The organism is Dyadobacter sp. 676 (genome assembly GCF_040448675.1).
GTDB lineage: Bacteria > Bacteroidota > Bacteroidia > Cytophagales > Spirosomataceae > Dyadobacter.
In genome coordinates this window covers 7051538-7166880 of record NZ_CP159289.1, presented here as the reverse complement: position 1 = coordinate 7166880, position 115343 = coordinate 7051538, and the positions used below count along the sequence as shown (strand labels likewise).

Sequence of the window (115343 nt, the reverse complement as noted above, 5' to 3'; positions counted from 1 at the left end):
CGATGACCAGCTCGAACAATCGCCCAGCTACGTGTTCGGTGGTTCCGCGGATGGCGCCGGCCTCTTCCAGAACCCCGATGGTAACTACACCATCCTGGTCAACAACGAAGACAACTTTTCGGTGTCGCGCATTACATTGGACAAAGGCTTCAAACCCGTAAAAGGCGAATACGTGCTGAATTCGGACGGCGGCACGTGGCGTCTGTGTTCCGCAACGCTGGTAACGCCGATTGAGCACGGCTTCGGGCCTGTGTTCCTAACTTCCGGGGAAAGCGGCCAGGAATCGCGCACACACGCGTTGAACGTGGATTCGGATGTAAGCCAGGCGAATATCTCCCGCGAGGTGGCGGGCCTGGGCCGCTGGAGCGCCGAGAACGCGGTCCCGCTTCCCAAGACCGCTTATCCGGGAAAAACCGTGATTGTGATCGGTGACGACGATTCGGACGTAAATGGCGGCCAGCTAGCCATGTATATGTCCAACACCATCGGCGATCTCGACAACGGTACGCTTTATATGCTCAAACGCGCCGATAACAACCAAAAAGAAATGGATATGAAACCCGGCTCGGCGTATGACGTGGAATTCGTCAGGATCGACAACCACAAGACACTGACCGGGGCGCAGATCAACGCAAAGGTGAATGATCTGAAAGCCATCAAATTCGGGCGGGTAGAGGACGTCGATTACCGCAAAGGGGGCGGAGTGCAGGGCCGTGAGGTGATTTTTGCGGTAACAGGCCAGGACAACACCGGCCCGAATGCCGATTATTCCCGTTCCAAATACGGCCGCGTTTACCGCATGATACTTGATGCCAACGATCCGACGAAAGGCAAGCTGGAAGTGCTGCTCGACGGCGACGACCGCAACGGCATTGCGAAAACCTTCCAAAACCCCGATAACGTTTGCGCTACCTACGATTACGTCTACATTATGGAAGACCCGAACGGTTACGGCGACGAGAAGCACGATGGTTATGTATATCAATATAATCTCAATACCAAACAGTTGACGCCCGTCCTTGAAATCGATCACCGCCGTAACGAGGCCGATGCCGCCAAATACAATGTAGGCGGAACGTCCGCGCTCGGGTCGTGGGAAAGCAGTGGTATGATCGACGTGTCGGACGTGACCGGCCGGCCTAATACGTTCATGCTCGGCATTCAGGCGCACACATGGCGTGGCGATAAATACAAGGGTGTGGATGGCGGCTCTGTCCGTAAATCGGAAAATCAGGCCAGCCAGCTGATCCTTATCGAAGGTCTGCCTCGTTAATTATATAGTTTTCAGACTCCTGGCCGGAATTTTCGGGCCGGGAGTTTTTTCCTTTTTGATTCAATACCCGCTCCTGCACCATGCTGAAATTCGCGCGTAACCCCAATTCATTTGTCTACCGGCACCGGAGACTGCTTTTTTCGCTCTTCCTGATCATCGTAATTCCGCTGATCGTTTGCCTGATCTGGTGGCTGACCCGCCCGGAATCCACGCCTGTGAGGAGGATAAAACAGACCTTCTTGCAGGATATCATAACGCTCGACAGCGCCGTGAGCCGCCTGCAGACCGACATTCGCGCCAAACGGCCGGCAGCCATTCAGGAATCCTTCAAACGGGCCCGGCTGGCTTATAAGCGCCTGGAATTCATATCGGCCTATTATAGCCCCGAAACCACCCGTGCGCTGAACGGCCCCAACATTCCCGAAGTGGACGACGACCTGCGCGTAAACGAGCCGCAGGGGTTCCAGGTTTTGGAGGAAATGGTGTTTCCCGAGGTCGCTACGGATGCTTATCCCGGGATGCTGCACACAGCCAACGTCATTCGCTCGAATGTTAACCGGTTGCGAAAGATTTCCGAAACCAATGAGCTGACGGACAGCCATATATTTGATGCAATGCGGCTCGAAGTTTTCCGGATCGTTTCAATGGGAATTACGGGTTTCGACTCGCCGGTCGCTTTTCATTCCCTGCCCGAAGTAGCTTCGGCATTATCGGGTATGCGAGATCAGTTGGCCCGATATCCTTCCGGAGACGGGAATAATGCCAAGATGGCAGAACTGGATAGTGCATTCGACGCGGCGATCGCGTATATCCGCAAATCGTCGGATTTCAATGCGTTCGACCGGTTGGAATTCATTAAATACTACGCCAATCCGCTCAGCAGCGGATTGCTCGATGCGCAGAAGGCGCTTGGTATCCCCGTATTCACCGAGAAAAGATTGCTGTCGGCTTCCGCGCGCACGCTCACCGATTCGGGTGCGTTCGATGCCGGTTACTTTGTCAACTTCGAAGAGCAGGCTATGACCGCCGAGCGGATAGCTTTGGGTAAAATGCTGTTTTTCAGTCCGGTATTGTCTAATAATTCAGGACGCACGTGTGCCACCTGTCATCAGCCGGGGAAGGCCTTTACCGATGGCGAGCCCCGAAGCTTTGCGCTCGGGTTTAACGGTATGCGCGTCAGCCGGAATGCCCCTACATTGTTAAACGCGTCATTTCAGGCTGCGCAGTTTGCCGATTCGCGTGTCACATTCCTCGAAGACCAGGCCAGCGACGTGATCCGGAATCCCGAAGAAATGCACGGATCGCTGCCCGACGCTGTTGCGGCTCTTAGCAGGCAGCCGGGGTCACGTAAACTATTCGAAGAGGCTTATCCTGACGGCGTTAACGAAAGCAACCTCAAAAACGCCATTGCCAGCTACATCCGCTCGCTGTCCTCTCTGGATTCCCGCCTCGACCGGCATTTCCGGCGTTCGGAGAACCTGCTGACTGCCCAGGAAAAATCGGGTTTTAACCTCTTTATGGGGAAGGCCAAATGCGCTACCTGCCATTTCTTTCCGCTATTCAATGGTACCGTGCCGCCTGCTTACCTCGAAACCGAAAGCGAAGTGCTGGGAACGCCCGCAACGGCCGAGGGCAAGGCTGTCGATCCCGATCTGGGCAAATTTATGCTTACCAAACGCGAACCGCACCGCTACGCATTCAAAACGCCGACTGTCCGCCACGTTGCCCTCACAGCGCCCTATATGCACAACGGGGTTTTCCGGACATTGGAAGAAGTGGTCGATTTTTACGACCGTGGCGGGGGAAACGGCCTGGGTTTCAATCTCGAAAACCAGACATTGCCCTTTGATAAGCTCAACTTGTCGGATTCCGAGAAAAAGGCGTTGATCGCATTTATGAAAATTTTGTGACGACTTTCTTGCTGTTGCTGCCCTCCCTAAGTGAGATCTAAATAACCTGCCCGCACATTACGAATACCTCGTGCGACGGCATCTTACCTCCATTCAGCATCATGTTGACGGCGATGTATTTGTTATAACTAATTATATGTCGGGTATTTATCTCTCGACGAGTGCCTTGCGGTGCCGGTTGCGGCGGAAGCCCAATCGCGTTAGCGATGTAATATCGGTGGAACGTGCATTGTATGATTCGTTTCGAAAATGCCGTGCGCATGTAACGGCAGATCGCAGCCGGCAATCTGGTATTTTCATTACATTCATTTTGTTACTGACAAAGGGTTGTCATTCAGGCCCGGTTTCTTTGAGGGAAATTAAATATTCACTTCAACAGACAACCCTATGAACACAATCATCAGCAATGGTACCCCGATTAGTTACCACATTTACGGAAGCGGCCCGGCGACGCTGCTTTTTGTCCATGGTTCTTTCATCGATCAAACCTACTGGAAGGAGCAGGTTTCCTTTTTTAAAGAGAAATACAAGGTCGTGACGATGGACCTGGCGGGTCACGGCGAATCCGGCACTAACCGTGATACCTGGACGCTGCACGGTATGGCCGACGACGTTGTGATCGTGATCAGGGAGTTGCAGCTCGAAAACGTGATCCTTGTCGGGCATTCCCTCGGCGCAAACCTGATTCTCATGGCGGCAGCGCAATATCCCGGCTCGGTAATCGGGTTCATTGCGATAGATAATTTTAAAAACCTAGCCACACCTCTTCCCCGGGAATATGAAAGTCAGGTAGCGGCAATCATCGAAAGCTCGAAAGTGGCTTATGCCGATACCAATGAGCATTATGCCCGCATGGTGCTGCTCACCCCGACTACGCCCCGGTGGATAACCGACAAGATTGTGGCTGCCTACCGTAATTCGTATGAGCCCATGGGCCGGCAAACGCTGCCGCAGTTCTTTGAAATGGACCGGATCGAGCGGGAATGCATGCCGTTGCTGAGGGTCAGAATGAATCTCATCAATGTCAATTATATGCCTACGAACGTCGCTGCGCTGGAAAAGCATGCGGTGAATGGTTATGCATTGATCACCCTGGCGGGCACTTGCCATTACCCGATGCTGGAATCACCAAAAGCGTTGAACGAGGCATTGGATGAGGTAATCGACAGCGTGCTGGAAGTTAACGTTATGCGTTAGATACCAGCAACCGGGCATATTCCCGGCTCAGCGTCTGTTTCTCCCCGGGCGACTTCGACAGGTCGATAGCCCGCCGGTAATGCTTCCCGGCGAGCTCGCGCGACAGGGGTACGTACAGGTATGCGACGAGGGCGTGGTAGTAGGCATTGCCGTCAAGGCCGAGCTTCCGGGCTTCGGCCAGCCCCGCTTCGTTGCCGTGCACCCGGGCCCATGCGAATGTGCGGTTCAACGCCGTCATTTCGGAATATTCTATGATGATCAGCTGGTTATATAAATGCAGGATGTGCTCCCATTTGGCGGGGGAAAGGGTAGTGTGCCAATACGCAATGCCGGCTTCGATGTGGTATTTGGATACCGTATTGCCCGAGCAGGCATTAATCAGGTAGTAATTCCCCCTGTCGATCAGCTCGCTGTTCCACAAACCCCGGTCCTGGGCTTCGAAAAGGACAGTCTCACCGTCATGGTCCAGCCGGGCATCGAACCGCGAACTCTGGTAACACATCAACGCGAGCAATGCCTCCACATGCCGGGTGTTGGTCAACGGATTTTCCGCCAGCATCAATGCGAGCCGCATCGCTTCCGCACAAAGGTCTTTGCGGATAACCATATTGCCCGATTTCGAAAAATAGCCTTCATTGAAAAGCAGGTAGAGCGTGCGAAGTACCACATCCAGACGGGCCTGTACGTCGTCGGGGTGTAGCGGACTGATCCGGAACTGGTCGTTGCGCAGGTTCGCCCGCGCCCGGAGCAGACGCTTTTTGACCGTTTCCGGTTTTGCGAGAAATGCATCGGCGATCTCGGCCACACTGAAACCGCACAGGATCTGCAAGGCAAGGCTGATCTGGCTTTCGGGCGGATTGGCGGGATTGCAAACCGCGAATATCATAGCGAGCTGACTGTCGGTAATGGTTTCGTCGGTGAAGTCGAAATCGGGCTCGATAGGGTTGTTCCCGCGCGACAGGGCGGGGGAAACCTGGTTTTCGAACACCTGCGCGTGTTTGAGGTAATCTTTGGTTTTGTTGCGGGCGACGGCGTACAGCCATGCGACCGGATTTTCGGGAATGTCCTGTGTTTTCCAGGTTTCGGTGGCTTTCAGAAACGTTTCGCTGACGATATCTTCGGCGATTTCAATGTGTTTTAATCCAAAATGACGGCACAATACCGCCGTCATTTTGGTATACTCCCTCCTGAAAAGGTCTGACATTATTTCAGTTCTTTCCACCATTTCAACATTCATTTGCGCTGCAAAACCTCGCGGACTTCGATATTCCCGCCGATTTTGAATATCGGATTGGCCTTTGCGAGCTCTATGGCCTCCTCGATCGTCCCGGTCCTGACGATCACATAACCACTGATAAACTCCTTGATTTCAGTGAATGGGCCATCGGTAACCACATTGTCGGCATAAACCGTTTTCGCGCTTTCGACGGACAGCGTATTGCCTTTATCGGCGAGTTTGTTCTGTGCGGCGATACCCGCGAGCCAGTTCATACGCTCCTGCATTTGCTCAGGCGTGGGTTTGAAGTCGGTCTGGTTGTTGAGCCGGAAGATTAATGCGAATTCTTTCATGATGTACATTGGTTTGATTTACCCTATGACGACCGGTCGACGGAAACGGGGACAATGCATTTCGAATAAAACGGATTGTAACAAAAAGGCAAGTCGATCGTCTACCTAATGTCAAGTGTAAGCAACGGCTTCACATCCAAAAACAAAAGAGCAGACGTTTCGCCTGCTCTTTTTTTGAACTGCTTCGGAAAGGAATCTTGTCAATGAAGCTTATAACGTGTAATAAATGTATTTCGCTCGTCACTTTTGCCGTTTATATTGATCTCATTGAAATTGGAATTGGTTTTGAACCAACCAGCAGCATATACATATCCCGTGTTGGTAATGCAAATCTTATTCACCCGGTCTTCATAGGCTCCGCCGTCGGAGACAAGAAAGCCGGTAGGGGTTAGCTGGTTGGGCTCCACCTCGGTGAGAATGATGTCTGTAACCCCTTTGCCTTGCACCGATTTCCCTCCGACCATTGGAAATTGAGCAGTTGTACTACTGAATGAACCGGCCAATACAATATTCCCTTCCTTCGTTCGAGCTATGCCACCGTGGTAATCGCGGTTCCCGTTATGGAAGCCATTGCTCGCCGCCACTACCTTGCCCTGGGCGTTCCATTTTGCAAGGTAAGCGTTTTCATCGCCCCGGCTGTGTAGTGATAGCTCGGTAATGTCACCGTTATGCATTCCGGTAACATACACATTTTTGTCGTTATCTACTTCAATATCATATGCGAAGTCGACACGTGCCGAGGCTGCACGACGCGCCCATAAAAATCCGGTGTCGATGAGCCCCCATTTCGCCACAAAAATATCGACACTATCGACACCGCTGAGCGTCTGGTCCGGTGACGAAAAACTTACGGATTCAAGGAATGCGCCGGCAACGTAGGCATTACCCTCATTATCGACAGTTATTGTTTCGGGCACTTGCGCGTTCGGCCCTGTGATCATACTCCTGCGTTGAAATTCACCATTGCGAGCATCCAAAACGGCAAGGAATCCATCCCGCTCGTTAGCTGGAACCGATACGCCGTTCAAATCGATGTTTTTGTTTTTATTATCACCTTCTACAACGCCTACCATGTAAATTTTAGGACCTTCACCTCGTTCATCAAATGCCAGTGATCGTCCCTGATCTTCCAGTGGCCCTCCAAAAGTTTTAAACCATTGGGGGGGCACCGGTTAGGCCATTAAGTCTTGCGACAAATCCATCTATCTTGCCTTTTGGAACAACATCCGATTTATTAACCGAGCCACTAATGAAACCGGTCACATACACATCGTTATTATTGCCTAGCGCCAATGCGTTAGCGTGATCGTCCCCTGTGCTGCCGTCCATGTATACCCATTGACATTGGCCCGAACTATTGAACTTGGCAACAAAAAAGTCGTCCGAGCCGCCTACCGAGTGATATACCTTGCCGGTTCCAAATTGTATTGTGCCTTTGCCAGTTCCTGAAATGTAGATATTGCCATTAGCGTCGGAAACAATGTCCGTTGGGAAGTTATTATCGCCCGATATGCCGAATGTTTCCTTAGGATCAGCTCGGTCGACTTTTACAGCTTGTGTATTGCCGCTACTGCCGCCATCGATACCTCTCACGATTAATTTTACCTGGTAAATTTTCTCCGACAAAAACTCATGTGTCACTGAGTCGCCGCTTACGAGTTCAGTTTCATCGCCGAAATCCCAAAGTAGGCTCGCAGCATTCTCCGACTGGCTCGTAAATGTCACGGTACACGGAGCCTTGCATCCGTTTTCAGGTGTAAATCTGAACAGTGAAAGCGGTTTTTGCGGTATATCCACATGGCAGGCAACAGCCACCGATATCAGCAGAAAATATGTAAAAGCCTTCTTCATAGAATGAACGTCGGTAGGGAGGTATAGGTAAAGTTAACGGATTTTGGCAAGCAATTCCACGGCCTGTTTGTTATATATATTTTCCGGATTGGCGCTGATCTTTTTCAGTTGTTCTTCGCAGTTTTTCAGGTCGTTTTGTTGCAGATAGGCCAGGGCGGCGAACCATTCCGCCGCATCTCTGACCTGCCTGAACTGGCTGGCCTCAGCCTGCCGGAACTCCGGCAGTGCCGCAGTCGCCTCGCGCTGCGCGAGGTAACGCACGCCCTGGCGTATATGTGTAGTATCCGACCGCCATTGCCGGAATGCGGAGGGACTTATGCCAAGCTTGTCCTTCGGAAACGGACTTTCCAGCTCCAAGTCGGGGCGGAAATATTGGGCAAAAAAATCGGTGTTGCTAACGACCGGTTCCGTTTTTGCCGGCCTTTTCGGTTTTAGTACGGGCGTTTTCGAAGTATCGGCGCTTTCATCGGTCCCGCCCTTCGTAGCGGCGGTATCGGGCATTACGGGTAGTTCCCTGGCAGGGGTTTCCGAGGCTATCTGCGTGTTGTCCGGAGCGAAGTTGATATACCACACCAATCCGGCCGCGACGAGAATGCTTGCGGCGGCGGCGATGTACGGCCAGCGAATGCCGGTTGGGGAGCTGTTATCCGCGTTAAGAGGTGTAATCCCGGTTTCATCCCGGTCGTGGTGTTCATACAGCGCCCCTTCGCTTTTTAGCTGGGCGTGAATATCTTTAAAAAGTTTTTTGTATTCATTCGCTTTCAGTCCGTCACGAATGCGGCGTTGGGTTTCGACTTCCCGGGCGAGTGCCTCGTCCGCTTGCATGCGTCTTTCGAAATCCGCCCGTTCCCCCGCAGTGCCCTGTCCGGCCAGGTAGCGGTGAATTTCATGAAAGGCTTCCTCTGATAATTCCATATGCTCCAATCGTGATTCGCTGGTAGGTTATACTGGTTGATACGCGTTTCCGCTGATTCTTATCACTGCAAATGAAATTTTTCCCTCAGGTACTTCGCGCATTTGAACCGCTTCACCATCGCCGAAGCCTCGGTCATGCCAAGTTCGCCCGCGATCTCCCGCAGCGACCAGCCGTCGACGTAAAACCATCGCAGCACTTTCCGGCAATCGTCAGCCAGCAGTTGAAAAGCGCGGTCCAGCTTCCGGAAAATCCAGTGGCGTTCGTCGCTGTCATAGGCTTGCAGAACGGCCTCCGGCAGGGCCGTTTCAAATGCGTTGCCGTCGTCGTCAAAGCCCGTAATTTTAAAAGTGCCGGTGGCACTTCCGTCTTTATACGATTCTTCACCGTCGTCTTCTGCCGCAAGCCGGCTTTCCAACCGTACTTCATTACGGCGGTTGGCCTGTTCGAGGCTTTTTTTCCATTGATTAATGTAAATGCGAAAAAAATAGCTGGTAATGCGCGTACTTTCCTGATACACGAAGCTTCCGTCACGCACTTTAACCAGAAAAATGGCCAGGCATTCCTGCAAAAGGTCTTCCGCCTGCTGTTGGTCGGCGCCCCTTTTTAAAACATAGGGAATGCATTGCCGGTAGGTTTGAAAATACAGGAAAGAATATGCATCGCGATTTTCCCGAAGCAATTCTTCATAAAACAACCGGTCGGAATCAAGGTAGCGTTTGCTGGAATCTTGGAATGTCATTCGCCTCGATATTTCTGCAAAAAAACAAAAAAGAGCCGGTTCGGGAAGCCTGCTACAAAACAATTTCAAAAAAGATTGCCCAACGGTGATAATGTTTCGAAACCTGGGCGGATAAATGTTCATCCCCAAAACCGGAAGCCCGCGCGTGCCCGCGCACCATGCAGGCCGGACGTTTTTGGGGTGTGGGTTATTACTAACCAAAGAGTGCCCGACGGTTTCGACGGGCCTCTTTCATTTAAATGTGTTTCTGCGGGGCTGGGTTGTAATGGGAATAATAGATTTTGCGATTTGTTTTTTTTTCCCTTGTTCGGTCGTCAGTTCCACTACGTTTTTCAGGTCGTCAAGAATAAATGTAAAACCATTTTGCCATTGCGTTTTTTCAATGGGTTTGAATTTACCTTCGGTAGCATAGGCCAGCAGCAATTCAAATCCAAAAGGGGCCGCGCATTCGAATTGTTCGGGCAGGCCAATCCATTTGCCGACGGCATCGGGGACAATCGCGAAATCGTCGTTTCGCAGGCGGATCAGGTTCCTCGAAGCGTCCTGATAAATCATCCGGACGGTACAAGGCTTGTTCGCCCGCACTTTCAGCGTCATCCTGTCGCCTTCCCGGTAGGATTGCGGCCCGTAGCCTTTATTGGTGATTACTTCAAGCACCAGTTCCTCCCCGTTGCCGGGCCGGTCGTCGTCCGTTGCAGTAATCGCCTGGGCGTGCGACGCCTCTTGCATAAGCTGCGTATCGGGTTCGATTTCGGCATTCGGGATGTTAGAGAGCAATATCTCTGCCAATAGCGCCGGGCCCACCGGTTGTTCGCGGTCGTTGATGAGCTGCACGCCGATTTTCAGGAAGTTGCCCGATGTGGCGTAGCCGCCTCTCAGTTTCAGCATCGGTTCAAGCCCCCGCGTAAGCAGGTCGATCCGGATGCCGTTGTTCATTCGTGTCAGCGACGATTTCAACGTTCCCGTCAATTGTTTTGAAAAATCGTTGGAGATACCCAGCCCCTGAAAGGTAATTTCTTCGATAAAAAGTTCACGGACACCGTTTTGGGTAATGGAGCGGAGGATTTTTTCCGACAGTTTGTCAATCACTTCCGGTAATGTGATGTATTCAAGCGGGTTACGCCGGTCGGTAAGTGAAAGCGTTTCTGTGCCTTTTTCTTTCAGGTTGGTATCCAGAAAGCCTATCCGCGCCTCTGCTACCTGGTTTCCGTCCATTCGGAGAAATACGCCGGCACGGCAGGGAATATCTTTTAGTTCCAGTGGTTTATTGCCCTGATAACGGCCAAAGAGCGTCTTTTTACCATAAAACGATACGAGGTATCCTTCCGGGACCGCCCTGAATTCAGCCTCTTCCCAGTCGAAATGGCAGGTAAGCCCGCTTTTTTGGTAGCCGATGAATGCGATACGCTTGTATTCGTCGAAATCGATCGTTTTAGTGCCCTTATTGTCGGGTAGCAGGTCGTTTTCGAAGCGGGCGTCGGGGCGGAGGTTGGCCTGCATGCGATATTCCGCTTCTTCACGCTCCCCGGTGTCGGTCACGTAAGGGTTGGTCAGGAGGCCGAACGCCGATTCAAAGTCTTTCAACACTTGTTTGGCGCGTTCCGCAGCCCGGACCCTGTAATAGGCGCTCAACCCCTGCCCGAATGAACATCGTAACGGAAGGACGAAGATCAGGACCATCAGCAGCCGTTTCATAGCGGTTTTCGGGGAAGGCGGTGGCCGTAAGGGCTAGTTGGATTGATTGAGGATCACCTCGCGCGTGAGCAGGCTGTTTTCCATCGGGACCTGCTGCCGGTTGGTCAGCTCCATTACCCGTATCCGGACGGTGCGGAAAATGTCTTCGAGCCGCAGGCCCGGCACATCGAGCGCTTTTAGCAATTCGGCGGTGTAGGGACTGTTTTTACCGTCGCCGTCCAGGGCCGTAAAACCGGGTTTTGTGGAGAACGTAATGAGCGAACCCGGCGGGGCGCTCATGCTCGCCAGGCCCTTGGCGCCGGAACTGCGAGTCCAGCTGCGGCTCAGCGGATTGTCGCGGCAGGCGTCGAGGATCATGATGTTGGTCCGCTGGGAATCTTCGTCCACCGCCGACATCTGGTCCAGGATATCGTCTGCCGAAACGGCCAGCACTTTCAGTTCCATTTCCGATTGCGGGCTGATATCGACGGGCACCAGGTAATTTCTACCACCTACCTGAATACCGTGGCCCGCGTAGTAAAACAGGGCAACTTCCAGGGCCTGTCCCTGGATACTGCTGCCGAACTGCGCTACCGCGGCACGCAGATCGCTCTGCCGGGCATCGATCCGCTCGATCACTTCGAATCCCAGGCTGGTCAGCTTTCGGGTAACGGCCTTCGCGTCGTTCACGGGATTTTGCAGCCTCGAACCGCCTTCATAGGCAGAATTGCCCACTACCAGCGCAATGCGTTTTTTAGCCTTGTCGTACACGATGGTGAGCGTGTCGGAACTGCCTGCTCCCGAGGCGTTGCCCGCCAGGAGCCTCACGGTATTTTTTCCCTCATTCAGTATCACCTGATGGGAAATATACGTGCCGCCGAGGCAGCTTTCCTCCTTCGCCGGCACCGCCTTGAACGAGCGTGTAGCAACAGGGGAGAGCATTCCGTTGACCTCCATGCGGATGTTTTCCGCTTCGTTCAGCACACATGCATTCAGCCTTATTTCCGGCTTGTCGCTGGAAGTAACGTCGGTAAGCCATTTGATTTCCGGTTTGCTGCCGGCGTCGAAAGTATTGAAAAGGTCCCTTGTCCCGTTGCGGTAAACGATACCCGCTATCTCGGCAATGGGCAAAGACACGAGTTTTTCGCCGGTTTTGTACTTTACAATGTCAGGATATATTTCACGGATCGATACGATTTTCTTTTCCCGGTTTCTCAGATAGAGCGTATCGGCGGACGGGTCGCTATCCGCGGCACGGCATAGTTGCGGACCGAGAAGAGGGCATATTAACGCAAGGAATGTAAAAATGTGCTTCATAACGTCGAAAAGCGGATAATGGAAGCGTGGTTTAAAACGAAAGCGCAATACGCAGGCCGCCCGCCCGGTGAGGCGCTTCGTAGTAGGGCTGAAAAGAGAGTTCCCTCTTTTTCCGGTCGAGCTCCGCACGTACTTTTTTTGCCAGTTGTATATTTTTAAGGCCCATTAATTCCAGTGCAACTCCTCCGACTACCGCCACAGCTCCGAAATAAATGCCCGGCGATGCAAATTTGCCGAAGTTTTCCAGCTTCTGAAGATCGCCGGCTGGTGGGGCAGTCTTGTAGTTTGCCTGGTACCACGCGGTATAGGTGTCGTTTGTATTTTGAATTTCCCTTTTATAATCGCGGTAATCGCTGTTCAGTTTGATTATCGTGGCAGCTCCCGCAACAATTGCCGCCGTGCCGGCGGTGAGATAAATGGTACCGCGTTTTCTAAACTGCGAGACTTTTTTTTCCAAAAAGTTTTATATCGATTGCCGCGCCGTTCGCCGGTTCCCTTCCCAATTTCAAAGGATCCCCTTTTTGTTCCGCAGTACCGTTTTGATACTCGATTTTCAGAATATCCGAATGGAAAAGGAAATAATCGGGGCCATCCGGGTTATCGGCTCTTTTGTAACGCACATATTTGGAATCCGTGCCGAGCACTTTCGCGTCTATTTGTTTTCCGTCTTTGCGAATGATCCTGTCCTGCGCATTGATAGTGGTCGAAAACATGAGGCAAAAGAATGCCATTAAAACGAACATAGCAAGCTCTTTCGAAACGGAAACCGTTTCGCGAAAACCTAATGTTTTATTTGTACTTCGACTGTCGGCGCAAAATTTATCCAAAGCAAAGAGGATTTACGGGTTATAACTGGAGTTAAAAATAAGCAAATGAAAGGAAATTATTGATGTATTATCCTTACAAGCATTGGTACCACACTTCCTTTCGGCGCCCCTTTTACTTCATAGGAGATTTTCCCTGGCTCGTATACAATTGCGTGCGGTGAGATAAAGTCTTCCCCCAGCGCCGTATAAACTTTTTGAACGATCGTACCCTCCGCATTTTTGATTTTCGCGGCGAGTTCCGTCAGGTTCAGCTGGTTTCGGGAAATAAAAATGATGAAATAGTCTTCTCCCTTTACATCGTCGAGGGTAAAGGAAGTGTGTGCGGACGGCATGAGTACCTGGCTGTTGGCGGGCACCACAGCGCTGGTGGTAATGTCCCCCGAGTTGTACGGAAAAAGCGGCGAAACCCGGTTATCCATATCGGAGCCGAGGATGTACACATAGGCTTGTCTGGTGTTGTTGATTACCATTTTGAACCGCGTTCCGGAAGCGTAAGGCCGGCTCATGGTGTAGCTGATCATCCCTGTTCCGCTCCCGGCATGCGCCGGGGTTACCTGCGCGCCTTTCAGAAGCGTCGATCGGACGGGCATTGCACCGTTTCCGGTTACAAAATCGACATTCCCTTTGAGGGAAACCGTTTGCGGCGTTGGTTTTACGGCAGGTTCCGTGTAAACCTGATAGGCATATCTTGTAAAGCGGGCGATATCGGCATAGCTGGCCCAGATGTATCCACCGGCACCCCAGCTTTTTCCCCAGCTGTTGGCGATAAGGAACGAGCCGTTCCGGACATGGTCGTCATAGCCGATCACAGCCATCGAGTGCCCTCCGGCGGCATTTTCAATCGTTTCTCCGGCCGCCGGTTGCCAATGCTCGCCAACCGCCTCGATAAACGACGGCGGTACCAGCATACCGATCAGCACGGCATTGCCGCTTTCGACCAGGGCCGACTTAATAGCCGCAATACGTTGTTCGGGCGTCGTGTTGTTGTCGTTCGGGTTAAAAAGCGTGGCATAGTCGGCGATTGTATAATTGGCGGCCTGGTCGTCGCATTGGCCATACCGAACATCGCAGCTCCCCGGCGCGCAGCTGAGGAGCGCGGCCCCTTTGGTTTTCATCACTTCCAGGGCGTCTTCGAGGTAAACGCCCTCGGTACATTCGGTACCCAGCCCGGATTTGAGCTGCCCGTACAGCCAGCCGGGTGAAAATGCCTTTGCCGTGATTTTCTCCGGTTGGTTGCCAAGCCCCGTTTTGCGGGCTTCCATGGCTGTACGCATATAGTAGGCGGCCGACCAGCCTACGCAGGTGCCGTCCATCCCCTGATCGCCGATTTCAGGCAAGAGGCCCCGGATACTGAACGACCCCGGGAGCGGCCCTTTGAGCAGAACATCCGGCGATTTGCGGGGCAGGCGGAGGTATTTCGAGTCATCCATTTTCAGGCCCATGCCCCGGGTTTGCGCCTGCGATGGTGCCACCGGGCCGGCCAGCGTCCATGTGAGCACCGCGAAGGCTGCTATTTTTATGGAAGATCTCATTTCAGGATAAACAGGATTTGGTAAAACAAATTTCGGCCGCCAGGCTATTCCTCAGCAAGGTTGCTGATCAGCCAACCCGAATTTTCTTTCTCCCTGATGAATTCGCTCAACTCGATCCGCCAGTTTCCGACTCTCAGGTAAATCTGGTTCGATACAACGGCCTCGGGTATCAGCCAGCCTTTTCGCAATGCATTTTCGACCTGCCACCACGCCTCGTCGCGGCAATCGTGGCACAGGGTAAAAGGGGTGAGGCTGCGGTAATCGTGCAGCCCCCGAAGCAAAGGCAGGAAACTCACCTCGTGTGCATTGGGCGGAAGTATGGCTTCCGGCCGGCGTGCCGTTGCTTTCTGCATTTCTGCTTTGGCGTTTGTCCATGTTCCCGGTGGGATAACCCTCGCGATCTGCCAGAAAGAAGCACTGTCCGCGGTATAGCCCTTTCGCAAATGCACGACCAAAGTGTCGCCCGAACCTTTGTAATTCATTTTAATACCTGCGATAGCTTCCATACTGGGCCGTTCGGGAATCGTGATGCGCCGGGCAGCGACCTCCTGCACAAATGCCCCGATCTGGCTGGTGTATGGGTGACGCGCCCCGCCGCTGCCGGTCAGGCGCTTGTCGTCCTCGTCGAACAGGTCCCACAATGCGGCCCTACGTCCGTCTCTCCGCCCGACAGCGTCATTAAACCGCCGGATGAACTCGCTCACATGCAGGATTTGACCCGTCATGAATTTTTCGGGCCTCCGGGTATTGTCGCTCCTCAGGGTATGGCCAGCCGCCTCGCTCCCTGGATATGCGACTTGCGCGTTCACCTGCGCATACATGGCGAGCAATGCCAGCAGCAAGCCTTTCATCGTGACAATCGTTATTAAAAACCCGGAATCGGAACTGTGTCTTTGACGGTAATGTCGCCAAAGAATACCTTCAAATCCTCCTTGCCCGCGTGCGCATACACAGCCGCGCTCCGGGCCGAAACGCTGATGTCCTTCCGGTCCCGACTGCCGTAAACGAGATTGCCGTTCTTATCCATTCCCTTGAATTGCTGGTAATACGTCGCTGTGGCGTGGTAGCTGCCGTCGGCGCCTTTTTCAAACCCGGACACCACCGCCGCGTCGTAATAAGTGATCTCCACCTTGTCGAATTTCACCCGCATGAGGTTTTTGAAATAGATCCCGACCGGAACGGCCGATACCGTGCCGTCCCTGCGCGAAACCTGCACGTAGGGCGACCGTCTGGCGCCATTTACTTCATAATCCTTTTCAAAAAGGCTCAGGGCGAGCTCTACCGCCTGTTCACGCTGCTCGGGCGAGAGGCTTTTGTCGGCGATCATTGAAATGTAGAGTTGCAGGTCGGTGACGCGCCGCTCCGTCAATTCGTGGAACTCGGCCAGTCGTTTGCGATCCATTACAGGCTGCGCACGCAATCCGGCCAGGCTTGAAAATATGATAAGGAGGGCGGTAAAATAGCTTGCCATGTTTGTCCGGTTAATTTGCCTTGCGTATTTCCTGCAACGTCACCAGGTCATAGGCGCACCCCTTTCCCGGCGTCGAGAGGCGTTCCACAAAATTGAATTCGTCGATCAGCGCCGCAGTGTTCAGGACACGTTTCAGAAATTGATCGATCGGCTGCGTTTCTACGGGTCTTTCGGGATCGTTCATATAAATGCTGACTTGCGCGGCCGGGCCGAACAAGCTCTTTTGCCGGGATAGCCGGAGTTTGTTACGGTCGTGGAAAGGCCGTTTTTCGTCGGCCAGCGTGTTCAGGAATTTGTTGATTTCCGCGAAATCGGCTTCCGGGCAGGGCATCGTTTCCGCGGAGAAATTCCCTATCCATTGCGAATGGTGTTTCAACGAATCGGGGAGACCTTTCAGGCTTTCCTGCAAGCGGTTTTCGGTGTCGGTAAGGAAGGTTTGCCACGAAATGTTCGTATTGTGGCTTCCTGCGTATGCAAGCGCCTGCATCCACGTCTGGCTGTAAAAGCTGCCGTCATCGGGATGGGCCGTCGCTTTTTCGCCTTTTCTGGCGCTGCTGAGAAGCAGATCGCCGTTCGCCTGCACAAAAAGCCGGCGTAATATCGCGGTATCGTTCGTGACGGTAATCCCCCTCGTTACAGGCCTGGCCGGGCGCACCCTGTGCGCATCGCCCGACAAGTGATTGCAGCAGTCGCCGAATGTAAGGCAGAAACGCGGCTTTTTGTCTTTTAAAAGCTTATGCACGGTTTCGAGTTCCAGGGTTTCGTTGTTGAGATAAAGTACAGGAAAACGGGTATTTCCGGCGGCGGTATTGATGCCGTGGCCGGTGTAATAAAAGAAAACGATATCCTCCGGTTTGCATTCGACTTGCGAAATGGCTTCCCGGATGCCCGCTTCTCCAAATTTTTCCCTGGGACAAATTATCTCCCGGTAATTGTATTCGATTTTTCTGGAAATGCTTTGTAAGGTCCCGGACATTTCCTGCAAGTCTTTTTCGCAGCTTTTCCCGATGAGCGGGTCACTCACGTCGGCGACGATTACCGCATAGAAAGTTTGGGCGCGACCTAATGAACTGGTCAATAAGGTGATTAATATTGCCCACAATGCATTAAGGCCGCGTGTCGCGAGAGGGTTCATATCGGTAATCTGCCAGGCACTTCCAGTCAAACTAACTTGTAGTAGACAAATAAACAGGGAATCAATTAAATTCAACGAATAGCCCCTGACAATTTTTTTACGGAAAGTTGAATAACAGATTTCAATATCCCTAACCCTTTTCGGGTCCCGAGCTTGGCCCAGATCATTTCCGGGCAATCGCTTAATTTTTTCCCCCGGTACATTCTCACAAATCGCCGCTGCTCTTCCAACCCCACCGACCGTGCCCAGCGCAGTGCGGCTTTGTTGGGAACCGGAATGTCGACGAAAACCGGGAGCCCGCTGAAATGGTGCAGCATCGCATTGCAAAGCTGCCGGCCCACTTCCGGCCCGGATGCCGCTGCCGGGCCGATTTGCACCGCATTGCGCCCCTTTCGGGAGCCTGCATAGCCGAGGCCATCCTCGAAAAGCGAATAAAAAAACGGATGCGACCCGGCCAGCTCATGCAGGAATATGGTGCGGTCGGTCGCAGTGACGCGCGCATCCAGGGCGAGAAGCGTGGCGTCGCGCGTGTCGGATGTCCAGCGCATGGCGTCGGTTTCGATGTCCTCCGCGGCTTTCGCAATGCCCTTCATGCGTACGACTTCGTATTCGGCCGTAAATCCAAGTTTTTCATACAGGCCCTTTCCCAAAACGGTGGCATCCAGCCGCTGGGTTTCCACGCCGAGGCCGTCGAGGTGGGCCATGGCGTGTTCCATCAACCTTTTGCCGATGCCTTGGTTCCGTGCAGCGGTATCTACAAGGACCATCGCGATCCAGGCTACGCTACCGAAGCGGCAGGTCGTGACGGTACCGGCCGGGGTCCCGCTTTGCTCGGCTACAAAACAGCCTTCCGGTTGAAGCGCCAGCGCCCGGCGCCAGTCTGCTTCCACCTGGTTCCAGCCTGCTTGCTGCACAAGGTTCATCCCGAACGGTATGTCGGCGGGTTGCATTAATCTGATGTTGGCGAGAGATTTCAAAGGTGTGGGAAAAGGTTACGTATATAAAGGTAGGTTAGTTGTCGGCGGCTTTTTGCAGTTATCGGTTATGAAACACCTAAGGTGCTGATATAAAGATTTTTACGTTAAAATAAATCAATATTTAATTAAAATCTAATCAAGGTTAGTGGTATTGGCAATTCCTAAATATAAATCTTTGCATCGCTCCTGGCTCTGCTTTTGACGCAAACCTGATCAGAACATGTAAGAAAATGACGAAGACGATACTGATTATCGAGGACGACCTGCGCATTGCGCAAAACATTTACAAGGTCCTGCATTCGGAAGGTTTCGGAGCGGAGATTTCGCGGGACGGCCTTTCGGGGAAAAAAATGGCATTGGAAGGGCGTTATGACCTTGTTTTGCTGGATGTTAACCTGCCCGGACTAAACGGTTTCGAAGTTTGCCGGCAAATCGGGCAGTTCAAGCCGTTGTTGCCGGTGATCATGCTGACGGCCTATGGGGAAGTGGAAGGTAAGGTGGAAGGGCTCGGGAAAGGTGCTACCGATTACATCGTCAAGCCATTTGATTTCCGGGAACTGATCGCGCGAATTAATGCGGCATTGCGGCTGTCGGATGCCGGGATGCCCGAGACCGGCAGGCGGGTGCTGAGCATCGCCGACCTTCAACTGAATGTCGATACGAAAGTGGTGACGCGCGGCGGGAAGTTTATTGGCCTCACTGCCAAGGAGTTCGCGCTGCTGGAATATTTTCTGCTCCATCCGGGGATGGTTATTTCAAAGATGGACCTAGCCAGGAATATCTGGCATCTGAACTTCGATCCAGGGACGAATTTCGTGGAGGTATACATCAATTACCTGAGGAAAAAAATCGATAGGGGATTTGATGTGAAACTGATCCAGACACGGCCGGGACTGGGCTACATTCTCATGGAAGGGTAGGGTAAAACCGGCATTTCTATTTTGGAAACGGCCTTTTTAATTTTTTCCTAATATACTTTTAATGATTTTCTAAATGCATTGATTGTGCCGGAAACGACTCGTTTCCCAATCTTTGCAATGTCAAAAACAAGAGCTATGCGATTTTACCTGATAGGGTTGCTTACCTGTATGAGCACGGTCTCATGGGGGCAGGACACCCTGAAAGTTACCGTCCGGCAGGCGGACAGCCTGTTTCTAACGAACAATCTGACCCTGCTGGCCGAACGATACCAGATCGATATGGCCAGGGCAGCGGAAATTCAGGATAAACTTTGGAATAATCCTAACCTGAATGTCGAAATGAGCGCTTATAACCCGTCGCGAGGCTGGCTGGACGTGGGAAAGCACGGACAGAAGTTTCTCAGTCTGCAACAGGTCATTACCCGGGCCGGGAAGCGGACGAAGCAGGTGGCGCTGGATGTGGAAACGACGCGGAAAACGGAGCTGGAATTCTTCGACCTGGCCCGGACGCTGAAATTCGACCTTCGGCAGGTATTTTTCGAAACCTACTTCCTGAACCAGACGCTCGGGCTGCTGGATAACCAGATTACCACGTTGGCAACAACGGTGGAGGCGTTCGATAAAGAATATGGCCGCAACAACGTATCGCTCAAAGAAGTGGTGCGACTGAAAGCCTTGCTGTTTCAGCTGCGCAACAACCGGGCCGATTTGCTGTTTGAAATCACCGAGAACCAGCGAGACCTGCGCATTTATTTCAACAGCGAGGCATATGTCGTGCCTTTGATCGATAGCACCGACCTTGTCCGTTACCGGATCGAAGCGCAAACGCCGGAGCAGTTGCGGGAGCTGGCATTAACGCGCCGTACCGATCTGAAAGTGACGGAATCGGCCGTAAAGCAGGCGGAGCTGAATTATAACCTGCAAAAGGCACTGGCGAAGCCGGACATTGAAATAGGGGCGGTGTACGATCAGGCAAGTAATTACCAGAACAACTATTTCGGCATTTCGGCATCCATGGCGCTGCCGTTTTTCAATCGGAATCAAGGGAATATCAAAGCGGCGAAAAGCGGCATCAGTTATTTCAAAACACAGGAAACGGCTAAGCGGAATAGCATCGCCAACGAGGTGAATGCCGCCTGGAACAAGGTAAACGTGGCCGAAAGCGCCTACCGAAGTGTGGAAGACCGATTTACCGACCAGTTCTTGCAGCTTAACCGGGGGATGTACGATAATTTTCAAAAAAGGAATATAACCCTCCTCGAATTCATCGACTTTATCGAAACTTATAATGAAAGCATTCGCGAGTTCAATCGCCTGCAATCCGACCGTATCAAGGTCTACGAGGAACTGAACTTTGTGGTGGGAGGGGAATTATTCGGTTTTTAAATATCAAAAAAACACAATGCGAAAAATATGTTATGCCATTCTGGGCGGAATGGTGGTGTGGGCTATGTCCTGTCGGAAACAAACCAGCCCCGAGGAAGAGTCGACGGCGTTCATGTTGTCGGATTCGATGATGCGGCAGATCGCGCTCGATACGGTCAAAACAGAAAAGGTCCGGAATGAGCTTACCCTCGTCGGAAAGGTCGTGCCGGACGAAAATCGGGTGATCCGGGTGTTTCCGCTGGTTGGCGGGAATGTCGAAGATGTGAAAGTAGAGCTCGGAGACCATGTCAGAAAGGGGCAGGAGCTCGCAACGATCCGGTCGGGAGAGGTGGCAGACCTGGAACGCCAGCTGATCGAGGCCCAGTCGGATCTGCTGATCGCACAAAAGAACCTGTCGTCGACCGAAGACTTGTTTGAAAGCAAGCTAGTGCCGGAAAAGGATGTGATTACCGCACGGCAGATGGTCGATAAGTCGCAGGCGGAGCTCGACCGTGTCAGGGCTATGTTTTCGATTTACGGGGTTTCCAAAGCGGCCGGCTACGTGGTCCGCTCGCCGATCAACGGCTTTATCGTGGACAAAAATGTGAACCGCGGCACGCAGCTGCGCTCCGACAACGCGGAAAGTCTTTTCACCGTCGGCCAGATTTCGGACGTGTGGGTGATGGCGAATGTGAACGAGAGCGATATTCCCAAAATCCATCTCGGTATGCCCGCCGACATCAAGACGATCAGCTTCCCGGACGAAGTTTTCAAAGGAAGGGTGGACAAGATATACAACGTCCTGGATCCCGAAACACGGGCGATGAAGATCAGGATACAGCTTTCCAATGCCAGTTACCGGCTTAAACCGGAAATGCATGCCACGGTGAACCTGAATTTCGAGGAAAACATCCGAATGCAGTCGATATCATCCGAAGCGGTGATTTTCGACCGGAGCAAAAACTGGGTGCTTGTTTTTACGAGCAAAAGCAAAATCGAAGCCCGTCCCGTGGAGATTTTCAGGAACCTTTCGAAACGGGCCTACATCAGCAGTGGCCTGGCAGACGGCGAAGCCGTTGTGTCAAAGAATCAATTGCTGATTTATAACGCGCTGATTCAGTGACTTTGAATGAGTGAATGTAGTCGAGGGTTGTCAGGAATAGTCGGGTGTTGTTTATTATCCATTTCAAACAATTCATGGCTAATCTTGACCCTGATGACCTCCCGACTAGCTTCCATTCCCGTTCTACGGTGGTTCATTCAATCATTCAATCATTCATCCATTGACTCATTTAAAACTGAACCATGAACAAGTTCATCAGGGGAATCGTCGGTTTCTCCCTTCGGAATCGCTTTTTCATATTTTTTCTCACGGGATTGCTGGTGGTGGCCGGTGTTGCGAGCTATCGTGCCACGCCGCTGGAAGCATTTCCGGATATTACTAACACCCAGATCATCATCGTTTCGCAATGGAACGGCCGGAGCGCGGAGGAAATCGAGCGGTTTGTGACCCAGCCCATCGAGATTGCGATGAATTCCGTACAAAAGAAAGCCAATGTCCGGAGCGTGACGATGTTCGGGTTGTCGGTGATCAAGATCATTTTCGACGATGGTGTCGAAGATTTTTTTGCCAGGCAGCAGGTGAACAACCAGCTACGGACGGTGTCGCTGCCCGAGGGGGTCGATCCGGAAGTTCAGCCGCCTTACGGGCCAACCGGCGAAATTTTCAGGTATACCCTCGAAAGCAGGGACCGCGATAGCCGCGAGTTGCTGACATTGCAGAACTGGGTCATCGACCGCCAGCTAAGAAGCGTTCCGGGTGTTGCCGACGTGGTCGCATTCGGTGGGCGGGAGAAGATATACGAAGTGCAGGTAGACCCGACGGCGTTGGCGAAATACAACATCACGCCGCTCGATGTTTACGAGGCTGTTGCCAAAAGCAATATCAACGTAGGCGGTGACGTGATCGAGAAGAACGGTCAGGCTTACGTCGTGCGCGGGATTGGTTTACTGGAATCCGCACAGGATATCGGGAATATCATCGTCGAATATGTGAAGGATTACCCGGTGCTGGTGAAGCACGTGGCCGACGTGCGGGAGTCCGATTTGCCGCGTGTAGGACAGGTGGGGCTCGACGGCCGGGACGATGTGGTGGAAGGCATCGTGGTACAACGGAAAGGGGAGAACCCAAGCGAGGTGCTGGCGCGAATCAAGGAAAAAATCACCGAACTGAATACGAAGATATTGCCGCCGGATGTGAAGATGGCCACATTCTATGATCGCGACAACCTCATTGAATTCTGCGCCGACACGGTGAAGCACAACCTCGTGGAAGGGATTGTTTTTGTGACAGTTATCGTGTTTTTATTCATGGCCGACTGGCGCACGACGGTCATCGTGTCGATCATCATTCCCCTTGCGCTGCTGTTTGCATTCACTTGTCTGCACCTCAAGGGAATGTCGGCTAACCTGCTGTCGATGGGCGCCATCGACTTCGGGATCATCATTGACGGTGCCGTGGTGATGGTGGAAGGCATTTTTGTTGCGCTGGACCACATGGCCCATAAGCGCGGCATGGAGCGGTTCAACCGGTTGTCGAAACTGGGATTGATCAAAAAGACGGGCGGTGAGCTGGGGAAAGCCATTTTCTTTTCCAAACTTATCATTATCACCGCTTTAATACCCATTTTCAGTTTCCAGAAAGTGGAAGGGAAGATGTTCAGTCCGCTGGCTTACACGCTGGGTTTTGCATTGCTTGGCGCATTGTTTTACACGCTTACGCTCGTGCCCGTGCTTTGCTCCTTTTTACTGAACAGGAATGTGCGCGAGAAGAACAATCCTGTTGTCAATTTCTTCGACAAAACGGTTTCAAAGGGATTTGAGTGGTGTTATACGCACAAAAAGGTGAGTATGATTGCCGCGGCCGCGTTCCTGGGTGCTTCATTGTTCTCCGCAACCATGCTGGGAACGGAATTCCTGCCGCAGCTCAACGAGGGCGCATTATGGGTTACCGCTGAGCTGCCGATGAGTATGTCGCTGCCTGAAAGCGTGAAAATGTCCCAAAAAATCCGCCGCGACCTGAAAACATTCCCCGAGGTAAAGCAGGTACTTTCGCAGGTAGGCCGTTCCAACGACGGTACGGATCCAAACGGGTTCTACTTCTGTCAGTTTCAGGTGGACCTGATACCACAGAAGGAGTGGAAACGGCAAATTAACGTGGAGCAGTTGACCGACGAGATGAACAAGCTGCTGAGCAACTATCCGGGCGTTTTGTACAACTACTCGCAGCCGATCGTCGATAACGTGGCTGAGGCTGTGGCCGGATACAAGGCGAGCAATGGTATTAAAATCTTCGGATCCGATTTGCAGGAGTTGGAAAAGTACGCCAATATTGCCATGGACGCCGTCCGGAATGTGGACGGGATCAGGGATCTGGGGCTGATCAGGAACATCGGCCAGCCGGAAATCAGCGTCATCCTCCACGACCATAAAATGGCACAATACGGCGTCAGTACGGCCGATGCCCAGGCGGTGATCGAAATGGCAATAGGGGGGGAAAACGGCCTCTATCCTTTACGAAGGCGAGCGGAAATTCGATATTCGCCTGCGCTACAAGCAGGAATACCGTCAGGACGAGCAGAATATCCGCCAGCTGATGGTGCCGACGCTTACCGGCAGCAAAATCCCGCTGAAAGAGATCGCGACGATCCGGAAAGTCACGGGGCCGGCATTTGTTTACCGTGATAATAACAAGCGGTTTATCGGTGTTAAATTTTCTGTTCGCGGAAGAGACCTCGGCGGAACGATTGCCGAAGCACAGAAACGCGTAAAAGAAAAACTGACGAATTTACCCAAGGGATATTCGGTGGAATGGGTGGGGGAATTTGAAAACCAGGTACGTGCTACCGACCGGCTGGCGCAAGTGGTGCCGGTAAGCCTTGCCGGGATTTTCATTCTGCTATTTATCATGTTCAGCAATGCCCGGGACGCCGGGCTGGTACTGGCCAATGTGTCGTTCGCATTGGTGGGCGGTATCCTTGCGCTGCACGTTACGCATATGAACTTCGGGATTTCGGCAGGCGTAGGATTTATCGCCCTGTTCGGGCTTTGTGTGCAGAATGGCGTGATATTGATTTCGGTTTTCAACAAAAACCTGGCAGCCGGGATGCCGCTGGAAGAGGCGGTAAGGCAGGGAGTAAAGTCACGGATCAGGCCCGTCGTGATGACGGCCCTCATGGCGGCTATCGGGTTGCTGCCTGCTGCCATGTCGACGGGTATAGGCTCCGAAACGCAGAAGCCGCTGGCAATTGTCGTGATTGGTGGCCTGATCACCGCAACCGTGCTGACCCTGCTTGTTTTCCCGATTATCTACACATTTTTCAACAGGAAAAAACAGGGTGGTACGGCCCGGCTGACCACCTGGCGGCCAAGCCGGTTTTCGGATGATACAAAAAATTAACATAACCTAGATCGTTCATTCTCAGGCAGGCGATTCCGGGCAACGACAACTTTTGAAAGGGCTTTCCAACCAAAACAACACGGTTTTGCATCACTTAGCTGATTTTAAAACCAAATAACAGCTCATGAAAAAGTTAGTTTTAATGCTCGGACTGCCGTTTTTGTTCCTTTCCTGCAACGACGACGATAAAGAGGTTGTACCGCCGCCGCAGATGGAGCTTAACGATCAGTTTAACGGCGACAAGCGAGGCTGGACGGCCGGTTTTTCCGACTATCCCGTGAAAATGGAATCGGATTGGAAACTGGAAGAAGGTATCGCTAACTTGCCGGCACCGCTCGATACCCAGAAAAAAGGTTTTCGCATTTCGGGCAACAATCACAGCGACGACCTTTTTATGTATTTCAAAAAGAAGGTATCGGGCCTGAAACCTAACCGGGAGTACAATGCGGCATTCACGCTGGAGTTCGCTTCCGACGCGCCGTCGGAAGGGTGGGCCGGTGTAGGTGGCGCGCCGAATGCGGTGAGTGTGGGCATCGGCGTGGTGCCTGTCGAACCGAAAACGACTGTCGATAACCTGGATCATTACCGTATGAACATCGATAAAATCCAGCAGAAAAACGACGGTAAAGACATGAAAGTGATCGGCGACATCGGTAACGGCACCGATAAGGTAGGTTACAAACTGCTCACGAAGACGGGCGAGTTCAAGGGGAAAACCGACGCAAACGGTAATCTCTGGCTTATTTTCGGAACAGATTCCGGCTTCGAGGCGACAACCACGTTGTATTATACTTCGGTCAAAGTGAAACTGACGGAAGTAACACCTGCGAAGTGATCGTTTTCGGTTTTTTTAAAGAGCGCGGTACCTGTGACCCGCGCTCTTTTCATTTTGGGGGAATGGGGCTATTTAATCCAGTCCCTTAATATTCCGATAAATTTCGCTTGCTGATCTATAAAAACGGTATGGGAGCAATTGTCGAGATATTGCATTCGCGTCCGGCCGGTTAGCTTTTGTAACGCCGTAATCTGGTGTCGCGAGTAAAGGCCGTCCTGTTTCCCATAGACCGCATAAACAGGAATGGTCACCGCCAGTTTTGTCAGAGTCGGTATTACATCGATGTTCTTCCGTGCTTCATTTTTCCAAAGAGTTTCTACTGCCCGGTCGTTTTTAACATAGTTGGCTATCAATGTATCCGAAAGATAGGTTGAATAGATTTGCCGGGCCTCCGGATCGGGTTGTGAAAGATTGAAAAAGCCATTTCTGGAAGCGTGGGCAAAAACCGCTGTCCGGTAGTCAAGCGAATGGGTATCCATTTCCCTGATTTTATTTAATGCTGCAAGACTTGCCACATCGTTTTGATCTATATAGATGCGCGCGACGGAGTCAAGAATGGTATTATAGGATTCTTGCTGAGAAACCAATGCACTCACAAGAATAATGGATTTGACTCGACTGGGTTGTTGCTCGGCGTAAAGCGTAGCCACAAGTCCGCCAAAGCTGAAACCGATCAGATGCGCTTGCGGAATGCGATATTTTTGATAAATCAAATTCAGGTCTTCGAAAAATTCTTCGTAAGTCATTCTTGCGGTGCTGTCTTTCGATCTGCCTTCGCCCCGGCGGTCATATACTACGACATAAAATCCCTCGTCCGCTAACTTTTGAGCAGTTGTTGCTTCGAAATAAACGGAGCTGCTTCCAGGGCCGCCGTGCAGAAATATGATGGGCTCGTCAGTTACTTTTCCGAAAGCTCTCGAATAAAGAGATTGCGCCGTTGGGGGACCGACGAAAAAAAATAGCAGTGCGGCAATGAGCAGGTTGGGTGAATGCATCTTGTTCAAAAAGGAGCGTAATTTTTTTCATGTGATGTAATGGTCTGATTCTGCCGCAAATTCGCTCCCGCGCCCGCAGCCGGCCGACCAAAACTGAATATGGCACTTTTCGATTTGAATTTGGAATATTACCGGGCAAAATCGACAGGAAAGCTTAAATTTGTAACCATGAGATTCGCGCCGACACTCTGATATTCTTTCCGTGCAGCTCTTGCACATGATCCCCGGCTTCCGGGGAGAGGGATTTTATTACCACATTTTTTCAATCATTTACTTTTGAAATCCTATGGAAGGAATACTGAATGCCAGGCAAATAGCGCAATTTGTTACGCAAGGCTTTGTACGCATCGATAATGCTTTTTCAACCGAGACAGCCGCGCAGGTCCGCGATATTTTGTGGAACGATCTCGCGCTCGACCGCAACGATCCCTCGACGTGGACGAAACCCGTCGTCCGGCTGGGTATGTACAGCCAGGAACCATTCGTCGTTTCGGCGAATACGCCCGTTTTACATGCCGCTTTCGACCAGTTGGTGGGCATAGGAAAATGGTTGCCCTGCCGAAGTATGGGCACTTTCCCGGTGCGTTTCCCGTCCGATGAAGATCCCGGAGATACCGGCTGGCACGTCGACGCCAGCTTTCCGGGGGACGATCCGTCCGACTACTGGGAATGGCGGGTTAATATCAACTCCAAAGGCCGTGGCCTGCTGATGCTCTTCCTGTACTCGGACGTGGGCGAATACGATGCGCCTACACGTATACGCATAGGCTCACATGCGGACGTCGCGCGGGTTTTGCAACCGGAAGGGGAGACGGGACTGGCATTTCTGGAACTCGCCGGGAAACTGAGCGAAATGCCGGAAAGGGAAATCGCGCTGGCGACGGGCAGAGCGGGTACGGTATACCTCTGTCACCCATTCATCGCCCACGCCGCCCAGCCTCACCAAGGCACCGAGCCCAAATTCATGGCCCAACCGCCATTGCTGTTGCGGGACGAGCTGTCGGTTAAGGGCAACAGTCCGGTCGAGCGGGCTATTCGGCTGGCGGTGGGTTAGTAAGGAGAGGAGGAGGGAGGAAAGGGAGGATGGAATGCAGTCCGTTGTTGTTACACGCCCAAGGGCATTTCCCTTTCCTCCGTTCCTACCACTCCGCTGCGCTGCCGTCGTCGTGCGACCACAACGGGTTCTTCCAGTTGTGGCCGACGGCGGCCATTTTCCGTACCTGCTCTTCGTCGATTTCGATGCCAAGGCCCGGGCCGGAGGGGATGTTCACGAAACCATCGTGGTAATCGAATACCGTTCTGTCGCTCAGGTAATCCATCAGATCGCTGCCCTGGTTGTAGTGAATGCCGAGGCTCTGCTCCTGGATAAATGCATTGTGGCAAGTAGCGTCGACTTGCAGGCATGCCGCCAACGCAATGGGGCCAAGCGGGCAATGTGGTGCCGCCGCGACGTCGAACGCTTCGGCCATAGAAAGGATTTTCTTGCATTCGGTAATGCCGCCTGCATGGGAGAGGTCGGGCTGGATAATGTCGGCATAGCCGTCCATGAGCAGATTTTTGAAATCCCAGCGACTGAACATCCGCTCGCCGGTCGCTATGGGGATGGAAGTATGCTGCGCAATTTCGCGCAATGCCTCGTTATTTTCCGGCAGAACAGGCTCTTCGATAAACATCGGACGGAAAGCTTCCAGCTCTTTGGCGAGTACTTTTGCCATCGGCTTGTGCAGCCGCCCGTGAAAATCAACCCCGATTTCGAGGCCGTAGCCTAAAGCCTCACGGATCGACGCCACCCTTTTGATCGCCAGATCGACCTTTTCGAACGAGTCGATGTATTGCATTTCATTGGTAGCATTCATTTTAATGGCCTTGAAACCCCGGTCGAAGCATTCTCTTGCCGCGCCTGCGACTTCATCCGGCCGGTCGCCGCCGATCCAGGAGTAAACCTTGATCTTGTCCCGGCATTTGCCGCCAAGCAGCTGGTAAACAGGCGCATCGAAGAACTTGCCCTTGATGTCCCACAATGCCTGGTCGATACCGGCGATGGCACTCATCAGGATTGGCCCGCCGCGGTAAAAGCCGCCGCGGTACATCGTGTTCCAATGGCCTTCGATATCGAGGGGATCTTTGCCGATCAACGCTTCCATCAGTTCGCGCACCGCCGCCGCTACCGTCGCCGCCTTGCCTTCGATCACCGGCTCGCCCCATCCGACGATGCCTTCGTCCGTTTCGATTTTTAAAAACAACCACCTGGGAGGAACCTGGAACAGCTCGTAACTTCTGATTTTCATTCTAATTTTCTTTTACATTCTTAACCTTGCTAATTGGCTATAAATGTAAGGGAGGCGTTGCTATATTTCGGCAATTTGAGCTGTTGTTTCATTTTTTTAAATGTTTCCATAGGCCCTTCCGCCGCAAAGGCATTCACTGCCCAGGCTGGCAGGTAGCCGCCGGGATCGGTATGGAGCATGTATTCGATACGCACTTTGACGGCTGCCGGGGTGAGCACCCATCGGCCTTTCGAATCCTTTACCCGCACCACATTCTTTTTCACGGGAGCCATTCCCGCTACCACCGGGCCATCGATGGTGACCACGCCGGTGGCCGGATTTTGCTTTGCCACGAGGTGCGCCACGAAATCGCGGTTATCCAGCGGCCACGGCAGGCTTATTTCGGAATGGTAATACAAATCGGTGGGGGAGACCTTTTTGAGCAGCGTGCAAGACTTGGTTTTGTAAACCCATTGCGTGCCTGCCTCCACGTCCAGGATCAGCGCTACCACCTGCACCAGCGAGGCGTCCACCACACAATCCACTTTAATGGCCTTGATCTTCGAATCGGGAACTGCGGAGGAGTAAATGCGGATCTGGTCTTCTTCGGCGATCAGCTTCCATTTTGTTTGGGCCGCGGCCGGCCAGGAAATTACAACAGTAACGAGTAACAGGATGAATTTTTGCATTTGTCGGATGAAGTATCGTTCGGTTGTGCATGCAGGCTTTCCAGCATGATAACCCGATTCCAACAACCCCTAAAAATTGCATTAAATTCCTGTCGGTGCGTTAATAAACGGGTTTCCGAATATGTTTTCCGGCACGTTAGTCGACGACTATCAGCCTTTGCGGAAATTTCATATCCCCGATCTCGATCCGGTACTTTCCCGGTTTGAGTTCTTTTTCAACGGGCGAATACAATGTAATGGCGAGGCGGTTGGGTTGTTCGGCCCGGCAGCCTGCGAGGCACGCGCCATCGGCATATATCCATGCCCCACTTTTACCGTCTTCGCCCTTGAAGGAAATCTGGTCGAAACGGTAGTTGTTATAAAGGTTCTTAACCGGCAAATTCAGTTTCAAAACGCCGGTTTTGAGCGAGAAGGTTGTCTCTTCGTAAACGTCCTGAGGCGCGATGGGCCCGGTAGCAACGATGTTCAGGCGGTAAGTGGCAGTTTTCGCCTGGTTGCCGATACGCAGAAAAACGTCCTGCGTGGGCTTGCTGCAAGCACAAAACGCGGAGATGTCGATAGTCCCGTCGGGGAGCAGGCCGACAGGCTGTGCCCCTTCCGTTAGTTTCATGACAGGCTTCAAACCACCCGGGAGCACTGCCGGCATCCTGACGGTGATTACGGAATTGCCGGCATCGAACGTGACGTGTTCGTCGGACAGCCCCTCGAACGAAATGCTTTTGATGGCAGGCATATCGCCGAGCGGTTCCGACGAATCTTTACATCCGCAAAGCAAACTGCCGGCGAGTACGACAATCAGTAGTAAATGTTTCATGGACATTGCTAGTTATTTCTGTTCAATATACAAAAATAGCTGACAATGGTTACATTATACCAGGTCCCATTCCTTCCGCGGCTTGCGGTTCAGCAGTCGGTTCGCTTCTTGGTCGTGCACAAACTTTTCCTTCTTCGCATTCCAGGTAAGCTCCCGTTTCAACCGGTAGGAAATCAGTCCCAAATGCATCGGAATGGTCATTTCGCGCGCATAGGCAAGGTTGGATTCAGGTTGCCGGCGCGACTTTACGCAATCGATAAAGTTTTGCTGGTGGCCGGGCGAGCGCGGGTTGGTGATGGGGACGGACGCTATATCGGTCATTTTTTCGCCATTGATCGTCAGTTCGCGGGTATTGTAATCGCAAATCAGCGTACCCTTATGGCCCTCGAAGAATGCGCCGATACCCCGCTCTGCCGCGCCGGGGACGTCGGGGGGGATTGGACGACCAGTATACTTTCAGCCCGCCGAACTCATAATCCACATCGAGCGTTTTAGGCGCATCGGCGATGCCTTCGTAGGCGGTCCCGCGTGCGCTGATCTTCGTCAGTCCCTGCGGATGGATGGCCGAATACATCACGTCGGCAATATGGCACCAGAAGTCCGCGAACTCGCCGCCGGAATAATCGAGGAAATAGCGATAGGTAAAATGGCACTTCTCTGGGATGTAATCCGTGAAAGGCGCCGGGCCGAGCCACATGTCCCAATTCAGCGTTTTGGGCACAGGCTGTACCGTAGGAGAGCCCAGTTCCTTCGTTGACGGCTTTTTCCAAAGCCTCACCGTATGTACTTTCCCGATCGATCCCGACTGGATCAGTTCGACGACCCTGTGAAAATTATCGCCTGCATGGATCTGGTTTCCCATCTGGAAAACCCTGTTGTGTTTTTCAAGGTGTTTGAGCATCATTTTGCCCTCTTTCAGGCAATATGAAAGCGGTTTCTCTCCATATACATCTTTCCCAGCCTGAAATGCGAGTGTAGCGATCTGCGCGTGCCAGTGGTCCGGCGTAGCCACGGTAATGGCGTCGATATCCTTTCGTTCGAGAATGCGCCGGAAATCGCCGTAAGTATCCACCCTGATGCCCGGCTTCATTTCTTCGAGCCGTTTCTTTGTTTCTCCCAAATGCAGTTCATCTACGTCGCAAAGCGCAACTATTTCAGCATCAGGCAAATCCGCAAACCACTTCATATGGTTGTTTCCCATTCCGCCCAGGCCGATATGCGCTATACGCACACGGTCGCTCGGCGCGGCGCGGGTGATCAGATTAGGCAAAACGGTCAGCCCGAGCGCGGTAAGTCCGGCTGTTTTAAGAAAATCGCGGCGGTTGGTGGATTGGTTCATAGGATTGGTTCAGGAAGTTGGGCTGATTGAATTGGTAATGTAAAAAGGATAAACAGGGTGAGATGTTACTGTCGGATTATTTCCCCAAAAACCTACATAGAAAATGAAATCCCTTCGTTTGCGGCCCTGTCGTACTTTTCTTTTACAAAACGGTAGAGGTAGGGCGATTTGTTGGCAGCGCCGACGCGTTTTTCGTCGAGGCGTTCCAGGATGTCGTAACTCAAAAGCAGTTTCTGAAAATTACGCCTGTCGAACTGGCGGCCGAGGATGGTTTCGTATAGCCGTTGGAGTTCGGGCATGGTGAATTTCTCCGGCAGGAGGTTATAGCCAACAGGCTGGTTGCGGATGCGCTGGCGGAGGGCCTTCAATGCGCGTTCGATCATCTCGTTATGGTCGAAAAGCAGATGGGGAACGTCGGCGAGCGACCACCAGCGGCATTCGTCGGTAAACCAGTCGGGGGCCGGATTCACCTGGGCGAATTCCACGAGCGCGAAATATCCGATGGATACCGTCCGGCGGAATATGATGCCATCGAAAAAGCCTTTTCCAAATGTTCCTTCCAGCTTTTCCAGCAGCTCTTTCTCGGAATGGTACACGTAGCGGTTTACATTACCGAATGTGTAAAATTGTTGCAGGTAAACTTCCGTCAGGCCGGTCCGTTCCGTGAGAATGCGGTTTGCGGCGTCGTCGGCCGACTCGTCGAGGAGGATATGCCCGCCGGGGAGGCTCCATTCGCCGGTGCCTTTCCACCGCAGCAGCAGCACTTTCAGTTCGCCGTCGTGGAAACCGAAGACTGTGCAATCGAGCGAAACTTCCTTCAACGCCTTGTCGAAAAACTCCTTTAAATTATGCTCCATAGTAATCGGGCGGGTCGTTGGAAAAATTTTCAATGCGTAAATTTTACACAAAGAAAATTTTCCTTATCATTGTATCGATACGCTGGATTGTTGAACTCAATTTTTTGCAAGATAGTTGCTGCCAGCCAAAAAACGGCGCCGTGGAAGGCGGGAATTCGTCCGGCTTATGCGCATTCGTTCAGAACGATTTTTCAATTTAACCAACCTGATATGAACACTTCACGTCGTCAATTTCTGGGTCGGCTCGGACTGGTAACAGCGGGCCTGGGTTTCGCTTCCTCCGGTTCGCTAACGGCTGGATCCCGCGCCAAATTCAGCTTCGACATTTCGCTGGCGGAGTTTTCGTTCGCCTCCGAGCTGTTCAGCGGCAAAATGAGCAATATGGATTTCCCTGCCCGAGCCAAAAATGAATATGGTATCACGATACTCGAATACGTTTCCGGGTTTTTTAATAACAAACACAAAGATCCCGCTTACCTCAAAGAGCTGAAACAGCGCTGCGACGACCTTGGAATGAGAAATCACCTCATTATGGTCGATGGCGAAAACCTGACGGCCCTTAACGACACGGCGCGTTTAAAAGCCGTGGAAGCGCATTATCCGTGGGTGGACGCGGCTAAATTCCTCGGTTGCACGGCCATTCGTGTGAACCTGGGCGACGCTATGGCGATGTTGTCGGGCAAAAAAGAGGAAGGAACACCCGCCGAACTGGCGACAGCTGCCGTGGATGGCTATGGCAAACTGCTGGAATACGCGGGCAAAGCAGGCCTGAATGTGATTGTCGAGAACCATTTCGGCGTTTCAACGGACCCCGATTGGCTGGTGGGCGTGATGAAGCAACTGAAAGCGCCTAACAAGGGGTTGTTGCCCGATTTCGGGAATTTCTGTGCCGAAAGAAGCAAGCCGGAAACGATGGATATCAAGGGCTTTATGGCTACCAAATGCGTAAAAGAGCACGATAAATACGAAGGGGTGAAGAAAATGATGCCTTATGCGAGGGGCATCAGCGCCAAAACGCACCAGTTCGACGCGAGGGGTAACGACCCTGAAACCGATTTTATCAAAATGTTCAAAATCATTAAGGATTCCGGCTGGAACAATGGCATCGTAGGCATCGAATACGAAGGTGGTTTAATGCGGGAAATGGGCGGGGACATGGCGAAACCGACGAATGACGAAGGTATCCGGAAAACGAAGGCGTTGTTGGAAAGAGTGTTGCAGGAGCTGGGGTAGGGCGCGCGCCAGGTTTTGTCATTTGCGGTCAGGGACTGTCATTATCTGTCCACAAACGCTATCACATGCCCGTCCGGGTCGGCGATGTAGAACTCGTTGCCGTAAGGCATTTCCCGAAGCGGCTGAACAATCTGAACGCCCTTTTTCGAAATTGTTTCGAAGAGCGAAGTAATATTGTCAACTGCGAAAAGCAGGTCGATTTCTTCCTTGTTTTTTGGCCGGGCCTCTCCTTGTTCCGGCTTGTAAGTGGTTTTTAAATGAATTGAATGCCCGTCGTTTTCAATGCCTGCGTAAAAATCCTCATAACGGAACGCGAGCGCGAAGCCCAACTGCTGCGTGTAAAATGCAATGCTTCCGTCCAGATCGCGCACCAAAAGCAGCGGAGTGATTTGATTGATCTTAAATTCCATATCTGTGTCGTCGGGTTAAAGTAGATAAATCGTCGTGATTGCGGAATCGGGCAACAAATGCCGCTGTGTAAGTATTCCGACAGCCAGGCGTTATTCGTGCTTATAATGCCCCGGACCCGTAACAACCGAGGCAACGCATGCTTCGTGATACTCGTTTGTTCCATACGCGCCCCAATGCAAAATCAAGGTTTATGCGACTATAAGTTTATATTTTTTATTGAGGAAATGTAAAGCCCGGCACGATTTCAGGCAACAAATATTTACATTTATGTGTCAATGGGTTACAATTAAATCCTGCGTCGCCATGAAACGATATTACGCTCTCATTATATTGACTGTCATCGCACAAGGTTCCGCGTTTGGACAATTGGAAGAAGGGTTCCGGCGGTGGCGCGCGGGAGTTATGACGGGGCCGCATCTTACAATACAGGTACCTGAAATTCCCGGTGTCGATCAGACGGTCGGAATTATGACGGCGGCGGATGTGGGTTATGCCCTGCAAAATTCCCATAAAGGTTGGTCGCTGCACTTTCAACCGGGCGTCAACCGATGGAAAACCAACCAGGTGAATGGCGAACAGGGGAGCGATTACTACTTGGAATGGAAGTGGAAATCGGCGACGATTAATTTGCCGTTACTGGTCCGCTATACGATCCTCCAAGGCAGAGTGCGGCCATTTGCCGAAATGGGCGCCAGCTACCTGGTCCGCAACTACTGGAAAGTGAAAGGCTCGGGGCAGACCTGCCAGAATGAAACATGTTATCCCAACGAATTCGATGACAAGGGTAATAGCAGCCTCGAAAAAGGCCGGTTTTCCGCGTTGGCGGGCGTCGGCGTGGAGTTCGGTCTGGGGAAAATCACGATTCCCGTTACGGTACGCTGGAATGAGCAACTCAAAAAAATAGAAAGGTTCGACGATGCCTTCACCGGTATGCAATACACCATTCCCCGCTCCCGGACGATTCAGGTGGCAATAGGCGTGACGTTTTGACGCCCGCTGCCGACCGTCATTTTGTATCAAACCGAAATTTTTCTGCACTTTTTTGGTTATCCCGTACGCCGCGCCGGACATTATAAGATACTGGTGATCAAGCCAATCAAATTCTGTCACTACGACACAAACAGTATCGAATAATGCAATTTTTTAAAATAATAGGTCAATTGACCACGTGTCGTCCCTTCTTTTCCTGTCTTACTTCTAAAAGCCTGTTTTAGAAATATCCCCATTTATATTTAAAGTTTACCAATGCTTTCATCACCGGGTTCGGAGTACAACGAGAAGGGGGCTTCCTGGGAGGTAGGCAGGGAAGAACCGCAGGAACATAAGGAGGCAGACCGGGTCGCGTCAGACCGGGTCCTGCCAGACCGGGTCTATCCAGACCGGGTCTATCCAGACCGGGAGCTTTTTATCCGTAAGACATTCGAGGAAAGTCCCGAGGAGGGCTGCGCGTTGCTTTTCCGGCTGTATTACAGTTCTTTGTGTTCCTATGCGGTGCGGTTTTTGTATTCCAAAGACGCCGCGGCCGACCTGGTTTCGGAGATGTTTTATGCGTTCTGGAAAAACCGTTCCTATGAATCCGTGAAATCGTCTTACAGGGCTTACCTTTTCAAATCGGTGCAGAACCGGGCTTATAACTTCCTTGCCAGCGAGCTTAAAAACACCGATTCGTTCGAAATCATGCCGCATTACGATGTCGCGTCGACCGAACGGCCCGAGGCGCTGATGTACTTCGAAGAGCTGGCGAGCCGCATTGACCGCCTTGTGGAGCAACTTCCTCCGCAATGCCAGAAGGCGTTCATGCTCAACCGGTTCGAAAACAAAAAAATACAGGAGATCGCGACGGAAATGAACCTCTCGAGCCGGACGGTCGAAGGGCACATCAGCAAGGCGTTGAGCACATTGCGCCAGGGGCTGAAAGACCATTGGTCGTGGCTCATCGCGCTGGCTTCGGTTTTCAGCTGAACACGCATTTGCATAACATCCTTAACACTATCCGACATTTAAAAACACTGATCATGAACACATTGTCAGTAAATAAAACACTCCTGTTCCAATACTTCGCCGGCCAGGCAAGCCCGGCGCAAAAGCGGCTGATCGCCGAATGGCTCGCCCTTGCCGAAAACCAGGAATTGTATTTTGAATGGCTCGCCGAATGGCAGTCGCAATCGCCGCAGTTCTTGCCCGATGGCCGGGAGCGTTACGAAGCATATGTGCGCTACATGCGAGAGAATCCGAATATGGAGTCAAAGAGTGCCGCCTCCTCGGCCGAAAACAATGCGGAGGGGAGTTTTCAACCCGTCGAAACGACCCGCGCCGGCCGCCGTCCCTGGCTGATGGCTGCCGCTTCCGTGGTGGTTTTGGGCATGACCGCCTGGTTTGGCCGCGACCTGATTTTGTACAAAACCTATGCGACGCAATTCGGCGAGACGCGTTCCGTGGAATTATCCGACGGCACCAGGGTTATTTTGAATGCCAACACCTCGATGCGGGTCCCGCGCTTCGGCTTTGGAGAAAACACCCGAGAGGTGAAGCTGAACGGCGAAGCCTTTTTTAATGTAACCCACACCATCGATAATAAACGGTTTATGGTCAAAACCGACGACAATTTCGAAGTAATGGTGCTCGGGACGGAGTTTTCGGTGTATACCAGGCAAAAGGGCGGAAAAGTATTGCTCAAAAAAGGCAAAGTACATGTACTGTTTTCGGAAGGCGAGCGGAAAAAAGAGCTGGTGATGAAGCCGGGCGACCTTGTTACGATGGAGAAATCGGCCGCCAGGCCCATTGTAAAACCCAATGCCGACACGCAGAAGCTGACAGCCTGGACCGGTAACCGTTTTGTTTTTGATAAAACGCCGCTTTCGGAAGTAGCCTCGCAGCTGCGGGAGCATTACGGTATCCGGGTCGAGATCAAAGACAATCGTTTCGCCAACCGCACGGTGAGCGGCACATTCCAGCCTGAAAGCGGGGAAGAATTACTGACGTTGCTTTCGGAACTTTTCGATTTCCGCCTGGCGCGCGAAGGCGAGGCATACCTGATTTTGCAAAAATAAGACCTTAATAATCCCTATCCAGATCCCCCGTATGAAACAAAGATCATTACTGTCATTGGTTTGCTGTGGCCTGATGCTCGCCGCCGCGCCGCCTTTGAACGCGCAGGTGCTGGCCTTGAATGCGCATAAAAACCGCATGCTGCCGGAGCAAACTACCAATCAGGTGAAGCTGCTCGACGTCTTTTTGCAACTCAAAAAATATTACAATGCCGATATCCTGTTCGAGGAGAGCCAGATGAGCGGCATTACCGTCCAGGATTTTGTGTTCGACAAAAATCTTTCCGCGGAAAAGAACATGGAAGCATTGCTGAAATCGACGAACCTCACGCTGAAAAAAGTGCGAAAGAACGCATACATGATTTTGCCGAAAAGAATTGAGACTTCGGCTATCGGCAGTCGACCGTCGGCTGATTTACAGGTCCTGGCCTATAACCGGGCGGTTGTGGCCGACATCAGGATCAGCGGGACGGTAACGGACGCCAATGGCGAAGGTCTGCCGGGCGTGAACGTGCTGGTGAAAGGCACCATCAACGGTACCAATACCGATGTGAACGGGAAGTATGTATTGGATGTGCCTTCGGCGGAATCGGTGCTGGTATTTACCTCCATTGGTTTTCAGAAACAGGAGGTCACCGTCGGGCAGCGCTCGGTGGTGGATGTGAAAATGGCTGTGGAAACGCAGACGCTCGACGAAGTGGTGGTAACTGCTTTGGGTATCAAAAAAGAGAAGAAGGCATTGGGATATGCCATTTCCGAGGTGAAAGGCGAGGAACTCACGCAGGCGCGCTCGACCAATATCGCCAATAGCCTTGTAGGAAAAGTGGCCGGTTTGAATATTTCGAGTACGGCGACCGGTCCGAGCGGTTCTTCGCGTATAGTGATCAGGGGTAACGGCTCTATTTCCGGCAATAACCAGCCGTTGATCATCGTGGACGGTATTCCGATCAACAACGACAACCTCGGTTCGGTGGCTATCGGCGCCAACCGCGAAGGCTCCTGGACCGGCTCCGACCGCGGCGACGGCATTTCGAGCCTTAATCCCGACGAGATCGAGAGTATCAGCGTGCTGAAAGGAGCTACGGCCGCCGCATTATACGGCTCGCGGGCTTCGAACGGGGCTATTTTAGTTACTACCAAAGGGGGAAAGGCCGACAAAGGCATTGGCGTGGAAGTGAACAGCAACTTCCTGGCCGAGGACCTTTTGTTTAAATCCTACAAAGATTACCAATACGAATACGGCCTGGGCAGCAATGGGGTTAAACCGACCACAGTAGCCGAAACCGCCACGCGCAACAGCTGGGGCGGTCGCCTGGACGGCAGTAACGCGATGAACTACGACGGCGTCGAGCGCCCGTATGTGGCGGCGAAGGACAATTTGCGCAAGTTTTACAATGTGGGTACTACCTTCACTAACTCCGTCGCACTGACGGGCGCCACCGAAAAAGTGACCTACCGCCTCTCGATGAATGATTTGAACAACAAAGGCGTGCTGCCGAACAATACGCTTCGCCGCAACAACTTCGCATTGAATACGAATGGTAACCTCGGCAAACGTCTTTCATTCGTAGCCAATGCAAAATACATTATCGAGAAAAACCACAACCGCCCGCGCGTGAACGACTCGCCGGGGAATGCCAACTTCACGATGTACGTGTTGCCGACGTCGCTCGACGTGGACGTACTCAAAAACGCGCAGTTCGATGCGAACGGGAATGAAAAGGTGTGGTCGGATAACCAGTATACCCAAAATCCCTATTTCGCTACGGAGCAGTTCCGGCAGGACGACAACAAAAAGCGCGTAATAGCGTCGTTTGAACCAAAATACACCATTACCGACTGGCTGTACCTGAAAGGCCGTATCGGGTTCGACAATTTCAATTACCGGTATAAAAGCATCGAGCCTTACGGTACCGGCTATGTGCTCCGCGGAAGCTACACGTCGTCGCTGCGCGAGTTTACCGAAACCAACAAGGAGCTTTTGGTGGGCATTAACCGCAAAATCGGGGAGAAGTTTGCGTTCAACGGCCTCTTCGGGGGCAATATGATGAAGCAGGTGACCAACCTCAACGAAGTTTCGGCCAACAACAGCTTCAATATCCCGTTTTTCTACGATGTGTCGAACATCGATCCTGCGGCGCGCACGGTTACGGAAGCTTATATCGAGAAACGCATCAACTCGGTATACGGCTCGGCGGAGTTTTCCTATAACAACTACCTTTTCGTAACCGCAACCGCGCGTAACGACTGGTTTTCGACGCTGGCGAAGGGCAAAAACAGCATTTTTTATCCGTCGTTCGGGCTGAGCTTCGTGGCTTCCGAGGCTTTCAAAATGCCTTCGGCGATCAATTACCTGAAATTGCGCGGCTCGTGGGCGCAGGCGGGCGGGGATACCGATCCGTACAACCTCTCGCTTTACTACTCGCTCAGCGGCGCGCATTTGGGTTCCGCATTGGCGCAGATCAACGGCACACGTGTGCCGAACAGCGGTTTGCAGCCACTGACTTCGACGGTCTCCGAATTGGGTTTGGAGGCGAAATTGTTCAATAATCTCTTGAATGTCGATTTCGCGGTTTACGATCGCAAGACGACCGACGATATAGTAAGCGCCACCATTTCGGAAACATCGGGCTATACCAGCGCATTGTTCAACGTGGGCGCGATCCGCAACAGGGGTATCGAGCTGCTCCTGGGTGCTACTATTGTGAACGGCAAGAAGTTCACGTGGGACGCTTCGTTTAACATGGGCTACAACGACAGCGAGGTGCTCAGCCTCTACGGCGACCTGCAGACGTTGCGGGTGGACCAGTCGCGGCCCGGCTCGGCGTTCATTCACCAGGACGTGGGCAAGCCTTACAGCCAGATAAAGGGTTATGATTTCAAGCGCGATGCGAACGGCAATATCGTATATAACTCCCAGGGACTGGCTATGGCCGGCGATATCAAGACTTTTGGCTCCGGCGTATCGCCTTACACATTGGGTTTAAACAATACATTCAACTACAAAGGCATTAGCCTCAGTGTATTGGTAGACGGTAAATTCGGCGGCTACATTTATTCCGGCACCAATGCGCTGGCCTATCGCTTCGGTTTGCACGAGGCTACGTTGGTGGGTCGAGAAGGGGGCGTTACAGGCGAAGGCGTAACTGAAAACGGGGAACGCAACACGGCGAAGGCACCTGCCCAGGCTTATTACAGCAACTGGTACTCGGCCATCGCGACGCCTTTTGTTTATAAATCAGACTTCATCAAACTTCGCCAGATCATCCTTCAATATTCGATCCCAAGCCGCTATTTAGGCAGGCTGCCATTCAAGGGCGCATCGGTTTCGATTGTGGGGCGAAACCTGGCCGTGCTGATGAAAAAAGTGCCGGTAATCGATCCGGAGGCTACCTACAACAATGGCAATGCGCAGGGCGTGGAGTTTGCCGGTACGCCGCCGACGCGCTCGTACGGCGTGAACCTGAACCTGAAATTCTGATCCTTCAAAAAGAGAAACCATGCTTAAAAGATTAACCATATGCCTCGCATTGCTCGCCGGAGCGGGCGCTTGCACCAGGGATTTCGAGGAAATCAATGTCAACCCCAATGCACCGACCGCCGTGCCGGTGGACTACCTGCTGGGGCAGTCGCAATTGCTGCTGACGGGCTCGGCGAGCGGCCCCGCTTCGAAAGCCTGGCGTGCCAACTTCGGCTACGCGGCCTGCCTGATCCAGCAGATGTCGTCCATCGACGCTACGTTTTATAAAGGCAGTTTTTACACATTCTTAGGCGAGATCAACTCCGCTTTTTTCGACAACTCTTACACGTACGCTGTCAAGAGCATTGTGAACCTGATCGACGTCGCGCAGAAGGACCCGAAGCATGTAAACGTGCTTTCAATGGCGCGCATTCTAAAGGTAATGGAGTTTTCCCGCACGACCGACATGTACGGCGATATCCCGTATTTTGAAGCGGGAAAAGGCTTTATCGACGGCAATTTTTCGCCTAAATACGACGCCCAGCGGGACATCTACATGGATATGCTGAAAGAGCTCGAAGAAGCCGGCAAGGCTTTCGATGCGGGGCAATACATCCCAAAAGCGGCCGACTACATCTACGGCGGCGACCTCGACAAATGGAAACGTGCCGCCAACTCGCTCATGCTGCGCCTGGCTATGCGTATGCAAAAAGCCGATCCGGCCAGTGCGCAGCTTTGGGCTAAAAAAGCCATCGACGGCGGGCTGATTACCGGCAATGCGGAAACCATCGCCGTAAAGTTCGCCAATACCGGCGCGGAGATCAATTCGAATCCCAATTCATGGATACTCGGCCCCAGCGGCTCTAATATCACCAACATCCCGAATGCCGGCGTGCAATGGGCGAAAACGCTCATCGATATGATGAAAGAGCGGCAGGACCCGCGTTTGCCGGTTATTTCAATGCTGAAAAACGGCGATAACAGCGTAGTGAAACAGCGTGGCCTGCCCAATGCAACCGACGCGACGGGCCTGGCGGCGCTGGACGAAAAGAACCTCGACAATTATTCGCGTCCCGCGACGGGCGTGATCGGGATCGCACTGCCGTGGATTTACATGAGCTACGCCGAAACGCAGCTGCTCAAAGCCGAGGCGATCGAACGCGGCTGGGCGACGGGCAATGCCGAAGCCGCATTCAAGGAAGGGCAATCAGCCGCATTGGCGCAGATGTCGTGGGCTAATGCCACCATTTCCAATGCGGATATCGCGGCGTACGCTGCCAAAAACCCTTATCCCGAAGCCGGCACACTCGCCGCGAAGATGAATGCGATCCACACGGAGGTATATTTGCTGTCGGCCAGCACTTTTAACCATATCGAAGGCTGGGCCAACTGGCGCAGAACGGGATATCCGGTACTGACGCCCGTGAACTACCTGGGCAACGATACCAACGGCCAGATTCCGCGCCGCCTGCGTTACCCGCTCAGCGAAGAGGGTATTAACCTCAATTTCAAAACGGCGATCGAGCGGCAGGGACCGGATGTATTCATGACGCGTATCTGGTGGGACAAGTAATCGGACCAAAATGGAAAATTCACGCAGGAAATTTATAAAAAGCAGCGCCGCGGCGGTGGCAACTACCGCCCTTACGGCCCCGCTCACGGGAATGGCACCGGGAGCCGTCGCTGCGCAAACCGCGGCGGCATTTGCCAGGGACGGAGGCATGCAATTCTGCCTCGCGCATTTCTTCGGCATCGATCCCACGCGCATCGCACTTTCGAAACAAATGAATGTGCTAGGTGCGGTAGGAGGGATTAACCCGCAAAGTGTAGGGCTTGGTAACGTCAGAAACTGGGAATACGAGGCCATTGTGGCCGTGCGCGATTTCTGGAAAAAAGAGGGAATTACTTACCGCGTGGTGGAGGGCCCGCCGTCGTTGTATGAAAAAACCAAGCTGGGGCTCGACGGCCGGGACGAGGAAATCGAGACTTTTATCAAGTTTATTCAAAACCTTTCGAAAGCCGGTATCGACACCGTTTGTTACAACTGGATGCCGGTGATCAGCTGGGCGCGGACAAGACTCGACAAACCCTCGCGCGGGGGCGCGCTCGTGAGCACATTCGACTACGAGGACGTGAAGGACAAACCGCTCACCAAATACGGCGATTTCACGCATGAAACCATGTGGAAAAACCTCGAATACTTTCTTAAAGCCGTAGTGCCGGAAGCTGAAAAGGTGGGCGTGAAACTCGCATTGCATCCCGACGATCCGCCGGTCGATAAAATCCAGGGCATACCACGGATCATGACCTCTGCCAACGCATTCAAACGCCTGATCGAGATCGTGCCCAGCCCAAGCAACGGCATTACCCTGTGCCAGGGCACATTCGCGACCATGGGCGAGGATATTCCGTCGGTAATCAGGTACTTCGGTACCAGAAAGAAAATCCACTTCGTGCACTTTCGTGATGTCCGTGGCACCAAAACCAATTTCGAGGAAACCTTCCACGACGACGGCAAAACCGATATGTACGAAGCCATGAAAACCTATTACGAAGTAGGTTTCCGCGGCCCGATGCGCCCCGACCACGTTCCCACCGTCGTAGGCGACAGCAACGAACACGCCGGTTACAGCAATTACGGAGCATTATTCGCGATAGGGTACATGCGGGGGCTGGCAGAGGCCGTGGCGAAGGCGCACGCGTGAACGGCGGAACGGGGAACCGGGATTAGTCAGGAGGTCATCAGGTCAGGAATAGTCATGAATTGTTTTAAATAGATAATAAACAACCTGACCATTCCTGACAACACCTGACTCCACCTGACCATTCCTGACCTGAAAGCAGGCCCGCCGATGGCCGGTTTGTCGAGTAAAACAGGCTGTTCGGCTATACTTTCGCCCTCTCTGTCCATGCGGCTTTTATTCGTGGTTTACATGAATTCTCTTTGTGTCGGGCAATCCCCCGAGAATATGGTAAACCCGCGGAACAGATCCGTTGAAAAGTGAAGACGATGCTCAAATTCCTGAATAAAATCATTTTTGACCCGAACGACTTCCGGTCGGTGATCGCTGCCTGCGTTGCAGGAAACAGTCAGGCCCAGCATATTTTGTTTAAAAAGTACTTTGGTTACGCCAAGAGCGTCTGCCTGCGCTACACCTATTCGCCGGAAGAGGCCGACGAAGTGCTGAACGAAGGTTTTTTCAAAGTTTTCAGCAACCTGGAAAGGTACGATCCCGGGCAGCCGTTCAAGGCCTGGCTGAGGACGGTGATGGTCAACAATGCGATCAGCTATTTCAGGAGAAACAAAAAGCATTACGCCGCGCGTACCCCGTTCGACGAAATCCCCGAGCCGGGCGTTGCCGATGACGCCGTTTCCGAAATTACGGCCGGCGAAATCATGCAGCTCATTCACGAACTCAAACCGATTTACAAGACGGTTTTCCTGATGTACGCCGTGGACGGTTACAGTCATAAAGAGATCGCCGTCATGCTGGAAATCAACGAGGCCACCGTGCGCTCGCAGTACGCACGTGCGAGGTCACAATTGCAGGAGGCGATCACGGCCCATTACCCCGACCTTGCCGGCCGGTATGCCATACCGTCGTTTTAAGCCGCCTTATTTACCCATCCATATCTTGAAATCGTGGGCCCGTTCGCGGCTGACGATCGTTTCTTTGTCGAGCGCCGGGTGCAATGTAAGCGCCAGCCGGTGGTTATAATACGGCTGCATTTGTACTACGCACTGGTGCGTGACGATCAGCGCACGGTTGACGCGGAAAAACCGTGAAGGGTCGAGAAACCCGTCGAGCTCGTCCATTTTATAGTCCACCACAAACTTCTGTCCCTGGTGGTTTTTGAAGAAGGTCAGGCCGTTGTCGATGTAGAAATAGGCGATTTCGGAAGTCTCAACGGACAGCAGGCGGGCGCCTTGTTTCACCAGGAACCGTTTGCGGTAATCCGGCACCGGTGCCTGCAAATGCAGGGTTTTCAGAATAGCTTCGAGGTCAACCTGCGCGGCCGGCGCGGTTTTGCCCGCGGTAAGATCGTAGTATTTGCGGATGGCGCGCTGCAAATCTTCCTGCTGCACCGGTTTCAGCAAATAATCGATACTGTTTACTTTGAATGCCTGCAACGCGTATTCGTCATAGGAAGTCGTGAAAATGACGGTACTTCGGATCTGAATGCGGTTGAAAATCTCGAAGCTTTGCCCATCGGCCAGTTCGATATCCAGGAAAATAATGTCCGGTTCGGGGCGGCCGTCGGCACGGTTTTCCGCTATCCATTCCACGGTGGCCGCAATGCTGGGCGTAATGCCGCGCACATTGAACTCCGGCGCGGTTTCTTCAAGCAATTTCGTCAGTTTCCGGACGGCCAGTTTCTCATCTTCAACAATTAATATATTCATGCACTTACGGTTTTGGGCGTGATCAGCGGCAACGTTACCGTGAAAACGGCTTCATTATTATCGATCAGGGGCAGGCGGTCGGACAGCAGTTCGTATTTGGCCATGATATTGGCCAGTCCGAGGCGCGTAGACCTGACGGGCGTCGATTTAGTGAGACGGTTGTTGCTGATTTCCAGCAAATCGCCGCCCAGCGAGCGGATCTGCACCCGCAGCGGGTTGGATTCGAGGATACTGTTATGTTTCACGGCATTTTCGAGCAGGAGCTGCAAGGTGAGTGGCGGGATCTTTTTGCCAAGGTCCTCATCGTTTACTTCGATCACCAGATCGAACCCGGTATCGTAGCGGGTGCGCAAGAGATGGTAATACGACCGGATAAAGCGGATTTCTGCGGCAAGCGAAGTCAGCTCGTCCTGGTTGGTCTGCAACAAATAGCGGTAAACCCTCGCCATTTCATCGACAAACTGTTCGGCCCGCTTCGGTTCGTCCGAAATCAGCGCCGACAAGGTATTGAGGCTATTGAACAAAAAATGCGGGTTGACCTGGCTTTTCAGGCTTTGCAATTGTCCCTGCATACCTGCCCGTTTGATCGCCTCTTTATTGATTTTCAATGACTTCCATTTATTTAACGAATAGTTGATCTCATAAAGACCGGTTAGCAAAATCACTGCCACAAATTCGAAAAGGTACACGTTGATCATCATACGCGCGTCGAGCCGGGCTTCAAACGGCCGGAAACGCATGATGAAAAACATGTAAAAAGTGACAAACACGAAAGTCAGTATCCAGAACGCAACAGCGGTGAGGGCGCTTCTTTTGATAGTAGAATCGAGTGACGGGTACTTTTGCGCAATGTACCTGGCAGCCCGGTCGTGCGGAACGAAGGCCACGATCGTCATTGCAAAGATCATGAGCGTGCCGCCTGCGAAATTGTAAAGGCTCTGCAAATAAGGTTCCCCGATGAGCAGGTAGCTGATGGTCGGTACGAACCAGGGCACGAGCAGAGCGAAAATCCATCTGCCGAAAAGGCTCAGCCATATCTGCCGACCGATTTTGTTGTAAAGCAGGGCCGTACTCATGTGAATATCAATGGCAGGATGACCGCAAAATCGTGCTCGTCTTCTTTGAGCTGCACGGCACCGGCCCGGTTAAAGAGCATTTTGTATTTGGTGATCAGGACATCAATGCCCGGCGTTTCCAGCGGCATGCTGAGCATTTTCGGCTGACGGTTATGCCGGAACTCAAGCTGACCGGTCTCTGTGACAGTGATTTTAACGGAGAGCGGGCGTGCGGGAGAAACCATGTTATAATGGATGGCATGGTCGATCAGGATCTGGAAGGTTAGCGGCGCCATTTGCCCTGATAAAAATACGTCCCTGACGTCCAATGTAACGTCGATGCCGCTCTCGAACCGGGTTTCGAGCAGGTAAATGTAGGATCTGGTGAAGCGCAGCTCGGAGTCGAGCGTTACGAGGATGTCTTCCTTGCCTGGGCCGTTCACGCTGAGCTGGTAGCGGTATACCTTCGACATTTCGTCCACAAATTTCTCGGCTACGCCCGGAGCGTCGGCGATCAGTACGGAGAGCGAGTTGAGGCAATTGAAAAGGAAATGGGGGTTTACCTGCTGTTTTACCGCATCCAGTTCGGTTTGCAGTTGCTTTTCCTGCATTTGTTCCAACTCGTCCTGGTTCGTACGCCATTGCCGGAAAGCATAGGCGAGCTCGGTAAGCCCTGCGGCGATGAGCGAGCCGCTCAGAATGAAGAAGCTCACGCGTAACGCCCATGAAAGGTCGAAGCCCGTTTCGACGAGTCCCGCCTGGTGGTACAAGGGTAGCACGACCCAGAAAAATGCCACATTCACAATCCCATACACCCCGAACCAGAGTGCTACCCGGTAAATGGATTGCTCGGTGTCCGGAAACAGTCCGGTAACCCGGGGCGAAAGTGCGCTCCCGGCGCGGTAAGCGGCCCAGATCGCGGCCAGGTTGATAGTACTCCCCACAATGAACGTGTAAGTGTCGGAGAAATAGCGTTCCTGCCAAAGTCCCAGCCCTGCCAGCAACACAGTCCCGGACCCTGTGAGCACTGCCGTAGTGGCGCTCATCCGTTTACGGCCGATTTTCGCCAGGTAACTTTCAAGGATCATGGACGCGCATTTTCATTTCACGCAAAAATAAGGGCCGGCGCCTGAAAGAGAAATCGGGGGATGGTTAAACGTCGCATTTGCAGCCCAAACCGTCGTAAAACGGTACCCCGGCCTGTTTTGTAGCTGCAAATGGTTCCTTTGGTCGAGCGAACGGCTCTTTCAGTTTACCCCTCGAAATAGCGTATTCATGAGGTGAAAGTTACAATTCACCCAGGTTAGTGTTTCTCCTGCCTTATGGATAGTCCAATTTTGTATCACAGCCGAATGAAAGGCGGCCGGTTGAAAACGAAAGTGAAAGCCGCCAGTCAGCCATGAAAATCATAACAATTCAGCCATGAAAGCAAACAATGTAACGCCCGATCAAACCATGAAAAATCAATCCGTCCTTTCACCCATGAAAAATCTGTCCATCATGCCTTGCGGCGTTGCCGGAGAAACGAAAAGCGCCCCGGCGATTACCGTTTACAAGTTTGGAAAAGCCATGACAGTTAAAGCGAACGATATTACCTGTCTGGAAGGTGTCGGAAATTATACGTTTGTGTACACCCGACATGAGAAGCACCTGGTTTCGAAGTGTTTGAAAGAGGTTCAGGAAGAACTTAGCAGCGATTTTTTGCGCATTCACAAATCATACAGCATCAATGCGCGGCATATTACCTCGAGATGGCCCGATTACATCCATCTCAGTTGTGGAAAAGTGATCCCTATCGCCCGCAGGCGCATCCGCGAAACGCATGAAATATTGGGAAGAATGGCGCTCTCCGCGTAGTTGAAATAAGATACGACCGGTCGGCACAGCTGTCTCAAACGCTGTGCCGACTTTTTTTGCATTAATAGGCCCATTTCACATAAGCCGAAGCCCAGGTAAAGCCGGCGCCAAATGCAGAGAATATCAGATTATCGCCCTTTTTGAGTTGTTTTTCGTAATCCCAGAGGCAAAGCGGGATCGTGGCCGCGGTGGTATTGCCGTAGCGTTCGATGTTCATCATCACCTTGTCCATCCCGACGCCCATCCGGCTGGCGGTCGCTTCGATAATGCGGCGGTTGGCCTGATGCGGCACCAGCCAGGCGACGTCGTCGTGGCGCAGGCCGTTGCGCTCCATCATTTCGGCGGACACGTCGGCCATATTGCGAACGGCCGATTTGAATACCTGCTGACCATCCTGGTGTAGAAAATGCATGCGCGCATCGACAGTCTCGTGAGTCGCCGGGAAACGGCTTCCGCCGCCGCGCTGGAGTAAGTTATTATAGCCCATGCCGTCGGAACGGATCAGCGTATCGATTACACCGTAGCCTTCGGTATCGGGTTCCAGCAAAACAGCTCCCGCGCCGTCGCCGAACAGAATGCACGTGCGGCGGTCGGTATAGTCCATTACGGCCGACATTTTGTCGGTGCCCACCACTACTACTTTCTTGTATTTGCCGGTTTCGATGAACTGTGCCCCGAGTTCAAGGCCGTAAATGAAGCCTGAGCAGGCCGCACTCACGTCGAAACTGCCTATGTTGCGAATGCCCAGCTGGTCGCAGATCAGGTTGGCGGTACTCGGGAAAACGAAGTCGGGGGTAATGGTGGCGCAAATGAGGAGGTCTATTTCGGCAGGATCGGTGTTGGTTTTTTCGAGGAGGCCTTTTACGGCTTTTGCACCCATGTGCGAGCTGCCAAGCCCTGGTTCTTTCAGGATGCGGCGTTCTCTGATGCCGGTCCTGCTCACGATCCATTCGTCGCTGGTATCGACGAGGGTCTCCAATTCGGCGTTTGTAAGAATGTAATCGGGTACATATCCTTCGATGCCTGAAATGGAGGCTTTTACTTGTTTCATATTCGATTTTAATACTGGTAAATTTCGCTGTTTGGGCATTCTTTTGCCATAAACAACAAATATGCACCACAAAAGTGCTCATTTCGCCACCTTTCAATGGATTTTTTGGGAAGTTAATTCAGGGGAGCGGCCTGAAATTGAGTTGCAGCGGTACGTACGTGGGCCTGGGTACGATGCCGTGCCCGTACATGTAGAGTTTGGTTCGGGGAGGTTCGTGTACCGACACGTTCAATGTGTGTTTCCGGAAAAGCTTTTCGAGTTCGTCTTTGGTCGGGAAAGGGGCTTTCAAGAGGTCCGGCTTCATTCTCCGGCTGAAAAATTTCGGTACTTCCTCTTTGATTTTCAATGGCAGCTTGTCCACTTGCGGATCGAAATGGATACTGATGGTGTACCAGACGGCGATCGGCTTGCCGTCTTTTTGCGCGGGTGTCCATCTGGGCATCATACTTACGAGACGTAATGCCTCCTCGTCCAGCTCCGCTCCCGGGCTGTCGATAATGCGGCCACTGCTCACATTACCGTCTTCGTCGAGCAGAAAAGAAACCTGCACGGCCCCCTCGACGCGGTTTTGGAGCGCCTCGGACGGGTATTTCAGGTTATTGGCGAGAAATTTGTTCAGCCCCTTGTAGCCGCCGGGGAAGTAAGGCCACCGGTCGACGCGCATCGAAGGGCTGCTTTCGGCTGCATGGCTTACCTCCGAATCTTTCCGGGAAGCCCTGGCCTGGCTCTTTTGGCGTATCGCGGTCAACGGCGTGCGGGATTTCAATATAATGGCATATTCGGCGGCAGATTTTACAATCGGCACCTGGCGCGTTTCAAAATCAGGATGTTTTATCAGTAATACGCCGTTCAGCGGCGCGTCGGCTATCTCGAAACCACCGGAAAGGTTGCTCACCGTCACGCGCTCCGATTCCGCCACCAGCACGGCGGCATTCGCCACCGGTCGCGACGATTCGTCGGTTATCTTTCCCCATATGCGGGCTGTCTGCGGTATCGCCGGGCAGACGTCCAGGCTGTCGGAAATTGAGGAAGTAGCCGCCATCGCAACCGTTCCGGAGGCAGCCAGGCTGAGGATTAAATATGTTTTGAAAAGCGGTTCAGGTATTCTTTGCAGCATGGTTTTCCTGATTGTTAGATTCGGCAGATCCGCGCACACCTTTTTGCATAAACGATCAATGCGCAAAATTTAGGATGTGCAGCGGGCGGTGCGGAGCTAAAATTTAAAAGATTGGCTGAAAAGATGGCCAGGGGAAGTCGGACCGGTTGCCGCAAGGCCTGTTCTTGCCGCTAAATCCGGATCTGTGCCTGTTCCTGCTGGCATTATTTCGCGAGCTTTGCGGAAAATAGTGGTTTCGAAACAGGATTATCGATCAATATTCCTTATGGACAATACGCTTAAAATGATAACCGCCGCCAGCGACGCGCAATACGAAGATGCAAAAAGATTGTTTCGGGAATACGCGGCTTCGCTGCCGATAGATCTGGGCTTTCAGGATTTTAGCGGGGAGCTGGATGCCGTCCGCGCGCAATATGGTCCCCCTGCGGGCGCGCTTCTGCTTGCGTACGCGGGCGAACGGGCGGTAGGCTGCGCGGGGGTACGCAGCAAGGGCGACGGAATCGCGGAACTGAAACGGATGTATGTCCAGCCCGAATACAGGGGGCACCAGCTCGGCAGGAAGTTGCTCGAACGGTCGATATTCGTTGCGGCGGAGCTGGGTTACCGGAAAATCAGGCTCGATACGCTTGCGGGCATGACAGGCGCACGCCGACTTTATGAGTCGTTCGGGTTCGAAGAGATACCTGCCTACTACGCCAACCCGCACGAAGACGCGATCTATATGGAGAAAGTGCTTTGAGGCGACACGGCAATACCCGCCCACGTTGTTGGCCGGTCCCTGTCTGGCACATATCTTGCGTATATAACCGTATTGTTCACAAATATTCGGAACTACATGGAATTGGAAGTCATCGTTTCTCTACTCACCCTCGTTGCCCTGGAAGCCGTTCTTGGCATCGACAATGTAATCTTTATTTCGATTATCGCCGCGAAACTGCCTGCTGATCAGCAGAAAAAGGCCCGGCAATGGGGGCTGGTCCTGGCCGGGGTGCTGCGGATCGGCCTTTTGCTCATTATCTCCCTGATCATGAAACTCGACCAGGACCTGTTTGTGGTTTTTGGGGAAGGTTTTTCCGGGAAGGAGCTCGTACTGCTGGCAGGTGGGCTGTTTCTGCTCTATAAAAGCTCGAAAGAAATTTACCATAAAATGGAAGGTGAGGCCGGCGATCAGAGCAAGCAGATCAAGGTGTCGTCGTTCGGGCAGGTGATTACCCAGATATTGATCATGGATATGGTTTTTTCGATCGATTCGATTATCACAGCCATCGGCATGGTGAAAGAAGTGTGGGTAATGTATGTGGCAGTGGTGGTGACGGTATTGCTCATGCTTCTGGCGGCGGAAAAAATCAGTGATTTCGTAAACCGCCACCCGGCATTCAAAATGCTCGCGTTGTCGTTCCTGTTACTGATCGGCTTTTCGCTCGTCAGCGAAGGTTTCGGACTCGAAATTCCCAAGGGCTATGTCTATTTCTCGATGGCCTTTTCCCTGCTGGTCGACGTGTTCCAGATGCGGATGAACAAGGGTAAAGGCGAGCCGGTGGTTACCCGGGAACATTACCGGCAGGGCGAAGAGAAACTTGCGAAATAGATTTCCCGATGGCAACGGTTCAGCCGAGCTTGTAGGCGTCGGCCAGTTGAACGAGCCCCTTGCGGTCGGAAATATTCAGTTTTTCGAAAATACGGCGCCGGAATGTGCTTACGGAGGTATATTGCAGCTGCATCAGTTCGCTGATCTGCGTGATGGTGTAATCCTGGATGATGTACATCGCCACCTGAAACTCGCGCGGTGTAAGTTCGTCGAACGGGTTCATCGACTTCCGGTTGAGCGTGTCGTTGACGATAATCTCCGCCAGGTCGGCGCTCATATACTTTTTCCCCGAAAAGACGACATTGACGGCCCTGATCAGGTCGTCGGGCGAAGCGTCTTTTTCGATGTAGCCGTGTGCGCCCATTTGGAGGGCCCTTTTTCCGAAAATCGCCTCGTTGTTCATCGATACGATCAGGACTTTCGTGTCGGGGTACATATTTCTGATCCAATGTAAAACGGTATTCGCGTCGGTGTCGGGCATGCTAAGATCGAGCAGTACAAGGTCGTAGAAGGCGTTTTTCAGGCATGTCATGGCCGACTGGCCGTCCCAGCTTTCGTCTATATGCGCGTCGGGGAAATGGTTGAGCAATGCAACTTTGAGTCCATATCGGACCAGCGAATGATCGTCGGCAATCAATATCCTTTTCATAACGTAGTAAAATTGGTTGGGGTACTGTCGGAAAGTACGGCGTCCTGATGGTCGGGTTGTCCCGAAAGCAACCCGGATATGGTCACCCGCGTGCCTTGTCCCACGGTACTTTCCACTTCCAGTTTGCAGTCGAGGCGGGCCACGAAGTCGATAATGATCTGGTAGCCGAGCCGGCCGCTTTGCTCGATCCCTTCGGTGGTAAGCACATGCTCTATGCGCCGGTTGATCTTGCTCAGGTCGGCGGGCGACATTCCCCGGCCATTGTCGGAAACCGACAGCCGCATAAAGTCCCCGTCAAGCCGTTCCAGCTCCACAATGATATGGCCGCCGGTTGTGTATTTGTTCGAATTGTCGATCAGGTTACGGACGACCGCTTTCAGTATCTCGCGGTTGGTAAAAAGTACCGATTTCTCCGGGTTGACAAATGCGAGGGTATTATTCTTTAAATAAAGCATTTCCTTGAAAAAAGAGTGCAGTTCCCCGGCAAGGTCGTCGAATGGAAATGGTCGCCTGACAAGGTAAAACCCTTCCTGCTGCGACTTGGTCCAGAGGTTGATCTCCTTCACGAACGCATGAATGTTGGCTGCCGCTTTTTTGATCTCCGCGGTGCCGGTCCGGGCGTCGTCGAGGCGGTTCCTTTCCAGCGAAGCGGCGACATGGTCCGACAGCAGGTTCAGAAAATGTATCGGCGATTGCAGATCGTGCGCGAGCAGGAGGGTGATCTTTTCTTTCAGCCGGTTACTGTATTCCAATTGCCTGGTGCGCTCCCGTACCTGTGCTTCGAGCTGTTTTTTCCGGAGCGTGAGGTAATGATAACGCAGCTTAACCACGAGATAGAATGAAAATAGCAGCAATACCAATGCGAATGCCGCGAAAAACCACGTCTGGTACCAGAATGGATTTACCGTGAATTTCTTGGCCAGCAGGCCCAGATTGCCACGCCCGAACCCCGATTTTTTCCTGACCTGCAATACATAATCGCCATGACCGAGCCGGTTGAGCGTAATCGTCATGGTGTTTTTCAGCTCGTACCATTGGTCGTCGAGGCCTTTGATGTTGTATTCCAGAAGCTGGTTCTCGGGCAGCCCGAGATAGGGCGACGCCAGTAATACCTCGATCCGGTTGAAGGACGGTTCAAGCCGCAGGTCGGCGCTGAACGGCTGTTCCTTCCCATCGACGATGAACTTGTCGATAAGGATCTTCGAGGACGGAAGGATGTCCGTTATGCTGTCGGGATACACCTGCACGAGGCCGTCCATGGAAGGGAACGAGAATTTCCCGTCCGGAAACACAACCGCCGAAGGGTTGCATCCCCCGTTGAACTCGTTGTTGTCGAAACCGTTGCTTTTATCGTAATAGTAATAAAAAACGCTGCCCGATTTGCCGTCGAGGTAATCGTAAAGGTCCTGCGTCTTGCATTTGAAAAGGCCATGGTTGGTGCTCATCCACATAAAGCCCTTCCGGTCTTCCAGAAATGCATGCACGACCAGCAGGTAACCGTTCCGGTCGAGCGGCAACGCACTCGTTTTGCCGTTCCGGATGGCGTAAAACCCCTGTCCGTAGGTTCCGGCCCAAAGCGTTTTCCGCCTGTCGAAATAAAATGTCCGGACTTCCTTTCCGTTCAATTCCGGGATTTCGTGCAAGGCCGGCCTTGAAATCTCCAGCCGGTAAACGCCGCGGCCATTCGAGGCAAAAAACTCCTTGTCGTTGACCGGCACAAAAGCGGTAACCCCCCTTGGCCAGCTTCATCCATTGGATCGAATCGCCCGAGATTTTGCCCATTTTCCCCGATACCAGGTTGACCCAGATAGTTCCGTCGGCTGTCTGGGCGAATTTGGCGGCTTCCCGTTCGACATCGAACTGTTGAACCAGTTTTAAGTCGGCGGTACGCTTTTCGATTTTACCTGTCCTGGCATTTAACCAGATATATCCCTCCTTATCGACCAGGATACCGCTCCGGTCCGTCAGCGGAAACGGTTCGCCGGTGATCGTGCCCGCGGGCAGGATGGCGCCCAGCCCTGTGATCAAGCCATTGTTCCGATACAGATGCTGACTGTAAAAATTGTTGTTCGTGCCCGCGATACGAACGGTTTTGAACTGCTTTTTTCTGAAAATATAGAGCCCGCCGGTCTCGGTGCCCAGCATGTGAATGCCCTTTTCCGGAATGTTCAGGTAACAGGCCACACGACCGACGTCCTTCGTTTTCAATACCGGTTCGCCAACCAGCGCGTTGCCGGATTCGGGTTTAAGTTCATAAAAAGTATTTGAATCGTGGAGGAAAAGCCGCTCGCCCTGCTGAAACAAATGCGAGGGGCCGCTGAGCTCCGGATGGTCGCGGCCGGGCAGTCTGAGGAAAACGGCATACTCCCGTCCCGACGAATCGATGCCGGCCAGTTGCTTTTTTTCATTGAGGAAATACATTTTTTTACCCAAAACACCCGCGTTATCATATGCCATGGCCGCGCCGTATTCGAATGTTTTAAAGGAAATGATCTTTTTCTGGTAAAAGTAAAGCAGCAGATTGTCGCCGATCCTCAGAAAACCGTCCCCGCGTGCCCCGATCCGGTTATAGATAACCTGCGCCGCAAATGCGGCAAAAAGCGATTCGACGCGTCGCCGGTCCCCGGGTATCAGGTTGCGGATTACATCGAACTGGTCCCCGGGCGATTGCAGGATCACATACCTGTTGCGAATATGCGGGTTCAGCAGGAACGGCTGGTTGTTCTTATCGAATGAAAAGACTTTGAAACTGGTATCCTTGAAAAAAACCGTGCTGTCGCCCGTAAGCCCGAGATCGATAATGCGGTTGCTGATAAGCCCGGGCACATTGCTGAGGTTGTAGGTCACGAACCGCGTGCCGTCGAAACGCACCAGTCCCCCCTGGGTAGTCATCCAGATAAATCCGTTTTTATCCATCCGGAGCTGCATGACGCTGTTTTGCGGAAGTCCGTTGTCGCTTGTGAAATGCTGCTCCGTGAAGTCGGAGACATCCCGCCCGTATGCATGTACCGCCAGTGTGAGGAATGCTAGAAGGGGTATGATCCTCGCGATATTCATGGCCGAATCAGCAATAGGTTGTCGTTCGATGACGGTCGGGGAGATTTGAACGGGGGTACAATAATAACCTAGTTTTGGAACAATTTCCATCGGTAGTAAAAACATTTCTACTGTGTGACATTCCGTGCATAGCAGGAATTAGTCACACTCACGTATTTTTACCAGTCGTGGCAACAATGAATACTACAAATTTTACGGTTTAGCGCAAATTCCACTTATTGAATGGTTTTGTTTACTTTTGAAACATGGTGCGTAATCTGACTGTCAGGGACCTTCCCGAACTATACGAAACGATGGGCCTGCCGGTCGATCCGGTAGATGCGTCGTCCGGTCTTACGATCCATTATCTGCAACAGACCTTCACCCGGTTTCCCTTCACGTCGGTGCCCTTCCGGCCCAATTATTTCAGTTTTCTGTTTGTTCAGGAGGCATTTGGCAGGTATACTATCGACGACCAGGTTTTCGACGTGCGCCCGAGGACCGTATATTTTACCAACCCGGGGAATTACCGCATTTTCGAATGGCACAGCATCACAGACACCTGCCTGATCACTTTCAGCGAAGCCTATTTAAAGGAAAACGTGCACGAAGACGTTTACCGCGACTTTTCGTTTCTGCTCACCGAAACGGTGGAGCCACGGGTGCTGTCGAAGGGGCAGTTCGAGGTCGTCAGGCGGCTTTACGAGCAAATTCACAGCGAGCACCTTGGCCATTCGCCATATAAAAACAGGATTATCGGTAGCCTGATGGTCGCCCTGCTCCTGAAAATCAAGGAGTATTTTTTTCAGAATTATAACCCGATTTACGAAGGCAATCGAAGTTCCCAGATCGTCAAAACGTTCAAGCGAAACCTCGAACGACATTTCAGGGATCTCGTGAGCGGCAGTGTGGAGGTACCCTTGCGGGTGCAGGATTATGCCGATTTGCAATCGCTGCATGTCAACTACCTGTCGAGCGTGATCAGCAACAAAACGGGCAAGTCGGTCAGTGCGTGGATCGCAGATAAAACCATTGCGGAAGCGAAAGTAATGTTGCAGGACCCGGCCTTGTCCGTTAAGGAAATCGCTGTGCGGCTAGGCTTTCTGGAAGCGCCGCATTTCAGCAATTATTTCAAAAAGCATACGCACCAAAGCCCGGCCGGCTACCGGAAAGGTCACTTATTGAAGTGAACCGCAGGGTTGCTGCCAGGCATGCTCCTTTCACTCCGGGTTCAATCTGTTTTACATCTTCGAAGCCATAAGCATCGGCATAATCTTCCGTTTGCATCGAATAGGGACTGGCTGATGTACCAAGATAGCATGCATGGTGATTCGCGGACGGATAAAATGAAATGTTTTTTAAGAGTAGTTGCGGGCCGCGGTCGTCTTCCCGATGGTTGAAAGGTTTTAGGTATGATACACGTGAAGTGTTCTGGATTTTCAATATTTGTTTTCATTCTGATAAGCGTCGGAAAAATCAATTCTTCCTCCGCACAAAAACCCGGCGGGAGCGCCGTGGTTCCGACGGTCGCCGATGTAGGTGCCGCCAAACTTCCGGCCGACATCGCGCCGGTAAGGGCGCCTTTCCCGATGCCTGTTTTTGTAAAACCCGTTTTCCCCGAGCTGACGGTGAGCATTACCGATAAAGGCGCTCGTATGGGCATAATGGCCACGCAGGCGATCCAGGCGGCCATCGACGAGGTGAGCAAAAAGAACGGCGGTACGGTCGTGGTTCCGCGGGGCGTCTGGAAAACCGGACGCATCATTCTGAAAAGCAATGTAAACCTGCATGTCGGTGAAGGCGCGGAGCTGCATTTCAGCGCGGAGATCGGCGATTATCTTCCGGCGGTATTCACCAGGAACGAAGGCGTGGAATTGATGTCGCTCGGGGCATTGATTTATGCCGATGGCCAGGAAAATATCGCTGTAACCGGAAAAGGCAAACTGATAGGCCCGCCCGACGGGCCTGTCAGGAAGCGGATTATGACCACCGACGTAATCGAAAAAGTGGTCCCGGCCGATAAGCCGGTCGGAGAAAGGATTTACGACGGCAGGGATGGCGGCTTCATATTCCCGCCGATGTTCGTTTCGCCCATTCGTTGTAAAAAAGTTTATATCGAAGGCATCACCCTGGAAAATACGCCTTTCTGGAACGTAGTACCGGTGTATTGCGACAATGTGGTTATCAGGGGCATCACGGTGCGCTCGGTGGGCATTCCGCGCGGGGACGGCATCGATATCGAGTCGTCGCGGAACGTGCTGATCGAATACTGCACATTAAGCAGCGGCGACGACTGCTTTACGATCAAGGCCGGCCGGGGCGAGGACGGTATCCGGGTGAACAGGCCGACCGAAAATGTGGTGATTCGCCACTGCCTTGCGCGCCAGGGCCACGGCGGCATTACCTGCGGCAGTGAAACGGCCGGGATGATCCGTAACCTGTATGTTCACGACTGCGTTTTCGACGATACCGATACCGGCCTGCGGTTCAAAACCCGGCGCTCGCGTGCGGGCGGCGGCGATAACCTTGTGTATGAGCGCATACGTATGAAACTGCGCGGCGACGCCGTGAAATTCGATATGCTCGGCAGCAGGCAATACGTGGGCGAACTCGCCGACCGCCTTCCGGCACGCCCCGTGGACAAGCTCACACCTGCATACAGGAATATCACGGCCCGGGACATCGTCGTGGAAAAGGCCAGGACATTCGTGGATATCACCGGCATTCCCGAATCGCCGGCGACGAACCTGCTCGTCGAAAATGCCAGTGTTAACGTGCGGACCGCATTCAAAGCGAGCGACGCGGAGCGCGTGACGATCCGGAATGCGTCCATTATCGCCACCGATCCGCTTTTGCGCGGCCTGGATATCCGGCATGTACTTTTTGAAAAAGTGACTTTCGAAACGCCCGGGAAGCAACTGACCATGGATATTCAAAATTCGAAGGACATCCGTTTTGTGGATTGCCTCCCGGCAAAGCCCGAAGGCCGGGAATAGGGCGCTTAGCCGTTATTTGCGAAGTTGTCCGCCTCGATAATGGCATCGGCAAATGCCCGTGGCGCTTCCTGCGGCAGGTTATGGCCGGCTCCCTTTACGACACGGTGCACATGCCTGCCACTGAACTTGCGGGCGAATGCGGAGCCGTCGCCGGCAGGTACCACGCCGTCGGAATCGCCGTCGAGGGTTACGGCGGGGACCGGAATTACCGGGCCGGCCGCGAGTTTTTGCTCGATTTCGTCATATTGTTTTTCGCCGGGTTCGAGGCTGAGCCGCCAGCGGTAGTTGTGTATGACAATGGCCGCATAATCGGGATTTTTAAAGGATTCGGCCGAGCGGGCGTAGGTAGCGTCGTCGAATGCCCATTTCGGCGATATATTTTTCCAGATCAGCTTATTGAAATCGTACCAATTCGCCGTGTAACCTTTTTTGCCGCGGTCGGTGGCGAAATAATATTGATACCACCAGCCCCATTCCGCCGCCGGGGCGAGCGGCTGCCTGTTTCTTTCGAGGTTGTTGATGAGATAGCCGTTCACCGACACCATCGCCTTGCATCGTTCGGGCCATAGCGCCGCGATGATGTTGGCTGTCCTCGCTCCCCAATCGAAGCCGCCGATGACGGCCCTTCCGATATACAACGCGTCCATCAAGGCGATTATGTCGGTAGCTACTGCCGCTTGCTGGCCATTGCGAAAGGTTTTGTCGGAAAGAAACCTCGTCGTGCCATGGCCGCGAAGGTGGGGCACGATCACCCGGTAGCCCGCGTCGCCAAGCAAGGCGGCCGTTTCGGCGTAGCTGTGGATATCGTACGGCCAGCCATGCAGCAGGATCACCGGTTGGCCGTCCGCCGGACCGGTTTCCGCGTAGCCTGTATTTAACACGCCGGCCTCGATTTGTTTGATTTCCCTGAAAGTGGTGAAAGCGCCGTCCGGTGTGCGATTTCTTCCGGTATTTGCGAATGCGCGCGAAGGCAGGAGCTGAGAAGCTGCGAACGAGAGCGTAGCAAGGCCCAGAAAATGGCGGCGGCTGTAATGGTTGTTGTTATCCATGATGGTATTGTTTAAAGTCGGTGGCTTGATGTTCCGCAAGGAAATTTTCCTGTTCCGGTGGTTCAAAATTAGCCGCGGCTCGTCACACGGAAATCGCAACATCGCCGAACCGGACAAATCGGTAGCCGGATCAGACAATTCCGTGGCCGTATCCGACAGGGCAGGATAGTGGTTTTCCGGATATTTACTTGTTTTATCTACAAAAGATTATATTTACCGTGCGCCGGAGCGTGCGCCGGCGACGATATTATATGCCGCTAAACATGTTGCAGGCCGGGGAAATCAATGAAAAAATACTACTGGAAAAGCTGGCAGGCGGTGACGCCGCGGCATTTACGGTGCTTTACGAAAAGTACAGCCTGAAACTCTACGCCAATATACTGCGCCTTGTGAAATGCGAAGACACCGCCAGGGAGCTCTTGCAGGACCTCTTCCTGAAAATATGGGAATTGAGGACGCAGATTGACCCTGAAAGGTCATTCAGGTCATTTCTCTATAAGATGGCGGGAAACCTCGTTTATGACCATTTCAGAAAAGTTTCGCGTGATAAAAAGCTGTCCGACAGGCTGTTGTATGTTTTGGAAGGACAATACAGTCACCTGGAAGAAGCCGTCATTTACAATGAAAGCCTGGAACTGATCAATGCCGCTATTGCCCGATTGCCCGAGATGCGGCGACGGGTTTACGTGCTGGGTAAAATCGAAGGCAAATCCTACGAGGAAATCTCGGTCCAGCTGGGCATTTCACCCTCTACCATCAGCGATCATATCGTAAAAGCCAACCGTTTCATCAAAGCCTATCTCAACAGCCGGACAGACGTGGCGTTTTCGCTCGTCATTGCCCTGCTTGGCGCCGATTTGTAGTGTCAGGTTTGGTATACATCAAAGAAAAAACTGAATTTTTTTTCGGGGAAGAGCAGAGGATGTTTTTCCGGGAAACGTATTAGCGAAAAAACGCGAATATTTTGGAAAACCCTATCCCTATTGAAACGCTGTTCAGGCGCTTCCTTGAAAATAAATGCACGCCGGAGGAAGTGGCGAAGCTGCTGGCCCATTTCCGGACCGGCGAGGACGAAGAGCAGCTGCGGAGACTGATCGCCGCAGAACTCGACGCGGCGGATGCCGGAGCCGAAAAATACGGGCCTGCCGTGCGGGAAGTTTACGCCTCCCTGGCCGACCGGATCGCAACCCCTGTGCGGAAACCCGTGCGGCCGCTTATTGCCCCGTACATTCGGAATGCGGCCGTCTGGCTGCTCGTTTTGCTTTCGGCCGGAGCCGTTCTATACATTTTGAACCGTCGTGAAAAAGCCGGCGGGGCCGTGGCAATGCTTCATGCCGAAGCGGCCGCGGGAGAAAAGAAGGAGGTCGTTCTGCCCGACAGCTCGCATATCTGGCTGAATGCCGGCAGTTCGGTCGATTATCCCCGCGTTTTCCAGGACAAGGAACGGAACGTCAATCTTACCGGCGAGGCATTCTTCGAGGTCGCGCGTGATACGGCGCGCCCGTTCGTCATCTGCACCGGCGCATTGCGTACGCGGGTCATCGGCACCAGTTTCAATATCAAAGCTTACCCGGAGGATTCCTCCATTGCCGTTTCGGTGGTGACGGGGCGGGTCAATGTCAGTTCGGTGGAATCGGGGGCGTCCGTCGAGCTTTCACCCGACGAGCAGGCGGTTTACGGGAAATTCGACCGCAGGCTCCTTGCCAGGGCATATCCCGATGCCGGCGGGTTATCGGTGTGGAAGGACGGCAGGCTGCAATTCCGCAACAGCCCGCTGCACGAGGTCATAAGGACGCTCGAACGGCGGTTCGACGTGGCGGTGAAGTTCGACGACCGGGCACGCGATTGCCCCGTCCATGCGGATTTCGACGACACGGAGCCCGTTACGCAAATTCTCGGAATGCTTGCGGCTTCCCTGAGTGGAAAGCTGGAAGGGAACCGGCAGGCGGGCTATACGCTGGTTACCGGCGAATGCCTTTGAGCACACACAATCAGGAATAGTATTCACCAAACCGCGCAAATATGAAGCACATTACCTAGAAAAAATCCCCGGACGCGAACCCGGGGAAAGAGTCAAAATGCAAGTTCAAAATTGCGCGGGCGCCACAGGGGTCGAAGTCTAGGGCGTCGCGCACAACCAGCTGATTTACATTTTAAACCTGTCAAAATTATGAAAAAATCTCTCCCAAGGAGTGAAGTGGTCCACTATATTCTTACCGCGATGAGATACAGCGCCGTCGTCATTGGCCTTATATGTTGCGCTGCTTCCCTGTCCGCTGCCCGCGACTCGAACGCGCAAGTGCTGGAAAAGCCCGTAACGATCCACCTCAGAAATGTTCCGCTCTCCGACGCTCTGGACGAGATCGCCGGCCGGGCGAATGTCAATATCGTTTTTGCAGGCAAGACAGCCACCATGCCTTCGACCACCATACGGGCCAGAAACGAGAAGCTTCGTGATATTTTATCCAAATTACTCCGACCCTACCGACTTTCCTACGCATTGATGGGCAACAGCATAGTGATCCGGAAAGGCGAGGAAATGCCCGAACGGAGCAAGCCGAAAGGCGTTCGTGCGGATACCATCCTCGTGCGCGGCCGTGTACTCGACCAGAAAGAACCGCCCGGCCCGCTGGTGGGCGTTACCGCGGTCATTAAAGGCACGCAAAAGGGCGCTACCACCGATAATGACGGTTTTTTTGAGATTTATACCCGAATGGGAGACGTGCTGGTGTTCACTTTCGTCGGATTTACGGGCAAGGAATACACGGTGAACGGCAACGAGCGGAACCTGGTCATCTCGCTTCCCGAGACCACCACCGCGTTGAACGAAGTGGTCGTAACCGGTTTTTCGGAGCAAAAAGTGAAATACCTGGCAAGCTCCGTGAGTACGATTTCCATGAATAACGTGAACAACAAGCCCATTACCCAGCTTTCGCAGGCATTACAGGGCGGAACGACGGGTATCAATGTTAACCAGAGTTCCGGGCTTCCCGGTGGCGACGCGGCTTCGATCAAGATCCGGGGCGTAGGGTCGCTCCTGGGCTCGTCGCCACTGGTACTCGTGGACGGTGTTCCGTTCGATATGAACAAACTGGACCCGAATACGATCGAGAGTATCTCCATTCTCAAGGACGCCGCGGCCGCTTCGGTGTACGGCGCGCGTGCGGGCAATGGCGTGATCCTGATCACGACCAAACGGGGCGTCGCCGGCAAGGTGGATGTTCAGTACAATGTGTTTTACGGCAACCAGAGCCCCATGTACAAGCCCGATTTCGTAGACGCCGCCACTTACATGGAAATGGTAAACGAGGCCCGCAGGAACACGGGCGGCGATCCGACTTATTCGCAGGATGTAATCAACAACACCCGGAATGGCGTGGAACCGCTCCGCAACCCCGACACCAATTGGGGCAAGCTGCTGCTCAAATCCAATTCCATGATCCAGCAGCACGGATTGCAGGTGTCGGGCGGGAACAATACGGCCCGCTTTTCGCTCGCCGCCAATTATCTCAAGCAGGACGGCATGCTGACCAACTCGAACTTCAACCGCGCCAATGTCCGCGCCAACACCAGCATCGATTTACGTAAGGACGTGGTGGTTTTTATGGATTTGTTCGCCTCGCGGGACGATCAGCTGCAGCCCTATGCCTATGGCGGCGAAAGTGCGCGGCTGCTCAACTGGATTTACACCGCCCCGCCGAATATCATGGCCAAATACCCCGAGAAGCCCGACAGGCCGGGGTACAGCTATTACGGAACCTATGGCGAGAGCTGGAATCCCCTGGCGCAGATCGAAAAGGGCGGTACCATCCGGCGCATCCGCGATGAGGTGCTGATCAATCTCCGCCCCAAATGGGATGTCTCGAGGGACCTGACGGTGAAAGGGCAATTCAGCTATCGCGTGTCGTCGGGAGCCGACAAAACCGACCGCGAGTCGTTTGTTTTTTTCGATTACTTCACCGGCGAAAAAGCCGGCTGGGATTACGGCACGATCAAGTCGGCCGGGCCTACCAACCGGTCGAGCTATTACTATGCAGGCGGCAATCTCGACTATAACAAAAATTTCGGCGACCACCGGGTGAACTTCATCGCCGGTTTTTCGCAGGAAATGAATAATGCCGATGCCTGGAAGGAAATCGGGCTGCTTTCGGTGTTCGGGAAAGCCTATTACAGTTTCAGGGACAAATATCTGCTCGAAGCAGGGATGCGCCGGGATGGGTCGTCGCTCTTCGCGCCTGGAAAGAAATGGGGGAATTTCCCATCGCTGGCCGCGGGCTGGAATGTCGGCAACGAAGGTTTTATGAAAGACGTTTCGTTTGTAAAACAACTCAAACTGCGCGGCTCCTACGGAATGCTCGGAAATAACAATATCGAGCCGTATCGTTACCAGTCGACCGTAAACACCGGCAATGGTACGGAAAGTACGATCGGCAACCCGGATATTACCTGGGAAAAAGTGGGTATTCTGGATATCGGCGCGGATGCGAGCCTTTTCGGCCGGAAACTCGACATTACTTTTGACTGGTACAACAAGAAAACGACCGATCTGATTCTTAACCCGCAACCGACACTCACGTCGGCGCTGCTGACCGGCCCGATCAATATCGGAAGCGTGGTGAACAAAGGATGGGAATTGAAAGCGGGTTTTAACCATTCGGTCACCGAGCGCATCAGTTTCAGCGTCAACCTAGGCTATTCACGCAACAGGTCGGAATGGCTGAAACTCTCGCAGGAGACGCCCATCGTGGCCGGCAACGAAATCCGGCAGAAAGGCCGGGCGATCACGGAATTTTATGGGTACAAGAGCCTGGGGCTGATCCAGCAGCGGGACATGGACAACAACGTCCCGGTTATTGCCGGGCAAGGGGTGGGCGATATCCGTTATGCCGACATGAACGGCGACGGGATCATCAATAACGACGACCGCGTCGCCCTCGGCCCTGTCGATCCCGTGACTACCTATTTTGGTAACCTCTCTGTCAGGGTTCGGAATTTCGATTTCGAAGCGCTCGTCACCGGTACCGGCAAGGTGGCGGTGTTCTATACCGGCCGGATCGCCATTCCGCTGAATGTATCCGGTGAAGGCGGAACGCCATTGAACTGGCACCGAGATTACTGGACAGCCGAGAATCCCGACGCCCGGTTCCCGCGCCTGCTCACCGCACCGGGTAACAACGGGCTGCTGTCCGACTTCTGGCAGGCTAATGGCGCATTCGCCCGGGTCAAATATGTGCAGTTGGGTTACAATCTTCCCGAAGCCGTAAGCCGCCGCCTGCATATCCGTGGCCTGCGTGTGTATGTGAATGCGCAGAACCCGCTCACTTTCACGAAACTGAAAGTAATTGACCCGGAGACCAAGGGCGACCAGGGCACATACCCGCTATTCAAAACCAACACGATCGGCCTGAACGTGCGCTTCTAATCCATACCGAAAATACCATGAAAAGATACAGAACACTCTGCATATGCCTGGCATTGCTGCTGATACATGCCGCCTGCTCCGATTTTCTGGAAAGGGACAACCCGACCGCCACGACGGACGAAAAATGGTGGAACCTGGAAACCGACCTGAGGGCGGCGCTGGAAGACATCTATGCGGGCGTCCCGTCGGGGGTAATTGTCTACAACGATTTCTATTCCAATGCGCGGGTACATTTGTCCGGCGCTTCGGACGAATCGGTATTTCGTGCCAATTATACCGATTTTGAAGTATTTACATTGGGAACGGCCACCAGCTCTTCGGGAATCCCGTTGCAGCAGTACCGCAATAAGTACCGTGCGATCAGGAATGCGTGCCGGTTTCTGGAAAACTATGCCAAAGCATACGTGCAGGACCCGTCGCTGAAAGAGCGGTATGCCGCCGAAGCACGGGCGTTACGCGCGTGGTACCATTTCGAGCTGTTTGCCTATTTCGGTCCGGTGCCGATTGTCGACCATTCTCTTTCTCCTGCCGAGCAATATGCCGCCCGCCCGACACAGGAGGAAATGCTGCGGTTCATCATTGCCGAACTGGAGGCGGCTGCGGCTGTATTGCCCGTCAAATATCCCGATAGCGAAGCGTACCGTATCAACAAGGCGATTTGTTATGCCATGGAATGCGAGGTTTATATGTTTGTGAACGACTATGCCAATGCGGCGATGAAGGCGAAACAGGTGATCGACCAGAATATTTACGAGCTCTATCACAGCACCGATCCCAACATCGGCAATTACGCAGCGCTGTTCACCTACACCGGCGTAGTCAACAGGGAGCGTATCTTCTTTTACCGTACCGGCCAGCGCCAGGCTTTCCTGCGACTGGGACCCAAGAGTTTCGGCGGGGCAAACTCGACCACATCTCCCACAGCGGCCATTGTGAACACCTACGAGACGAAGCAGGGCAAAACGATCCAGGAACTTGGTGCCGACAGCATGGCGATTTACGTCAGGAACCCCAATTTCAACAATAACCGCGACCCGCGTTTCAAAGCGTCGATCCTGGCGCCCGGCGAGACCTTCCTGGGCAAGGTTATGGACCCCTTCACTACCACGAGCGTAGACCTGATTGGCCAGACGCAGTCGACCCAGACCGGTTTCTGGATCAAAAAATGGCTGGATGCGAGGGATATCAGCAACCAGGCCGACGGCCAGCTCGACTTTTTCATTATCCGCTATGCCGAAATATTGCTCAATTACGTGGAAGCGTTGATCGAAACGGGCAAATGGCAGGACCCCGATGTGACCCGCTACCTGAATATGATCCGCAAGCGTGCGGGAATGCCGGACGTGGACGTGAAAAGGTATAATACGCAGGAAAAGATGCGCGAGTTCGTGAGGAGGGAACGGCAGGTGGAGCTTGCATTCGAAGGCCAGCGTTTTTACGACATCCGTCGCTGGAAGATCGGCGAGAAGGTGCTGAACGGCACGGTGTACGGGGCCGTGGATCCGGCGACGGGCAAACCCGTGGTGGTGGAGCAGCGGAAATTCAATCCTGCGCGGGATTATGTTTGGCCGATCCCGCTGACCGAGCTAAATGCGAATAGCAAGATGAAGCAAAATCCCAACTGGTAGACCACAAATGGTGTGGAGCATTTGCTACGGTACGCGTCGGGGCATGAAGCTCCTGCGGTGCGAGTATATCAGTCCTGGAATTCAAGCAATGCCTTCAGGGCCTTAAAACAGGCATATGCCAGGTAAATAGGCACCAGCACCGGCAGAAAAACAGCCACTTTCAGGATATCGTCGGTCGTAAGGTTTTTCATAGGAGATTATTTGAATACAACTTATTCTACAAATAGATAAAAGTTGTACCACAAATATAGCGGGACAAAATTGAATATCCAGCAAAAAAATGGCTGCTCACCGTTAAATGAGCAGCCATTTTCCTGAAATTGATTATTACTTGTTCCACCAAAGCGGCGTAGTAATGTCGTCGTTGCCCTGCGCTTTCACGGCATTCTGGTAATTAGCCAGGTTTACGCTCTGTTCTTTGGGCGGATAATAAAGGCGCTGGGGCACACCCTCGCCGAAGAGCGGCTGGAATTTGTAGTCGGTGGTTTTTCCGTCCACGGTGCGGCTCCATACGATGTCACCAGGCTTCACAAGGAACGTCGGGTAGCCCGTACGGCGGATTTCCGCCCAGGCTTCGTCACCCTGGGTGTAAAGCGCCAGATATTTCTGGTTCAGTACATTGGCTTTGTCGGCTTTGGGAAGCGCGGCCAGGTAAGTGTTGATATCGGCCTGCGCAATACCCCATTTTTGCAGCGAAGCGGTCACGCCGTTGATATATTCCTGCTGGTCCCAGTTTTTGTATTCCGAAATGAGGAATGCCACTTCGGCATATTCTTGTAAAACTTCTCCGTAATTGGCCGCATTCACCACCGCGCCGGGAAGGCTCACGTCGGTGGCGGTCAGCAGGCCCGCCGCTGCCACGGGCAATCCGTAAGGCTGGCCCACATAATCGCCGGCCGCATTTTTGGTGGCATACACCGGCAAACGCGGATCCTGCACTTTTACGGTGCCCAGTTGGCCTTTCAACACATTGATGAGCACGTGCGAAACGGCGAAGTCCTTGCGGTTGGCTGTCACAGTGGCGCGGTAAAGCGGCGCTTCGTTGGGGGCGAGCGCCTGGTATTTGAACACGGCATTGTCGGCGTTCGAGGTAAAGACGCCTTTGGCCAATGCGTCGTCGAAATGGTTCTTCGATTCGGCCGGCTGCTGCTTGCGGATGCGCGTCGCGATGCGCAGGCGTAGCGAGTTCGCGAACTTGGCCCACAGTTCGTTCCTGCCTTTGTAGATCACGTCATAGTTGCCGAACGTGGTCCCCGACTTGTACTTGATCAGGGTGTCGCCTGCCGCTTTCAGCTCGTTCAGGATGTCGAGATAGATTTTCTGCTGGCTCGCATAAGCCGGGCTGAGGTTCTCCGGGTCTTGCTGCAATGCCTGAAATTCCGGGTCCTGGTTGCCGTATGACTGGTAAGGAACGTTCCCGAACACATCGGTCAGGTTCTGAAACGCATATGCTTTCAGGATGCGGGCAATGGCGATCTGGTTGGCGTTGCTACCGGCGTTTCCGGCGGCCGCTACATTTTTGGTAGCCGGGTCGGTGTTCAGCCTGATGATCTCGTTGAGGTTGTTCAATGCTTTGTAGGCATTGCTCCAATAGGTATCCGAGTACGACCTGGGGATGTCGTAGCGCGACTGGTCGCTGTAAATGTTCTGGCTGTAATACTGGGCAAAAAGCTGCGAACCACGCAGGGAGCTGTTCTCGTTGCGGATGTTGTCGATCACCTGTTTCTCGGCGGAAAGCAGGATCGTTGTCGTAGTCGCGTTTTCGGGACGGTTCGGGTCCTTGTTGATCTCCTCGAAGTGGCTGTCGGAGCAGGAGGCAAGCAATGTGCCGATTCCGAGTGCCAGAATACTTTTGTTATATATGGACTTTTGCATGATTTTCAGTTTGAGGTGGTTAGAACTTCACGTTTACGTTCAGGCCGTAGGTGGCTGGTACGGGAATGTTGCCGCCCTCGATACCCTGGATATTGCCGCCGCTGTTGGCGAATTCGGGATCGATGTACTTGCTGGCTGTGTAAATGTTGGCGAGGTTACGTCCGTAAACCCCGAAGTAAATCTGCTTCACGGCCTTGCTGTTCAGCGCCAGATTGTAGCCGAATGTGATCTCCCGTAGCTTCACGAACGTCGCGTCGAAGATCGTCTGCGGGGTAGGTCCGCTGTATTCGCCCCGTGACCATGCCTGCGCCGTAATGCGGGTATCGTTGGGCGTAATGTTGGTCACCTGGTAGGTGCCGTCGGCGTTGTAGGTAACAGTTCCTTTCACGCCGTCGAGCACGACGCCGGTTTCGCGTACGTTGTTAGCGGCGGTTTTGTCCAGAACGCCCGCGTACATAGCCACTTTATAGGTCTGCGAAAAGAACTTGCCGCCTACGCGCCCGTCGATAAGAAAGCCCAGGTTGAAATTCCGGTAAGTAAAACTGTTCTGGAAACCAAACAGGTATTTGGGCAGAACGCTTCCCAGCGGGGTAAGCTGTTGCGCGCGCTCATAGGTCCCGTCGGCTTTGATCACCTTCTGGCCACCTTCGGTATATACGAAATCGTTGCCCAGGATTTGCCCGTAAGGCTGGCCTTCGCGTGCGACGAGCGTCACGAGGCTGTTGGCGAGCTGGAATGTATTCACGCCCGGCGCAAGCTGGATCACCTTGTTGCGGTTTCTCGACCAGTTCAGGCTCGAATTCCATTCAAAGCCGTTCGAACGGATAGGCGTACCGGTCAGCGTGATTTCAATACCCTTGTTATTGATCTTACCCGCATTGATCACTTTCGAATCGTAACCGAATGCCGACGATACCGGGATGTTGATGATCTGGTTGCGGCTCACATTGTCGTAATAGGTAATATCGAGCCCGACGCGGTTTTTAAGTGCCTGGATGTTCAGACCGGCTTCCCAGGAGCTGGTAATTTCCGGTTTCAGCGACTGATTGTTCAGCTGTGCGGGCAGTTTGTAGGAAGGAAGGCCGTCGAACGACTGGCTTGCTTCGTAGGCGCGTTGCAGCTGGTAAGGGTCGGTATCGTTACCCACCTGGGCCCAACCAAGGCGGACTTTGGCGAAATCCAGCCAATTAATATCCTTCACGCCATTCAATTCGCTGAGAATCAAACTGGTCGTGAGCGAGGGATATGCAAAAGAATTGCGGTTGAGCGGCAGGGTGGAAGACCAGTCGTTACGCAACGTTCCGTCGAGGAACAGCAGGCTTTTCCAACCCAGCGAGAAGCTCCCGAAGATGGAGTTGATCTGCTTGCGGTAAGCATTCGAGTTGACGAGCACCGAGCTCGCGTTTTTAAGGTTATAATACTCCGGAATGATCAGCCCGCCCTGCGTTACAGCATCGCTGACCCGGCGGTGCTGGCTCATGATGTTACCCCCGGCATTCACGTTCAGCGAAATATCCCCCCAGTTTTTGGTCGCGGAAGCCAGTAATTCGTAGTTGAACTCACTGAAATTGTTGTTGTACTCCTGGTACTGCGACTGCGTCCGTGAATATACGGCAATGCGGTCCTGGTATTGGTATTGGTACACATCCGCATTCACTTTTCCGCTCACTTTCAACCAGCTGTTCACGTCGTATACCACACCCACGTTGCCGTAGAAACGGTCGCGGTTTTCTTCGAGGTAGCTTTGGTACGCCGACCAATACGGGTTATCGATGAATTTGGCTGCTTCGCCGGCAGGCGTGTCCTGATATCCGCTCCGGTTCCAGAGGATCTGGGTGCCATCTGCGCGTTTGTAGTTTTTCAGCTTTTTGTAATCCACCTGCACCTGTCCCCATTGGAATGCTTCCAGAATAATATTCCTGTTGGTAGCACCGGTCCACGGCCGGCCGGTCGACTGGTTTTTGATGTAATTGAAATTGTTGTAAAACTTGAATTTGCCCGCTTGTGTCGAACCCGAGAAATTGATCGAATTGCGCTTGAGCGAGGAGTTCGGCACGGTGCCTTTCACATTTTTATTGGTGAACGAAATCCGGTATGTCGAGTTTGCATTGCCGCCGCTCACCGCCAGGCTGTTGGTATTGGACACCCCGGTTTCGAAAAAAGTATGTACATCGTTTTTGGGATAAACCCATGGCTGCGGTTTCAGGTACTCCGCCGTATTTTCGGGATCGAGGTTATACCAGTGCAGCACGGGCGTACCGTCCAGTCTGGGCCCCCAGCTTTCGTCCACCGCATATTCTACGATATTGTAGTCGGTGCCGCCGATATTGGCTTTCTGAAACGTGCTCGAAAAACCCCCGCCATACAGTTTCTGGCGTTTGGGCAGGCGCACGATGTTTTCGAACTCCACGCCGGTGTTGAGCGTGATGTTCACCTTGCTGTTTTCCTTGCCTTTTTTGGTTGTGATCAAAATCACCCCGTTCGCCGCACGGGTACCGTAAAGCGCTGCCGCGGATGGGCCTTTCAGCACCGAAATGTTTTCGATATCGTCCGGGTTGAGGTCCTGGATCATATTACCGACGTCCTTGCCGCCGCTGCCGGCGCTTGTAGCCGCGCTGTTGAGGTCGGCATTGTCGATGGGCGTACCGTCGATCACGTACAGGGGCTGGTTATTTCCGGAAATGGAGTTGATACCGCGCAGCAGCACGCGCGAGGAACCACCCATATTACCACCCGAGGAAGTGACCTGCAAGCCGGCCACCTTGCCCGACAAGGCGCTCAGCGCATTGGTCGGCCTCGTTTGCAAAGCCTCGCCCTTTACTTCCTGCACGGCATAGCCCAGGGCACGTTTCTCACGGGAAATACCGAGCGCGGTTACTACTACTTCGTTTAGGATTTTCGCGTCCTGCTTCAATGCGACGGCGATTTTATCGCTGTTGCCCACGGCGACTTCCTGGGTAATGTAGCCGATAAACGAAACGACGAGCACCGGCGATGCCGTGCCGACGTCGATGCTGAACGCGCCGTTGGCGTCGGTCAACGTGCCGGTAGATGAGCCTTTTATGGTGACGGAAGCCCCCGGCAGCCCGCTGGCGTCGTTGGCGTCGGTGACAGTGCCGGTAATGGTCCGTTGCTGGGCGTTCGCCAGGCCGGTCGCGAGCAAAATCACAAGGATGAGGTAGATAAATCTGGTTTTCATGAATTGTATTTCGGTGAGGATTTTGTTGAATTGCTGTGCTGGAACTTTCTGTGGTTGTTTGGCTGGTTGAGATTAAAATGATTTTCTGTGAACCGGATTTTATGAAATTTAATTCCGTTAGACCGGCTTAAATGACGAAATTGTTAAGATTGTATTAATAAATATTTTGTAAATGTATTAAAAATAACTTAAAATGATTAATATCTATCGGTTTAATAGATTAAAAAAATAAAAAAACCGGAATAGGATTGTTCCAGGTTTGGCTTAGAGTCTGCAGCCGGAAGGCGGACAGAACAAATGCACCGGTTCCGCTCGTGCGGACACGGCACCGCATGCGGAAGGGACATATACGCTCGATGTGGATTCCAAAGACGCGGTGTTCGTATTTTCCTACATCGGCTTCAATACGACCGAATTGCCGGTCGGGGGAAGAGCGTCGTGGATGTGGTAATGCAGGAGAACGTTGCAACCCTGCAGGAAGCGGTAGTCACGGCGTTGGGTATCAAACGCGAGACGCGCTCGCTGGGTTATAATGTAGGCAAGGTGGAAGGCCGCGACGTTTCGAATGTGGCGAACGAAAACGTGCTTACATCGCTTTCGGGCCGTGTTTCGGGGGGTTTCCATTAACCAAACCAGCGGTGTCGGGTCGTCGATCAGCAACATCATCCGCGGTGCGGCTTCCTTAAAGAACAACCAGCCGTTGTTTGTGGTGGATGGCGTACCGCTGGCCAACAGCCTTGCCAACGTGAGCGAAAAAGGAAGCGGCAACAAAGTGGACTATGGTAATGCGATCTCGGACATTAACCCCGACGATATCGAAAGCATGTCCGTGCTGAAAGGCCCGAGCGCCGCTGCATTGTACGGCTCCCGCGCGGGTAACGGCGTCATCCTGATTACTACGAAGTCGGGCAAAAAAGGCAAGGGCCTCGGTGTTTCGTTTTCAACTTCCAATGTGTTCGAGAAGCCTTACCGCTACCTCGACTTCCATTACAAATACGCTAACGGCGAGCGGCCGTTCCAGCTGGACGAGGCTTCGGCTTACTGGGGCGGCCTGCCGCTGGATGTGGGCAACAAGGCGGTACAATGGAATTCGCCGCTGGACGCCAATGGCCAGCCGATTCCGACCGAATTGAAATCGTACAAGGACAATATGAAGAACTTCCTGCAAACAGGAATCACTTCTACCAATAACCTCACCGTATCCGGCTCGACAGACAAAGCTACTTACCGTGTTTCCTACAACAATATGAGTAACCGCGGGCTGATCCCGAATTCGGACCTTTACCGCAATTCACTGAGCTCGGCCCTGACGTTCGATATGCCCAAAAAAGTGGAGCTGAGCACGAATATCAACTTTGTGAGATCGAACTCGAACAGCCGCCCGCAGACGTCGGAACGCGATGCCAACCCGTTGCAGGCCGTTTATTATTCGCCGAGCTACGACGTGAGGGACCTCAAGAGGGTATGGAAGCCCGGCCGCGAGGAAATCGAACAATTGACGATAGCGCCAGGCGAGACCGACAATCCTTACTTCCTGGCCAAACACCTCACCAACGCCTACGTGCGCGACCGCCTGTACGGCAACCTGAGACTCGATTGGACCATCGCTCCGGGCCTGACGGCCTTCATCCGTTATTCGCACGATATGTATGACGAAGACCGGGAGACCAAAATACCATGGAGCTACAAAAGCATGGCAAAAGGAGGGTATTATCTCGAAAACGTAGGCCGTAACGAAGGGAACGCAGACTTTCTGATTACAAAAAACATCAAAGCGGGTGCATTCGACATCAATATCTCCGGAGGGGGTAACATTATGCGGCAAAAGGGCAACAGCTCGGCACTCGGCGGACGCGACCTTTCGGTGCCAGGCCTTTATAATATCTCGAGCGTTCCGGTTACGAACCGGGTCGTAACGAACGGCAGCTACAAAAAAAGCGATTTACAGTTTGTACGCATTGGGTTCTTTCGGTTTCAAAAACCAGCTTTACCTTGACTTAACCGCGCGTAACGACTGGTCGAGCACGCTGCCCGAAGCGAACCGTTCGTATTTCTACCCTTCGGCGTCGCTGAGCTGGCTGGCAAGCACGACCTTCAGCATGCCTTCCTACATTTCGCTCCTGAAACTCCGCGGAGGTTGGGCACAGGTGGGCAACGATACCGATCCTTACCAGTTGTACCCCAACCTGGGAACCGGAAACTGGGGCAACCTCGTGACGGTCAACCTCGGTGAGACGCTCCTTAACCCGACCCTGCTTCCGGAAATCGCGACTTCCACCGAAGGCGGTATCGACCTGAATATGTTCAACAACCGCCTGCGTTTCGACCTGACGTACTACGACCGCGCCAATACCAACCAGATTTTCAGCGTACCGATGGCGCCTTCGACAGGGTATACGAACAAGAACATCAACGCCGGCAAGCTCGTCAGCCGCGGCTGGGAGATCGGTAATATTTACAGCCGTGGTTTTGCCACGGTAACCGACCCCGATTCTCCTTACTACCGCTGGCCGATCATCGCTTATGACGGTGGCGGCGGGGATATGGACTGGCAACAGCTCGGTGGCCGCGAGAACAACGTGAAGGTTGGTAACTACAATCCCGATTTCATGGTGGGAGGCCAGGTAAATCTTTCCTATAAACGTTTTTCGCTCGGTTTAAGCCTCGACTGGCGTCAGGGTGGCGAATTTATGTCGTTCACTTATCGCTATGGAGAGTCTGACTGGAAGTCGCAGCGCCAGATCGACAACCTGATCCCGGGTGGGCTTTATTCGCCGGATGAACTGGTTGCATTACTGAAATCGGACCCCGAGAAATACATTATCCCGAAAAACGGAAACTTCCCGCGCGTGGGTGGCCATACAGCCGCCACCGGTGGATTCGGCGCCGATGGCGATGGTGCGTTTATCCCGGGTGTTTGGGAGGACAAGGACGGTAACTATCACGAATGGCTCGGCGGTCCCGGCACAAAATATATGCCGATTACGGCCATGTACCCATGGGGCTTCAACCAGCAGGTCACTTTCGATGCATCGTTTATAAAGCTGCGTGAAGTAACTTTGACATACAAGATCCCGACACTGTTCAATTCGATCCGCAATGCGAGCCTGTCGCTCTATACCCGGAACATCATGCTCTGGAATGCGGCCAAAATCGGCATCGATCCGGAGCGCGCTTTCTGGGCGGACCCGAACAAGGGCGGCTTCCGCCAGGGCATCGAGCGTCAGAACGTGATGCCATGGACGATCCCGTTCGGTTTCAAGCTGAATTTCGATTTCTGATCAACTACTGCAAAAATCAAAGCGATGAAGATTTTAAAATATATCCCAAGAATCGTTTTCATATTCGCCGTGCTCGCAGCGTCGTCGTGTAAGGACAACCTCACGGAAATCAATGAAAACCCCAATGGCGTCGATCCGAATAGCGCCAACCCTAATTTGCTTCTGCCGACGGTTATGACCGGCGTCGGGAATCAGTATCTGAAACTGGGTTATGGCCGCATAGCCGGCGTGATCCAGCATACCCAGGAAGATGCATGGAAAGACGGTTTCAATGACTACGACTGGTCGGAAGAGGACGACGAGTGGAGGGCGTGGTACGGCTTTCTGCGGAACAATAACCTGCTTTACAACCGCTCGGTCGAGATGGGCTACACCTTTCACGAGGCCATTGCATTGACGATGAAGGCATTCATTTTCGGAACGATCGCCGACCTTTGGGGCGATGCGCCTTATACCAATGCCTTGAAAGGCGACCAGGGCGAAATGCTGCCCGCGTTCGATAGCCAGGAGGTGATTTATAAAGGTATTATCGAAGACCTGAAAAAGGCGTCGTCGTTGTTTGCCAATGCCGATGTTTCGACCTACGCTACCGGTTACGACGTGTATTACAATGGCGACAGAGCGAAATGGCAGAAGTTTGCCAACTCGCTGCTGCTGCGCTACTACATGCGTATTTCCGCCAAACTGCCCGATATCGCGAAAGCGGGGATCGAGCAAATCTACACATCGGGCATTTACCTGAAAGACGCTGCCGAAGATGCGACCATGGACTATATCGGTTCGGCCCCCGGCGATTCGTGGCCTACCGCCGTCGCATTCGATGTAAGTGAATCGAACTGGCGGCGGAGAAGGCCCGCGGCTACGTTGCTCAATACCATGGTCGCCGGCAAAGACCCGCGCCTGAAAGTATGGTTCCAGCCCGTGCATGTGCGTTGGGTGTCGGACCCTACTCTGAAAACCGGCATGGACGAGTTCATCCGCAAGGACGGTGTGATCCAGAATGGCGTGAAATCGCTGACCGAGCAGGAGTTGCGCGCCGAGATCTCGGCCGGGCATAAGTTTACCCGTCATTTCAACCCGGCGCTGTATAAACCAACCCATGCAGATTTGTTCAATGGTCCGATCAATACGGGCGAATATGTAGGTATTCCCGCGGGCATGATCGACCCCACCTACTACAACGAAAACCCCACGACCGGGCAACAGGTACAGAACCAGCACGCTTCGCAGCTCAGCTACACCTACCAGGGATCCAAGGGCGGTTTATTGAAAGCCCGCCTGGCGTCCGCCTCCGAAACATCTTTTATCTTTGCCGAGGCGGCGTTGAAAGGATGGGCCGTGGGTGGTGCGGAAGCACATTATAATAATGGTATCAAACAATCGCTCCAAACCTGGGGCGTCGCCGACCAATATGACGCTTACCTGAAAAATGTGACTTACAAAGGCACATTGGCACAGATTATCGAGCAGAAATGGATCGCCGGCTGGACAATGTCGACCGAAGCGTGGTTCGATTATCGTCGTACGGGATTGCCGGCATTGGTACTTGGTGCGGCACCCAAATCGCGCGCGTTGCCGCTCCGGTTTATTTACAGCAACAACGAGCTGAACAATAATGGCGAAAGCGTTAAAAGTGCTATCGAGAAACTGGAAGAGACCATTTTCTCCGGCCCGCGTAAGAAAAACAGCCAATGGTCGAAACCCTGGCTGGTGCAGGGAACGGGCAAGCCATGGTAGTATGAGTTTTTGAATGCTGGCTGAAATATTTCGTCCCTGGTTTCGCCTTGTTCGCCCCGCGGTTAGAGTGGTTTGCCACATTAAATCGAATTAATTATGCCGATGTCGCGGAGTTTGGCGTAATTGCCGGGGAAAATGAATAATCCAGCACCCGTTTTTGAAAGCGGCCCTTTTCGGAGGGTCGCTTTCTTTTTTGCAAATTTGCGCGCTCAGTATTGCCCGTTTGCATGTTTCCTATCGCATATCATCCTGTTTTTAAATATCCGGTTCCCGAAGGCCATCGTTTCCCGATGGATAAATACGAGCTGCTGCCCCTGCAACTGCTCCGGGAGGGCATCGCCGAAGAATCAGACTTTTTCAGTCCGGAACCGGTCGGCCTCGCACACGTGTATGCAGTGCACGACCGCGCCTATGTGGACAGGTTCGTGGCTGGCGCGCTCACACGCCAGGAAATGCGACGGATCGGTTTTAAGCATTCGCCCGCGCTCGTGGAACGGGAGTTGCGGATCGCGCAGGGAACTGTGGAAGGAGCGCTCAAAGCACTCGGGACCGGCATTGCATTCAACATTGCGGGCGGCACGCACCACGCATCCCGCCGGATGGGCGAAGGTTTTTGTATGATCAACGACCAGGCCGTGGCGGCGCAATACCTCGTCGATCATGGAAGGGCGAAACAGGTCCTTATTGTCGACCTGGATGTGCACCAGGGCAACGGGACCGCCGATATTTTCACCGGAGAATCCAGGGTTTTCACTTTTTCGATGCATGCGGCGGGCAACTATCCGTTCAGGAAGACGAGGAGCGACCTCGATATCGCGCTTCCCGACCGCACCGGCGACAGCGGATACCTGGCGCTGCTCAGCGAGACCTTTCCAAAGCTCATCGAGAAGATAAAGCCCGATTTCATCTTCTACCAGGCTGGCGTCGATATTCTATCCTCCGATAAGCTCGGCCGCCTGGCGTGTACCATCGAAGGCTGTCGGCAGCGCGACGAGATCGTACTGCAAACCGCCCGAAAGCATAACATTCCTGTTCAATGCAGTATGGGAGGGGGCTATTCGGCACAGCTCAAAGTAATTATCGAGGCGCATGCGAATACTTACAGGGTCGCACGCGGGCTTTAACTTCCGCACGGAAAAGTATATGTTCATTTATTTACCTTTATATGTAAATTTATTACATAAAAATTAAACCTGTCAAAATGAATATATACCTGCGGAATATTTGCCTGGCTGTACTGCTTTGTACGGATGTGGCTCAGGGCCAGTCCGACGGGTTGGTTCGACAATTGTGCCGCAACGCTATTCGGCTCGATTCGACGCATCTTTCGGGAGACGAAAACGCGGGCAAAATCCGGCAGCTGATCGGCACGAACTTTAGGGTTCTGGGCATAGGGGAGCAATCGCATGGTACTTCGGAGTTTTTTACGGCCAGGACAATGTTCCTCAAAGCGCTCGGAATCGACCATACACTGACAAAAATCGGTCTGGAAGCGCCGATGGCCGAAGTGGACAAACTGAACGATTATCTGCGCGGCGGGCAGGGTGATTTAAAGGCAATTCTCCGGTCGTTCAGGCTGTACGGATATGAATGCCGGGAATTTGCGGAGCTTGTAAACGACGTCCGGCGAATAAACCAAGGGCGTAGGGAGTATCTGGTATTTTTCGGTTTCGATATGCAAAGCCCGTTTCAATCGCTGCAAAACATCCTCGGTTCGGGCGTTACCGGCGAGGCTGCGGATTCGCTGAAAAAACTGCTGCATTATTACAGTTTGCTCAACGACGAAATATACAATCACAGATTTTCCGAAGCGGATTTTGCCGATCTGAAAAAGACGAGCGAGCTGATTTTCAACCAGCTTGATGCCCGTCTGGCCGAAGATAGCGTTGTCCGGAAGAACATCGCCAATTATCGGCAATTTCTGCTACTCAACGACCCGGCTCGTGGCTACGACGGCCGCGTGCTTGCAGAAATACGGGATTCGCTAATGGCCGAAAACATACTCTCGGAAATGAAACCGGGAGAAAAAATGGTCGTTCTGGCGCATAACGCTCATTTGCAGAAAACGCCGAACATATTTTCGAAAAGCGTCGGGTTCTTTTTAGCGCGAAACCTGAAATCAGGCTATCGATGTGTTGGGTTGACGACCTCCGCTGGTTCTTACACGACTTTTAACCCGAAGGCAGGGGCAATTACGGACGGGAACGAGGTAAAGGCCGGCGACGCCACGACTTTCGAGCATTATCTTTCACAGGTAAACAGTCCCGTATTTGCATTTGAAACTTCACCATTGATGCAAAAGCCACCCGCGGCACAGCTTCCGCGCCGTTATAGGTTACTCGTGTACGGCCTGGCCCGCGAGCAGTTTTTCGAGGGAAATCTTCTCGATGATTTCGACTACGTGTTACACTTCCGGCAAACCAGCGGCAACCGGAGTTTCTACCTGAAATAGACAAGATTACTGCGTTTACCGACGGTTCAGACATCCATCCGGCTAGCCGCACATCAGTTTGGATTACCAAAAATGTGACGTTCGGTTACCCGACATCCCGGTTAAGTGGTTTATTTGTAAAAAAAAGACCATTTCCTCCCATGAAAAACACCCTGCCGCTGATCGCCGCACTACTTTTCACAATTTCGGTATCCGCCCAGCAAATCGATACGGCCGATCTCGACCGGTTGTTCGATTCGCTTACTGTCCATAACAAATCGATGGCAAGTGTGTTGCTGACTCGCAACGGCGTTAAAATCTACGAGCGGGCTATCGGTTACGCGGTTACCGACAGTACTCGTCAGATAAGAGCAACGCCCGCGACGCGCTACCGCATCGGGTCCATTACCAAGACTTTCACGGCCACCATGATCATGCAACTGGTGGAAGAACGGAAACTGACCCTGGATACGCGTCTGGCCAAATATTTCCCAGCAATCCCCAATGCGGGCGAAATAACCATCGAAATGATGCTGAGGCACCGCAGCGGGATCCACAATTTTACCGATGACGATGCATATTGGGAATCGATGACGAAGCCCGTTACCCCTGCCGGAATGCTGAACAACTTCGCAACGCACAAACCGGATTTCAAACCCGGCGAGCAAGCGATATATAGTAATACCAATTATGTGTTGCTGGGCTACATCATTGAGGACATCACCCGAAAAACCTACGGGGCAAACCTGCAAGAGCGCATTCTGTCGCGTGCAGGACTGAAAAATACCCGTTATGGAGGCGGAATCGATCCCGATAAGGGGGACGCCTATTCTTATATATTTTCCAAACGCTGGGAGAAACAGGAAGACACTGATTTGAGCCAGCCCGCGGGGGCGGGCGCCATTGTTTCGACGCCCGCCGATGTTACCACGTTCCTCTCGGCGCTTTTTGACGGCAAACTGGTTTCAAAAGAAAGTCTCCGACAAATGACCAATTTCGTGGACGGACATGGCATTGGCCTGGCGCCCATGCCTTTTTACGGGAAAAAAGGTTATGGACATACCGGCGGGCTCGATGGTTTTCAGACGGTGGCAGCGTATTATCCCGCCGATAGCCTTGCGGCTGCCGTGTTTTCCAATGGGGTGGAATATGCTTTGAACGACATTCTTATCGCCTTGCTGAGCGCTTACTATAAAATGCCCGTTATTATCCCAACGTTCGACACCGTTGCGCTGCGGCCGGAGGAACTTGACCAATACGTGGGTGTTTATTCGAGCAAGCAGTTACCCCTCAAAATGACTATTTGGCGGCACGGCGACAGGCTCCTTGCCAAGGCAACCGGACAGTCGTCCTTCCGCCTGACGCCCGTTAAAAAAGACGTGTTCCGGTTCGACGCGGCACGTGTAACCATGGAATTCCGCCCCGAAGAGAACGCCTTTACGCTGACGCAGGATGGGGAGAGTTTTCAGTTTAATAAGTGATTTTGACTTAGATAGGATAGTTTATTATGTTAGCGGTCGCCAAGCAGCTGCACCGTTTGGCATCATATCCTTTGTTGTCAAACATCCGTCCGCCCTATGTCCTCATCCAGTGAAACCACACAGAAAGCACTACGTGCCATGAGTGCTTTGCAAAATCTCGAACAGTTGTTGGAGGACATAAGGAAAAAGCCTGCAAGTAAGGAACCGCCGGAGAATTTGCCTGCCGAGATACCGGTCTCTCCGGACGGAATTCGGAAAAGGCTTGCGTTTTTGCTGAACAAGACCGGCAGCGATTTTCCTTATCTGAGCGGAGAAAAGCATTTTTCGGAGCTCTCGGCTCTGGAAGGGAACATCGAGAATTACATTGGAATGTCGCTGGTGCCAACCGGTGTGATCGGGCCGGTGTCGGTGCTCGGATCGATGGCGAAGGGCGACTTTTATGTGCCGATGGCAACGAGCGAGGGCAGTTTGCTGGCCTCGTACCATCGCGGGGCAAAGGCCTGCTATCTGGCGGGTGGAGCTACTTCGGTGTGCCTGATCGACGGTGTACAAAGGTCGCCGGTTTTCAAATTCGACAATCTCGGGAATCTGGGTACTTTTCTGGTCTGGATACTGGGCCAGATCGACAAATTCCACCGCATTACCGAGCGGACGAGCCGTTTCGCGAAGCTGATCGACATGAAATCCAACGTCGAGGGAAACCACCTTATCCTGACATTCGAATACCACACGGGTGATGCTTCGGGGCAAAACATGGTGACGATCTGTACCGACGCCATCTGCCAGCATATTATCCAAAATGCGCCAGTGCAGCCGCAATTCTGGTTTATCGAGAGTAATTTTTCCGGCGACAAGAAGGCGACTTCGCATTCTTTTGCCAATGTGCGGGGCAAGAAAGTAACGGCCGAAATAGCACTTCCGAAACGGGTTGTGCATGAGGTGCTTAAGACAACACCGGAGGCCATGGCGGATTACTGGCGGTCGTCGACGATCGGTACCATACAGAGTGGCGCCATTGGGGCACAGGGCCATTATGCCAACGGCCTGACGGCGCTCTTCATCGCCACGGGGCAGGACGTCGCCTGCGTTTCGGAGGCGTCTGTAGGTATTACACGCATGGAACTTACGGACGATGGCGGTTTATATGTTTCGGTAACGCTGCCTAACCTGATCGTCGGCACGGTAGGCGGCGGAACTTCGCTGCCTACGCAAAGAGAATGTCTGGAACTGCTGGGGTGCTATGGCGCCGGTAACACGCGGAAGTTCGCCGAAATATGCGGGGCTGTGGTGCTGGCCGGTGAAATATCGATTGCGGCAGCATTGTCGGCCGGGCAATTTTCGGCCGCACACAAGAAATTCGGCCGGAAGAAATGAAGCTGCCGGCACAGGGAAACGAATACAGCGACGCGCGGGAGAACAGTGCGCCGCTCGTCCGTCGCCTTTATATCTATCAAAAAGAGCGGTTTCCGTTATTGGGCCACGGCCTGCTGGTGGCCGCATTCAGCTTTTCGGCTATTTCCTACTCGCGGATATGCCGTGGGGGCGAAGGTTTTGTGGATGGCAAAACATTTGCAACGGGCATTTTTACCACGATATCGCTTTTCCTGCTTGTGAGGATATTCGATGAGTTCAAAGACGCGGCCGACGACGCCCGCTTCCGGCGGGAGCTTCCCGTTCCGCGCGGACTGGTCACATTCCGGGAGCTCGCTGTATCCGGAATTGTCGTCGCATCGGCGCAGATTCTGGTAAATCTGGTTTTCTTTCCCCGTATGCTGTCCATTTACGCGGTGGTGATGGGGTACCTGTTGTTGATGGGAAAGGAGTTCTTTGTGGCCGAATGGCTGAAAAAACATCAGTTTTGGTATGTAGCATCCCATATGTTCATCATACCGCTCATCGATGTCTACGCCAGCGGGCTCGACTGGCTCCTGGCAGATGCGGATGCTCCGGCAGGCCTGTTATTCTTTTTTGCGGTATCCTATATGAATGGCGTCGTGCTGGAAGTCGGCAGGAAAATCCGTGCGCCGGAAAAGGAATCCGAGGGAGTACTCACGTATACATCCATGCTCGGTATTTCGCGGGCGGTGGGGCTGTGGCTGGCAACGTTGACCGCTACGGGGTTACTGAGCATTGCGGCGTCGCTTTTTGCCGGTTACGGCGTTGCCGTTCTTGCCGTGCTGGGATCGGTGTTTCTGCTGTGCGCCTTGCCGGCTTTGCTGTTCCTGCGTTCCCCGACGGTGAAGTTTTCAAAAATGATCGAATATGCCTCTGCGTTCTGGACGATTGCCATGTATCTCACGCTTGGCGGCGGACCAATGATCTCAAAACTGTTGTTCCATTGATGCACTTCATTTCCGATACGGAATCACACAAAGCGGCGGACTTCACAGTCGGCGGCAAAGCGGGGAATCTCTTCCGGTTGAAGAACCTGGGAATGCCGGTCCCGCGGTTCGCCGTGATCCCCTGGGAATCGTTGCTTGGCCGTATGCCGGAGGCGCTTCTGATCGGCGACCATACGGCGTTACGACGTAGTATGGACGGGATCGTTATCGATTGTGACTTCATACTGGCGTTGTCGCAAGCATTGGGAGATGTGCCGTATTATGCGGTACGGTCGTCGGCCGTGGATGAGGACGGGCAGGGATTTTCGTTCGCGGGCCAGTTGGAAAGCTTCCTGTTTGTCAACCGGCAGCATTTGGCGGTCAGGATCAGAGAGGTCTGGCAGTCGGCGTTTTCGGAGAGGGTATCCGCTTACCGGCGCCATCACGGGCTTCTCCGACCGGCCGGCGTAGGGGTGGTGGTGCAGGAAATGATCGATGCGGATGTTGCCGGGGTCGCCTTCGGAGCGAATCCCGTAACGGGCAACCGGAAGGAAAAGGTGATCAATGCCGTATTCGGATTGGGGGACGGGCTGGTTTCCGGAGAGCTGGATGCCGACCAGTTTGTTCTGAGTAGCAGGGATATTCAGGCCAAAACGGTAATTAAAACACAAATGTCGGTGCAAGATGCCGTAAAGGGAACCGGTGTCGTTTTACAGCCCGTACCGCAGGCCGATCGGCACAAGCCGGCGCTTACGGACGATCAGATTTACCGCATCGGGGCAATTCTCGACCAGCTCGAAAAAGAGCTGGGGCAGCCTCAGGATATCGAGTTCGCTATCAGGAAAGGGGAAATTTACTTACTTCAAACCAGGCCGGTTACCACGCTGATTACCGCCGGCAGGCGGCCCGCTAATTATATTTTATGGGATAACAGCAATATCGTCGAATCGTACCCCGGCGTTACGACACCGCTTACTTTTTCCTTTATCAGTAAATCCTATGAAACGGCCTACAAGCTTTTCAGCGCCTATCTCGGAGTAAGCGCATCTGTCATCAAAAGGAATGAAAGAGTATTTGCCAATACGCTGGGGTTCCTTAACGGCCGGGTCTACTATAACCTTAAAAGCTGGTATCACATGCTGGCAATGCTGCCCGGTTACAGTATCAACGCCCGTTTCATGGAAAAAATGATGGGAGTGAAGGAGCAATTCGATATTCCGGCTTCTTACCGCCTGACGAAGGGTAAAGCTTGGTGGGGCATCTCAAAAATGGTCGTGCGGATGCTTTTTCGGTTTTGGGCACTTCCGCGGAAACGGCGACAGTTTATGCGGCTGGTCGAGAGTACGATCGCCGAATACAAGGCAATCCCCTTTGGAGAAAAGGACGCTGCCGCGCTCATGCATTTGTATCTCGATTTTGAACGGAAACTGCTGCTCGAATGGAAAGCCCCTCTGCTGAACGACTTTTTCGCGATGATCTGGTTCGGTATGCTGCAAAAACAATCGGAACAAATCACCGATGGCTGTAATCCGAACCTGCATAACGATCTGCTTTGCGGGAGCAACGACATTATTTCGGTACAACCGGTCCACCGCAGCATCGCGATCGCGGCGTGCATCGCTTCGATCGCCCCACTTAGGGACCTGTTTCTGACCGAAAACGAATGCGCGATCCACGAGAAGCTCGCAACGGCGACCTCGCCCGATTGGATGGCTGTAAAAACGGATATCGACCGATATATCGCCGATTTCGGCGAACGCTGTGTGGGCGAGCTGAAACTGGAAACGGTGTCCTACGCCCAGGAGCCCGCCCGTTTTATCAAAGTCCTGAAATCGTATGTGGAAACCGGCATCACCGCCGAACAGATTTCGGGCGGAAGAGAGGAGGTAATTCGCTTGCGTGCGGAAGCGGAAATGAAACAATACCTGAAAGGGAAGCCACTGAGGCGGTGGAAAATGCGGATCACCCTTCATTACGCGCGTGAGCTTGTAAGTGCACGTGAGAACCTGCGCTACGAGCGCACACGGGCGTTCGGGATCGTGCGGGAGATTTTTACGTTTATAGGAAAGCGGTTTTACACCAACGGGCTGCTGGACGAGCCACGGGATATTTTTTACCTCACCAAAGAAGAGATTTTCAGCTATATAGAAGGGACGGCGGTAACACAGGACGTCGGGGCATTGGTTGCATTGCGGAAAGCGGCGTTTCAGACATATACCCGGCTGGGAGCCCTTTCGGAGCGGTTTGCGACCTACGGCGTGCCTTACCATGGCAACGACTTTTTCAGTATGGACCGCGTAGAAACCCATGACGGCGAATTGAAGGGAATCGGATGTTCACCCGGCAGGGTTTCCGGAAAGGCGAGAGTAGTGCTGGACCCGGCTGAGGTTGCTTCGTTGAATGGCGATATTCTCGTGACTTCCAGTACCGATCCCGGATGGGTGACGCTCTTTCCCGGCGCTCTGGGCATTATCGTCGAGCGCGGCAGTCTGCTGAGCCATTCGGCGATCGTTTCCCGGGAGATGGGTAAACCATGCATTGTAGGCGTGACGGGGTTACTGAAAGTGCTGAAAACCGGGGACGAGATCGAAATGGATGGTAGTACGGGCATTATCAGGAGGGTTTCGCGATGAGAAGGGACGATCTGACGCAGCGAGTCAATTTTGAAATTATCCGGTATGCCAACTGCTGGGAGGACGCCGAAGTGTTGCTGGCCGGTCTTGAGCCGGGGCCGGGCAAGCGGGTACTCTCGATCGGATCGGCGGGAGATAACAGTTTTTCGTGTCTGGCCGGAGACCCTGAAATGGTCGTTGCCGTCGATGTGAACCGTATCCAGCTTTTTCTGATCGAACTGAAAAAGGTCTGTATCCGGAATCTCGAATGGGAGGAAGCACTGGCGTTTTTGGGATTTCACGCCGCCGGCGACCGGGAGAAATGCTTCCGGTCGCTGAAAGGCCAGTTGACCAGCGAGGCAAAAGCATATTGGGAATCGAACCTGGCGATGATCCGGGGCGGGGTTATCCACCAGGGGAAATTCGAGCGGTATTTTCAATTATTCAGTGGCAAAATCCTGCCATGGATTCACTCGAAGCGGGTTATCGACGGTCTTTTTTGCACCAAAACCGCCGGTGGAGCAAGCCCATTTTTACCATCAAAAATGGAATACCTGGCGCTGGCGGCTTCTTTTCCGTTTTTTTTTCAGCAAATATGTGATGGGCAGATACGGGCGCGATCCCGAGTTTCAGAAACAGGTTCGCGGCTCCGTTTCAAAATTCATATTCGAGAAAGCCGCCGGCCAGCTCGCCTCGGTGGCTGCACAGGATAACTTTATTTTACGGTACACGTTGACTGGCGGCTTTGACCGACTTTTGCCGCATTATCTTCAAAAAGAGAATTACGGGATGATCCGCCGCAATCTGGACAGGCTGCATTTGCAGGAAGGCTACGCTCAGGCGGCAATCGGCCGGTACGGCAGGTTTCATTGTATGAATCTGTCGGATATTTTCGAATATATGGACCCCGAACTGTTCGCAAAGACAGCCCTTAGGCTTATCGACGGCACCGAACCGGGAGGCAGGCTGGCTTACTGGAACCTGATGGTACCACGGCGGATTTCAGAAATACTACCGGAAGCCGTAACCTGTAACCAGGCCGAGGCCGCGCGGTTGACGGCGATCGATAGAGGCTTTTTTTACAAGGAATTCATCATTGACACCGTGAAATGACACCGAAAGAAATAGTCCCTCCGCTTGTTCTCGCAGCCTGCTTTTTGGCCTTGTTCGGCGTGGCCGAGCTGCTTTACCACTTTGGGAAGGTACGGGCGGAATGGACGCGTAAAATCGTTCACACCGGTACAGGACTGCTGACGTTGCTTTTTCCGCTGGTGCTCGTCAGCCATTGGCAGGTGCTGTTCCTGTGCGGCAGCTTTCTGTTGATACTGCTGGCCAGCCTGCGGTTTGGCTGGCTGCCCTCGATCAATGCTATCGACCGGCTTTCGTACGGGAGCATATTGTTCCCGGTAATCGTTTATGCACTTTTTGTAGTATTCCGGATGGCTGGAAAAGGCCTGATCGTGTTTTATCTCCCGATCCTGATCCTGGCTGTCTGCGACCCGCTGGCCGCATTGGCGGGAAAACGTTTCCCGCTCGGCAGGTACCGGATATGCGGTTGTGGCAAATCCGCATCGGGCTCGGCGGCATTTTTCATCGCGGCGGTCGCGGTGACGGTCATTGTGGTCGACATGCTCGGGATCACTCAATCGGGAAAGAGGCTCTGCCTGACGGTTCCGGTTACGGCAACCGTTTCCGAAGCATTGGGAATTAAAGGCATGGACAACCTGACGATCCCGGCGAGCGTAGCAACAATCCTCTGGCTGGTATTATGACGGGCATTATCGAAACCGGTCCCGACCGGTCTGATTTCCATTTGTTTACGGAAATGCTGAGGGACATTTATCCCGCGGACAGCATGCGGTTTAAAACGCCAGACACCGTACCGACCGATTTTCTCACAGCCTGTTATCTGCTGAAAGATGGCGAGACTATCGTCGCCAGGGCGGCCGTTTACGACAACCCGCTTATCCGATATGCCGGTCAGAGGACTTTCCTGGTCGGGAACTACGAATGTGCCGTGCGTGACGAATGTGCGCGGGAGCTTTTGGACCATATTATTTCGAATGTTAAAAAGAGGGGTGGAGAATATCTTATCGGGCCGATGAACGGCAGTACCTGGGAGAGCTACCGGTTCCTGGCCGATCAGAACAATCCATTGTTTTTCACGGAGCCATACCATCATTTGTACTATAACGACCAGTTCAAAAAGATGGGTTTTGAACCCATTGCGCGGTATTTCAGCAATATTGACTATGGTTTGGAGCCGGATAACCCCGAAATACTTGCCCGGGAAATGGATCTGAAAGCCAAAGGTATGACGATCAGGCCGATAGATCTTTCAGGTTTCGAAGCGGAAATCTCACGGATTTATGATTTCAATCTGCTCGCATTCAAAACCAACTTCCTTTATACGCCGATCGGCAGGGAAGCATTTATGAAAAAATACATGCAGGTAAAAGGGCTGATCGATCCGGAACTGACGTTGCTTGCCGAGGAGGCCGGCGGGGGATTGGTCGGCTATTTTTTCTGCATTCGCGATTTTTATAACACTGTTAATAAATCTTTGATCGTAAAAACCCTGGCGCGGCACCCGGCGCCCGAATGGAGCGGACTGGGCCATGTGATCGGTAACGTGATTTACCGCAAAGCCCTCGAACTCGGGTACACCAGCGCTATTCATTCGTTTATCTACGAGCAGGGCACTTCGACGAAGCTTTCCGCGCATTTTTCGGGAAGCAATTACAGAAACTATCTATTGTATGGCAGGCCAATCCGCTGAACATTTCAATGTGGTCGATCTTTTTCATGACGCCGCACAAGCGCATCCGGGGAAGGCCGCGATCATTTATCGGGACCAGGCGGTCTCCTTCGGCGATTTCGAAAAGGAAGTAATACGGATGGCCGCGCATCTTGCACATAAAGGTATCGGTAAAGGGGATCGTGTGCTGGTGTTTGTTCCGATGAGCACCGATCTGTACCGGGTCGTGCTGGCGCTGCTTCGGCTTGGGGCGGTGGCGGTGTTTCTGGATGAATGGGTGAGGGCAGGAAGACTGAACGAATGCTGCCGGTTGGCGCAATGCAGGGCGTTTATCGGCACCTTTAAGGGCCGGCTGCTGGCGTGGCTGCTGCCCGGATTGCGGTCTATTCCGTTGCGTTTGGGCGTGCAATACGATGCCGGCTTGCCTGTGCCGGTTTTTCCTGAAACAGGGCGGGCCGACGTCGCACTGATCACATTCACGACGGGAAGCACAGGCATTCCCAAAGCGGCCATTCGAACGCACGGCTTGCTGCACGAGCAATTCCAGGCATTGTTGCCGCTTATCGACGCGCAACAGGAGGAAGTTTGCATGCCGGTTTTGCCGATAGTTCTGCTGATCAACCTGGGCGCGGGTGTAACGTCGGTGATCGCAGGATTTAATCCGCGGAAACCCGATACCATGCAGCCGGCTACGATCGCTGCTCAGATCAGCCGGCACCGTGTCCGTACGGTCATCGCGTCGCCGTTCTTTGTTAAGCGATTGTCCCGGTATTTGCTGGATAACGGTTTGGTTTTGAATAGTATACAGAAAATACTCACCGGCGGCGCGCCGGTTTTCCCCAGCGAAGCGAAGAGCTACCGGAATGCATTCCCCAATGCCTCGATCCGTATCGTCTATGGCTCTACAGAAGCGGAGCCAATGACCGTGATCGCTGCCGACGAGCTGATAGTCGCAGATACGGGTAAGGGATTGAAAGTAGGGAAAACCGAGCCGGGTGCGATGGTCAGAATTATCGGAATCCGCGACGGCGAGATTACTGCTTCCACTCCGGGGGAGCTGGCTGTCCTGGAATTACAACAAGGGGAGATCGGCGAGATTATCGTCTCGGGAAAACATGTTCTGCGGGATTACCTCCATAATCCGCAAGCGCTCAAACGCAATAAAATTTTCATAGGCGACCAGTGCTGGCACCGGACGGGCGACAGCGGTTTCTTCGATGCAAATGGTAACCTCTTTCTGATGGGCCGCTGCACATCTTTGATCCGCACGACCGACGGGTTGTTGTCGACATTTCTTTTTGAAAACCATTTGCAGGCTATTGAAGGCGTGGAAATGGGAACCGTAATGATGTTGGATAACAAACTGGCCGCTGTCGTCGAGCTGGACCCGGCCGCTGACCCCGCCCGGGTCAGGGCGGCTGTGAGCGAACTGCCGGTGGTGCCGGACGAGGTTATTTTTGTACCCAAAATCCCCAGGGACCCGCGGCACAATTCCAAAATAGACTATACAAAACTCCGGATGCAGGTCGCTCGCGGGAAATAAAAAAGGCCGGCCCGGAATCACTCCGGACCGGCCCGTATTCGTGGGTGAATAATTGCTGAAAATCAGACCAGGTCGAACCGGTCGAGGTTCATGACCTTGTTCCACGCCGCAACAAAATCTTTGGCGAATTTCTGCCCGGCATCGGCGCTGCCATACACTTCGGCTATCGCTCTCAGTTCGGCGTGCGAGCCGAATACGAGATCCGCACGGGTGGCCGTCCATTTAGGTTGTCCGCTCGAACGATCGGTACCGAGGTACGTTTCCCTGTCCTGGCTCATCGCCTTCCACGAAGTGTTCATATCGAGCAAATTAACGAAGAAATCGTTTGTCAGCACGCCCGGACGGTTTGTGAAAACGCCGTTTTTGGAACCATCATAATTGATATTCAGTACCCGCAAACCGCCGAGCAGTACCGTCATTTCCGGCGCGGTAAGCGTCAGCAACTGCGCTTTGTCAACCAGCAATTCTTCGGTTGAAACATTGAATCGGGTGCTGCGGTAATTGCGGAAACCGTCGGCGATCGGTTCCAGGTAGCCTACCGATTCCACGTCCGTCTGCTCCTGCGATGCGTCCGTGCGGCCGGGGGTAAACGGAACGGTAATAGCATGTCCTGCGTCCTGCGCTGCCTTCTCCACACCGGCACAGCCCGCGAGCACGATCAGGTCGGCCAGTGAGATTCTCTTGCCCGTCGATTGTGTATCGTTGAATTCCTGCTGAATGCTCTCCAATGTGCGGAGTACTTTTTGCAACTGCGCCGGATTGTTCACTTTCCAGTCTTTTTGGGGCGCCAGACGGATGCGGGCGCCGTTGGCGCCGCCGCGTTTGTCGGAGCCCCGGAACGTCGAAGCCGAAGCCCATGCGGTGGCGACCAGCTCGGAAACGCTCAGGCCGGAGGCCAGGATATTCGCTTTCAGGGCGGCAACATCGTTGTCGTTGACCAGTTCATGGTCCACAGCCGGGATAGGATCTTGCCACAGGAGGACTTCTTCGGGTACATCAGGGCCGAGGTACCGGTTGCGCGGGCCCATGTCGCGGTGCGTCAGTTTGAACCACGCCCGGGCGAATGCGTCTGCAAATGCGTCGGGATTTTCGAGAAAATGTCTCGATATTTTTTCATAAACAGGATCAAAACGCAGCGAGAGGTCGGTCGTCAGCATCGTAGGACGGTGCTTTTTGGTGCTGTCGTAAGCGTCCGGTATGATTTCACCGGCATCTTTGGCTACCCACTGATGGGCGCCGCCCGGACTTTTGGTCAGTTCCCATTCGAAAGCGAACAAGTTTTCAAAAAAGTTGTTGCTCCATTTCGTGGGCGTAGTCGTCCAGATTACTTCCAGGCCGCTCGTGATGGTATCGGCGCCTTTTCCGGAGCCGAAACTGTTGCTCCAACCCAGTCCCTGATGTTCGAGGTCAGCGCCTTCGGGTTCCGGTCCCACGTGGTCGGAAGATGCCGCGCCATGTGTTTTACCGAAGCTGTGGCCGCCGGCGATCAATGCGACGGTTTCCTCGTCGTTCATTGCCATCCGGCCGAAAGTTTCCCGGATATCCTTTGCAGCGGCGATAGGGTCGGGGTTACCGTCGGGCCCCTCGGGGTTTACGTAAATAAGCCCCATATGTGCCGCTGCGAGCGGTTCTTCGAGGTGGCGGGAATGAATGTTACCATCCGCATTCTCGTCGGTGGGCAGTACGCCCTGATCGTCGGGGCCCGGCTTGCCGTGCGCATAGCGACGATCGTTGCCCAGCCAGGTAGTTTCCGAACCCCAATATACGTCCTCGTCGGCTTCCCATACATCGGCCCGGCCCCCGGCAAACCCGAATGTTTTGAAACCCATCGATTCCAGCGCGATATTACCTGCGAGGATGAGCAAATCGGCCCAGGAGAGCTTGTTACCATATTTTTGTTTGATGGGCCACAAAAGCCGGCGTGCCTTGTCGAGGCTTACGTTGTCGGGCCAGCTGTTGAGCGGTGCAAAACGCTGCTGACCTGATCCGGCGCCGCCACGGCCGTCGAATACCCGGTAAGTTCCCGCGCTGTGCCATGCCATCCGGATAAACAATGGCCCGTAATGCCCGAAGTCGGCAGGCCACCAGTCCTGCGAATCCGTCATGAGTGCGTGAAGGTCCGTTTTGACTGCTTCCAGATCGAGGCTTTTGAAAGCTTCGGCGTAGTTAAAATCTTCGCCCATCGGATTGGAGAGGGATGAATGCTGGCGCAGGATATTGAGTTTCAGTTGGTTTGGCCACCAGTCCCGGTTCCCGGTACCGCCGCCGCCTACATTGTGATTCATTGTCCCGTTGTGAAAAGGGCATTTACTGATGTCGTTAGATCCGTTTTCCATTACGATAAGTTCATGTGTTAAACCATACTTGCCTGCATCTGGTATTTGTGCAGCGGGATAAAGGTAAAATACTGAAATGTATTGTCAAAATCGATTAATTCTATAATTCAATAGTAAAAATCTATTTTAATGCATTTTCAGTATCTTGCGATCAGGTAAGCTGGTGTTAACACATGAATTATCTCGCATTGCGGGACCTTTTAGTGCCGGGCTGCGGGAGAAGCGGTGAGGTAACCCGCCGTTTCGATGTCGGTAAGCAAGCCGGGAGCGTTTGTATCCCAGCCGAGTGTTTCCCGTGTTCTGGCACTCGACGCTACGCAGTTCATGCCCGCGAAATGGGTAAACCAGCCGAAATGGGCAGTAGCTGCTTCGTCGGTTTTTCCCGTCACGGGCAGGTTCAACCCCGTGCCGATCGTTTTGGCAATTTCGCGGAACGGGATACCTTCTTCCGCTACGGCATGCAGCACTTTAAGGTCCGGACGTTTTTCGATGATCAGGCGATAAAGCACGGCCGCGTCAAAGCGGTGCACCGCCGGCCAGCGGTTGTCGCCGTCGCCAATGTAGGCCGACTCGCCTTTTTCTTTCGCGATGCCGACGATAATCGGCACAAAACCATGATCTCCCGCGCCGTGTACACTAGCCGGCAGGCGCACGATATATACGTCGACGCCCGTAGCTGCGACGGCATTGGCGGCTTCGTCCGTGACCGCCCTCGGGATAACGTCCGAGCCCGCGCTCAGCACGTCGTCCTCGGTGATCGGCCGGTCGTAATGCAAAATGCCGGTCCCGGAAGTGACCACGAGCGGTTTGCCGGAACCTGCCAGCGCCTCACCGAGCGTTTTGATGACCTGCCTGTCGGCCTCACAGTTGGCTTTGTATTGGGAAAAATCATGATTGAATGCCGTATGAATGACGGCATCGGCATTTGTCGCTCCGGCGTAGAGTACTCCGGCATCGTTTACATCCCCGCGGAGCGGCGTCGCCCCGGCTGCTTCCAATGCTCCGGCACTTTTGTCGGAGCGTACCAGACCAAGCACTTCATGGCCATTTTTTAAGAGTTCGTCGACAATCGCGGAGCCTACGAACCCCGAGGCCCCTGTTACAAATACACGCATATGGTTTCAATTTTGTTTGATGCAAAATTGAAACTGCGCGGAGGCGCGAACAAGGTCATTTGTCCATAATTCCTGCTTCGCGCCGCAGTTGCGCGTGTCGTATCCGCGTCAGGGTTTTCAGGGAAATACCCAGGTAGCCGGCGACCATCCGAAGCGGCATTCGCGAAAGGTAGTCGGGGAATGCGCGGACAAAATCGGCATACCGTTCCTCCGGCGTGCCGCTCAGAATCGTCAGGATGCGGTTCCGGCTTGAATAGATATTGCGGGAAATAAGCCTTTCGGAAAGGCTTTTAAGTTCCGGAATATTCCTCAGGAGGCTGTCGAAATCGCTTTTTTTCCAGAGCAAGACCTCGCTTCGTTCCACCGCCGCGATGTTCACCAGCGATGGTACTTGCCTGTCGTAGCTTTCAACGTCCAGCGTCCACGTATGCTGCGGCGAAAACTGAAGAATATGCTCGTTGCCGTCGGGCCTGATATGGTAGGTACGGAGCATACCTTTTATAACGAATATTTTATGGCGGCAGATTTCCCCCGCATTCAGGAGCGCTTCGTTCTTGTGCAGCCCCCGCAGGACCGCCAGGCCGCTGATGTACCTGATGGTCTCGGCGGGCAGCGTCGTTTGTTTGGCCAGATAATGTTCGAAGTCCGTATGCATAAACCAAATATATGCAAAATCTCAGCGCTCCGACTATGCCGGACGCCGACAGGTAACTGGAAAGCATGCGGCGTTTACGCAGCTTGGCGGCGGATAGGGCGTTTCGTGGTTGATATTCGGTTCCAGTAACGACGTTCGGAAAACCGTCCGGGCGGCAACTGGAAAACTTTACGCGCCGGTCGGAAACGTCCTCCCTTCCCACAGACATATTAAAAGTATTGTCCAGCCGCGCCATGTCCAGCTGGCGCATAGGGAGCATTGCTTTTATTACAAACCCGGCTGTTTCTGTGTTACCGAGCATTTTGTGCTGATCGAACATGCTACGCCCGATCCGAGTATCGACACCATTCAATTGAACCATTATTACTGCCGCTCGCTGGAAGAATACCGGTTGAAAGTCGAGAGGGGAAATGCGCAAGTGGAAAATGGACGATTTTTACTATCACGACGCCGATTCCAATGTAGTCGAGGATACCACCATTTTGGAAGTCTTGCAGAAACTAAAAAGCAGCCCGGCCAATCGAATAGCGGACAAATAACAATCCCCCGGAATATCCCGGGGGGTTGCCTGTATCGTTTTGCGGATACCGGTGATTTATTCCCGTGACGGTATCCGGCTTGTCTGGGTAGCAAGGTTGCGGTAATTGCCGGTTGTGCCGGTATGATTTCTCATATTGTTTTCGGACGCGCCACTGCCCTTTTTCATTACGGTATCGGGTTCGGTCAGGTTCTTGCGGCGTATTGCGATGGCTTCTTTGGAAAACAGCATGGACTTGTTATCCTCACGATCCGAATACCGGCCTACATAGTTGGCGTTTTCGTGGGTTGCACCGCCGGGCCTGGTACTGCCGTCGTTTTCGCTGCTTTGCTGCGCTACCTGGTCGGTCGGGTTCTGCTTGTTGGAGTTTGCGCCCTGCGCCTGGCTGGTTTGCGCTTGCTGGTCTTTCGCCTGATCGGCTTTCTGTTTTTCGTTCCTGGGCGTCGGTGTTTGTACCCCTTGGCCGGTTGCTTTGCTCGTTTTAGACTTGTCGGTTGAGCTGCTGGTGCTTTGCGCGTACGTAACCGAGCAAGCCAATGAAATTACCGTGGTTATCAAAAGCTTTCTCATAGCAATTACCTCTTATAATGGTTGATTGTCGATTTCCGAAATGTAAAAACCGTGCCAATCTGCGGCGTGACCGGCCGGTACGTCTTTTAGCGGTTTCAATCTACGGGGCGGGCTGTTCCGGCGGCGGAATCAGGGTGTGTTGCCGATGAACTTTACTTTCGGTTTCATGTCGGTGCGTAGTACGCTCTGCTGGCGGAACCGGCGCAGGTAGCACTGGGTAATGCTGTCGAGTGCGGCGCTCCTTTGCCGGGTCTTCCGGCCCAGAAATGTGACCACTTTGGTAGGTTCGGTGATCGTTTGTTTCGTTTCGGTGTCTTTCCACCGGCCATGAGCATCCCACTCCGTGTAACCCTCCGGAAAATAGGCGCTGATGACACTGTCGCTGAAATTCTTCCATTGCTGGTCGGTTACCGTTCCGCCGCCCGGAATGTCCCGGCCGAAGTACAGGTCGGTGCGCTGATAGCCTGCGCAGGACGAAAGGCCCAGAAGCGCAACCGTAGTCCAGGCACGGAGTTGTTTCAGGTTTATCATGGGTCGACGTGGGTTAGTGCGGCGGTTTGAAGGTGTCTTTCGTAAACATACATCAAGTTATGCGGCCCTGAAAGAGTTGTCGAACTAAAATGACAGCCGGTAGGCGCCGGTGTGGAATTTTCGCTTACATTTATCGGGCGGGTAGCCTGCATCCTTTTCATTAACAACTTAAACTCACTGGCCATGCAAAAAATAGTCCCACATTTATGGTTTGACAAGGAAGCCGAAGAGGCAGCGGCGTTTTATACTTCCGTATTTCCAGAATCCCGTGTCACCAGCATTACCACCATCGAAGGCTCGCCGTCCGGCGATTGCGATATGGTTGTTTTTGAGCTCTGGCACCAGAAGTTCTACGCGATCAGCGCGGGGCCGCTTTTCAAGTTCAATCCGTCCATTTCGTTTATGGTGAATTTCGATCCGTTGTTTTTCGGCGGGTCCGCGGACGCCGCGCGGGCAAAACTGGACCAGGTGTGGAGTCAACTGTCCGACGGTGGTTCGGCGTTGATGCCGCTCGATAAATATCCATTTAGCGAGCGGTACGGATGGGTGGCGGATAAATACGGCGTTTCATGGCAGTTGATCCTCACCAATCCCGACGGAGACCCTCGTCCGCCGATCATACCTTCGCTTCTGTTTGTAGGAGAGCAATGTGGCAGGGCCGAGGAGGCGATCAATTTTTACTGTTCGGTTTTTCCGGACTCTAAAATAGGAGGGATACACCACTACGCCGAGGGCATGGCCCCGGATAAGCCCGGTACGGTCATGTTCGCGGATTTTCAACTGGCCGACTCCTGGTTCGCGGCGATGGATAGCGCCCATGAACACAAGTTCGCATTCAATGAAGCCGTTTCGTTGCTTGTCAATTGCGAGGATCAGGCCGAAATGGATCGCTATACCGACAGGATGTCTGCCGTTCCCCATGCCGAGCAATGCGGGTGGATTAAAGACAAATTTGGCGTTTCATGGCAGATTTCCCCCATTGCTTTGGAAGAAATGCTTGTTAACGGTTCGCGGGAGCAGATCAACCGCGTATGCCGGGCATTGTTCCCGATGAAGAGGATCGATCTGGCCGTTTTGGAAAAGGAGTTTAACGGACAGTAGCCCGGCCGGCTCATTTCGGAAGGATCGTCAGCTGGACAACGGCGGCCTGGGAGCCGTCGCTGTTCCGGCGTTGCCAGCCAAGTGAAAGTGGAATCTGATCCGTCAGATAAACACCTATTCCGAGCGTCAGCCGGCCTTTTTGATGGCTGCCCGAAATCCAGTCGGCGAGCAGATGCAACTTTTGATACCATATACCCGCATCCAGCCCGCCCTGGAAACCCGCCACGGGTCCGCGGCTCAGGTAGCGGTGATTGCTCACGTACGGACCCGCCACGAACTTGTATTGTCCCAGCGGCCCCGTTTCGAAAAGCAGGTTGGAATAGCCATAATAAACAAATGCCGCACGATGGTGCCCCGATAAATTGGTGCCCGCAATTCCCCCGAGCCCGATGGAAATGCCGTTGGGCAGTTCGAAGTTCTTTTGCGCGTTGGCCATCAGCAGCGGCGCGTAAGGAATCGAATCGGTAAGGTCGTTGGACTCGAAATGCCTCGTTTTGAGGTTGTAATCGAGGTTGAAGACGTCCAGGCCCACTTCCCAGCCTTTTCCGAGGCCGTAGGTTATCGTGGTCGACGACTCTACTTGTTCGCTGATCTCGAACTGCTGCTGAAAACTGAGCCTGCCACGGTCGGTTATTTCCGATGAGGGCACATTGAAAACAGTTAGTTGGGCGTTCGCCACCCGGCAGCAGGCGGTCAGGAATACAATAGCCAGGATCAAACGGATAATTTTATTCATAAAGCACGGTTGGTTTGTTCAAATTGCTGGTTTACCTCTTCCAGTGTTCCGCATACAAAATGCTTTGCGCCGTCTTTGAGTATGATCAGACTAAACCGGAAATCGGCATCCGGAACGATCTCTTGCACATCCTCGCGGGCGATGCGAACCGTTTCCGACTGCCCTTCTTTTAATTGAAATTTGGCTTTTGTTTGCATGATATTGCATTGGGTTAAATAGAGCGCATCAGGGCAATACCCCGTCAATCCGGAACCAGCGGTAGCCATAAGCCGGAAGTTCGACGGAGACGCGGCCGTCGGCGACTTCCCTGTCTCCCGCCACATTCCACAGGTCGTACAGCTTTCGACCGGTTTTGATTGCGAAGCTGGCTTTCCGGGGGGCATTGGAAAAATTGTGTAGTATAATCAGCGATTTACCCTCATAGTCGTGACGGATGGCGAGAATATCTTCCGAGCCGCTTTCCACGATTGTGGGGCTGCCCAAGCCTATCTCCGGGCATGATTTACGGACCCGGGTCATCGCGGCGATCCGGCTCAGCAGCGAAGTACTGTCGCGCCATTGTGCTTCCGCGTTTACTTTTTTAAAGCCGTATTCGCCTTCGTCGATTACGGGCCTGAATGCGGAGCCCGCGGTTGTGAAGCCGGCATTTTTAGTGGAATTCCATTGCATGGGTGTGCGAACGGAGAGCCGTTCCTTGAGCCGCAGGTCGTCGCCCATTCCCAACTCTTCGCCATAACGTATCACCGGCGTGCCGGGGAGCGAGAACAGCAGGCTGTAAGCCATTTCGAGCCGGCGGCGGTCATTGCGCATCATCGGGGCCAGTCTGCGGCGGATACCGCGGTCGTAAAGCTGCATGTTGGTGTCCGGGCCCATGGCCGCATAAACGCGCTCGCGTTGCGCATCGCTCAGCCGGCCGAGGTCTATCTCGTCGTGGTTCCGTAGAAAATAGGCCCATTGAGCGCTTTCCGCGATGGTGGCGGTTTCTTGCATGGCCTGTCTGAATGGTTTCAGGTCCCCGGTGGCAAATGCGTAGAACAGGTGCTGGTTGGCGAAAAAGTTGAACATCAGCTGGATACCCTCGCCATGCTCGCCAAAATAGCTGATGTTTTCCTTCGGTTCGACATTCGCTTCGCCCAGGATCGCGGCATCGGCCTGACGCGATTGGGCGAACTGCCGGATGTCTTTCAGGAAGCCGAAATCCAGTTTGGGCTTGTCGGAACCGGTATACGGGACCTCGATGATAAACGGCACGGCATCGAGCCGGAAGCCCGAAATACCCTGATTGAGCCAATATCCGATAATGCGCTGGCTTTCCTTCATGACCTCGGGGTTCATGAAGTTGAGGTCGGGCTGAAACTTATAGAAGCGATGGTAATAATATTCGTTCGTGATGCTGTCGAGTGTCCACACGGACTTTTGAACACCGGGAAAAACCATTCCCTTGTCGGCATCGCGCGGTTTGGTGGGCGACCATACGTACCAGTCGCGGTACCGGGCATTCTTCGCGCTTCGTGCGTTCTTGAACCAGGGATGCTGGTCGGAAGTGTGATTGATCACCAGGTCCATGATAACGCGCATGCCCCTTTTTTTGACCTGATGCATGAGCTCGGCGAAGTCGCCGGCAGTTCCGAGGGCAGGCTCGATGCCGTAGTAGTCGGCCACGTCATAGCCGTCATCGGCACCGGGCGAGGGTTGGAACGGCGCCAGCCAGATCACATCGACGCCCAGCATTTTCAGGTAATCGAGCTTGCTGATCAACCCGTTGATGTCGCCCCGCCCGTCGCCGTCGCTGTCCTTGAAGGTGCCGATTTCCAGGTTGTAAATAATGCTGTTTTTGTACCAGAAATTTTCCCTGAATTGCCGGGAGGCCACCTTCTGCTGTCCGAATGCGCGGAAAGTCAGCAGTAAGAGAAGAAGGGGAATGATAGTTTTACCCATATTTCAATAGATTGATCGTGCACTATATTACCGCATTCACGCGCTCGTCGCTTCCACACTTGCCACAGTTCCGGTCATCCCTTCCGAGCGTGAGGCCGCATCGCTTGCATACGGGCACGTCGGTGGGGCGGCATACTTGCCTGATAAAGTCAGTGTCGTCCTCGGGCAGGATTCCCAGGCCCGGGCGGGCCTGGGTGTTGCGGATCATCGCAAAGGAGCCGTCCGCTTCGAAATACAGCCTTTTTACCTCGCCCAAATGCCGGATGCCGTTGCTTCTGAGCTGCGAGAATGCCTTTTCTTTGGTAATGCCGGTCACTTTCATTTTTTCGAGATTAAGCGTGCTGTCCGTAATCAGGACCGTCATGTCGCCCTGGGTGGCCGACTCGAACCGCTGGTTCCGGCTGGCGAGCGACGCCAGCATTTGTTGAATGAAAACGACCACGGCAGCGATGACAACCGCTGCGAGAATGCCGCGATCGGGTGCCTGCAATGGCACGCCGATCGCCGCCGCAAGCGACACAAGGGCGAGCATTTCGTTCCTGCTGAGCTGGGAAGCCATTCTTTTACCCATCAGGCGCATCGATACCATCAGGACAATGTAAATAATCGCAATCCGCAATACCACTTCCCAGTAAAATCCCCCCGGCACGTCGCCCAGGAACATGCGTTGCCAGTCTCCGAAATGAATGTCTTCTTTTTTCATAGGGCCGTGCTCGCGGGTTGATTGGAATTCGAGATAGTGGCCTCACCCCATTGCGTGGCGTCGCATACGGGGCAAGGCCGGTTACTGTCGGGCCCTTCGGCGACCTTGCCGCAGTTGGCGCACACGAGCGTATGTCCGGTGGGCGCCTGTCCGAAGCCGGCGATATCCGGATCGTGGGGCGGAAACAGCGGAAGGCCGGCCCGTGGCGTGGCGTGGCGGTAGACGCTGAACAGTCCGCAGGCTTCGAGGTACACGCGATCGACATCGCCGAGGTTGTAGATTTGCCTGTTGCGCAGCGCCGCGAACAGCTGCTGGCGCGAAACCTTGGTAACATGCATTTCATCCAGCTGCATTATGCCGTCCTTGACCAGCGTACTCAATTTTCCCTGACTGATGTGCTCGAAGCGCTCGCTTTTATATTCCAGCAGGTTGAGGCCACGTTGGAACAGCAGGGCGCAAAGCAGGATCAGGGTACAAAGCAACAAACCGGTTTGCGGCATTTGCATGCCCGGCGAAACAATGGCACCGAGGGTGATCATTACGGCCAACTCGGAAATGGTGAGCTGGCCGCCCATACGCTTGCCCATCATCCGCACGGTGACGAGCAGCACAACGTACATAATAATGGTTCTGAGGAATATTTCGGCCAGGAAAGCGACCGGTGTTTCCCCAAAGAGGATCCGGTACCAGTCTCCCGGTATAATGTCTTCTTTTTTCATTGTAACGGCAGGTAGGCGTATAGTTTTTAAGGTGGGACCAGGCGTGGAGCCCGCACTGGATCATTCAGATTGGCTTTCCGGCTCGTATTCCCACTTTACGATATCGTTCTCAGGAAAGAAGGATTCCTGTTCCCGCGGTATCTCGGTTTCGGAAATCTCCTGGAAACCCTGGCCTCTTTTGTAAATGCCCCTGCGCCTGATGCCTTGCAGATCCGTGAAAATTACATTCGACAGATCTGCGGGATAGTCTCTGGTATCCATAAGTATGTTTGGTTGACTGGTGTAATTTCTTAATCGTTGTCATGATCGAAATCGTCGTTGCGGTTCCTGTCCTTGCCATGCTGGCCGGCACCGCCCTTGATTTCGTCGCGCTCCTGTATTTCCCGGGATGATTCAGCGCCGTACCGGTCCACTTCGCCCTCCTGGAAATTGTCGTTGGCGTTCCTGCCGCTTTCGAGCGCCTTTTTTACGGCCTCGTCTGTGTTTTTGTCTTTCTGGTTTTGCATGATTTCCCCAATTTTTTCGATGCGCGGCGTCTACAAAATTCGTTCCGCGGCATGTCGGGACATATTTGGCTACTATGAGGCCGGGGTGATTTGGTGTGAAGCGTACCCATTCCGCGGGGAAAGCGGGGATTTTCAGCGGCCGGCGCGCAGGAGCGCTGCTGGCATGGTTTTGGGAGGTGAAAGCGCCTGAATTTTTCGGACCCGTTAATGTGGCGCTCGGCAGCGCATGCAAATATGCGAGGGATGCCGGTTCCGGGCAGGTTTGTTTACCAAAATCAGGTTAATTATGAAAATAGTGCTTCCAAGAAGACAGTTTTTACAGCAAACGGCGATGATCGTCCCGGCAATGGGTTTGATAGGGATCGGTCAGGCTGCGGCCCATTACGCGCCGGAAGAGGCCCCATTTTTTCCCCAGGACAAAAAACTGGGCGTCGCTCTGCTGGGTTTGGGAAAATACAGCGAGGAACAGCTGGCGCCGGCGCTCGAAAAAACTCAGCGATGCCGGTTGACGGGGATCATCACGGGAACGCCCGGGAAAATCGGGAAATGGAAAGACAAGTATAAAATACCGGATAAGAACATCTACAATTACCAGAACATGGATTCTATCCGGGACAATCCCGATATCGACATCGTTTACGTGGTTACGCCCAACGCGCTGCATGCGACTTACACGATCCGGGCGGCCAAAGCCGGTAAACATGTGATCTGCGAAAAACCAATGGCAACCAGTGTTGAGGATTGCGAGGCGATGATCGCCGCCTGCAAGCAGGCCGGAAAGATGCTGTCGATCGGGTACAGGCTGCATTTCGAGCCGCATCACCGCACTTTTATGGAATTCGGAAAAAAGAAAATGTACGGCGATGTCCGGAAAATTGTGGCCGAAAACAGCCAGGAAATGGAGAAAGGCGTTTGGCGGCTCGACCGTGAACGATCGGGTGGAGGGCCGCTGATGGACCTGGGTATCTATTGCGTGCAGGGCGCGCTTTACTCGGCAGGCGCCAATCCGGTCAGGGTATTGGCGAAAGAAGGACCGAAAACGGATGTGGACAAGTTTGCCGAGGTGGAGCAGTCTATCGACTTTCAACTGGAATTTCCAGGCGGCGCTGTTGCGAACTGCCGTACCGCCTATGTCGGAAGCGGCAACCGCCTGCGCGTCGAGGGTAAAACGGGATGGTACGAACTGGAACCGGCCTACGAGTACAAAGGCATTAAAGGCAAGACTTCTCAGGGGCCAATGGGGCTGGAAAACGTGAATCAGCAGGCGTTGCAAATGGACGATTTCGCCAATTGCATTCTCAACAACAAGCCGACCCGCGTGCCGGGAGAAATGGGGCTCAGGGACGTGAAGATACTTATGGCCATTTACGAAGCGGCCCGCACCGCAAAACCGGTTGACCTGAAATTATAGACGCAGAATCCACCAAAAATCGAGCGTTATGTATGTTCCCATCATCGTGGCTGCCCTGATCCTGATTATCGTTGCAGTGCTTTATTTTCGCAAAAAAGCCGAATAGGCTCTTACATCAATCCCCGGGTGGGTTGATTCGTTGTTCGGTAGCGACCTCATGGGTAGTCAGATCCACGAGGCCGGTCGCCGCCGTTTACTCGAAATACCGCCGCGTTTTTCCGTTAACTCGAAAAAAGATAAAAGCTGCATAATAGGTTGATTATGAACCTATATTTGGCCTGTGAAAGCTTCTTTGGAGAGCGCTTCCCGATCCCGCATACTGATTAATCAGTATTGGGCACCTAACCCGGCGTACGGAACTTGCGGTCGTATTTTCAACAAAAACAAAACGAAATGAATCCAAACAAAGCATTGTGGGAAAAAGGTGATTTCACACGTCTGGCCGAAACCATGCGCCGGAGCGGTGCCGAACTGGTGGCCGGATTGGGAATCGAAAAAGGAATGGATGTGCTCGATCTCGGCTGCGGGGACGGTACTACCGCAATCCCGGCAGCGAAGCTCGGTGCCAATGTGCAGGGCGTCGATATCGCCCGGAACCTCGTGGAGGCGGGAAACCGCCGTGCGAAAGAGGAAGGGCTGACCAATATTTCTTTCCGTGAAGGCGATGCAGTCGATCTGAACGACATTCCCGACGGATCGTTCGATCTCGTCGTAAGCGTATTCGGAGCAATGTTCGCGCCGAAACCGTTCGACGTAGCGAGGGAAATGTTCCGCGTGACGCGCCCGGGCGGGAAGATCATAATGGGCAACTGGATTCCCGGTGACCCTACGCTGGTGGCGCAGATCCTGCGCGTGAGCTCGGCATACACCCCCGCACCGCCGGAAGGGTTTATCAGCCCTATGTTATGGGGTGTTGAAAAGGAGGTAACGGAACGCTTTGCGGCGGCAGGGGCACAGAAAAATAACATCTCGTTCAGCCGGGAAACATTCACATTCGAGGCGCCCATTCCGCCGGCCGCCTTCCTCGAAAGATTCAGGAAGTTCTACGGCCCCACGATGAATGCGTTCGAAGCCGCCGCGAAGGATGGTAGGGAAGCCGAGCTGCAACAGGAGCTCGAAGTCCTTTTCGAGAGCCAGAACAGGAGCGGCGACAAAAACACGACCTCCATTCCTGCCACTTTTCTGAAGGTGACGGTCGTCAGGTAACCGAACGCTTCCCCAATTGCGTGAATACATCGGTGGTTGCAGAATTTCGAGTTTAAAGTCGGTATATCATGGGGACTCTTCCTGGCAGCGGGTGCGCTCATGATCGCCATCGCCTTGCTGACGGTCAGTTTGCAGAGCTTCCGCGCCGCATTAACCGACCCTGTAAAGAGTTTGCGAAGCGAGTAACAGCCCGCACATATCCGCTTGAAAAATAGTATTACAAAAGCAAACAAAAGTAGCGGAACCCAGATTTGCTAGAAGGTAATTTTGTCAAATACTCGTGTTGCAAAACCTTCTAAGCTAATAATTATGCAAAAGAAAATTTTATTAAATCTTTCTCTTTGTAGGTACGCTCTTTGGTTGTTGTTACTGGTACTGCCGGGCAATGCGGATGTCATTGCCCAGCAGTCCAGAAAAATATCCGGAAAGGTGACGGACGAAAAAAACGAGCCGCTGCCGGGGGTCAATGTGCAACTGAAAGGTACCACCACCGGCTCGAGTACCGATGTGGACGGAAGTTATTCCATTAATGTTACTTCCGACGACGCCCGGCTGATCTTTTCCTTTATCGGTTATAAAAGTCAGGAAGTGGCCGCAGGTAAGGGATCGGTGGTGGATGTGAAACTGGTCGCGGATATTTCCGTGCTGGACGAGGTGGTAGTGGTGGGGTACGGAACGCAGTCGCGGGAAACGGTGACGACCTCCATCGCCAAACTGGACACACGTGTAATGCAAAACGTTACCTATGCGAACCCGGCGTCCGCGTTGCAGGGAACGGTTCCCGGCCTGCGCGTACAGAGCACATCGGGGCAGCCGGGCGAGCGCCCGCGCGTGATCCTGCGCGGGGGAACGTCCATCAACAACCCGAACGGCTCCACACCATTATATGTGGTCGATGGGGTGATCCGGAGCGATATGGACCATATCAACCCTGCAGATATCGAGTCGATACAGGTGTTGAAAGATGCGGCTTCTACTTCCATTTATGGTTCGCGGGCTTCCAATGGGGTGATAATAGTGGAAACCAAATCGGGCAAAAGCGGCCGGATGCAGGTATCCTATAATTACAACCTGACCAGTTCCAAAGTCGGAAAACTTTACGAACTGGCCGACGCGAAGGATTTTATCAAATTTATGCGCCTCGGAATCGCGGCGAGCGGCGTGAAGGCGCCAAGCACGCTGGCCTTTCTTACCCAGGCCAATGCCGGCGGCACAGGCAACGACCTGACGAATAAAACCGCTTTCACCACCATGTACCTCAACGCGGACAACGAGCACCTGCTTGGTCTACCCGCCGACCAGTGGGGAGCGAGATGGGAAACCGCACCCGACCCGCTCGATCCGGGCAAGACATTGATATTCAAAGGCACCGATTTTCAGAAAACCATTTTCAGGAGAGCCTATACCCACGACCATAACCTGTCCGTATCGGGCGGCTCGGAGAAGATCAGATATTCGATGGGCCTGGGGTACCTCAATGCACAGGGTATTTCCATCAATACGGATTACCAGCGCGTGACGCTCAATATGAACGGCGATATGCAGGTTACCAAAAACCTCAATTTTTTCAGCCGGCTCAACTATGCCAATGTGAACGATAACCAGGTGCCCGATGTGGGAGTGGTTTTCAAAAACAATATCAACACCGCCCAAACATCGAAATACCAGTTCGAGGATGGTTCGCTCGCGCCGGGGCGCCTTTTTACCAACGGTAACCCGGCCTATTACATCAGTCGCTACGACGCGAAACGCCGCCGCGATAACTATATGTTTGTCGTGGGCGGAAAATGGGAGATCGTTCCCGGGCTGACGTTCCGTCCGCAGGTATCGCTGATCAACAACAACTTCGCGCGCCGGAGCTTCCTGAAATCGTACCTCGACGGCCCGCTCGTGCTGAACCAGAACCGGGAGGCGACGTTCGCCGAAACGAACCTCGTCCAGCGGCAGGCCGATGCGGTTTTTAACTATGTCAAATCCATTGCTAATCTGCACCATTTCGAGGGCACTGTGGGGTATTCGTACTTCAAGGCCATGAACCGCGACGTTACCGCCGTCGGCCGTAATGCGGCTACCGACATTATCCCCACGCTGAACGCCTCGGCAACGCCGTGGAGCGTCACCGGCTCGGAATCGGAGCAGCTTTTGTATGGCTATTTCGGCAGGATTAACTACAATTTCGACCAGAAATACCTCCTGAGCGTGAATGCCCGCTACGACGGCGCCTCGAACCTCGGCGCGGAGTACAAATGGGGCTTTTTCCCCGGCGTATCGCTGGGCTGGAACCTCCATCGGGAAAATTTCTGGAAAGGCATGCCGCAGGCGGTCAACAGCCTGAAACTACGCGGAAGTTATGGCGTGAACGGGAACATCAGCGGCCTGGGCAATTACCAGGCGCAGGGAGCCTATGACGTGGGAAACCGCTATTTCGGCGATGCGGCGATCTATAATTCGGCGCTCGCTAACCCTGCGCTGCAATGGGAACGTTCCAAAACACTTAATTTCGGGTTCGATCTCGGCTTGTTCAATAACCGCGTTTCCGGCATATTCGATAGCTATCGCCGTGTGACCGATAACCTGCTCACCGACCTTGCATTGCCCCGTACCACCGGTTTTACCAGCATTCTCACTAACCTCGGAAGCCTGGAAAACAAGGGACTCGAATTTGAGCTGAATGCATCGGTCCTATCCCCGCAATCGGCATTCCAGTGGACTACTTCGCTGAATGCGAGTTATGTAAAGATCAAAATCCTTGAACTGCCCGATAACGGCATCGAAAACAACCGCATCGGCGGTGTAAACATCTGGGATCCGAATGCCGGCGCCTACGCCTGGAAAGGCGGCTTGCAGGAAGGCGGGAGGATAGGGGATATGTTCGCCTACAAACAGCTCGGCATTTACTCCACGGACGAGGAAGCCGCTGCCGGCCCGAAAGACATGCTTGTGGTAGGTACCGATAAAACCAAGCACGGCGGCGACGTGAACTGGCTCGATTCGGACGGGAACGGCATTATCGACGACAAGGACCGTATTTACATGGGCAATCCGTACCCGACCTGGACGGGCGGTTTTACCAACCGGTTGAACTATAAGGGATTCGGGCTGACGATCCGGATGGATTATACCTTGGGCCACATGATCTACAACGAGACCAGAGCCCGCGTGCTCGGCAATTTCTCTGGCCAGAACGCCATTTCCAAAGCGGTGACGCGTTCGTGGCAGAAGCAGGGCGACATCACCGATATTCCGCGCTACTACTGGGCCGATCAGAACCAGCAGTCGAACCTGTACCGTGGAAACTCGCATTACTATGAAAAAGGCGATTTCCTTTGCCTGCGCGAGATTTCATTGGCCTATAACTTCCCGCAGTCGATGCTGGGCAAGCTGAAAATCGCCTCGTTACGACTGCATGCGACGGCCAACAACCTGAAATACTTCACCAGGTTCACCGGCCTGAACCCCGAGGAAGGCGGTACCGACAATGGCCGCTATCCGATGCCCCGCAACTTTATATTCGGCGTACAGATCACCCCTGCATTTTAAGAAAACCCCACAATCCAAACCGGCATTGTATATGAAACCCATCACGCGAAAACTGATAGGCTCCCTGATGGCCGTCACGATGTTTTCGGCATGTACCGACGATCTGACGCTGAAACCGATCAGCCAGATCACCAACACGTCGTTCTGGAAATCGCCCGAGGAGGCGCGCGGCGCGCTCAATGGCATGTATGTGCGCATGCGCACGCAGGCGGCCACCAACTTTTTCATCTGGGGCGAGGCCAGGAGCGAAATCTGGGTCCAGAATTTCGGGTTCGACCCTTCCATTAATTTCTACGCGTTCACTAATGCCCTCAGCCGCGTGAATCCGGGCCCCGACTGGACGGCCATGTATTCGGTTGTCCACGACGCGAACCTGATTCTGAAATATGTGCCTTCGATCCAGTTTGCCTCGGAGGCTGACCGGAGCGAAATCCTTGCCCAGGCCTACGCCATGCGCGCATTCATGTATTTCACGATGACGAAGACCTGGGGCGATCTGATCCTCATCGATCAGCCGACGGAGGGCTTCGATCCTTCGACGATCTACAAGGAGCGGAAACCGCAAACGGAGGTTTTCGCCATGATAAAAAAGGACATCGAAAGCGCACTGGCCCTTTTCCCGACCAACAACATTCCTACCGGCCGCGTAAGGTGGTCGAAACCGGCCTTGAACGCCCTGAAAGCGGATGTTTTCCTTTGGACGGCCAAAAAGCTGAATGGCGGTGCGGCGGATTTCAATACGGCATTGGCCGCCATTGCCGAAGTGGAGAAGAGCGACGTGCAGCTCCTGGGCGATTTCAGCCAGGTTTTCGCTTTTACCAACAAGGGAAATAAAGAGGTAATCCTGGCGGTGCGGTTTGCGGAAGGGGAATCGGCCGGGCGCTCCGTGTATGGCGGTGTGACGGCACTCGCCGCTCCGACGGCACCTTTTACACCGCAAAGCGTAATCGACAAGCTCATGCCTTATTCGGGCAAGGACGGCTATTGGCAGATGTCGCGGGAGGTAACCAGGCAGTTCAGCGACGACGATGCCCGCAAGAATGCCACGTTTATCGAAGTAAACCAGACAAAAGACGGCGTAACGAGCTTTATGTATAATGCCGACCAGAAGTGGCCCGGCCTCATTACGGGCGGTGTACGCGTGATGTACGATGACCTGATCCTTTACCGCTACGCCGATATTATCCTTATGAAAGCCGAGGCGCAGAACGGGCTCGGGCAAGATCCGTCGGAGGCCGTCAATATGATCCGGAAACGGGCCTATGGGGCCAAATTCGCTGCCCATGCGTTCGTGAACGGGTCGAAAGCGGCCAACGACGATGCTATTTTACAGGAGCGGCTTTTCGAACTCGCGCATGAAGGCAAGCGCTGGTGGGACCTGGTGAGGTTTGGAAAAGCGCTGGAAAAAGTGCCCTCGCTGAAAGGCAAGACAGAGAACGATTTGCTATTCCCGCTGGGCGAGACGATATTAAGTCTGGAACCTTATGTTAAACAAAACCCGGGTTATTGATGCTGAAAGTTCAATTAAAAACAACAGGTTCGTTACTTGCAGTAGTCCTTTTCGGTGGTTTCAAAGGCCCGGGCGGAAAGCAGCCGATCGCATTGGGCGACCGTCGCGAAATCTTCGCCGATCGATACCTGATCGGCGAAATGAAAGGCGCCAGGTTCGTTATGCATGCGCCCCGCGACGAGGGGCCGGTCATGCGTTTCGATCAGCCCTGGGAAAGCGATGCGCCCGCTTACATCACGATCCTTAAAGACGGCGACACCTACCGTGCCTATTACCGCGGCGGCCACATCCGTGCCGGTGGAAAAAAGGAAGACAACACCTGCTACGCCGAATCGAAGGACGGTATCAACTGGCAGAAGCCCTCACTCGGGCTTGTGGAAGCCAATGGCTCCAAAGCCAACAACATTATTCTTGAAGAGGCGCCGTTCACCCATAATTTCAGCCCTTTCATTGACAAAAACCCGAAAGCAAGGCCCGAAGAGAAATTCAAGGCTTTCGGGGGGCACTAACAAAACCGGCCTGGTACCCTTCGCTTCCGCGGATGGCATCCATTGGAAAAAAATGCAGGAAAAAAGCGTCGTCAACGACGGGCTGCTCGATTCACAGAATGTGTCGTTCTGGTCGGAAAGCGAGCAAATGTACGTGTGCTATTTCCGCTCCTGGACCGGCGGCGGTGACAGGGGTTACCGGTCGGTGAGCCGTGTCACTTCCCCCGATTTCATTCATTGGTCGAAGCCCGTCGAAATGACTTATGGCAGCCGGCCCTATGAGCACATTTACACCCAGCAAACGAGCCCGTATTTCCGCGCGCCGCATATCTATGTGGCCATCGGCTCGCGTTTTGTGCCGCACCGGCAAATTGCCACTCGGGACCAGCTGAATGAACTGAAAGTGGATCCCGAACAGCATAAGGGGCTCTCGGAACCCTTCCTGATGACTTCGCGCGGAGGGAATGTGTACGACCGTACTTTTATGGAGGCTTTTATCCGCCCGGCAATGGGACTCAACCATTGGTCGGCCCGGACCAACTACCCCTCGCTGAACATCGTGCCGGTCGGTAACCGGGAGATGTCGTTGTATGTAAACCAGGATTATGCGCAACCTACCGGCCATCTGCGCCGGTATTCGATGCGGCTCGACGGTTTCAGCAGCCTCAACGCGCCCTACGACGGAGGAGCGGTTAAAACGAAGATATTTACGTTTACGGGTAAGGCGTTGGAAATCAATTATTCCACTTCGGCCATCGGGGAAATACGCATTGCCGTGCAGGATGAAAACGGCAAGGATCTGCCGGGATATTCGCTGCTCGATTCGGAAGAGCTGGTCGGCAATGAGATCGCCCGGACTGTGGCATGGAACGGGAAGACCGATATTTCGGCCCTGGCAGGCAAGCCGGTGCAACTGCACATTTATCTCAAAGATGCCGATCTGTATTCCGTTCGCTTCAAATAGTGTGGATTTAATTGATTTTTGAAATGATGAAATGCTTTAAAATAGCCTTTTTACTAACCCTGCCGATACTTATGGCGGCGGTTGGAAATACCCGGCTGGAAATCGACCCCGCATCCGTTGTAATTGGCCGCCAGGAATGGACGTCCGAAAACCTGGCTGTGACGAAGTTCCGGAACGGCGACCCGATTATGGAAGCCAACACCTACGAGGCATGGGAAAAAGCATGTATCGAAGGCCGGCCCGCGTGGTGTTATTACGGCCAGAATGCGGTCAAGGCGAAGGGCCTGGGCAAGTTGTACAACTTCTGGGCGGTTATGGACAAACGCAAGCTCGCTCCGGAAGGCTGGCACGTGCCGTCGGATGCCGAATGGCAACAGTTGGCAGATGAGCTGGGCGGGGCCGAAGCGGCTGGAATGCGCCTGAAAGCCGTAAAAGGATGGAAAAACGGAGGTAACGGAAATAACCAAAGCTATTTCAATGCCCTTCCCGGCGGGTACCGCAGCCATGAAGGCCCTGCCTATTACGGCGGGCCGTTTTTCGAAGCCGGCACGGCAGGCTACTGGTGGAGCACGACGCGCTACCTGGTCGACAATAGCTATTGTCGTACGCTTTCGTTTCGGGATAACCGGCTGGAAAAGAAGAGTTTTGTGATGACCGCCGGATTATCCGTGCGACTGGTGAAGGATTGAATTTGTACTAAAAAACAACCCCTATGACCCCTAAACCGCAACTTTTACCGTTGGTGACCGGCATACTCTTCTGTTCGTTTTGCCAGGCCCAGCAGCCGTTGGAACTGGGCAGCAGGAGAGAAATATTTGTCGATCATTACCTGATCGACCGCTTGCAAAATGTAACCCTGCAATTGCATCATCCGCGTAACGAAGGCCCGGTCCTGCAATTCGACAAGCCCTGGGAAGGCAATTTCAGTGGCTATTGCACCATTATCCGGGACGGCGAGCTGCTCAGGGCCTATTACCGGGGCGTGCGCAACGCCGGTGCCGACGGTAACGACTCGGAGGTGACCTGCTATGCCGAATCGAAGGACGGCACGCATTGGGTGAAGCCGGACCTGGGCATCAACAAGGTCGACGGCTCGGAAAAGAATAACACGATTCTGGCGGGCGAGCCGCCTGTCACGCATAATTTCAGCCCCTTCCTGGATAAAAATCCGAAAGCGAAACCGGAAGAGCGCTTCAAGGCGCTGGGCGGGACGAAAAAGAGCGGTTTAGTGGCCTACGCTTCGCCGGATGGTATTCACTGGAAGAAAATGGCCTCCGGAAGCGTGTTCACAAAAGGATTATTCGATTCGCAGAATGTCTCGTTCTGGTCCGAAAACGAAGGGAAATATGTTTGCTATTTCCGCACATGGACGGGCGACGGCTTCAATGGTTACCGTTCGGTAAGCCGCACGACTTCCGACGATTTTATCCATTGGTCGGAACCTACGCCGATGACCTTCGGCGATACACCGCCGGAACATTTGTACACCCAGCAAACAAGCCCCTATTACCGCGCGCCGCACATTTACCTGGCAATCGGGGCCCGGTTTATGCCCAACCGGCAGGTGGTTTCGGACGACGATGCCAAACGCCTGAACGTTAACCCCAAATATTACAACGACTGCTCCGACGCCATTCTGATGTCGAGCCGGGGCGGGGCGGTTTACGACCGGACTTTCATGGAGTCGTTCATCCGGCCCGGAATAGGCCTCGCCAACTGGGTTTCGCGCTCGAATTATCCTGCCCTGAACGTGGTACAAACAAGCGACACCGAAATGTCGGTTTTCGTGAACGAGGAATATGCCCAGCCTACGGCGCATTTGAAGCGCTATTCGATGCGTATCGACGGATTCGCCTCGCTCGCGGCGCCTTACAAGGGAGGCGAGGTACTCACGAAGCCATTTACTTTTGAAGGCAGGGAGCTGGAAATCAACTACTCGACCTCGGCAGCCGGCGAACTGAAAATAGAATTGCAGGATGCCTCCGGCAATCCTATTCCGGGTTTTACATTGGAGGAATGCCCCGCCATTATCGGTAACGAGATCAGCCGCGTGGTGCGGTGGAAGGGGGGAGCGGACGTTTCCCGGCTGTCGTCCAGGCCGGTCCGCATGCGGATAACGATCAGGGACGGCGATTTGTATTCGCTGAAATTCAACTAGCGGCTGTTGTCCGGTATTTTGAAAGATAATATCACTTAATCCCAAAAAAGTAGAGGAACGCCCATTTGCCGGAAGATAATTTTGTAAAGGCCCCGTTCTACTTAACCCAATGTGATTGCATGGCAACAGGCACGACTGATCCTAAATCCCGACTGTTTTCCTACGCCTGGCTGGTTGTAGCAATGCTTTGCGTCGTCGGCGGGCTCAATTATCTCGACCGCATGATGATCACCACCATGCGGTCGTCGATTATTGCGGCCATTCCCATGAGCGAGGCGCAGTTTGGGTTGCTGACTTCGGTATTTCTGTGGATTTATGGCTTGCTTAGTCCGGTGGCGGGGTACCTGGCCGACCGTTTCAACCGAAGCCGGGTTATCGTAGGCAGCCTGTTCGTATGGTCGCTGGTAACCTGGCTCACGTCCCGGGCTACCACATTCGAGGAACTCCTCGTCACCCGGGCACTGATGGGCATCAGCGAAGCCTGTTACATCCCCGCCGCATTGGCCCTGATCGTCGATTATCACCGCGGGCGCACGCGTTCCCGGGCGACGGGCATTCACATGGCGGGTGTGTATATCGGGCAAAGCCTGGGCTTCGTCGGCGGCTGGCTGGCCGAAAGCCGCACCTGGAATTTCGCATTCGTTGTTTTTGGCGTGATCGGCGTGGTTTACGCGCTGATACTTGCATTTTCGTTGAAAGACGCCCCCGTCCGGCAACGCGAAACGGCCCGGCGTGAAGAGGTGACTGGCTTCGCCGATGCGGTCCGTAACCTTTTCAGGCAGCCCGCCTATCTTATCGCGCTGGCAGCCTGGGGACTGCTCGGGGTTGTTAGCTGGATGATCAACGGCTGGCTTCCGACTTATTACAAAGAGCATTTTAACCTGAGCCAGACGCAGGCGGGGGATTTACGCTACCAGCTATTTTTTCATTCCGATGCTCGTCGGTGTGCTTTCCGGCGGCGCTATCGCCGATTTTTGGGATAAAACCAATAAACGGGCACGGATACTGTTGCCGGCGTTGGGGCTTGTGGTCGCCACACCCGCGGTTTTCATTGCCAGCAATACAGGTATATTGTGGGTCGCTGTGGCCGCTTTCATGATTTATGCGTTTGCCCGGCCGTTCCTGGACGCCAATATGATGCCCATCCTCTGCATGGTAGCCGACCAGCGCTACCTCGCGACGGGTTACGGCATTCTGAACCTTTTCAGCTGCGTGGTAGGAGGCATCGGCATTTATGCGGGCGGGGCCCTGCGCGATGCCGACGTGAACCTGAGCGCGATGTTCCAGGTGGCTGCGCTGACGATGCTCTTTTGCGCCTGGCTTCTTTTCCGAATCAAACCTAAAAATCTGCCCGAACCGGTTACCACGCTGGAACCGGCGGACCAGCCATAATACCTTGTTATTCCCGAACCTTTATGAAATGATGAAAAAAATCTGCGTTGGTATTCTCATTGCGCTGGCATCGGGTATTGCACACCCGGGGGCCGCCGACGGGCTGAAAGCGGCAGGCCGGACATTCGCCGTTACGCCCAGACCAGGCACTCCCGCCGGTCATACCAAAACCGGCAACAAAATCGAAGTGGTGCACGGGGATCTGAAAACGACGATCATCCTGCTCGAAGAAGGCCCGGACCGCCTCTGTTTCCTTACTTCCGCATTAACTGTCGAGAGCGGCCTCGTACATAACGCCTGTGTGAACATCCTGTCGCAGGTTTTCAGGATTCCGCCGGAGGCGGTGGTTACGGCCTCGTCGCATAACCATACCATTCCTTGGATGCATGTGGACAGCGCTGCGGTTCCCGAAACAGGCAGTCCGCAGATGCTGAATTATGAATTGGGACAGGATTTTTTGAAAAAACTGCGGAAAGCCGCTGTGCAAATGGCCGGAAGTCTCGAACCGGTGACGGTGGAATGGGGCATGGCCGAGGAAAACCGCATTACTTACAACCGCCGCGGCAGACGGCCCAATGGCAAAACCTATTTTATGCGCGAGGAAGACCGCATGCTGGTTGGCGAAGGTTACCGTGGCCTGATCGACCCCGAGGCTATGGTGGTGGTGTTTAAAAACCGGTCCGACAGGCCTGTTGCCGCATTCTCGTTCTTTACCGGACATCCCGTAGCGGCCTACAATCCCGAAAAAATGATGAGTTACGGACAATTTCCTCAGGTGGCTTCGGAGATTTTGTCGGAATACCTCGGCGGTGCGCCGGTGGCTTTCGTGCAGGGCTGCGGGGGCGATATCAATGCCAAACATATGCTCACAGGCACCATCGCACAGGCACGTCTGCTGGGCGAACAGCTGGGCGAAACCTTCGTGATTGCCGCCAAATCCTTGCGGAAATCGAAACGTTCGGGACTGGAATGGAGCCGCGAGCCGGTGTATATCCCGCTGGCGCCGTTACCGGACGAGGCGAGCCTGCGAAGGGACCTCGAGTCGATAGACGATTT

The 115343-nt window shown here is 53.4% G+C and carries 101 protein-coding genes and 2 pseudogenes (2 of these 103 running past the window's edge); 55 read left to right on the top strand and 48 right to left on the bottom strand.

What is annotated here, in order from left to right; all coding sequences use genetic code 11:
- The 3 genes from ABV298_RS31370 to ABV298_RS31360 form a co-directional block, all read left to right on the top strand.
- On the top strand, positions 1 to 1273 hold the 3' portion of the coding sequence (locus ABV298_RS31370) for a hypothetical protein (RefSeq protein ID WP_353720055.1). 197 nt of this gene lie to the left of the window's left edge; only the last 1273 of its 1470 coding nucleotides appear in the window; the start codon falls outside the window, past its left edge; the stop codon is at positions 1271 to 1273.
- Positions 1274 to 1353: 80 nt separating this feature from the next.
- Complete coding sequence (locus ABV298_RS31365; protein WP_353720054.1) at positions 1354 to 3183, top strand: cytochrome c peroxidase; 1830 nt, start codon at positions 1354 to 1356, stop codon at positions 3181 to 3183.
- Positions 3184 to 3570: 387 nt separating this feature from the next.
- Positions 3571 to 4380 carry an alpha/beta hydrolase gene (locus ABV298_RS31360; protein WP_353720053.1) on the top strand — a complete coding sequence of 270 codons (810 nt, stop codon included), beginning with the start codon at positions 3571 to 3573 and terminating at the stop codon, positions 4378 to 4380.
- Here the strand turns inward: ABV298_RS31360 and ABV298_RS31355 are convergent.
- The 15 genes from ABV298_RS31355 to ABV298_RS31285 form a co-directional block, all read right to left on the bottom strand.
- Positions 4370 to 5605, bottom strand: a complete 1236-nt coding sequence (locus ABV298_RS31355) for a sigma-70 family RNA polymerase sigma factor (RefSeq protein ID WP_353720052.1) — start codon at positions 5603 to 5605, stop codon at positions 4370 to 4372. The genes ABV298_RS31360 and ABV298_RS31355 overlap by 11 nt on opposite strands.
- 8 nt (positions 5606 to 5613) lie before the next feature.
- Positions 5614 to 5949, bottom strand: a complete 336-nt coding sequence (locus ABV298_RS31350; RefSeq protein ID WP_353720051.1) for a YciI family protein — start codon at positions 5947 to 5949, stop codon at positions 5614 to 5616.
- A 200-nt stretch (positions 5950 to 6149) separates the two neighbouring features.
- On the bottom strand, positions 6150 to 7022 hold the full coding sequence (locus tag ABV298_RS31345) for a hypothetical protein (protein ID WP_353720050.1): 873 nt from the start codon (positions 7020 to 7022) through the stop codon (positions 6150 to 6152).
- Between the two features lie 76 nt (positions 7023 to 7098).
- The gene (locus tag ABV298_RS31340) at positions 7099 to 7800 is read right to left on the bottom strand and encodes a PKD domain-containing protein (RefSeq protein ID WP_353720049.1); all 702 of its coding nucleotides are present in this window, start codon (positions 7798 to 7800) and stop codon (positions 7099 to 7101) included.
- Positions 7801 to 7833: 33 nt separating this feature from the next.
- Entirely contained in the window at positions 7834 to 8715 is an 882-nt protein-coding gene (locus ABV298_RS31335) for a hypothetical protein (protein WP_353720048.1), read from the bottom strand.
- A 62-nt stretch (positions 8716 to 8777) separates the two neighbouring features.
- Positions 8778 to 9455 carry a sigma-70 family RNA polymerase sigma factor gene (locus ABV298_RS31330; RefSeq protein WP_353720047.1) on the bottom strand — a complete coding sequence of 226 codons (678 nt, stop codon included), beginning with the start codon at positions 9453 to 9455 and terminating at the stop codon, positions 8778 to 8780.
- Positions 9456 to 9686: 231 nt separating this feature from the next.
- Complete coding sequence (locus ABV298_RS31325; protein ID WP_353720046.1) at positions 9687 to 11150, bottom strand: hypothetical protein; 1464 nt, start codon at positions 11148 to 11150, stop codon at positions 9687 to 9689.
- A 33-nt stretch (positions 11151 to 11183) separates the two neighbouring features.
- Entirely contained in the window at positions 11184 to 12446 is a 1263-nt protein-coding gene (locus ABV298_RS31320; RefSeq protein WP_353720045.1) for a caspase family protein, read from the bottom strand.
- Between the two features lie 31 nt (positions 12447 to 12477).
- Positions 12478 to 12903, bottom strand: coding sequence for a hypothetical protein (locus ABV298_RS31315; RefSeq protein WP_353720044.1), 426 nt, complete (start codon positions 12901 to 12903; stop codon positions 12478 to 12480).
- Positions 12878 to 13159, bottom strand: coding sequence for a hypothetical protein (locus ABV298_RS31310; protein WP_353720043.1), 282 nt, complete (start codon positions 13157 to 13159; stop codon positions 12878 to 12880). Before ABV298_RS31310 ends, ABV298_RS31315 begins: the two co-directional genes overlap by 26 nt.
- Before the next feature lie 170 nt (positions 13160 to 13329).
- Positions 13330 to 14805 carry a DUF4384 domain-containing protein gene (locus ABV298_RS31305; RefSeq protein WP_353720042.1) on the bottom strand — a complete coding sequence of 492 codons (1476 nt, stop codon included), beginning with the start codon at positions 14803 to 14805 and terminating at the stop codon, positions 13330 to 13332.
- A gap of 44 nt (positions 14806 to 14849) precedes the next feature.
- Positions 14850 to 15656 carry a hypothetical protein gene (locus ABV298_RS31300; protein WP_353720041.1) on the bottom strand — a complete coding sequence of 269 codons (807 nt, stop codon included), beginning with the start codon at positions 15654 to 15656 and terminating at the stop codon, positions 14850 to 14852.
- A 14-nt stretch (positions 15657 to 15670) separates the two neighbouring features.
- On the bottom strand, positions 15671 to 16276 hold the full coding sequence (locus ABV298_RS31295; protein WP_353720040.1) for a hypothetical protein: 606 nt from the start codon (positions 16274 to 16276) through the stop codon (positions 15671 to 15673).
- 10 nt (positions 16277 to 16286) lie between these two features.
- The gene (locus ABV298_RS31290; RefSeq protein WP_353720039.1) at positions 16287 to 17354 is read right to left on the bottom strand and encodes a caspase family protein; all 1068 of its coding nucleotides are present in this window, start codon (positions 17352 to 17354) and stop codon (positions 16287 to 16289) included.
- Between the two features lie 128 nt (positions 17355 to 17482).
- A complete protein-coding gene (locus ABV298_RS31285; protein WP_353720038.1) occupies positions 17483 to 18388 on the bottom strand; it encodes a GNAT family N-acetyltransferase in 906 nt (301 codons plus the stop codon).
- Between the two features lie 230 nt (positions 18389 to 18618).
- Between ABV298_RS31285 and ABV298_RS31280 the strand changes: the two genes are divergently transcribed.
- The 5 genes and pseudogenes from ABV298_RS31280 to ABV298_RS31260 all read left to right on the top strand — a co-directional run bounded on the left by ABV298_RS31280 (position 18619) and on the right by ABV298_RS31260 (position 25967).
- Positions 18619 to 19308, top strand: a complete 690-nt coding sequence (locus tag ABV298_RS31280; protein WP_353720037.1) for a response regulator transcription factor — start codon at positions 18619 to 18621, stop codon at positions 19306 to 19308.
- A gap of 117 nt (positions 19309 to 19425) precedes the next feature.
- Entirely contained in the window at positions 19426 to 20694 is a 1269-nt protein-coding gene (locus ABV298_RS31275) for a TolC family protein (protein WP_353720036.1), read from the top strand.
- Between the two features lie 16 nt (positions 20695 to 20710).
- Positions 20711 to 21796 (top strand): efflux RND transporter periplasmic adaptor subunit, encoded by a 1086-nt coding sequence (locus ABV298_RS31270; RefSeq protein WP_353720035.1) that lies wholly within the window; start codon positions 20711 to 20713, stop codon positions 21794 to 21796.
- 182 nt (positions 21797 to 21978) lie between these two features.
- Positions 21979 to 25132 (top strand): annotated as a pseudogene (locus tag ABV298_RS31265) (CusA/CzcA family heavy metal efflux RND transporter).
- Between the two features lie 124 nt (positions 25133 to 25256).
- On the top strand, positions 25257 to 25967 hold the full coding sequence (locus ABV298_RS31260; RefSeq protein ID WP_353720034.1) for a hypothetical protein: 711 nt from the start codon (positions 25257 to 25259) through the stop codon (positions 25965 to 25967).
- A gap of 68 nt (positions 25968 to 26035) precedes the next feature.
- Here the strand turns inward: ABV298_RS31260 and ABV298_RS31255 are convergent, their stop codons facing one another.
- A complete protein-coding gene (locus ABV298_RS31255; RefSeq protein ID WP_353723278.1) occupies positions 26036 to 26962 on the bottom strand; it encodes an alpha/beta hydrolase in 927 nt (308 codons plus the stop codon).
- A 286-nt stretch (positions 26963 to 27248) separates the two neighbouring features.
- On the opposite strand from ABV298_RS31255, the gene ABV298_RS31250 reads away from it, so the two are divergent.
- The gene (locus tag ABV298_RS31250; RefSeq protein ID WP_353720033.1) at positions 27249 to 28016 is read left to right on the top strand and encodes a phytanoyl-CoA dioxygenase; all 768 of its coding nucleotides are present in this window, start codon (positions 27249 to 27251) and stop codon (positions 28014 to 28016) included.
- 85 nt (positions 28017 to 28101) lie between these two features.
- On the opposite strand, the gene dgoD is transcribed toward ABV298_RS31250, so the two are convergent.
- The 6 genes from dgoD to ABV298_RS31220 form a co-directional block, all read right to left on the bottom strand.
- Positions 28102 to 29250: a galactonate dehydratase gene (dgoD, locus tag ABV298_RS31245; RefSeq protein WP_353720032.1), complete on the bottom strand. Its 1149-nt coding sequence runs from the start codon at positions 29248 to 29250 to the stop codon at positions 28102 to 28104.
- 29 nt (positions 29251 to 29279) lie between these two features.
- Positions 29280 to 29918 carry an START domain-containing protein gene (locus ABV298_RS31240; protein WP_353720031.1) on the bottom strand — a complete coding sequence of 213 codons (639 nt, stop codon included), beginning with the start codon at positions 29916 to 29918 and terminating at the stop codon, positions 29280 to 29282.
- A gap of 136 nt (positions 29919 to 30054) precedes the next feature.
- Positions 30055 to 30732, bottom strand: a complete 678-nt coding sequence (locus ABV298_RS31235; RefSeq protein ID WP_353720030.1) for a hypothetical protein — start codon at positions 30730 to 30732, stop codon at positions 30055 to 30057.
- Positions 30733 to 30786: 54 nt separating this feature from the next.
- Complete coding sequence (locus ABV298_RS31230; RefSeq protein ID WP_353723277.1) at positions 30787 to 31074, bottom strand: hypothetical protein; 288 nt, start codon at positions 31072 to 31074, stop codon at positions 30787 to 30789.
- A 34-nt stretch (positions 31075 to 31108) separates the two neighbouring features.
- Positions 31109 to 32071 (bottom strand): Gfo/Idh/MocA family oxidoreductase, encoded by a 963-nt coding sequence (locus ABV298_RS31225; RefSeq protein ID WP_353720029.1) that lies wholly within the window; start codon positions 32069 to 32071, stop codon positions 31109 to 31111.
- 92 nt (positions 32072 to 32163) lie between these two features.
- On the bottom strand, positions 32164 to 32928 hold the full coding sequence (locus tag ABV298_RS31220) for an NUDIX domain-containing protein (protein WP_353720028.1): 765 nt from the start codon (positions 32926 to 32928) through the stop codon (positions 32164 to 32166).
- 210 nt (positions 32929 to 33138) lie between these two features.
- Here ABV298_RS31220 and ABV298_RS31215 point away from each other — a divergent pair, with 210 nt between their 5' ends.
- A complete protein-coding gene (locus ABV298_RS31215; RefSeq protein WP_353720027.1) occupies positions 33139 to 34161 on the top strand; it encodes a TIM barrel protein in 1023 nt (340 codons plus the stop codon).
- A 41-nt stretch (positions 34162 to 34202) separates the two neighbouring features.
- Here the strand turns inward: ABV298_RS31215 and ABV298_RS31210 are convergent, their stop codons facing one another.
- Entirely contained in the window at positions 34203 to 34571 is a 369-nt protein-coding gene (locus ABV298_RS31210) for a VOC family protein (protein ID WP_353720026.1), read from the bottom strand.
- A gap of 304 nt (positions 34572 to 34875) precedes the next feature.
- On the opposite strand from ABV298_RS31210, the gene ABV298_RS31205 reads away from it, so the two are divergent.
- From ABV298_RS31205 to ABV298_RS31180, 6 genes are all read left to right on the top strand, one after another.
- Positions 34876 to 35562 carry an outer membrane beta-barrel protein gene (locus ABV298_RS31205; RefSeq protein ID WP_353720025.1) on the top strand — a complete coding sequence of 229 codons (687 nt, stop codon included), beginning with the start codon at positions 34876 to 34878 and terminating at the stop codon, positions 35560 to 35562.
- 255 nt (positions 35563 to 35817) lie between these two features.
- Positions 35818 to 36534 (top strand): RNA polymerase sigma-70 factor, encoded by a 717-nt coding sequence (locus ABV298_RS31200; protein WP_353720024.1) that lies wholly within the window; start codon positions 35818 to 35820, stop codon positions 36532 to 36534.
- A gap of 53 nt (positions 36535 to 36587) precedes the next feature.
- Positions 36588 to 37622, top strand: coding sequence for a FecR domain-containing protein (locus ABV298_RS31195; RefSeq protein WP_353720023.1), 1035 nt, complete (start codon positions 36588 to 36590; stop codon positions 37620 to 37622).
- Between the two features lie 31 nt (positions 37623 to 37653).
- Positions 37654 to 41100, top strand: coding sequence for a SusC/RagA family TonB-linked outer membrane protein (locus ABV298_RS31190; RefSeq protein WP_353720022.1), 3447 nt, complete (start codon positions 37654 to 37656; stop codon positions 41098 to 41100).
- Between the two features lie 19 nt (positions 41101 to 41119).
- Entirely contained in the window at positions 41120 to 42652 is a 1533-nt protein-coding gene (locus ABV298_RS31185; RefSeq protein WP_353720021.1) for a SusD/RagB family nutrient-binding outer membrane lipoprotein, read from the top strand.
- A gap of 10 nt (positions 42653 to 42662) precedes the next feature.
- Positions 42663 to 43784, top strand: coding sequence for a mannonate dehydratase (locus ABV298_RS31180; RefSeq protein ID WP_353720020.1), 1122 nt, complete (start codon positions 42663 to 42665; stop codon positions 43782 to 43784).
- Positions 43785 to 43810: 26 nt separating this feature from the next.
- Here ABV298_RS31180 and ABV298_RS31175 read toward each other — a convergent pair whose 3' ends face one another.
- Positions 43811 to 43990: a hypothetical protein gene (locus tag ABV298_RS31175; RefSeq protein WP_353720019.1), complete on the bottom strand. Its 180-nt coding sequence runs from the start codon at positions 43988 to 43990 to the stop codon at positions 43811 to 43813.
- A gap of 99 nt (positions 43991 to 44089) precedes the next feature.
- Between ABV298_RS31175 and ABV298_RS31170 the strand changes: the two genes are divergently transcribed.
- Positions 44090 to 44689 carry an RNA polymerase sigma factor gene (locus ABV298_RS31170; protein ID WP_353720018.1) on the top strand — a complete coding sequence of 200 codons (600 nt, stop codon included), beginning with the start codon at positions 44090 to 44092 and terminating at the stop codon, positions 44687 to 44689.
- A gap of 6 nt (positions 44690 to 44695) precedes the next feature.
- On the opposite strand, the gene ABV298_RS31165 is transcribed toward ABV298_RS31170, so the two are convergent.
- The 3 genes from ABV298_RS31165 to ABV298_RS31155 are packed head-to-tail and all read right to left on the bottom strand — an operon-like array spanning position 44696 to position 47627.
- On the bottom strand, positions 44696 to 45484 hold the full coding sequence (locus tag ABV298_RS31165; protein WP_353720017.1) for a LytTR family DNA-binding domain-containing protein: 789 nt from the start codon (positions 45482 to 45484) through the stop codon (positions 44696 to 44698).
- On the bottom strand, positions 45481 to 46560 hold the full coding sequence (locus ABV298_RS31160; protein WP_353720016.1) for a histidine kinase: 1080 nt from the start codon (positions 46558 to 46560) through the stop codon (positions 45481 to 45483). The genes ABV298_RS31165 and ABV298_RS31160 overlap by 4 nt, the downstream gene beginning before the upstream one ends.
- Positions 46557 to 47627 carry a histidine kinase gene (locus tag ABV298_RS31155; protein WP_353720015.1) on the bottom strand — a complete coding sequence of 357 codons (1071 nt, stop codon included), beginning with the start codon at positions 47625 to 47627 and terminating at the stop codon, positions 46557 to 46559. Before ABV298_RS31155 ends, ABV298_RS31160 begins: the two co-directional genes overlap by 4 nt.
- Before the next feature lie 334 nt (positions 47628 to 47961).
- On the opposite strand from ABV298_RS31155, the gene ABV298_RS31150 reads away from it, so the two are divergent.
- Positions 47962 to 48396 (top strand): LytTR family DNA-binding domain-containing protein, encoded by a 435-nt coding sequence (locus ABV298_RS31150; RefSeq protein ID WP_353720014.1) that lies wholly within the window; start codon positions 47962 to 47964, stop codon positions 48394 to 48396.
- Between the two features lie 61 nt (positions 48397 to 48457).
- Here ABV298_RS31150 and ABV298_RS31145 read toward each other — a convergent pair whose 3' ends face one another.
- Positions 48458 to 49447 carry a beta-ketoacyl-ACP synthase III gene (locus ABV298_RS31145; protein ID WP_353720013.1) on the bottom strand — a complete coding sequence of 330 codons (990 nt, stop codon included), beginning with the start codon at positions 49445 to 49447 and terminating at the stop codon, positions 48458 to 48460.
- 118 nt (positions 49448 to 49565) lie between these two features.
- Positions 49566 to 50564 carry a TonB family protein gene (locus tag ABV298_RS31140; protein ID WP_353720012.1) on the bottom strand — a complete coding sequence of 333 codons (999 nt, stop codon included), beginning with the start codon at positions 50562 to 50564 and terminating at the stop codon, positions 49566 to 49568.
- A 265-nt stretch (positions 50565 to 50829) separates the two neighbouring features.
- On the opposite strand from ABV298_RS31140, the gene ABV298_RS31135 reads away from it, so the two are divergent.
- Together ABV298_RS31135 and ABV298_RS31130 are read left to right on the top strand one after the other, a co-directional pair.
- Complete coding sequence (locus ABV298_RS31135) at positions 50830 to 51303, top strand: GNAT family N-acetyltransferase (protein WP_353720011.1); 474 nt, start codon at positions 50830 to 50832, stop codon at positions 51301 to 51303.
- Positions 51304 to 51399: 96 nt separating this feature from the next.
- Entirely contained in the window at positions 51400 to 52152 is a 753-nt protein-coding gene (locus tag ABV298_RS31130) for a TerC family protein (RefSeq protein WP_353720010.1), read from the top strand.
- Positions 52153 to 52171: 19 nt separating this feature from the next.
- Here the strand turns inward: ABV298_RS31130 and ABV298_RS31125 are convergent, their stop codons facing one another.
- The 3 genes from ABV298_RS31125 to ABV298_RS31115 are packed head-to-tail and all read right to left on the bottom strand — an operon-like array spanning position 52172 to position 55948.
- Positions 52172 to 52801: a response regulator transcription factor gene (locus tag ABV298_RS31125; RefSeq protein WP_353720009.1), complete on the bottom strand. Its 630-nt coding sequence runs from the start codon at positions 52799 to 52801 to the stop codon at positions 52172 to 52174.
- Positions 52798 to 54246, bottom strand: coding sequence for an ATP-binding protein (locus tag ABV298_RS31120; protein WP_353720008.1), 1449 nt, complete (start codon positions 54244 to 54246; stop codon positions 52798 to 52800). The genes ABV298_RS31125 and ABV298_RS31120 overlap by 4 nt, the downstream gene beginning before the upstream one ends.
- Positions 54149 to 55948 (bottom strand): two-component regulator propeller domain-containing protein, encoded by a 1800-nt coding sequence (locus ABV298_RS31115; RefSeq protein ID WP_353720007.1) that lies wholly within the window; start codon positions 55946 to 55948, stop codon positions 54149 to 54151. The genes ABV298_RS31120 and ABV298_RS31115 overlap by 98 nt, the downstream gene beginning before the upstream one ends.
- A gap of 155 nt (positions 55949 to 56103) precedes the next feature.
- Here ABV298_RS31115 and ABV298_RS31110 point away from each other — a divergent pair, with 155 nt between their 5' ends.
- Positions 56104 to 57027, top strand: coding sequence for an AraC family transcriptional regulator (locus ABV298_RS31110; protein ID WP_353720006.1), 924 nt, complete (start codon positions 56104 to 56106; stop codon positions 57025 to 57027).
- A gap of 324 nt (positions 57028 to 57351) precedes the next feature.
- Positions 57352 to 58833: a glycoside hydrolase family 28 protein gene (locus ABV298_RS31105; protein ID WP_353720005.1), complete on the top strand. Its 1482-nt coding sequence runs from the start codon at positions 57352 to 57354 to the stop codon at positions 58831 to 58833.
- Between the two features lie 5 nt (positions 58834 to 58838).
- Here ABV298_RS31105 and ABV298_RS31100 read toward each other — a convergent pair whose 3' ends face one another.
- The gene (locus tag ABV298_RS31100; RefSeq protein WP_353720004.1) at positions 58839 to 59882 is read right to left on the bottom strand and encodes an alpha/beta hydrolase; all 1044 of its coding nucleotides are present in this window, start codon (positions 59880 to 59882) and stop codon (positions 58839 to 58841) included.
- Between the two features lie 263 nt (positions 59883 to 60145).
- On the opposite strand from ABV298_RS31100, the gene ABV298_RS31095 reads away from it, so the two are divergent.
- From ABV298_RS31095 to ABV298_RS31080, 4 genes are all read left to right on the top strand, one after another.
- On the top strand, positions 60146 to 60745 hold the full coding sequence (locus ABV298_RS31095) for a sigma-70 family RNA polymerase sigma factor (RefSeq protein WP_353720003.1): 600 nt from the start codon (positions 60146 to 60148) through the stop codon (positions 60743 to 60745).
- Positions 60746 to 60846: 101 nt separating this feature from the next.
- Entirely contained in the window at positions 60847 to 61863 is a 1017-nt protein-coding gene (locus ABV298_RS31090) for a FecR domain-containing protein (protein ID WP_353720002.1), read from the top strand.
- A 189-nt stretch (positions 61864 to 62052) separates the two neighbouring features.
- Complete coding sequence (locus tag ABV298_RS31085; protein ID WP_353720001.1) at positions 62053 to 65304, top strand: TonB-dependent receptor; 3252 nt, start codon at positions 62053 to 62055, stop codon at positions 65302 to 65304.
- A 17-nt stretch (positions 65305 to 65321) separates the two neighbouring features.
- Positions 65322 to 66932 (top strand): RagB/SusD family nutrient uptake outer membrane protein, encoded by a 1611-nt coding sequence (locus tag ABV298_RS31080; protein ID WP_353720000.1) that lies wholly within the window; start codon positions 65322 to 65324, stop codon positions 66930 to 66932.
- 68 nt (positions 66933 to 67000) lie between these two features.
- On the opposite strand, the gene ABV298_RS31075 is transcribed toward ABV298_RS31080, so the two are convergent.
- The 3 genes from ABV298_RS31075 to ABV298_RS31065 form a co-directional block, all read right to left on the bottom strand.
- Positions 67001 to 67123, bottom strand: coding sequence for a hypothetical protein (locus ABV298_RS31075; protein WP_353719999.1), 123 nt, complete (start codon positions 67121 to 67123; stop codon positions 67001 to 67003).
- A gap of 136 nt (positions 67124 to 67259) precedes the next feature.
- Positions 67260 to 68807: a SusD/RagB family nutrient-binding outer membrane lipoprotein gene (locus tag ABV298_RS31070; protein ID WP_353719998.1), complete on the bottom strand. Its 1548-nt coding sequence runs from the start codon at positions 68805 to 68807 to the stop codon at positions 67260 to 67262.
- A 19-nt stretch (positions 68808 to 68826) separates the two neighbouring features.
- Positions 68827 to 72006 carry a SusC/RagA family TonB-linked outer membrane protein gene (locus tag ABV298_RS31065; RefSeq protein WP_353719997.1) on the bottom strand — a complete coding sequence of 1060 codons (3180 nt, stop codon included), beginning with the start codon at positions 72004 to 72006 and terminating at the stop codon, positions 68827 to 68829.
- 450 nt (positions 72007 to 72456) lie between these two features.
- Here ABV298_RS31065 and ABV298_RS31060 point away from each other — a divergent pair, with 450 nt between their 5' ends.
- The 15 genes and pseudogenes from ABV298_RS31060 (at position 72457) to ABV298_RS30990 (ending at position 90170) form a co-directional block, all read left to right on the top strand.
- Complete coding sequence (locus ABV298_RS31060) at positions 72457 to 72633, top strand: hypothetical protein (RefSeq protein WP_353719996.1); 177 nt, start codon at positions 72457 to 72459, stop codon at positions 72631 to 72633.
- Positions 72611 to 74002, top strand: coding sequence for a TonB-dependent receptor plug domain-containing protein (locus tag ABV298_RS31055; RefSeq protein WP_353719995.1), 1392 nt, complete (start codon positions 72611 to 72613; stop codon positions 74000 to 74002). The genes ABV298_RS31060 and ABV298_RS31055 overlap by 23 nt, the downstream gene beginning before the upstream one ends.
- Entirely contained in the window at positions 73956 to 75287 is a 1332-nt protein-coding gene (locus ABV298_RS31050) for a hypothetical protein (RefSeq protein WP_353719994.1), read from the top strand. Before ABV298_RS31055 ends, ABV298_RS31050 begins: the two co-directional genes overlap by 47 nt.
- A 24-nt stretch (positions 75288 to 75311) precedes the next feature.
- Positions 75312 to 77024 carry a SusD/RagB family nutrient-binding outer membrane lipoprotein gene (locus tag ABV298_RS31045; protein ID WP_353719993.1) on the top strand — a complete coding sequence of 571 codons (1713 nt, stop codon included), beginning with the start codon at positions 75312 to 75314 and terminating at the stop codon, positions 77022 to 77024.
- A gap of 227 nt (positions 77025 to 77251) precedes the next feature.
- Complete coding sequence (locus tag ABV298_RS31040; RefSeq protein WP_353719992.1) at positions 77252 to 78148, top strand: histone deacetylase; 897 nt, start codon at positions 77252 to 77254, stop codon at positions 78146 to 78148.
- 77 nt (positions 78149 to 78225) lie between these two features.
- Positions 78226 to 79476, top strand: coding sequence for an erythromycin esterase family protein (locus tag ABV298_RS31035; RefSeq protein ID WP_353719991.1), 1251 nt, complete (start codon positions 78226 to 78228; stop codon positions 79474 to 79476).
- 140 nt (positions 79477 to 79616) lie between these two features.
- On the top strand, positions 79617 to 80936 hold the full coding sequence (locus tag ABV298_RS31030) for a serine hydrolase domain-containing protein (protein WP_353719990.1): 1320 nt from the start codon (positions 79617 to 79619) through the stop codon (positions 80934 to 80936).
- A gap of 96 nt (positions 80937 to 81032) precedes the next feature.
- A complete protein-coding gene (locus tag ABV298_RS31025; protein WP_353719989.1) occupies positions 81033 to 82310 on the top strand; it encodes a hydroxymethylglutaryl-CoA reductase in 1278 nt (425 codons plus the stop codon).
- A complete protein-coding gene (locus ABV298_RS31020; RefSeq protein WP_353719988.1) occupies positions 82307 to 83278 on the top strand; it encodes a hypothetical protein in 972 nt (323 codons plus the stop codon). Before ABV298_RS31025 ends, ABV298_RS31020 begins: the two co-directional genes overlap by 4 nt.
- Positions 83278 to 85890 carry a PEP/pyruvate-binding domain-containing protein gene (locus ABV298_RS31015; RefSeq protein ID WP_353719987.1) on the top strand — a complete coding sequence of 871 codons (2613 nt, stop codon included), beginning with the start codon at positions 83278 to 83280 and terminating at the stop codon, positions 85888 to 85890. Before ABV298_RS31020 ends, ABV298_RS31015 begins: the two co-directional genes overlap by 1 nt.
- Positions 85887 to 86324: pseudogene (locus ABV298_RS31010) on the top strand (DUF3419 family protein); the annotation flags it as partial. The gene ABV298_RS31015 and the pseudogene ABV298_RS31010, both read left to right, overlap by 4 nt.
- Positions 86317 to 86982 (top strand): DUF3419 family protein, encoded by a 666-nt coding sequence (locus ABV298_RS31005; RefSeq protein WP_353719986.1) that lies wholly within the window; start codon positions 86317 to 86319, stop codon positions 86980 to 86982. The pseudogene ABV298_RS31010 and the gene ABV298_RS31005, both read left to right, overlap by 8 nt.
- The gene (locus ABV298_RS31000; protein ID WP_353719985.1) at positions 86979 to 87641 is read left to right on the top strand and encodes a hypothetical protein; all 663 of its coding nucleotides are present in this window, start codon (positions 86979 to 86981) and stop codon (positions 87639 to 87641) included. The genes ABV298_RS31005 and ABV298_RS31000 overlap by 4 nt, the downstream gene beginning before the upstream one ends.
- Positions 87638 to 88648 carry a hypothetical protein gene (locus tag ABV298_RS30995; RefSeq protein ID WP_353719984.1) on the top strand — a complete coding sequence of 337 codons (1011 nt, stop codon included), beginning with the start codon at positions 87638 to 87640 and terminating at the stop codon, positions 88646 to 88648. Before ABV298_RS31000 ends, ABV298_RS30995 begins: the two co-directional genes overlap by 4 nt.
- The gene (locus ABV298_RS30990; RefSeq protein ID WP_353719983.1) at positions 88629 to 90170 is read left to right on the top strand and encodes an AMP-binding protein; all 1542 of its coding nucleotides are present in this window, start codon (positions 88629 to 88631) and stop codon (positions 90168 to 90170) included. The genes ABV298_RS30995 and ABV298_RS30990 overlap by 20 nt, the downstream gene beginning before the upstream one ends.
- A 62-nt stretch (positions 90171 to 90232) precedes the next feature.
- Here the strand turns inward: ABV298_RS30990 and katG are convergent, their stop codons facing one another.
- The 3 genes from katG to ABV298_RS30975 all read right to left on the bottom strand — a co-directional run bounded on the left by katG (position 90233) and on the right by ABV298_RS30975 (position 94276).
- A complete protein-coding gene (katG, locus tag ABV298_RS30985) occupies positions 90233 to 92506 on the bottom strand; it encodes a catalase/peroxidase HPI (RefSeq protein ID WP_353719982.1) in 2274 nt (757 codons plus the stop codon).
- 200 nt (positions 92507 to 92706) lie between these two features.
- On the bottom strand, positions 92707 to 93621 hold the full coding sequence (locus ABV298_RS30980) for an SDR family oxidoreductase (protein WP_353719981.1): 915 nt from the start codon (positions 93619 to 93621) through the stop codon (positions 92707 to 92709).
- A gap of 55 nt (positions 93622 to 93676) precedes the next feature.
- Positions 93677 to 94276: a Crp/Fnr family transcriptional regulator gene (locus tag ABV298_RS30975; RefSeq protein WP_353719980.1), complete on the bottom strand. Its 600-nt coding sequence runs from the start codon at positions 94274 to 94276 to the stop codon at positions 93677 to 93679.
- Between the two features lie 410 nt (positions 94277 to 94686).
- Here ABV298_RS30975 and ABV298_RS30970 point away from each other — a divergent pair, with 410 nt between their 5' ends.
- Positions 94687 to 94815, top strand: coding sequence for a hypothetical protein (locus tag ABV298_RS30970; protein WP_353719979.1), 129 nt, complete (start codon positions 94687 to 94689; stop codon positions 94813 to 94815).
- Between the two features lie 56 nt (positions 94816 to 94871).
- Here ABV298_RS30970 and ABV298_RS30965 read toward each other — a convergent pair whose 3' ends face one another.
- Entirely contained in the window at positions 94872 to 95384 is a 513-nt protein-coding gene (locus ABV298_RS30965) for a hypothetical protein (RefSeq protein ID WP_353719978.1), read from the bottom strand.
- Between the two features lie 129 nt (positions 95385 to 95513).
- A complete protein-coding gene (locus tag ABV298_RS30960; RefSeq protein ID WP_353719977.1) occupies positions 95514 to 95915 on the bottom strand; it encodes a DUF3574 domain-containing protein in 402 nt (133 codons plus the stop codon).
- A gap of 183 nt (positions 95916 to 96098) precedes the next feature.
- Here ABV298_RS30960 and ABV298_RS30955 point away from each other — a divergent pair, with 183 nt between their 5' ends.
- Complete coding sequence (locus ABV298_RS30955; RefSeq protein WP_353719976.1) at positions 96099 to 97016, top strand: VOC family protein; 918 nt, start codon at positions 96099 to 96101, stop codon at positions 97014 to 97016.
- Between the two features lie 10 nt (positions 97017 to 97026).
- On the opposite strand, the gene ABV298_RS30950 is transcribed toward ABV298_RS30955, so the two are convergent.
- The 7 genes from ABV298_RS30950 to ABV298_RS30920 are packed head-to-tail and all read right to left on the bottom strand — an operon-like array spanning position 97027 to position 101618.
- A complete protein-coding gene (locus tag ABV298_RS30950; protein WP_353719975.1) occupies positions 97027 to 97752 on the bottom strand; it encodes a hypothetical protein in 726 nt (241 codons plus the stop codon).
- Positions 97749 to 97949, bottom strand: coding sequence for a hypothetical protein (locus ABV298_RS30945; RefSeq protein WP_353719974.1), 201 nt, complete (start codon positions 97947 to 97949; stop codon positions 97749 to 97751). Before ABV298_RS30945 ends, ABV298_RS30950 begins: the two co-directional genes overlap by 4 nt.
- Positions 97950 to 97977: 28 nt before the next feature.
- Positions 97978 to 99690 carry an alpha-amylase family protein gene (locus ABV298_RS30940; protein WP_353719973.1) on the bottom strand — a complete coding sequence of 571 codons (1713 nt, stop codon included), beginning with the start codon at positions 99688 to 99690 and terminating at the stop codon, positions 97978 to 97980.
- Positions 99691 to 99712: 22 nt separating this feature from the next.
- Positions 99713 to 100393: a YetF domain-containing protein gene (locus tag ABV298_RS30935; RefSeq protein WP_353719972.1), complete on the bottom strand. Its 681-nt coding sequence runs from the start codon at positions 100391 to 100393 to the stop codon at positions 99713 to 99715.
- Positions 100390 to 101112, bottom strand: coding sequence for a YetF domain-containing protein (locus tag ABV298_RS30930; RefSeq protein WP_353719971.1), 723 nt, complete (start codon positions 101110 to 101112; stop codon positions 100390 to 100392). Before ABV298_RS30930 ends, ABV298_RS30935 begins: the two co-directional genes overlap by 4 nt.
- Before the next feature lie 60 nt (positions 101113 to 101172).
- Positions 101173 to 101373 (bottom strand): hypothetical protein, encoded by a 201-nt coding sequence (locus tag ABV298_RS30925; protein WP_353719970.1) that lies wholly within the window; start codon positions 101371 to 101373, stop codon positions 101173 to 101175.
- Between the two features lie 29 nt (positions 101374 to 101402).
- A complete protein-coding gene (locus ABV298_RS30920) occupies positions 101403 to 101618 on the bottom strand; it encodes a hypothetical protein (RefSeq protein ID WP_353719969.1) in 216 nt (71 codons plus the stop codon).
- A 286-nt stretch (positions 101619 to 101904) separates the two neighbouring features.
- Here ABV298_RS30920 and ABV298_RS30915 point away from each other — a divergent pair, with 286 nt between their 5' ends.
- The 12 genes from ABV298_RS30915 to ABV298_RS30860 all read left to right on the top strand — a co-directional run.
- The gene (locus ABV298_RS30915) at positions 101905 to 103029 is read left to right on the top strand and encodes a Gfo/Idh/MocA family oxidoreductase (protein ID WP_353719968.1); all 1125 of its coding nucleotides are present in this window, start codon (positions 101905 to 101907) and stop codon (positions 103027 to 103029) included.
- Between the two features lie 393 nt (positions 103030 to 103422).
- A complete protein-coding gene (locus tag ABV298_RS30910; protein ID WP_353719967.1) occupies positions 103423 to 104235 on the top strand; it encodes a class I SAM-dependent methyltransferase in 813 nt (270 codons plus the stop codon).
- 36 nt (positions 104236 to 104271) lie between these two features.
- Entirely contained in the window at positions 104272 to 104421 is a 150-nt protein-coding gene (locus tag ABV298_RS30905) for a hypothetical protein (protein ID WP_353719966.1), read from the top strand.
- A gap of 177 nt (positions 104422 to 104598) precedes the next feature.
- On the top strand, positions 104599 to 107775 hold the full coding sequence (locus tag ABV298_RS30900; RefSeq protein ID WP_353719965.1) for a TonB-dependent receptor: 3177 nt from the start codon (positions 104599 to 104601) through the stop codon (positions 107773 to 107775).
- A gap of 31 nt (positions 107776 to 107806) precedes the next feature.
- Complete coding sequence (locus ABV298_RS30895) at positions 107807 to 109285, top strand: RagB/SusD family nutrient uptake outer membrane protein (RefSeq protein WP_353719964.1); 1479 nt, start codon at positions 107807 to 107809, stop codon at positions 109283 to 109285.
- Positions 109285 to 109794, top strand: a complete 510-nt coding sequence (locus ABV298_RS30890; protein ID WP_353719963.1) for a hypothetical protein — start codon at positions 109285 to 109287, stop codon at positions 109792 to 109794. The genes ABV298_RS30895 and ABV298_RS30890 overlap by 1 nt, the downstream gene beginning before the upstream one ends.
- 52 nt (positions 109795 to 109846) lie before the next feature.
- Positions 109847 to 110737, top strand: a complete 891-nt coding sequence (locus ABV298_RS30885) for a hypothetical protein (protein WP_353719962.1) — start codon at positions 109847 to 109849, stop codon at positions 110735 to 110737.
- Positions 110738 to 110808: 71 nt separating this feature from the next.
- The gene (locus tag ABV298_RS30880) at positions 110809 to 111426 is read left to right on the top strand and encodes a fibrobacter succinogenes major paralogous domain-containing protein (protein WP_353719961.1); all 618 of its coding nucleotides are present in this window, start codon (positions 110809 to 110811) and stop codon (positions 111424 to 111426) included.
- Positions 111427 to 111449: 23 nt separating this feature from the next.
- Positions 111450 to 112895 carry a hypothetical protein gene (locus ABV298_RS30875; protein WP_353719960.1) on the top strand — a complete coding sequence of 482 codons (1446 nt, stop codon included), beginning with the start codon at positions 111450 to 111452 and terminating at the stop codon, positions 112893 to 112895.
- A gap of 119 nt (positions 112896 to 113014) precedes the next feature.
- On the top strand, positions 113015 to 113878 hold the full coding sequence (locus ABV298_RS30870; protein WP_353719959.1) for an MFS transporter: 864 nt from the start codon (positions 113015 to 113017) through the stop codon (positions 113876 to 113878).
- Complete coding sequence (locus ABV298_RS30865) at positions 113829 to 114287, top strand: hypothetical protein (protein ID WP_353719958.1); 459 nt, start codon at positions 113829 to 113831, stop codon at positions 114285 to 114287. The genes ABV298_RS30870 and ABV298_RS30865 overlap by 50 nt, the downstream gene beginning before the upstream one ends.
- 28 nt (positions 114288 to 114315) lie before the next feature.
- On the top strand, positions 114316 to 115343 hold the start of the coding sequence (locus tag ABV298_RS30860; protein ID WP_353719957.1) for an acyltransferase. It continues 1222 nt past the right edge of the window; 1028 of the gene's 2250 nt are visible here — the first part of the coding sequence; its start codon is at positions 114316 to 114318; its stop codon lies off the right edge, out of view.

Coding starts and splice junctions, on each gene's coding strand:
- ABV298_RS31365 (WP_353720054.1), top strand. CDS start 1,354: ATGCTGAAATTCGCGCGTAACCCCAATTCATTTGTCTACCGGCACCGG.
- ABV298_RS31360 (WP_353720053.1), top strand. CDS start 3,571: ATGAACACAATCATCAGCAATGGTACCCCGATTAGTTACCACATTTAC.
- ABV298_RS31355 (WP_353720052.1), bottom strand. CDS start 5,605: ATGGTGGAAAGAACTGAAATAATGTCAGACCTTTTCAGGAGGGAGTAT.
- ABV298_RS31350 (WP_353720051.1), bottom strand. CDS start 5,949: ATGAAAGAATTCGCATTAATCTTCCGGCTCAACAACCAGACCGACTTC.
- ABV298_RS31345 (WP_353720050.1), bottom strand. CDS start 7,022: ATGGTAGGCGTTGTAGAAGGTGATAATAAAAACAAAAACATCGATTTG.
- ABV298_RS31340 (WP_353720049.1), bottom strand. CDS start 7,800: ATGAAGAAGGCTTTTACATATTTTCTGCTGATATCGGTGGCTGTTGCC.
- ABV298_RS31335 (WP_353720048.1), bottom strand. CDS start 8,715: ATGGAATTATCAGAGGAAGCCTTTCATGAAATTCACCGCTACCTGGCC.
- ABV298_RS31330 (WP_353720047.1), bottom strand. CDS start 9,455: ATGACATTCCAAGATTCCAGCAAACGCTACCTTGATTCCGACCGGTTG.
- ABV298_RS31325 (WP_353720046.1), bottom strand. CDS start 11,150: ATGAAACGGCTGCTGATGGTCCTGATCTTCGTCCTTCCGTTACGATGT.
- ABV298_RS31320 (WP_353720045.1), bottom strand. CDS start 12,446: ATGAAGCACATTTTTACATTCCTTGCGTTAATATGCCCTCTTCTCGGT.
- ABV298_RS31310 (WP_353720043.1), bottom strand. CDS start 13,159: ATGTTTTCGACCACTATCAATGCGCAGGACAGGATCATTCGCAAAGAC.
- ABV298_RS31305 (WP_353720042.1), bottom strand. CDS start 14,805: ATGAGATCTTCCATAAAAATAGCAGCCTTCGCGGTGCTCACATGGACG.
- ABV298_RS31300 (WP_353720041.1), bottom strand. CDS start 15,656: ATGAAAGGCTTGCTGCTGGCATTGCTCGCCATGTATGCGCAGGTGAAC.
- ABV298_RS31295 (WP_353720040.1), bottom strand. CDS start 16,276: ATGGCAAGCTATTTTACCGCCCTCCTTATCATATTTTCAAGCCTGGCC.
- ABV298_RS31280 (WP_353720037.1), top strand. CDS start 18,619: ATGACGAAGACGATACTGATTATCGAGGACGACCTGCGCATTGCGCAA.
- ABV298_RS31275 (WP_353720036.1), top strand. CDS start 19,426: ATGTCAAAAACAAGAGCTATGCGATTTTACCTGATAGGGTTGCTTACC.
- ABV298_RS31270 (WP_353720035.1), top strand. CDS start 20,711: ATGCGAAAAATATGTTATGCCATTCTGGGCGGAATGGTGGTGTGGGCT.
- ABV298_RS31260 (WP_353720034.1), top strand. CDS start 25,257: ATGAAAAAGTTAGTTTTAATGCTCGGACTGCCGTTTTTGTTCCTTTCC.
- ABV298_RS31255 (WP_353723278.1), bottom strand. CDS start 26,962: ATGCATTCACCCAACCTGCTCATTGCCGCACTGCTATTTTTTTTCGTC.
- ABV298_RS31250 (WP_353720033.1), top strand. CDS start 27,249: ATGGAAGGAATACTGAATGCCAGGCAAATAGCGCAATTTGTTACGCAA.
- dgoD (WP_353720032.1), bottom strand. CDS start 29,250: ATGAAAATCAGAAGTTACGAGCTGTTCCAGGTTCCTCCCAGGTGGTTG.
- ABV298_RS31240 (WP_353720031.1), bottom strand. CDS start 29,918: ATGCAAAAATTCATCCTGTTACTCGTTACTGTTGTAATTTCCTGGCCG.
- ABV298_RS31235 (WP_353720030.1), bottom strand. CDS start 30,732: ATGAAACATTTACTACTGATTGTCGTACTCGCCGGCAGTTTGCTTTGC.
- ABV298_RS31225 (WP_353720029.1), bottom strand. CDS start 32,071: ATGAACCAATCCACCAACCGCCGCGATTTTCTTAAAACAGCCGGACTT.
- ABV298_RS31220 (WP_353720028.1), bottom strand. CDS start 32,928: ATGGAGCATAATTTAAAGGAGTTTTTCGACAAGGCGTTGAAGGAAGTT.
- ABV298_RS31215 (WP_353720027.1), top strand. CDS start 33,139: ATGAACACTTCACGTCGTCAATTTCTGGGTCGGCTCGGACTGGTAACA.
- ABV298_RS31210 (WP_353720026.1), bottom strand. CDS start 34,571: ATGGAATTTAAGATCAATCAAATCACTCCGCTGCTTTTGGTGCGCGAT.
- ABV298_RS31205 (WP_353720025.1), top strand. CDS start 34,876: ATGAAACGATATTACGCTCTCATTATATTGACTGTCATCGCACAAGGT.
- ABV298_RS31200 (WP_353720024.1), top strand. CDS start 35,818: ATGCTTTCATCACCGGGTTCGGAGTACAACGAGAAGGGGGCTTCCTGG.
- ABV298_RS31195 (WP_353720023.1), top strand. CDS start 36,588: ATGAACACATTGTCAGTAAATAAAACACTCCTGTTCCAATACTTCGCC.
- ABV298_RS31190 (WP_353720022.1), top strand. CDS start 37,654: ATGAAACAAAGATCATTACTGTCATTGGTTTGCTGTGGCCTGATGCTC.
- ABV298_RS31185 (WP_353720021.1), top strand. CDS start 41,120: ATGCTTAAAAGATTAACCATATGCCTCGCATTGCTCGCCGGAGCGGGC.
- ABV298_RS31180 (WP_353720020.1), top strand. CDS start 42,663: ATGGAAAATTCACGCAGGAAATTTATAAAAAGCAGCGCCGCGGCGGTG.
- ABV298_RS31175 (WP_353720019.1), bottom strand. CDS start 43,990: ATGGACAGAGAGGGCGAAAGTATAGCCGAACAGCCTGTTTTACTCGAC.
- ABV298_RS31170 (WP_353720018.1), top strand. CDS start 44,090: ATGCTCAAATTCCTGAATAAAATCATTTTTGACCCGAACGACTTCCGG.
- ABV298_RS31165 (WP_353720017.1), bottom strand. CDS start 45,484: ATGAATATATTAATTGTTGAAGATGAGAAACTGGCCGTCCGGAAACTG.
- ABV298_RS31160 (WP_353720016.1), bottom strand. CDS start 46,560: ATGAGTACGGCCCTGCTTTACAACAAAATCGGTCGGCAGATATGGCTG.
- ABV298_RS31155 (WP_353720015.1), bottom strand. CDS start 47,627: ATGATCCTTGAAAGTTACCTGGCGAAAATCGGCCGTAAACGGATGAGC.
- ABV298_RS31150 (WP_353720014.1), top strand. CDS start 47,962: ATGAAAGCAAACAATGTAACGCCCGATCAAACCATGAAAAATCAATCC.
- ABV298_RS31145 (WP_353720013.1), bottom strand. CDS start 49,447: ATGAAACAAGTAAAAGCCTCCATTTCAGGCATCGAAGGATATGTACCC.
- ABV298_RS31140 (WP_353720012.1), bottom strand. CDS start 50,564: ATGCTGCAAAGAATACCTGAACCGCTTTTCAAAACATATTTAATCCTC.
- ABV298_RS31135 (WP_353720011.1), top strand. CDS start 50,830: ATGGACAATACGCTTAAAATGATAACCGCCGCCAGCGACGCGCAATAC.
- ABV298_RS31130 (WP_353720010.1), top strand. CDS start 51,400: ATGGAATTGGAAGTCATCGTTTCTCTACTCACCCTCGTTGCCCTGGAA.
- ABV298_RS31125 (WP_353720009.1), bottom strand. CDS start 52,801: ATGAAAAGGATATTGATTGCCGACGATCATTCGCTGGTCCGATATGGA.
- ABV298_RS31120 (WP_353720008.1), bottom strand. CDS start 54,246: ATGAGCACCAACCATGGCCTTTTCAAATGCAAGACGCAGGACCTTTAC.
- ABV298_RS31115 (WP_353720007.1), bottom strand. CDS start 55,948: ATGGAAATTGTTCCAAAACTAGGTTATTATTGTACCCCCGTTCAAATC.
- ABV298_RS31110 (WP_353720006.1), top strand. CDS start 56,104: ATGGTGCGTAATCTGACTGTCAGGGACCTTCCCGAACTATACGAAACG.
- ABV298_RS31100 (WP_353720004.1), bottom strand. CDS start 59,882: ATGGATAACAACAACCATTACAGCCGCCGCCATTTTCTGGGCCTTGCT.
- ABV298_RS31095 (WP_353720003.1), top strand. CDS start 60,146: ATGTTGCAGGCCGGGGAAATCAATGAAAAAATACTACTGGAAAAGCTG.
- ABV298_RS31085 (WP_353720001.1), top strand. CDS start 62,053: ATGAAAAAATCTCTCCCAAGGAGTGAAGTGGTCCACTATATTCTTACC.
- ABV298_RS31080 (WP_353720000.1), top strand. CDS start 65,322: ATGAAAAGATACAGAACACTCTGCATATGCCTGGCATTGCTGCTGATA.
- ABV298_RS31075 (WP_353719999.1), bottom strand. CDS start 67,123: ATGAAAAACCTTACGACCGACGATATCCTGAAAGTGGCTGTTTTTCTG.
- ABV298_RS31070 (WP_353719998.1), bottom strand. CDS start 68,807: ATGCAAAAGTCCATATATAACAAAAGTATTCTGGCACTCGGAATCGGC.
- ABV298_RS31065 (WP_353719997.1), bottom strand. CDS start 72,006: ATGAAAACCAGATTTATCTACCTCATCCTTGTGATTTTGCTCGCGACC.
- ABV298_RS31060 (WP_353719996.1), top strand. CDS start 72,457: ATGCAGGAGAACGTTGCAACCCTGCAGGAAGCGGTAGTCACGGCGTTG.
- ABV298_RS31045 (WP_353719993.1), top strand. CDS start 75,312: ATGAAGATTTTAAAATATATCCCAAGAATCGTTTTCATATTCGCCGTG.
- ABV298_RS31040 (WP_353719992.1), top strand. CDS start 77,252: ATGTTTCCTATCGCATATCATCCTGTTTTTAAATATCCGGTTCCCGAA.
- ABV298_RS31035 (WP_353719991.1), top strand. CDS start 78,226: ATGAATATATACCTGCGGAATATTTGCCTGGCTGTACTGCTTTGTACG.
- ABV298_RS31030 (WP_353719990.1), top strand. CDS start 79,617: ATGAAAAACACCCTGCCGCTGATCGCCGCACTACTTTTCACAATTTCG.
- ABV298_RS31025 (WP_353719989.1), top strand. CDS start 81,033: ATGTCCTCATCCAGTGAAACCACACAGAAAGCACTACGTGCCATGAGT.
- ABV298_RS31020 (WP_353719988.1), top strand. CDS start 82,307: ATGAAGCTGCCGGCACAGGGAAACGAATACAGCGACGCGCGGGAGAAC.
- ABV298_RS31015 (WP_353719987.1), top strand. CDS start 83,278: ATGCACTTCATTTCCGATACGGAATCACACAAAGCGGCGGACTTCACA.
- ABV298_RS31000 (WP_353719985.1), top strand. CDS start 86,979: ATGACACCGAAAGAAATAGTCCCTCCGCTTGTTCTCGCAGCCTGCTTT.
- ABV298_RS30995 (WP_353719984.1), top strand. CDS start 87,638: ATGACGGGCATTATCGAAACCGGTCCCGACCGGTCTGATTTCCATTTG.
- ABV298_RS30990 (WP_353719983.1), top strand. CDS start 88,629: ATGGCAGGCCAATCCGCTGAACATTTCAATGTGGTCGATCTTTTTCAT.
- katG (WP_353719982.1), bottom strand. CDS start 92,506: ATGGAAAACGGATCTAACGACATCAGTAAATGCCCTTTTCACAACGGG.
- ABV298_RS30980 (WP_353719981.1), bottom strand. CDS start 93,621: ATGCGTGTATTTGTAACAGGGGCCTCGGGGTTCGTAGGCTCCGCGATT.
- ABV298_RS30975 (WP_353719980.1), bottom strand. CDS start 94,276: ATGCATACGGACTTCGAACATTATCTGGCCAAACAAACGACGCTGCCC.
- ABV298_RS30970 (WP_353719979.1), top strand. CDS start 94,687: ATGCGCAAGTGGAAAATGGACGATTTTTACTATCACGACGCCGATTCC.
- ABV298_RS30965 (WP_353719978.1), bottom strand. CDS start 95,384: ATGAGAAAGCTTTTGATAACCACGGTAATTTCATTGGCTTGCTCGGTT.
- ABV298_RS30960 (WP_353719977.1), bottom strand. CDS start 95,915: ATGATAAACCTGAAACAACTCCGTGCCTGGACTACGGTTGCGCTTCTG.
- ABV298_RS30955 (WP_353719976.1), top strand. CDS start 96,099: ATGCAAAAAATAGTCCCACATTTATGGTTTGACAAGGAAGCCGAAGAG.
- ABV298_RS30950 (WP_353719975.1), bottom strand. CDS start 97,752: ATGAATAAAATTATCCGTTTGATCCTGGCTATTGTATTCCTGACCGCC.
- ABV298_RS30945 (WP_353719974.1), bottom strand. CDS start 97,949: ATGCAAACAAAAGCCAAATTTCAATTAAAAGAAGGGCAGTCGGAAACG.
- ABV298_RS30940 (WP_353719973.1), bottom strand. CDS start 99,690: ATGGGTAAAACTATCATTCCCCTTCTTCTCTTACTGCTGACTTTCCGC.
- ABV298_RS30935 (WP_353719972.1), bottom strand. CDS start 100,393: ATGAAAAAAGAAGACATTCATTTCGGAGACTGGCAACGCATGTTCCTG.
- ABV298_RS30930 (WP_353719971.1), bottom strand. CDS start 101,112: ATGAAAAAAGAAGACATTATACCGGGAGACTGGTACCGGATCCTCTTT.
- ABV298_RS30925 (WP_353719970.1), bottom strand. CDS start 101,373: ATGGATACCAGAGACTATCCCGCAGATCTGTCGAATGTAATTTTCACG.
- ABV298_RS30920 (WP_353719969.1), bottom strand. CDS start 101,618: ATGCAAAACCAGAAAGACAAAAACACAGACGAGGCCGTAAAAAAGGCG.
- ABV298_RS30915 (WP_353719968.1), top strand. CDS start 101,905: ATGAAAATAGTGCTTCCAAGAAGACAGTTTTTACAGCAAACGGCGATG.
- ABV298_RS30910 (WP_353719967.1), top strand. CDS start 103,423: ATGAATCCAAACAAAGCATTGTGGGAAAAAGGTGATTTCACACGTCTG.
- ABV298_RS30895 (WP_353719964.1), top strand. CDS start 107,807: ATGAAACCCATCACGCGAAAACTGATAGGCTCCCTGATGGCCGTCACG.
- ABV298_RS30890 (WP_353719963.1), top strand. CDS start 109,285: ATGCTGAAAGTTCAATTAAAAACAACAGGTTCGTTACTTGCAGTAGTC.
- ABV298_RS30885 (WP_353719962.1), top strand. CDS start 109,847: ATGCAGGAAAAAAGCGTCGTCAACGACGGGCTGCTCGATTCACAGAAT.
- ABV298_RS30880 (WP_353719961.1), top strand. CDS start 110,809: ATGGCGGCGGTTGGAAATACCCGGCTGGAAATCGACCCCGCATCCGTT.
- ABV298_RS30875 (WP_353719960.1), top strand. CDS start 111,450: ATGACCCCTAAACCGCAACTTTTACCGTTGGTGACCGGCATACTCTTC.
- ABV298_RS30870 (WP_353719959.1), top strand. CDS start 113,015: ATGGCAACAGGCACGACTGATCCTAAATCCCGACTGTTTTCCTACGCC.
- ABV298_RS30865 (WP_353719958.1), top strand. CDS start 113,829: ATGCTCGTCGGTGTGCTTTCCGGCGGCGCTATCGCCGATTTTTGGGAT.